Origin of the sequence: Pseudomonas sp. RA_5y_Pfl1_P24, assembly GCF_963970945.1 — a bacterium.
GTDB lineage: Bacteria > Pseudomonadota > Gammaproteobacteria > Pseudomonadales > Pseudomonadaceae > Aquipseudomonas > Aquipseudomonas tritici.
In genome coordinates this window covers 287,146-401,298 of the sequence record NZ_CAXAOJ010000004.1, presented here as the reverse complement: position 1 = coordinate 401,298, position 114,153 = coordinate 287,146, and the positions used below count along the sequence as shown (strand labels likewise).

The following is a 114,153-nucleotide window of genomic DNA, read 5'->3' as shown; positions in this document are numbered from 1 at the left end:
AGCAGTGCTTACGCGCACACATCCGAAGAAAACCTGAAGAAAAAGGATGGGAGGACGTTGCGGTTCGTAAAGCCTGCTAAATAACCTGAGCAGAACGCGGGCTCAATGTGGAAGCGGGCTTGCTCGCTCCCACATTTGGACCTCATTGGATCTGAAAGCTATTCGTCAGCAGTGGGCTCGAGCTCCGGGAACATCACGTCAATAAACCCGAACTTACTGAAATCCGTAACTCGTGACGGGTACAACCGGCCGATCAAGTGATCGCACTCATGCTGCACCACCCGCGCATGAAAACCATCGGCAAAACGCACGATAGGCTCACCCTTCGGATCGAAGCCCTCGTAGCGAATCTGCTGGTAACGGCTCACCGCGCCACGCAGGCCCGGCACAGACAGGCAACCTTCGTAGCCCTCCTCCAGCACTGGGCTCAGTGGTGTGATCAGCGGGTTGATCAGGATGGTCTGCGGCACCGGCGGCGCGTCCGGGTAGCGTTCGCTGGACTCGAAACCAAAGATCACCAATTGCAGGTCGACACCAATCTGCGGTGCGGCCAGGCCGACGCCGCCCACATGTTCCATGGTCTGGAACATGTCATCGATCAATTGCCACAGCTCGGGGCTGTCGAACATTTCCGGCGGAACCGGCGGCGCGATACGCAGCAGGCGCTCGTCGCCCATTTTCAGGATTTCACGGATCATCGATCAGACTTCGTCAGGGGTGGGCTTGGAATGGTCCCGGCCGAGGCCTGAGACGTGCTGTTTTTCAGTGGTATGAGCCGGCGCATCAAACTCTTTTTCACCCGGTTCCTTACCTTCGGCGGACATGTGTTCGATCACTGCATTCATCTCCGCACCCAGCAGCAGCACCGCGGCGGAAATATAGAAGTACAGGAGCAGCACGATAATTGCGCCGATACTGCCATACATGGCGTTGTAGTCGGCAAAGGTTTTGACGTAATAGCCAAACCCCAGGGACGCGACGATCCACACCACCACCGCCAGCACCGAGCCTGGCGTGATAAAACGGAATTCCTGCTCGACGTCGGGCATCACGTAGTACATGAGGGCCACGGCGAACATCAGCAGGATCACGATCAGCGGCCAGCGCAGGATGGTCCACAGGGTGACCACGAATTCCTGCATGCCGATCTGCGCGGCGATCCACTCCATCACCTGCGGGCCAAGCACCATCAGCGCGGCGGCGGCCAACAGCATGCCGGCAATACCGATGGTATAGAGAATCGACAGCGGGAAACGCTTCCAGATCGGCCGGCCTTCAACCACGTCGTAGGCGGCGTTCATCGCACTCATCATCAGGCGCACGCCGGCCGAAGCCGTCCACAGCGCGATCACGATACCCACGGACAGCAGGCCACCCTTGGATTGCTGCAACTGGTCGATGACCGGGTTGACCTGCTCCAGCGCCTGGGGCGGCAACACCAGCTCCGACTGCAGGCGCAGCCAGGAGAAGAAATCCGGCAGGTGCAGGAAACCGATCAGCGCGATCAGGAACAGCAGAAAGGGAAACAGCGAGAACAGCATCTGGTAGGCCAGCGCCGAGGCGTAGGTGGGCATCTCGTCATCGACGAATTCCGTGACGGTGCGCACCAGCACTTTGTGCAGTTTGAGGCCTTGTAATACCGGAAAAAGCATAGCGTCTCCTTTCGCCGCAAAAGGTTGAGTTCGTGGGCGACTCAGGGGCCGTTTTCTACATCAAAGTAGCCCATTTGGCGACTTTGAAACAATTTCGAAAGTTTAGTTGCAACGAGGGATACAAAAACGGCCATCCGTGGATGGCCGTCGGGCTGCGTAAAACCAGCCCGCGATTCGAAATTACTGGGTCGCTTTTTTCACAGCGTCTTTGGTATCGCCGACCGCTTTCTGCACTTCGCCTTTCTTTTCCTGTACCACACCTTCAGCGCGCAGTTTGTCGTCGCCAGTCACTTTACCGACACCTTGCTTCACGTTGCCGGCCACTTCGTTCGTTACACCTTTTACCTTATCCGATGTGCTGCTCATGGTATTTCTCCTGGAACAATCGATGGTTTTTGGTCATCACGTAAAGATTGACCCGAGGCGATTTGGCAGAGTTTCAATTATTTTTGCCTGTGCATTTCATCGCCAGTCGCAGGTTGGGCTTTATGTTTTGTGGCCAACCCACGAGAATGCCCGGCACATTCAGGCTACAACGCTGAATAACAGATCCCGTAGGAAGGTTATGAAACTCAATAAAGCACAGGCTATCGCCCGCAGAAACACTGAACTGGGCGGTGCCGTACTCGGCGTCAACAACTGCCACTTCACCGAACTGGACCAGAAACGCAACATCTGGTGGTTCGACCTGCCGCTGGGCCGTATCGCCGTGGGCCAGTACGAGTGGATTCACTTGTTGATGCACAACGCCGAGACTGACCAGTTGCTGCACCTGAAGGTGCCGACGGTGTTTTTGCGTGAGAAGGTCGAAGGCCTGGTGGTGCGTAATGCGGGCAAGCGTAGCCCGGAGATCACCCTGGAGCTGAGTGCGGATAAGGATTCGTTCTTGAAGGACGTGCGCCCGGCGGGTGCAGGCGTGAGCTTCGCCCCGTTCGCCCTGTAAACACCGGATTAAAAATGTGGAGCAGGCTTGCCTGCGATAGCCCAATAAAAACCCCGCATTTGCGGGGTTTTTTATGGGTTACTTTTTCAGACCTAGCTTCTTCAACTCTTCATCGCGCAATTCACGCCGCAGGATCTTGCCCACGTTGGTGGTCGGCAACGCATCACGGAACTCCACCGCCTTGGGCACTTTGTAGGCGGTGACGTTGGCGCGCATATGCTCCATCACCTGCTCCTTGGTCAGGGTTGCGCCCGGCTTGACCACGATAAACAGCTTGATGTGCTCCCCGGACTTCTCGTCCGGCACGCCGATGGCTGCGCACTGCAGCACGCCCGGCAGGCCCGCCAGTACGTCTTCGAGCTCGTTGGGGTACACGTTGAAGCCCGAGACCAGGATCATGTCCTTCTTGCGGTCGACAATGCGCATGTAGCCGTCGGGCTGGATGATCGCGATGTCGCCGGTCTTCAGCCAACCTTCGCTGTCGAGCATCTCGTCGGTGGCGTCCTGGCGCTGCCAGTAACCCTTCATGACTTGCGGGCCCTTGACGCACAGCTCGCCGGTTTCGCCCAGCGCCAGCTCGGTGCCGTCGTCGGAAATGACTTTACACACAGTGGACGGCACCGGAATCCCGATGGTACCGAGCTGGATATGCTGGATCGGGTTCACCGTCGCCACCGGGCTGGTTTCGGTCATGCCGTAACCTTCGCAGATGCCACAGCCGGTCACGGCCTTCCAACGCTCGGCTGCCGCCAGTTGCAGGGCCATACCGCCCGACAAGGTGACTTTCAGCGCAGAGAAGTCCAGCTTGCGGAACGCCTCGTTGTTGCACAGCGCCACGAACAGGGTGTTAAGGCCGACAAAGCCGCTGAACTTCCACTTCGACAGTTCCTTGACCATCGCTGGCAAGTCACGCGGGTTGCTGATCAGGATGTTGTGGTTACCGATCAGCATCATCGCCATGCAATGGAAGGTGAACGCATAGATGTGGTAAAGCGGCAGCGGCGTGATGAGGATCTCGCAGCCTTCGTTGAGGTTGGAGCCCATCAGCGCCTTGCATTGCAGCATGTTGGCGACCAGGTTGCGGTGGGTGAGCATCGCGCCCTTGGCCACGCCGGTGGTACCGCCGGTGTATTGCAGCACGGCCACATCACTGCTGGCCGGGCTGACTTCGTTGACCGCCTGGCCATGGCCCTTGGCGAGTACGTCGTTGAATTTGATCGCCTGTGGCAAGTGGTAAGCCGGGACCATTTTCTTAACGTACTTGATGACGCTGTTGATCAGCAGACGCTTGAGCGGCGGCAACAGGTCGGCGACTTCGGTGACGATCACATGCTTGACGGCGGTCTTGGGCACGACCTTTTCCGCCAGGTGCGCCATGTTGGCCAGGCAGATCAGGGCCTTGGCACCGGAGTCGTTGAATTGGTGTTCCATTTCCCGCGCGGTGTACAGCGGGTTGGTGTTGACCACGATCAGGCCGGCACGGATGGCGCCGAACACCGCGACCGGATATTGCAGGACGTTGGGCAGTTGCACGGCGATTCGATCGCCGGGCTTCAAGTCGGTATGCTGTTGCAGGTAGGCGGCGAAGGCGCCGGACAGTTCGTACAATTCACCGTAGGTGATTGTCTTGCCCAGGTTGCTGAAAGCCGGTTTGTTGGCGAAGCGCTGGCAGGACTGCTTCAGTACCGCCTGAATATTCGGATACTCGTCTGGATTGATTTCTGCAGCAATCCCGGCGGGGTACTTATCCTTCCAAAAGTCTTCGTTCATGGAAGCCCACTCCTCAGCGACGCGAATTCATCATCGCATTTGATGCGATTATTATTGGTGTGTGTTTTTTAGGTGAATCTGGCGCTTTAAAGCAGGCCGAGACGTCACAAAGCGCGCCGAGAGTAGCAGCTTTGCCAAGGGCCGCCTAGAGCCAAACGAGGGCCCTACGGTCATAAACATGACTCAAGAATAGCCAGTGGTCATTTTTAGAGCAAAGATTCTATAAGCTAGAAAACGGCTCTGGAATGCGCGCTACAGAGCGACAAATAAGAATGTGGGAGCGGGCTTGCTCGCGAATGCAGTGGTTCAGTCGATACATTTGGTGACTGATCCCGCGCATTCGCGAGCAAGCCCGCTCCCGCATCTTTTACCCCGTTTCAAATCAGGCGATGTCGCGCAGCTCACGCCGCAGAATTTTCCCCACCGGCGTCATCGGCAACGATTCGCGCAACACAATATGCTTAGGCACTTTGTACCCCGTGAAGTTGGTCTTGCAGTACGCCTTCAACTCCTCAAGGCTCACACCCTCCGCGCGCGCCACCACAAACAGCTTCACCGCCTCCCCGGTGCGTTCATCCGGCACGCCAATCACCGCGCAGTTGGCCACGGCCGGGTGGGCCATCACCACGTCTTCGATTTCGTTGGGGTACACGTTGAAGCCCGAGACGATTATCAGGTCTTTCTTGCGGTCGACGATGCGCACGAAGCCATCGTCATCGATCACCGCGATGTCACCGGTCTTCAGCCACCCCTCGGCGTCCAGGGCCTCGGCGGTGGCGGCCGGTTGCTGCCAGTAGCCCTTCATCACCTGCGGGCCTTTGATGCACAGCTCGCCGCGCTCGCCCAACGGCAGCTCGACGCCCTGATCATCAATCACCTTCATCGCCGTGGCCGGCACCGGAATGCCCACGGTGCCCAGCCGGGATTTGTTGCCGTACGGGTTGGTGCTGGCCACAGGGGAGGTTTCTGTCAGGCCATAGCCCTCACCAATCGCACAACCGGTGATTTGCTCCCAACGCTCAGCTGTGGCCTTGATCAACGCAGTGCCGCCGGAGTTGGTGAGCTTGAGGTGGGAGAAATCCAGGGTCTTGAAGTCCGGGTGGTCCATCAACGCGACAAACAGCGTGTTTAGCCCCAACAACCCGGTAAACCGCCACTTCTTCAGCTCTTTGATAAAGCCGCCGATGTCCCGTGGGTTCGTGATCAGCACGTTATGGTTGCCGGAGACCATCATGCACATGCAGTTCGCGGTGAATGCATAGATGTGGTAAAGCGGCAGCGGCGCGATCATCACCTCCTGCCCTTCCTTGATCAGCGGGTGGCCGTCCTCGCCGGTCTGAGACATGCAGGCGTGCACCTGTTGCATGTTGGCCACCAGGTTGCCGTGGGTGAGCATCGCGCCCTTGGCCAGGCCGGTGGTGCCGCCGGTGTATTGCAGCACGGCGATGTCGTCCAGGGTCATCGGGTGACGGGTAAGACCCAGGCCCGAGCCCATGCGCAACGCCCGCTTGAAGGAGACGGCGCGCGGCAGACTGTAGGCTGGGACCATCTTCTTGACCTTATCAACCAAGGTATTGACCAGCCAGCCCTTGGCGGCGGGCATGAAGTCGCCCATCTTGGCTTCGATCAGGTAGTCGATCTCGGTGTCGCTGCACACTTCCTGCACCCGCGAACCGAACAGGTTGAGGTAGACCAGCGCCCGCACGCCAGCGTCCTTGAACTGATGACGCATCTCGCGCGGGGTGTACAGCGGGTTGGTGTTGACCACGATCAGCCCGGCGCGCAGTGCGCCGAACACGGCAATCGGGTAATGCAGCACGTTGGGCATTTGTACCGCGATACGCTCGCCCGGCTTGAGGTCGGTGTGCTGTTGCAGGTAGCCGGCAAACGCCGCGCTCTGGCGTTCAAGCTCGGCGTAGGTCAGGGTGATGCCCATGTTGCTGAATGCCGGACGGTCGGCAAAAGTCTTGCACGAGCGCTCGAAGACTTCGATCACCGACTTGTAGGCCCCCAGGTCGATGTCATTGGGAACGCCCGCCGCGCGTTTGTCATTCCAGAAATCAGGTTGCATTATTCTTGTCCTCTTACCTGAGTGTGTCCGGCCGCTGCTGCTGCAAAAGTGTACAGCGATAAAAAGCGGAGCTTTGGGGACGTTAGCAGCTATGGCCAAACAGGCAAATACAGGACGGCGCTTCATTGATTGCGTGAATCTTCCTACACGTGCCCGCACTGATCAGACGCTTCCGTGGGATGAGCTATACACTGCAACGCAGACCTTGAGCAGAACGTGAGCAAAGGAACCGCCATGAACCACAGCACCTTCTGGCTGACCGCGAATGACCGCAGCCGCCTGTACGTCAACCAATGGATGCCCGACGGCTGCGCCAAGGCCGTGGTGATGCTGTCCCATGGCATGGCCGAGCACAGCGGTCGTTATGCACGCCTGGCTGAAGCCTTGTGCGGCGCCGGCTACGGTTTATATGCGCTGGACCAGCGGGGCCATGGCCGTACTGCCGATGAAGGCTCCTTGGGCCTCTACGCCGAAAAGGACGGCTGGAACAAAGTGGTGGGCGACCTCGCCAGCCTCAACCAGCATATCGGCCAACAGCAGCCGGGGCTGCCGATCATTCTGCTGGGCCACAGCATGGGCAGTTATATCGCCCAGGCGTACTTGCTGCACCATAGCGCCAGCCTGCATGGGGTGATTCTCAGCGGTTCGAATTTCCAGCCGGTGGCGCTGTATCGCGCCGCACGGGTGATTGCCCGGGCCGAACGCTTGCGCCAGGGCTTGCGCGGGCGCAGTGCGCTGATCGAATTCCTGTCGTTTGGATCGTTCAACAAGGCGTTCAAACCCAATCGCACCGCTTTCGACTGGCTCAGCCGTGACCCGGCCGAAGTTGATAATTACATCAATGACCCGCTGTGTGGGTTCCGCTGCACCAACCAACTGTGGATCGACCTGCTCGGCGGCTTGCAGCAAATCAGCAAAGCGTCCAATCTCGCGCAGATCGATCCGGGCCTGCCGATCCTGGTGATGGGCGGCGAATGTGATCCGGTGAGTGAAGGCAAGCGTCTCAAAAGCCTGGCCCATGCGTTGCGTGAAGCCGGCTGCCAGCACCTGCACCTGAATATCTACCCGCAGGCGCGCCATGAAGTGTTCAATGAAACCAACCGTGATCACGTTACAGCGGATGTGCTGGCGTGGCTCGACCAGGCCCTGACATTACGCAGGCCGACTCGCTGCGAATAACCTCTTTGTGAAAATTAGCCTTTTAAAATCAGCCAATTAAATTACCGATTAGCCACAGGATGCACCTTTAGATGACCCAGGTAACCAACACCCCGTACGAAGCCCTCGAAGTCGGCCAGACCGCCAGCTACAGCAAGCGGGTGGAAGAGCGCGATATCCAGCTGTTCGCCGCCATGTCCGGTGACCACAACCCGGTGCACCTGGACGCCGAATACGCCAAGGCCACCATGTTCAAGGAGCGTATCGCCCATGGCATGTTCAGCGGCGCCCTGATCAGCGCGGCGGTTGCTTGCGAGTTGCCTGGGCCGGGCACGATCTACATTGGCCAGCAGATGAGCTTCCAGAAGCCAGTGAAGATCGGCGACACCCTGACCGTGCGCCTGGAAATTCTCGAGAAGTTGCCGAAGTTTCGTGTGCGGATTGCCACCCGTGTGTTCAACCAGCGTGATGAATTGGTGGTGGACGGTGAGGCGGAGATTTTGGCGCCGCGTAAGCAGCAGGTTGTTACTTTGACCGAGCTGCCGCCAATCAGCATCGGCTGACCCAGATCTTAAGATTCACGCACTACAAATGTGGGAGCGGGCTTGCCCGCGAAAGCGATAGTTCAGTCAATAAAGATGAGACTGAAAAACCGCACTCGCGAGCAAGCCCGCTCCCACATTGTTTACAGCATTTACAGCGCGAAGCTTACGACTGAGCGCGAGCCTGGTTACGCAGGGCTTTTACCTGGTCGTGGTTACGTTGTACGCCGTGGTACTGACGCTCAACCAGATCACGAATACCCAGCAGGTTGTGGTTGTTGATCTTCTCAATCGCTTCACGATAAGCCTTCAGTGCGTGATCTTCACCGCGCTCGGCCTCATTCAGCACAGCTTCTTCATCTTTACCAGTCACCATCGATTTAACATCGACCCAGCCGCGGTGCAGGGCGCCAGAAACACTGCCGGAATCTTCCGGATCGCCACCCAGGGCACGTACGGCGGTTTTCAGTTCAGCTGCAGCTGTCGCGCAATCAGTGGAACGTTTGGCGAACAGTGCTTTGAGTTCTGGGTGCTTGATGTCTTCAGCGCACTCTTTGAAACCTTTCTGACCGTCAATGCTGGTCTCGATCAGGTCGTTGAGTACGGAGATGGATTCTTTATTGATGTCAGTCATTTTTCAATTCCTTTGGCAGGTTAGAAGGTTGCAATAAGAATTGCAGCGTCCGTGCCAGCTTCCTTAAAAAATATTTGTCTTTATAAATCAATAGCTTAAAAATTCTTGAACCTTCTGTATTTGCGTTTTTTGCATGATCTGTCATTTGGCCTTCATGCAGAATGCCTGTATTTTCCACTGCTACGACTGACCTTCACGAAGCGCCCATGAACCCCGAAAAACTCGAACTACTGATCACCCGCGAAATGCCCTTCGGCAAATACAAGGGACGGATCATCGCCGACCTGCCAGGCCCCTACCTGAACTGGTTTGCCCGTGAAGGCTTCCCTCACGGCGAATTGGGGGGGTTGCTGGCATTGATGCAGGAAATCGACAGCAACGGATTGTCTGAATTGCTTGAACCGCTGCGCGCTAAACACGGTAAACCCGCCCCTCGTCATTAAGAGCGCCCTATGCCACGCAATGCAGACAACGAACTTCACTGGCTGGCCATCGCCCAGCGCTATGCCCTGGAACCCGGCCCGATCAATCTGGAAAACGGCTACTTCGGCCACATGAGCCAAGCGGTGCAAACGCAGTACCTGGAACACGTTGCGTTTATCAACCGCAGCAACTCGCTCTATGTGCGTCAGACGTTCGAAACAGGCGAAAACGTCGAGATTCGTCGGCAGTTGGCCGGGCTAATGGATGTCGACCCAGCGTCAGTGGCCTTTACCCGTAACGCCACTGAAGCCCTGCAATCGCTGATCCGCAACTACAACCGCCTGCAACCGGGCGATCAAGTGCTCATCAGTGACCTGGAGTACGACACCGTGAAAGGCGCCATGCGCTGGCTGGCAGGCTATCGCGGCGTGGAGGTGATCGAACTGTCCCACACGCACCCGGCCAGTTTCGACAGCCTGGTGCACACTTATCGCGAAGCGTTCGTTATGTACCCACGCCTCAAAATGATGGCGCTGACCCACGTTACCCACCGCACCGGGCTGGTCATGCCCGTTGCAGCGATTGCCCAGGCGGCGCGCGAGCATGAAATCGATGTGATCCTGGATGGCGCCCACGCTCTGGGCCAGATCGAGTTCAGCCTCGCCGAATTGGGCATTCAGTTTGCCGGCTTCAACTTGCACAAATGGATCGGCGCGCCGTTGACAGTGGGCTTTCTGTACATCGCCCCGGAGCGCCTGGGCGATATCGACACGGACATGGGCGAGTTTCACTACCCGGCTACCGACGTACGCGCGCGCACGTCCTACAGCACGCCGAACTTTCCAGCGCTGATGACCTTGCCGTTAGTGTTTGAAGAGCACCGGGAATTGGGTGGCTCGGCGGCCAAGGGTGCGCGGGTGAACTACCTGCGGGATCGGTGGGTAAGCCAGGTGCGGGCGTTGCCGGGGATTGAAGTGCTGACCCCGGATGATCCGAGGCTGTATTGCGGGATTACGGCGTTCAAGTTTGTCGGGCGGGATCAGCAGGTGATGGTGGATAGGCTGCTCAAGGACTATGACTTGTTTACCACTACCCGCACCGGCGCAGCATTTGGCACCTGTATCCGGGTGACGCCGGGGTTGCTGACTTCATCGGCAGATATCAATGTGTTGGTCCAAGCAATTACCCAACTGAACGCAGATTAAAAATGCAGGAGCTGGCTTGCCAGCTCCTGCATCTGAACATCAATGTTCTTGAGGTTTTCTGCAGGCAAAAAAAAGCGGCACACCGACCAAGTGCACCGCAAAAATGCCGTTAAGCACAGCAACAACGATTCGATAAATCAGATCAATCCAACAGTGCCAGCGCTTCGGCGGTGACTTCCTGGATACGAGCCCAGTCGCCGTTCTTGATCCACTCAGGATCGAGCATCCAGCTGCCACCCACGCACATCACATTTTTCAACGCCATGTAGCTTTTGATATTGGCCGGGCTAACGCCGCCAGTCGGGCAGAATTTCACTTCGCCAAACGGGCCACCGAGGGCCTTGATGGCAGCAACGCCACCGCTGACTTCGGCTGGGAACAGCTTGAAGCGGCGATAGCCCAGGCCATAGCCTTCCATGATGCCCGACGCATTACTGATGCCCGGCAGCAGCGGAATCGGGCTGTGCACCGAAGCTTCCAGCAGGTCGCGGGTAATGCCGGGGGTGACAATGAATTGCGAGCCCGCCACTTCGGCCGCTTCGAGCATGTGGCGATCCAGCACAGTGCCGGCACCGGTGCACAGTTCAGGGCGTTGCTCGCGCAATACCTGAATGGCCTTGAGGCCGAACTCGGAACGCAGGGTCACTTCCAATGCGGTCAAACCGCCGGCTGCCAAGGCATCGGCCAGCGGCAGGATGTCCTGTTCGCGGGCGATGGTGATCACCGGCAGGATCCGCGCCTTCGCGCAGAGGCTGTCGATCAGGGCAACTTTATCCGCCATGGACACGGTCGGTTGAGGGCTTTTCATAGCGGCTGATCCTTGGCTCATGGGCACCAGTAAATCTCTAATGTAGGTTGCAAAAACGCGCGAATCGGCATGGCAGAGACATCGTCACTGGCCAGCGCGGCGCTCAAGGTGGTCAACTTCGAACTGCCGGAAATCGACAGGACGGTGTAATGGGCAGTGGCCAGCAGGGCGCGACTCATGGTCAGGCGCTGATGTGGCACGGTCGGCGCCAGCATCGGCCAGCAACGGCGGGTACCGTCGGCCTGCAAGGCTTCAATCAGGTTCGGGCTGTTGGGAAACAGCGATGCGGTGTGGCCGTCATCGCCCATCCCGAGCACCAGCACATCGATGGCTGGCAACTCGCCCAGCAGGCGATCAGCCTGCTCGGCAGCGTCTTCAAGATTAGCTGCGGCGCTGTACAGGCTGAGGAACCTGGCCTTGGCCGCCGGGCCCTGCAGCAGGTGTTGCTTCAACAGGCCGGCATTGCTGTCGGCGTGCTCAACCGGCACCCAACGCTCATCGGCCAGCGTGACCGTGACCTTGGACCAGTCCAGGCCTTGCTTGGCCAGGTTCTGGAAAAACGCCACGGGGCTACGCCCGCCGGAGACGACCAGGGTCGCTTCGCCACGGGCACTGATAGCCCCGCGCAGTTGTTCGGCCACGTCATTGGCCAGGCCGTCCGCCAACAAGGCCGGCGTACGGTACTCATGGGCGCTGACACCCTGAGGCAGTTTCAATTCAGATATCGCCATACCACGACCTCCCATCCCGCGTGATCAGTGCAATCGAGCTCATCGGCCCCCAGGAACCCGCCGCGTACGGCTTGGGCGCATCACCGGATTTTTTCCACCCGGCGATCAACTGGTCACACCACTTCCACGCGGCTTCGATTTCATCTTTGCGAACAAACAGGTTCTGATTGCCGCGCATCACTTCAAGCAACAACCGCTCATAAGCATCGGGAATCCGTGCGCTGCGGTAGGTGTCGGAAAAATTCAGTTGCAGTGGGCCGCTGCGCAGTTGCATGCCCTTGTCCAGGCCCTGCTCCTTGGTCATCACGCGCAAGGAAATACCTTCGTCCGGTTGCAGGCGGATGATCAGCTTGTTGCTGATCTGCAAGCGCTGCTCGGGGGCGAAAATGTAGTGGGACGGTTCCTTGAAGTGGATGACAATCTGCGACAACTTCTGCGGCATGCGCTTGCCGGTGCGCAGGTAGAACGGCACGCCGGCCCAACGCCAGTTGCGGATATCGGCGCGCAGGGCGACGAAAGTTTCAGTGTCGCTCTGGGTGTTGGAGTTCTCTTCTTCCAGGTAACCCGGCACTGGCTTGCCGGCGCTGTAGCCGGCAATGTACTGGCCGCGCACCACTTGGGTGGTTAGCCCGTCCGGGCTGATTGGCGCCAGGGCCTTGAGCACCTTGACCTTCTCGTCGCGGATGCTGTCGGCGGACAGGTCGGCCGGCGGGTCCATGGCGATCAGGCAGAGCAGTTGCAACAGGTGGTTCTGGATCATGTCGCGCAGTTGGCCGGCCTTGTCGAAGTAGCCCCAACGGCCCTCGATACCGACCTGCTCGGCCACGGTGATTTCCACGTGGGAAATGTAATTCTGGTTCCACTGGGTTTCGAACAGACTGTTGGCGAAACGCAGCGCGATCAGGTTCTGGACGGTTTCCTTGCCCAGATAGTGGTCGATGCGGTAGGTGCGGTTTTCCGGAAAATACTGCGCAACGGCGTCATTGACCTTGCGCGAGGACTCCAGGTCCGAACCGATCGGCTTTTCCAGCACGACGCGGGTGTTTTCCGCCAGGCCGACCTTGGACAGGTTCTCGCAGATCGCGCCGTAGACTGCTGCAGGCGTGGCGAAATAGGCGATCAGACGCTGCTCGGTGCCGGCGATTTCAGCCAGGGCCACGTAGTCATCAGCCTTCATGAAGTCGACGTGAACGTAAGTCAGGCGCGCGAGGAAACGCTGGGCGATGGCTTCGTCCAGTTCCTTGCCGACGTATTTGCGCAGTGCTTGCTCGATATGGGCCAGGTGTTGTTGCTCGGAACCGGCTTCACGGGCCAGGGCCAGGATGCGCGTGTCGTCGTGCAGCAGCCCCGCGCCATCGAGTTGATAGAGGGCAGGAAATAACTTGCGCAGCGCCAGATCACCCAAGGCGCCAAACAGGGCAAAGGTGCAGGGTTCTACGGTTATCGAAGGCATGATGTTTGTTCTTTTATCAAGTTAAGCTACAAATACCTTTTTTCAAGGCATCACTCAAGGAAAAATGTAGTAATAACCACAACATTTTCCCGAAATACGCATTGCGAGTGGTGGTGTTCAGCTACCCTCAGTAGGATAGGCCACCGCAAAAGACCACTCATCGATTGGTCGCCACCTTTTATTTGCATCGTCGCCCGAAGGAAAGACTGAATGGACCGCGTGCGAAATCTTCTGGAACAGATCCGGAATCGCCTCGAAGAATTGAACAAGGCAGAGAAAAAAGTCGCCGAGGTCATCCTGCTCAACCCGCAGCAGGCGACCCGCTTCTCTATCGCCGCCCTCGCCCAGGCTGCCTCGGTCAGTGAACCGACGGTCAACCGTTTCTGCCGTTCGTTCGGCGTGAGCGGTTACCCTGAACTGAAATTGCAGCTGGCGCAAAGCCTGGCCAGTGGCGCGGCGTATGTCAGCCACGCGGTGGAGGCCGATGATAACCCTGAGGCCTACACCCAGAAAATCTTCGGCAGCGCCATCGCCTCGCTGGACAGTGCCTGCCAGGCGCTGGACCCTGCCCTGATCAGCAAAGCCGTGGATTTGTTGATCCAGGCACGGCAGATCCACTTCTTCGGCCTGGGCGCTTCGGCCCCGGTGGCCATGGATGCGCTGCACAAGTTCTTCCGTTTCAACCTGGCCGTTACCGCCCACGCCGACGTGCTGATGCAGCGCATGATCGCCTCGGTGGCGCACACGGGCGAGTTGTTCGTGATCATTTCCTACACCGGGCGTACCCGTGAGCTGGTGGAAGTGGCGAGGATCGCACGGGAAAACGGCGCTTCCGTGCTGGGCGTGACGGCTGAGAATTCGCCGCTGGCCAAGGCCAGTACGGTGAGCTTGAACATTCCGCTGCCGGAAGACACCGACATCTACATGCCGATGACCTCGCGGATCATCCAGTTGACGGTGCTGGATGTGTTGGCGACCGGCATGACTTTGCGTCGTGGCGTGGATTTCCAGCCGCATTTGCGCAAGATCAAGGAAAGCTTGAATGACAGCCGGTATCCGGTGGGCGATGAGTTCAACTAAACAGAAATTTGCCGTGGCACTACCGGCCTGATCGCGGTCAAGCCCGCTTCCACACTGGAATGCATTCCCATGTGGGCGCCGGGCTTGCCCGCGATAGCGTCATCAGCCACACCGCTAAAACCCTGCCCGCGCCTGCAAACTCAAATGCGCCCTCTCCCCCGGCGCCAAACTGGCCCCGGGCATCGCCGACTCCACGCACACAAACCCCGACGCCTCGTTAAAGCTCACCCCCAACAGTGGCCGGCTGCCGGGATGCCACACCACCGTGTCGGCGCTGTCACCCGTATCAATGCACAGTTCCCGCTGCCAGGCATGGTCCTTGAGCTGCAACTCACCGTCATGCTGAAACACCCGCTGGCACCCGCCCTCTACCCTTAGCTCACCTTCCTGCTGGCAAACCTGGCGATTGAGCTGGTCGTAACCTTGCGCGCCATCAAGCCCAGACAGCGCTACCTCATCAACGTGACCGATACGCCAATAAGCGTGCAAAGCATGGCTCAGCTGGCACGGCAGCTCGTCCTGGTGCTCGGTGCTCAGGCGCAGTTCCAGGGTCTCCCCCAGGTGCGCGTGCAAGTCCACCTGCCAGTCGCACAACTGCAATTGCCAGTGCAGGCGCACACCCTCGTCGTCAGTGCTGCTGTCGAGCAGTTTCCAGTCGATCAGCCGCGCCCAGCCATGGGACGGCCAGGCATTTTCGCTCGGGTGGCGGCCATACCACGGCCAGCACACCGGTACGCCACCACGGATGGCGCCGACCTGTGGCCACTTGGCTGCACACCACAACCAGGGTTTCTGGCCACGGGGTTGGAAGTGCAACAGCTGCGCGCCCTGGCGACTGAACACCGCCTGGCACAGCGGATGATCAATGACCAATACATCGCGCATCTGAAAGCGCTCCCAGGCGAACACTGGACGCTCGCGCAGGGATTTGAAAAAACGTTGCAGCGGTTGCTCATGCATGTGCCACGGTCCTGAATATCTTCACAATGCGACCCAAAAAAAAGCGGATAGCCATGGCTACCCGCAAAATGCGCACAGAGAGAGGAGCTTATCGCAACAGCGTTAGAACGTAGACTGAATTTTCAGACCCGCCACGAGCGCGTTGTCGACTTTATCCACGCCGCCAGGCTGGACGACGTATTGCAGGTTAGGACGCACGGTCAGCCAGTTGGTAACGTGGAAGCCGTAGTTGATTTCGAAGTTGTACTCGGTCTCGCGAATGGGCGAGAACAGCGCATTGTCGTAATCATTCACACCATTGGCGACGTTCAGCAGCTCAGCGTTCTTCTTCACGTCATCGTTGACGTGCAGGCGAGCAGCGCCAATGCCGACGTCATCTTTTGGACGTGCGTCGAATGGGCCTTTGTACACCAGCATCAACGACTGGTAGTTGTCGACCAGGTTGGTTTCTTTGTCGTGGAAGGTGGCGTTGGCCGCGATATTCAAGCCGCGGGAAGCGTCGCCGTTATGCGTGGTGAGTTGCTGTTGGGCAACAAACCAGTAGCCTTTCTTGCTGCTGCGGGTACGGTACGCGGCGCCAGTGGTAGCCGCATCGTTGCCGTTCACGTCTTCACGTACGTCGGCAGCATCAGCCGCGCTCTTGTAGTAACCCACACGGTATTCGCCCGGCAGGTTGTTGACCTTCGGCGACCAAACCAATTCCACAGGAATCACGGTGCCCTTGGTGCCGCTGCCGCTGAGCTTGAAGCCGTTGCCGTGCTCGAGCTGCGATGGGTTCTGGTTGTAGGCACCGATTTGCGCATACAGCTCAGGCGTGATGTTGTACTTCACGCGGATCGCGGCCTGGCTGACGGGCCAGTTGTACCAGGTGTTCACGTAGTTGCCGACCTGGGAGCCGCAGAACGACAGGTTCTGGAAGTCGCACGGGAAGGTGTTGAAGTCTTCGCCTTCACCGAAGTAGCCGAGTTTGACGTCCAGCTTGTTGTCGAACATCTGGTGCTGGATCCAGAACTGGGTCAGACGCACCATGTGGCCACGGCCGTAGACTTCCATCGACGAACTGAGCGTGCCGGCACGTGGGTCGCCGATGCGGTCGTTGGAGATGTTCTGGCCATTACGGTTGGTGAACTGGATCTTGGCCTGGGTGTTATCCCAACCCCACAGCTTTTGCAGGTCCAGCGCTACGCCCAAACCGAACTGGTCGGCGTAACGACCCGTCTTGTCGGTGTTGTAACCGCCATGCGCGTTGTAGCCCATCTCCCCTACGTAGTCAGCCTTGATGTCGATACCTTGCTCGATCAGCTTGGTACGTTCACCGCCCCAATCGCCGGTCATCCACTTCGAATCAGCGCTGAACGCATCGGCCGCCATCGCATTGGCGGACAATACCAGGGCTGCTGCGGCTGACATTTGGCAGATCAATCGAGTGTTGTTGTGTTGCTTTTTCATCCCTACATCCTCGTCTTTATTGTTATTAAACTGTTTTTATTTAACGCGGTTAACTTTTTTATCTAAAACAACACGTTATCTGCTTCAGCGGCCTTTGAATTGGGCCACATTGTCGGCATGCCCCTGTGCAGGCAATGAGGAAGCAGTGCCCAATCGCTCGCCCGTTTGGGCGTCGAACAGCAAGACCTTGGAAGGGTCGAATTGCAACGTCAGGGTCTCGCCCACCTGGGGTGCCACGTCGGGCGACAGTCGGCAGCAGACCTTGGTGTCGTTGAGTTGCACAAACACCAGGGTATCCGGGCCGGTCGGCTCGGTGACCTGGACTTCGGCACGAATACTCGACGCCGTGTCGCCCTCACCCGCCGCCAACATGATTTGCTCCGGACGCAAGCCCAGGATCACGTCGCGGTCTTCAAGGCCGGCGTCTGTCACGTTCAGCGCCAGCTCGCAACGGGCCTGGCCGCTGTCGAGCACGGCCACCAGGCGACCGTCCTTGCGCTGCAGGCGCAGGGGCACGAAGTTCATCGGCGGCGAACCGATAAAGCTCGCCACGAACTGGTTGGCCGGGTTGTTGTAGATGTCTTTTGGCGTGCCGAACTGCTGAATGATGCCGTCCTTCATCACCGCGACTTTATCGCCCAGGGTCATCGCTTCGATCTGGTCGTGGGTCACGTAGACCGTGGTGGTCTTGAGACGCTGGTGCATCAGTTTCATTTCGGTGCGCATCTCGACGCGTAGCTTGGCGTCGAGGTTGGACAGCGGTTCGTCGAACAGGTAGATCTTCGGCCGACGCGCCAGGGCACGGCCCATGGCCACACGCTGTTGCTGGCCACCGGATAGCTGGCCCGGCTTGCGGTTAAGCAGGTGTTCGATCTGCAGCAGCTTGGCCACGCGCGCCACTTCAGCGTCGATCTCGGCCTGGGGCATCTTGCGGATCTTGAGGCCGAACTCGATGTTCTCGCGCACGCTCATGGTCGGGTACAGCGCGTAGGACTGGAACACCATGGCGATGTCGCGATCCTTGGGGCTCATGCCGCTCACGTCTTGATCACCGATCATGATCGCGCCACCGGTGATGGTTTCCAGGCCAGCGATGCAGTTCATCAGCGTGGATTTACCGCACCCCGAAGGGCCGACCAGGATCAGGAATTCGCCTTCCTTGATCGACAGTTCGATATTCTTCAAGGTGTCGGGCAGGCCGGCGCCATAGGTCTTGTTTACATTGCGAAGTTCAAGCGTAGCCATGATTACCCCTTGACCGCGCCGGCCGTGAGGCCGCGCACGAAATACTTGCCTGCGATCACATAGACCAGCAGGGTCGGCAGCCCGGCGATCATCGCCGCCGCCATGTCCACGTTATATTCCTTGGCCCCAGTGCTGGTGTTGACCAGGTTGTTCAGCGCCACCGTGATGGGCTGGGAGTCGCCACTGGAGAACACCACACCGAACAGGAAGTCGTTCCAGATCTGGGTGAACTGCCAGATCAGGCAGACCATGATGATCGGGGTCGACATCGGCAGGATGATCAGGCGGAAAATGGTGAAGAAACCGGCACCGTCCAGGCGCGCCGCCTTGATCAGCGCATCCGGAATGCTGACGTAGTAATTACGGAAAAACAGCGTGGTGAACGCCAGGCCGTAGACCACATGGATAAACACCAGGCCGGTGGTGGTGCTGGCGAGGCCCATCTTGCCGAGGGTGAAGGAAGCCGGCAGCAGCACGGTCTGGAATGGCAGGAAGCAGCCGAACAACAACAGACCGAAGAACAACTGCGAACCCCGGAAGCGCCAGAACGACAGCACGTAGCCGTTCAACGCACCGATAGCGGTGGAGATCAGCACAGCGGGCACTGTGATCTTGATCGAGTTCCAGAAGTAGCCATCCACGGTGGCCCAGGCCTTGACCCAGCCGATGCCGGAGACCACGGTTGGCCAGCTCAGCAGGTTGCCGGTGCTGATGTCTTCCGGGGTCTTGAAGCTGGTGAGCAGCATCACCACCAGCGGCACCAGGTACAGCAGCACGGCAAGGATCAGCACCGCGTAGATCGCGATGCGACTCAGGCTGATGGGCGATTTGGAGACGAGACTAGTCATTACGTTTGGTCCTCAGCTCGGAGTAGAGGTAAGGCACGATGATCGCGAGGATCGCACCGAGCATCAGGATTGCACTGGCCGAGCCCACGCCCATCTGGCCACGGCTGAAGGTGAACGAGTACATGAACATCGCAGGCAGGTCGGACGAATAGCCTGGGCCGCCAGCAGTCATCGCCGCCACCAGGTCGAAGCTCTTGATCGCAATGTGCGCCAGGATCATCACCGCACTGAAGAACACCGGACGCAGGCTCGGCAGCACCACGCTCCAGTAGATGCGCGGCATGCTCGCGCCGTCGATCTGCGCGGCGCGGATGATCGATTGATCAACCCCCCGCAGGCCGGCGAGGAACATCGCCATGATGAAGCCCGACGCTTGCCATACCGCGGCAATCACCAGGCAGTAGACCACGCGGTCCGGGTCGATCAGCCAATCGAGACGGAAGCCTTCCCAGCCCCAGTCACGCAGAAGTTTGTCCAGGCCCATGCCCGGGTTGAGCAGCCATTTCCAGGCGGTACCGGTGACGATCATCGAGAGCGCCATGGGGTACAGGTAAACGGTGCGGATAAAGCCTTCGCGACGGATTTTCTGGTCGAGGAAGATCGCCAGTGTCACGCCGATAACCAGGGTGATGCCGATAAACATCCCGCCAAACAGGGCCAAGTTCTTGCTCGCGACCCACCAGCGGTCGTTGTCGAACAGACGCTCATATTGCGCAAGACCCGCCCATTTGTAGCTTGGCAGGAACGTAGATGTCGTAAACGACAGTACAAACGTCCACAGGATGTAGCCGTAGAAGCCCACCAACACGATGAACATGCTGGGCGCCAGCACCAGTTTGGGTAGCCAGCGCTGCAGTGCATCGAACGGCGAGGCTTTGCTGAACACAGCAACAGAACTCATGGGAAAATCCACTAAAAGAATAAAGGCAGCTGCAAGTTACAAGCTACAAGCGGCAAGAGAGGCAGCACACCAGTTGCAGCGTTTAACTTGCAGCTTGTAGCTTATTTGGCCGACTTGATCGCAGCGCCGAGTTTCTTGGCGGTGTCGGCTGGGTCAGCTTTCGGGTCGTTGATGAAGTTGGTCACGACGTCAAAGAACGCACCTTGCACAGCCAGGGTCGTAGCCATGTTGTGCGCCATGCTTGGCTGCAGGCCGCCGGTCTTGGCGTCTGCCAGGAAGTCCTTGGCGGCAGCCTGGGCGCAAGAGTCGAAGCCGTACGAATCCATTTTGGTCAGCATGTCGTTACGCACAGGGATCGAACCCTTGTTGATGCTGAACACTTTCTGGAAGTTTTCACCCAGCACGACTTTGGCGATGTCCTGCTGACCCGCCGCAGTGCCTTTGTCTTTCTGCTTGAACACCGCCAGGGAGTCGATGTTGTAGGTAAAGGCTTTGTCGGTGCCCGGGAACGCTACGCACTCGTAGTCTTTACCGGCGACTTTCTTGGCAGCGGTCCATTCGGACTTGGCCCAGTCACCCATGATCTGCATGCCGGCCTTGCCGTTGATGACTTTGCCCGCTTCGAGGTTCCAGTCCTGGCCTTTACCGTCGACGTCCATGTAAGTCGCGACTTTCTTCAGCTCGGTCAGCGACTTGACCATTTCCGGACCGGTCAGTGCGGCGTTATCCAGGTCGACCAGGGCTTTCTTGTAGCCATCGGCACCCATCACCGACAGGACGACGGCTTCGAAAACGGTGCTGTCCTGCCACGGCTGGCCACCATGGGCGAGCGGAATGAAGCCCGCGGCCTTGAGCTTGTCGCCCGCTGCGTAGAATTCTTCGAGGGTGGTTGGGTTCTTGGTGATGCCGGCTTTCTTGAAGACTTCCGGGTTGATCCACAGCCAGTTCACGCGGTGGATGTTGACCGGTACGGCAACGTAGTCACCGTCGTACTTCACGGTGTCGGAGACTTTCTTGTCGAGCAGGGAGTCCCATTTTTCGTCTTTGGCGACAGACTTCAGAACGTCGGTGTCGAGCAGGCCGGTGGACGCCCATTCCTGGATGTCGGGGCCTTTGATCTGGGCAACGGCGGGCGGGTTGCCGGCGACCGCGCGGCTTTTCAGCACGGTCATGGCCGTGGCGCCACCGCCACCTGCGACGGCACCGTCTTTCCAGGTGAAGCCGTCTTTTTCAACTTGGGCCTTCAGGACATCTACAGCCGCTTTTTCACCGCCCGAGGTCCACCAATGCACAACTTCAACCGTCCCTTTCGAGTCGGCGGCAAATGCACTGAGGGGAAACAACGAGGCAATGGAAATAGCTACGGCGAGGCGATTAATCGCGTTCATCTGAATACCTTTTCTTGTTGTTATGCATGCAAGTCTTAAGCTTGCGCTGCACGGAGTTTAAACATGGATTTTTGAGGCGCAGGTAACAAAGGGACGCCCAAATGTCACCAACTGGTGACATAACGCCCAGCCCCTATTGCACTGGCCATGCTTGGCGCTAACGGCAGCACAGGCAGCAATACCGCTTGCCAGGCATGGTACAGGTCTGGCTTGCCGCCCCAGATGTTGCTGCTGGGCGTGTTATGAGGGCTGAGTTCGTGGTGCCAACTGCCGTGGGTACGGTCGATAAAGTGGGCCTCGCAAAACTCCCAGAAGCGCCGGTACCACGTTTCGTAGTGCAACTCGCCGGTACGCTTGAGCAAGGCTTGGGCAGCGGCGCTGGCTTCGGCGTGGGTCCAATGCAAGCGCTCGCGCACAACCGGTCGGTAGGTCCAGTCCAGGGTGTAGACGATGCCGGGGGCGCCATCCACGGACCAGGCATATTCGCAGGCGCTGGCGAACAGGCCCTTGGCGTCGTTCACCAACCAGTCCGGCGTGGCCAACCCGGCTTGCAGGCGTGCCGCTTCCAAATGCAGCACCAACCGTGCCCATTCAAAACCGTGGCCGGGGGTAATGCCGTAGGGCCGGAAGCCGTCGGCGGGGTTGTCTTCGTTGTAACCGAGCAGCGGTTGCCAGTGCGCGTCGAAATGCTCGATCACCATGTGCTGGTTGCCGGCGGCGTGGGTGTGGATCACCCGCTCGACGATCCGCATCGCGCGGTCCAGCCAGCGTGTATCGCCGGTGACATCGGCCAGGGCGAGGAAGGCTTCGGTGGCGTGCATGTTGCTGTTGGCGCCGCGATAGGCTTCGATGCCGCTCCAGTCTTGGGCGAACGACTCGAGCATCACGCCCTCCTCCTCGCTCCAGAAAAACTGGTCGATGATATGGATGGCGTCGTTCAACAGGTTTTGTGCACCGGGAGCGCCGGCCACCACCGCCGAGCTCGCGGCCAAGGCGACAAAGGCGTGCAGGTAAGCAGCCTTGCCACGATTGCCATCGAGGGCGTGGGGGGCGGCGAACCAGCCTCCGTGCTCAGCGTCGCGCAGCGGACCACTGAGGGCCGCCACACCGTGTGCGACCAGCTCGGCATACCCAGGCAAGCCCAAGGCATGAGCCATGGCGAAGCTGTGAGTCATGCGGGCGGTGTTCATGGTTTCGGCGTGGGCATCGGCTGGCAGCTGGCCCTTGTCGTCAAGGTTGCCGAAACCATCGGGCAGTCGAGATGCCTTGGCGAATGCCAGCAGGCGCTGGCCTTCAGCGGCGAGCCAAGCGCGATGGGCAGGCGCGTTCAGCCAACTGCTGGCAGGCAGTGGTTGCGTGGTCATGGGTGGCCCTTATTATTTTTTGTGGGATGACCGGAGTCTAAACAAGGGCGCGGTGGGGGCATGTAACGAAGGGGATGGGAAATGTCACCGACTGGTGACAATGTTGCAAGCGACCATTATCGAGCGCTTGGCTGCAACTCGAATGGGGGAGCGGGCGTGCTCGCCCCCCCCCATTTAAATCGGTTTACACCCGTGTTATCTCAGCAACGGTCACTGGCCACGCGGGGTGATCTTCGCCGGCGCGTTGAGCTGTTGCTGCAGGTTCCGCACCTGGCTCTGCAAGGTGGTGATGTTACGCGTGGTCTGGATGCGGAACACGTCGAACTCTTTATTCGTAGGCGCATCGCTATTGACCGGCTGGTTATCCTGCGCGCTTTTGAGCACTACCAGATCCTGCTCGATGCGGGCGATGGCCGCACTTGGGTTGCCCTGTTTCTTCAACGCGGCCACGTCAGCGGAAAGCTCTTTGATTTCGGCATCGCGCTTACCTGCGTCGCCTTGCGCCGCCTTAAGCGTCGCCACGGCGTCGGTCAGGGCCTGGACCTGGCCTTGCAGCTTGCTGTTGGCGTTAGACAGTTCAGTGGTGCTGGCTGTCATTTGCGCCAGGCGCTTATCCAACTCGGTGGCCCGGCCGGCCACGCCGACCTGCTGTTTGCCCTGCTCCAGCAACTGGCTTTCGAGTTGCTTGATCTGCAGTTTCAACGCTTCGCTGCCGTTGTTGACGCTGGCTTCACTGGCCACCACCTTGCCGGAAATATCTTGCAGACGCCCCGCCGCTTCTTCGCTGATGCGCGCAAAACTTTCCTGGGTGGCAACCAATTGCTGGCCCATCAGGGAAATCTGCTGGAAGCTCCACCAGGCCAGGCCCGCAAAAGCGATCAGCAAAGCGCCGATCAAAGCCCACAACGGGCCAGTGCTGGCGCTCTTGACCTTGACGACCTTAGTGTTGCGCGAACGCACCGAGGTGGCCGGGGTAGGTTCGAAATCATCGTCATCCCCGACATCGGCCCGCAGGCTGGGAACGTTGTCGAAGTCGTCTTTAGCATCGTTGCGCATGAATCAACCCTGAATCGGTGAAGTGGCGAGCGACGGGAGTATAAACCGCCTTCCCGGCGCACTGATCGACCTGGAATGCCAGATTCGGTTCCCGAAGTGTTGCCTGTTGTGTGCTTACTTGAACCCTGGGTCCTGGGCCTTCCACCAACTGCAGAACTCGTCGAGGGCGGTCCACAGGCTGACCTTGGGCTCGTAGTCCAGATAATGCCTGGCGCGGCTGATGTCTAACGTGAAATCTTTGTTCATGACTTGCATGCCCAGGCGTGACAATGCTGGCTCCGGACGCCCTGGCCACATTGCGCAGAAGGCTTCGTTGAGGGCCGCTACGCTGTAGGACAAACCGTAGGACCGATACCGCGTTACCTGCGGCAACTCCATTTGGCGCATCACGTAGTTCACCACATCCCACACCGGCACCGGCGTGCCGTTGCTGATGTTGTAGGCCTTGCCTAGCGCTGAACCGGTAGCGAGCAGGCTGCTGAGCAGCGCTTCGTTGAGGTTGTGCACGCTGGTGAAATCGACTTTGTTCAGGCCATCGCCGACGATAGCCAGGCGGTTCTTGCGCTGCATTTTCAGCAGGCGTGGGAAGATGCTCATGTCGCCGGCGCCAGTAACGAAGCGCGGGCGCAGGGCCAGCACTTCGAGGCCGAACTCCTGGGCGCCGAATACCTTTTGTTCCGCCAGGTATTTGGTGGCTGCATAGGGATGCTTGAAGCGCTTGGGGACTTGCTCTTCAGTCAGGCCCAGGTGGTCGCGGCCGTCAAAGTAGATCGATGGCGACGACAGGTGCACCAGTCGGCCGACCCGTTGCTTGAGGCAGGCCTCGACCACGTTCTCAGTGACCAGCACGTTGCCCTGGTGAAAGTCCTGATAGCGCCCCCACAGCCCGACAGCGCCAGCGCAATGCACCACGGCTTCGACATCGCGGCACAGCCCGCGCACCAGGTCGGCGTCATTCAGATCACCCTGGATAAACTCAGCGCCGCGCCTCACCAGGTGTTCCACACCTTCGGCGCGCCGCCCGTTGACCCGCACGTCCAGGCCCTGCTCCAAGGCGAAACGCGCAAAGCGCCCGCCAATGAAGCCGCTTGCGCCGGTGACCAGAACTTTCATGGAGCCTCCTACGGATGCAGCTGCAAGCTTCAAGCTATAAGCCGCAAGTTAAATACGATCTGCAAGTTCTTCTCTTGCAGCTTGCAGCTTGACGCTTGTCACTGCTGATAGGGCACCAACCATTGGCCACATGCCTGGGCCAGGTGATCGGTCAACAAGCCCAGCAGTTGCCCGCCACCGCGCCAATGATGCCAGTACAACGGCACGTCGATGGGCTTATCTGGCAATAACTCGACCAATACGCCCTTTTCCAGTGGGTCGCGCACCTGCAATTCCGGCACCAGCCCCCAGCCCAGGCCTGCTTCTGTCAAACGGATGAAGCCTTCGGACGATGGGCACAAATGGTGCTCGAAACCACCGTCCACGCCGAGGGACGCCAGGTAGCGGTGTTGCAGGAAATCATCCGGGCCGAACACCAGTGCCGGGGTGCGCGCCAGTTGATCAGCGCGTACGCCATCCGGAAAGTGCCGGGTTATAAAAGCCGGGCTCGCCAGCGCCCGGTAGCGCATAGCGCCCAGCAACAGGCTGCGTGCCCCAGCAACCGGGCGCTCGCTGGCGCAGATGCAGGCGGCCACTTCGCCAGCACGCATGCGTTTGAGGCCCACGGTCTGGTCTTCCACCACCAAATCCAGCAGCAAATGTTGTTCGGCGCAAAAATCGCTGACGGCCTCGGCCCACCAGGTGGCCAGGCTATCGGCGTTTAACGCGATGCGCAGACGCTCGGGCATGCCTTCCTCGTCCAGTGCCGGCACCTGACTTTGCAGGTCGCGCTCCAACAGGCGCACCTGTTGCACATGGTTGAGCAGGCGACGGCCGATCTCGGTAGGCGTCGGCGGCGTGGCCCGCACCAGCACCGGCTGGCCGATGCGCGCCTCGAGCAACTTGATGCGCTGGGAGATCGCCGATTGCGAGAGCCCCAACACTTGCGCGGCGCGCTCGAAGCCAGCCTGTTCCACCACCGCCGCCAGGGCAGAAAGCAATTTATAGTCGAACATCAGTTTCTCTAATGAGCGATCAGTAATATTTGTTTTTCTTATACAGCCTATGCCAAGAGAATAGCCAGCATCGCTTCTCTCTATAAGGAACCTCCCATGGCAGGCGAAACCGCCCTGGCAACCTTGCTGCGCAGCATGAGCCCCCATCTCAATGAGGGTGACTACGTGTTCTGCACCCTGCCCGATCACCGTATCCCTGCCGGTTGCGAGGTGATCGGCAGCTTTCGCGAGCAGGAAGGCCTGACCCTGATCGTTGAACGCCAGCAGGCGGAACAGGCGGGCCTGGCCTTTGACTACGTTGCCGCGTGGATCACCTTGAATGTGCACTCGGCCCTGGAAGCCGTGGGCTTGACCGCCGCCTTCGCCAGCGCACTGGGCAAGGCCGGCATCAGTTGCAATGTGATTGCCGGCTATTACCACGACCACCTGTTTGTCGGGCGTGCCGACGCCGAGCGCGCCCTGCACGTTTTGCGGCAATTGGCAGCGGACGCGGAGTAAACCCTATGTGGCAAAGCTATCTGAATGGCCTGCTGGTCGCGCTCGGCCTGATCATGGCCATCGGTTCACAGAATGCCTTTGTATTGGCGCAAAGCCTGCGTCGCGAGCATCACTTGCCGGTCGCGGCGTTGTGTGTGATCTGCGATGCCCTGCTGGTGGCTGCCGGGGTGTTTGGCCTGGCCACAGTGCTGGCACAAAACCCTTTACTGCTGGCGATTGCGCGCTGGGGCGGCGCAGCATTCCTGATCTGGTACGGGGCTTGTGCACTGCGTCGGGCCTGTTCAAAACAGAGCCTGGAACAAGGCGACAACCTGCGGGTGCGGTCCTTGCGCGCCGTGTTGCTCAGTGCCTTGGCGGTGACACTGCTCAACCCTCACGTGTACTTGGACACTGTATTGCTGATCGGCTCTCTCGGCGCGCAACAAACCGAGCCCGGCGCCTATGTGGCCGGTGCCGCCAGCGCCTCGCTCCTGTGGTTCGCGACTTTGGCACTCGGCGCGGCCTGGCTGGCCCCCTGGCTGGCGCGTCCCGCCACCTGGCGCCTGCTGGACCTGTTGGTAGCGCTGATGATGTTCAGCGTGGCCTACCAATTGATCAGCGCCTGAGGAATATTCCAAAACGCTCTGGAACCTCTATCCCACACAGTTGTTGCGTGGTTTTGCCGCACCCCCGGTGCTATGATCCGGACCCGGCGCCGCAAAGAGTACAAACTCCCCGGCGCTTGTTTGGCCGCCCGTGATCGGCCTTGCGCTCACCGCAACTGACCTGATTAGGAGAATCATCATGGCTTTCGAATTGCCGCCGCTGCCCTACGCACACGATGCCCTGCAGCCGCACATCTCCAAGGAAACCTTGGAATTTCACCACGACAAGCACCACAACACCTATGTCGTGAACCTGAACAACCTGGTGCCAGGCACCGAGTTCGAAGGCAAGACCCTGGAAGAGATCGTTAAATCCTCTTCGGGCGGCATCTTCAACAACGCCGCTCAGGTCTGGAACCACACCTTCTACTGGAACTGCCTGGCGCCAAACGCCGGCGGCCAACCTACCGGCGCGCTGGCTGAAGCCATCAACGCTGCGTTTGGTTCGTTCGACAAGTTCAAGGAAGAGTTCACCAAGACTTCTGTCGGCACCTTCGGTTCCGGTTGGGGCTGGCTGGTGAAAAAGGCTGACGGTTCCCTGGCCCTGGCCAGCACCATCGGCGCCGGCAACCCGCTGACCAGCGGTGACACCCCGCTGCTGACCTGCGATGTGTGGGAACACGCCTACTACATCGACTACCGCAACGTGCGTCCAAAGTATGTGGAAGCGTTCTGGAACCTGGTCAACTGGAAGTTCGTGGCTGAGCAGTTCGAAGGCAAAACCTTCACTGCCTAAGCAACGCTTGCAGTAGAAAGAGCCCGGCGATTGCCGGGCTTTTTTGTGCGTTCAACATCAGCGACTTGCCCGGAATGGTGGAACCCGCACAAAGGAATGTGCCACCCACGCAGTGAGAGGAATAACCCTCTCACACGCTTCTGGAGAGTCACGATGGAAGAAATCGGAAAAGCAGGTGGGCAGATGGCGATGCAACTCATCAGCGGGCTGATGAAAGGCCTCGCCGGTGGTGCGGGTGGTGGAGGGGGCGGTGAAGGCGGTGGTGCCAATGCACCCGGCCGGCCAGGCGAAGACATGATGCCGCCACCGCCGCCAAAGATCGAGATTTCCGATTATCAGTGAACACGCTCACGGCCTGGAAGGGCATTGACCTGACCACAGGTCAGTCGAGCACCCAGACGGCGGAGTAAATCCGCCGTTTTTTTTGGTTTTTTCTGCGTATCCCGCATCAAGACGTCTGCGGCTCTAATGTTCCTTTGACTGCCCTCACGTGATTGCCAATACTCATGGCATATTGAAGGCCACCCGCATGAGACAAGGAATGCCCCTTTGAAGCTGGAACTCAAGAACAGCTTGTCCGTGAAGTTGCTACGGGTTGTGCTGCTGTCGGCATTGATTGTGGGCGTATCGCTGAGCGTGGCGCAGATCGTTTACGATGCCTACAAGACGCGCCAGGCCGTGGTCAGCGATGCACAGCGCATCCTCGACATGTTTCGCGACCCCTCGACCCAGGCCATCTACAGCCTGGACCGCGAAATGGGCATGCAAGTGATTGAGGGGCTGTTCCAGGATGACGCGGTGCGCATGGCGTCCATCGGCCACCCCGACGAAACCATGCTGGCCGAGAAGAGCCGCACTTTGCAGCACGCCCCCAGCCGCTGGTTGACCGACCTGATTCTTGGCCAGGAACGCACGTTTACCACGCCCCTGGTCGGCAAAGGCCCCTACAGCGAGTATTACGGTGACCTGAGTATCACCCTCGACACGGCCACCTATGGCCAGGGATTTATCGTCAATTCGGTGATTATTTTTATTTCCGGTGTATTGCGCGCCCTCGCCATGGGCCTGGTGCTCTACCTGGTTTATCACTGGCTGCTGACCAAGCCGCTGTCGCGGATTATCGAACACCTGACGTCGATCAACCCGGACCGGCCCAGCGAACACAAGATCCCGCAGCTCAAGGGTCACGAACGCAACGAATTGGGGCTGTGGATCAACACCGCCAACCAGCTGCTCGAGTCAATCGAGCGCAACACCCACCTGCGCCATGAAGCCGAAACCAGCCTGCTGCGCATGGCCCAGTACGACTTCCTGACCGGTTTACCGAACCGCCAGAAACTGCAGGAGCAACTGGACAAGATCCTTATTGACGCAGGCCGCCGACAACGGCGCGTAGCAGTGTTGTGCGTGGGGCTGGATGATTTCAAAAGCGTCAACGAACAGTTCACCTATCAGGCCGGCGACAAACTGCTGCTGGCGCTGGCAGACCGTTTACGCGCGCACAGTGGGCGCCTCGGCACCCTGGCCCGTCTGGGCGGAGATCAGTTTGCGCTGGTCCAAGCCGATATCGAACAGCCTTACGAAGCCGCCGAGCTGGCGCAAAGCATCCTTGATGACCTGGAAGCAGACTTCGTCCTCGATCACCAACAGATTCGACTGCGCGCCACCATCGGCATCACCTTATTCCCGGAAGACGGCGACAGCACTGAAACGCTGCTGCAAAAAGCCGAACAGACCATGACCCTGGCCAAGACCCGCTCGCGCAACCGCTATCAGTTCTATATCGCCAGCGTCGACAGTGAAATGCGCCGCCGCCGGGAGCTGGAAAAAGACCTGCGCGACGCCCTCAGCCGCAATCAATTCCACCTGGTGTACCAGCCGCAGATCAGTTACCGCGACCACCGTGTAGTGGGCGTGGAAGCCCTGCTGCGCTGGCAGCACCCGGAACACGGCATGGTCCCGCCGGACCTGTTTATCCCGCTGGCGGAGCAAAACGGCACGATTATCCCGATAGGCGAATGGGTACTCGACCAAGCCTGCCGCCAATTACGCGAATGGCACGACCTGGGCTTTACCGACCTGCGCATGGCGGTCAACCTGTCCACCGTGCAGTTGCACCACACCGAGTTGCCGCGGGTGGTCAATAACCTGATGCAAATCTACCGCTTGCCGCCGCGCAGCCTGGAACTGGAAGTCACGGAAACCGGCTTGATGGAAGACATCAGCACCGCCGCCCAGCACCTGCTGAGCCTGCGCCGGTCCGGGGCGTTGATCGCGATTGATGACTTCGGCACCGGCTACTCATCCCTCAGCTACTTGAAAAGCCTGCCCTTGGACAAGATCAAGATAGACAAGAGCTTCGTCCAGGACCTGCTGGACGATGACGACGACGCCACCATCGTGCGCGCGATCATCCAGCTGGGCAAAAGCCTGGGCATGCAGGTGATCGCCGAAGGCGTGGAAACCGCTGAGCAGGAGGCTTACATCATCTCCGAAGGCTGCCATGAGGGTCAGGGTTACCACTACAGCAAACCCTTGCAGGCCCGAGAGCTGGCGGCTTTTTTGAAGCAATCGGAGCGCAATAACGCCGCCATTCTCTGACCTGGCAAGATGATACTGAATATTTCCCGCGTATAACCCTTTACACAAAATGCAAATCTTTCGCATTATGTCGCAGCTTTGCGCGCCCCCGCGCGCCCTCTCAACAACCGAAGCAGGATGTTCGCCATGATTCGTATGCCCCTGGCCACCGCCAGTCTACTGGCCATTGCCATTTCTCTCGCCGGTTGCGGCGAAGGTAAAGACAAGGCCCCTGCAAACCAGGCGCCGACCCCGGCTACCAGCACCACCGCTCCAGCCGCTGCCACCCCTGCCGGTCAGATCGACGAAGCCGCCGCCAAGGCCGTGGTCGCGCATTACGCAGACATGGTGTTTGCGGTCTACAGTGACGCCGAGTCCACCGCTAAAACCCTGCAAACTGCGATCGACGCGTTTCTCGCCAAGCCGAACGACGAAACCCTGAAAGCCGCGCGTACCGCCTGGGTCGCCGCCCGCGTTCCGTACCTGCAAAGCGAAGTATTCCGCTTCGGCAACACCATCATCGACGACTGGGAAGGCCAGGTGAACGCATGGCCGCTCGACGAAGGCCTGATCGACTACACCGACAAGTCCTACGAACACGCCTTGGGTAACCCAGGCGCCACCGCCAACATCATCGCCAATACCGAGATCCAGGTCGGCGAAGACAAGGTCGACGTGAAGGACATCACCCCGGAAAAACTCGCCAGCCTCAATGAGCTGGGCGGTTCCGAGGCCAACGTCGCCACCGGTTACCACGCCATCGAATTCCTGCTCTGGGGCCAAGACCTGAACGGCACCGGCCCAGGCGCCGGCAACCGTCCTGCGTCGGACTACCTGACCGGCGACGGCGCTACAGGCGGCCACAACGAGCGTCGCCGTGCCTACCTGAGCGCTGTGACTCAACTGCTGGTCAGCGACCTGGAAGAAATGGTCGGCAACTGGAAACCAAACGTCGAAGACAACTACCGCGCCACCCTGGAGGCAGAACCTGCCACCGACGGCGTGCGCAAGATGCTGTTCGGCATGGGCAGCCTGTCCCTCGGCGAACTGGCCGGTGAGCGCATGAAGGTTTCCCTGGAAGCCAACTCGCCGGAAGACGAGCAAGACTGCTTCAGCGACAACACCCACAACTCGCACTTCTATGACGCCAAGGGTATCCGCAACGTCTACCTGGGCGAGTACACCCGCGTTGACGGCACCAAAATGACCGGCGCCAGCCTGTCATCCCTGGTGGCCAAGGCCGATCCAGCTGCCGATACCGCGCTGAAAGCGGAGCTGGCAGCCACCGAAGCGAAGATCCAGGTCATGGTTGACCACGCCAACAAGGGTGAGCACTACGACCAGTTGATCGCTGCCGGTAACGATGCGGGCAACCAGATCGTGCGTGACGCCATCGCTGCGCTGGTCAAGCAGACCGGTTCGATCGAAGCGGCGGCAGGCAAGCTGGGCATCAGCGACTTGAACCCGGACAGCGCTGATCACGAGTTCTGATCAGTAGCGAATTGGAAAAGGCGGCCTTTGGGTCGCCTTTTTTGTGTGTGCCTGTCGACAATCAATCAGGCGCCACAAAACCAATGTGTGCGGGCTTGCTCGCGAATGCGGTGGATCAGCAAGTGAATCCGTTGACTGACACTGCGCATTCGCGAGCAAGCCCACATTAGACTTACATCGCTTCCAAGCCCCGGTTTACAAGACCTGCACCGCAGGTAGAATGGCGCCTCTGCCCAATAACCCCGAGCTCACTTCATGGCGTTGCCGACCCTACGCATTATCGGTTTCATCATCGGCATCTTCCTGATCACCCTCGCGATCGCCATGGTCGTGCCAATGGCGACCCTGGTGATCTTCGAACGCACCAGTGACCTGCCCTCTTTCCTGTGGGCCAGCATGATCACCTTTCTTGCCGGCCTGGCCCTGGTGATTCCAGGTCGCCCCGAGCATGTGCACCTGCGCCCGCGGGACATGTACCTGCTCACAGTGACAAGCTGGGTGGTGGTGTGCATCTTTGCGGCGTTGCCGTTTCTGTTGACCCAACACATCAGCTACACCGACTCGTTTTTTGAAAGCATGTCCGGTATCACCGCCACCGGCTCCACCGTGTTGAGCGGCCTGGACGCCATGTCGCCAGGCATCCTGATCTGGCGCTCGCTGCTGCACTGGCTGGGTGGCATCGGCTTTATCGGCATGGCGGTGGCGATCCTGCCACTGCTGCGCATTGGTGGCATGCGCCTGTTCCAGACCGAATCCTCGGACCGCTCGGAAAAGGTCATGCCCCGCTCGCACATGGTGGCGCGGCTGATCGTGGCGGCCTACGTCGGCATCACCATCCTCGGCAGCCTGGCGTTCTGGTGGGCCGGGATGGGCCTGTTCGATGCGATCAACCACGCGATGTCGGCGATTTCCACCGGGGGCTTCTCCACTTCGGATGAGTCCCTGGCCCACTGGAAACAACCTGCCGTGCACTGGGTGGCGGTGGTGGTGATGATCCTCGGCAGCTTGCCGTTCACGCTCTATGTGGCCACCTTGCGTGGCAACCGCAAGGCGTTGATCAAGGATCAGCAAGTGCAGGGTTTGCTCGGTTTGTTGATCGTGACCTGGCTGGTACTGGGCACCTGGTACTGGTGGACCACCAACCTGCATTGGCTGGAAGCCTTGCGTCATGTGGCGTTGAACGTGACCTCGGTGGTCACCACCACGGGTTTTGCATTGGGGGACTACAGCCTGTGGGGCAACTTCTCACTGATGCTGTTCTTTTACCTGGGCTTTATCGGTGGTTGTTCAGGCTCTACGGCGGGTGGGATCAAGATCTTCCGCTTTCAGGTCGCCTATATCCTGCTCAAGGCCAACTTGAACCAGTTGATTCACCCGCGCGCGGTGATCAAGCAGAAGTACAACGGCCATCGCCTTGACGAAGAGATCGTGCGTTCGATCCTGACGTTCTCGTTTTTCTTCGCCATTACCATCTGCGCCATCGCCCTGGCCTTGTCGCTTCTGGGCCTGGACTGGATGACCGCCTTGACCGGCGCAGCCAGTACCGTCTCCGGCGTCGGCCCTGGCCTGGGCGAAACCATTGGCCCTGCGGGTAACTTCGCCAGCCTGCCGGATGCGGCCAAGTGGATCCTGTCACTCGGCATGCTGCTGGGCCGACTGGAGATCATTACGGTCTTTGTTCTGTGCATTCCGGCGTTTTGGCGCCACTGACGGCCGACGCTTCCAGCAACCGCGCCCGGTATTCGCCGGGCGTGGCGTCGAACCAACGACGAAACGCGCGAAAGAAGTTGCTCGGGTCGGCAAAACCCAACAGGTAGGCGATTTCCAATAACGTCATGCTGGGCTGCGCCAGGTACTGCTCGGCCAATTCGCGGCGGGTGTCATCGAGCAGGGTCTGGAAGCTGGTGCCCTCCTCCTGTAGACGCCGCTGCAAGGTGCGCTGGGAAAGGTGCAACGTCTGGGCCACCACTTCTCGTTTGGGCTCACCCTGGGGCAACAGCCGGCACAACACCTGCCGTGCCTTGTGGGTCACGCGGCTCTCCGAAAAACGCGCCAGGTATTCGCCGGCAAATCGATCATGCAGCAGCGCCATGGCTTCGTTGGCCGTGGGCAACTGCGCGTCCATGTCGGCCCGCTCGAAAATCAGCGCGTCATAGGGTGCGTTGAATTCCAAAGGCGCATGGAAGGCTTGTTTGTAGGGCGACAGGTCCGCCGGCTGATCACCTTGCAACACCACCTTGCGCGGCTGCAGGGTACGACCGGTCAGCCAACCGCACAGGGCCAAGGCGCTGGCCAGCGAAGCTTCGGCGCTTTGCCGGGTGGGCGGCAGGTGATCGCCATGCACCGTCAGAATCAGCGCATAACCTTCGGGGATCAGTCGGAAACTCAGGTCTGCACTTTCGGCAATGATGCGCTGGTAGCGCACCAGGCGCATAAAGCCCTCGGCAAGGGTATTGCTGGACATCAGTGCATAGCCAGCCACATGAAACGACGCCGGGCGCACCACTTTACCCATGTTCAGGCCGATCGCCGGGTTGCCTGAAAGCGCTACCGCCCGTTGCCACAGGCGCGTCATGGAGTCTTGCGGAAACCGCGCATCGGGGTCATTCAGGGCGGCGTAGTCCAGGCCGAGCTGCTTGAACAAGGCGCGGCAATCCAAGCCGTCCATTTCCAATGCCTTGACGATCCCCATCGCCCAGCTTGCAGAAGTTGTTCGTTCGCTCATGGCGTCTTCTTAAAAAAGCAGGTTCAAATGGCAGCCAGGAAGCCAAGGATACTAAAGTGGCATCTATTGTCACTGGCCGTTACCACTGATCACTCTAGACTCAAATAAGCTCCCCGCCGAACACCTGTTGGGCGGCATAACAATCAAAGGGCCAGTCACTGTGGAAAACGTCAAGCAATTCAATAGCTTTGCTGAGTTCTACCCTTATTACCTGAGCGAGCACGGCAACAGCACGTGCCGGCGCCTACATTTTATCGGCACCACGCTGGTGATCGGGATTTTGGCGTACGCCATCGGGAGAGGCTCGCTGGGCCTACTGATTGCCGTGCCGATTGCTGGCTACAGCTTTGCGTGGATCGGTCACTTCTTCTTCGAAAAAAACCGCCCGGCGACGTTTCAGCACCCGTTCTACAGCTTGCTCGGGGATTTTGTGATGTATCGCGACATGATCCTGGGCAAAGTGCCTTTCTAAAGGTAAGTGTGACCCCATGTCACTTGCGTTTGCAGGATCAAGGGTCACCTATTCGTCGAGATAAAAGTCTATTTGTCATTTACAGTGCTGTATCCTGCCAAGGCTTTTTGAGAGCGCGCAATCACCTGCGATTGAAAAAACAGACCTTGCGAGGAGCGACGACAATGCACGAGATACCTAATCTCCCCTTCCCAAGCCTGCACCCTACAGAGCAGCCAACACCGCAGCAGGCCAGCGACAAGCAGCCTGAGGCCAAAGAAGCAAAACCAGTCGACAGCAAAAGCCAGGACTGACGCCGTATCAGACCGTGTGGAAAGCGCAGCTTTGAGCGCTTTCCACACTGCCTGAATCATCCGAGATACCTGCCATGACTGACTCCTCCCCCACTCCCCCGGACACCGCCGTACTCGATGCTGCCCTGCAGATGGTCGAGGTCTGGAACCGCCTCAGCGCAGACAAACAAGCCGTGCTGCTCAAGCGCTTCGGCACCCAGGAAAACGCGCTGGCCGCCCTGGTCACTACGCAATTGCTGGCCCCTGCGCAAACCTGAGTTCTTTGTGACCTGAGGTTTTTGCGTTTTACCGCCCTGCGCGGGCCAAACCACCGGTATCATTAGCAGCCTATCTTTACCTGCTGCGACAGTGGACCTCTCCCCATGCCAGATACCCAGCGCCCCATGGCGGTCACGCTGCACGTTGTTTCCATCGTACTGTTCACCTTTATCGGCTACCTGAATATCGGCATTCCCCTGGCCGTATTGCCAGGCTATGTCCACAGTGAACTGGGCTACGGCGCGGTGATTGCCGGCCTGGTGATCAGCGTGCAATACCTGGCCACCCTGCTGAGCCGCCCCTACGCGGGCAAAATCATCGACAACCTGGGCAGCAAGCGTGCGGTGCTGATCGGTTTAGCGGGCTGTGGCCTGAGTGGCGTGTTCATGCTGCTCGCGGCGTGGTTTTCAAGCGTGCCTGCCGTGAGCCTCTGCAGCCTGCTGATTGGCCGACTGGTCCTAGGCAGCGCTGAAAGCCTGGTGGGTTCGGGCGCCATCGGCTGGGGCATCGGCCGGGTCGGTGCGGCAAATACCGCCAAAGTCATCTCCTGGAACGGCATCGCCAGCTATGGCGCCTTGGCAGTAGGAGCACCTATGGGTGTGCTGCTGGTGAGAAACTTCGGGCTATGGAGCATGGGCGTCAGCATCATTCTGCTGGCGGTCGTCGGCTTATTGCTGGCCTGGAACAAAGTCGCAGCGCCGATCGTCGCTGGCGTGCGCCTGCCGTTCATGAATGTACTGGGCCGGGTATTGCCCCACGGCTGCGCGCTGGCGTTGGGCTCCATCGGCTTTGGCACCATCGCCACGTTTATCACCTTGTATTACACCACCCAGCACTGGGATAACGCGGTGTGGGCCCTGAGCCTGTTCGGCGCCAGTTTCATCAGCGCGCGCTTGCTGTTCGGTAACCTGATCAACCGGATCGGCGGCTTTCGCGTGGCGATTGCCTGCCTGTCGGTAGAAATCCTAGGGCTGCTGTTGCTGTGGCTGGCGCCGGACGCCAACCTGGCCCTGGCCGGCGCGGCGTTGAGCGGCTTCGGCTTTTCCCTGGTGTTTCCGGCGTTGGGGGTGGAGGCAGTGAACCTGGTACCGGCGTCCAGCCGTGGCTCGGCGGTGGGGGCCTATTCGCTGTTTATCGATTTATCGCTGGGCATCACCGGCCCGCTTGCCGGGGCCGTGGCGGCTGGCTTCGGCTTTGCGTCGATCTTCCTGTTCGCCGCCCTCGCCGCCCTGGGTGGTTTGCTACTGAGCGTGTACCTGTACCGCCAGGCACCCAAGGCCCGTGAAGCGCGCGGCGACTAAAAGTCGACCTTGCCGCGCCCAGCCTTGATGCTGCCACGCTTGGTCTTGGATTCGAGGCGACGCTTTTTCGAGCCCAGGGTCGGCTTGGTCGGGCGGCGCTTCTTCTCGACCTTGGTGGCGCTGAGAATCAACTCCACCAAACGCTCCAGCGCATCCGCTCGATTCTGTTCCTGGGTCCGGTATTGCTGGGCCTTGAGCACCAGCACGCCTTCGCTGGTGATACGGCTATCGCGCAGCGCCAGCAGCCGCTCCTTATAGAACTCCGGCAGCGACGACGCCGGAATGTCAAAACGCAGGTGCACCGCGCTCGACACCTTATTCACGTTCTGCCCACCGGCGCCTTGGGCGCGAATGGCGGTCAGCTCGATCTCGGCGTCGGGCAGGTGCACGTTGTTGGAAATCACCAGCATTGGGCAAAGGGTTCCGGTCGAAGGTATCCAAGGATACGCGAATGCGCCTTGCCCTTGCCCCTGAAACAGCAAACCCGGCGCAGGTCCGGGTTTGCTCAACACGCCAAAGGGTTACTTCGCGGCTGGCGTTACCACGTGAGGGTACGGCTGCGCAGCGCGCTTGTTCTTGATCCAGTAACACACCGCCATAAACGCCACCCACACCGGGATCGCGTACACCGACACCTGAATCCCTGGAATCATCAGCATGATCACCAGGATAAACACCACGAACGCCAGGCATACATAGTTGCCATACGGGTACCACAGCGCCTTGAACAACGGCACTTGGCCGGTGCGGTTCATGTGCTGGCGGAACTTGAAGTGGGAGAAGCTGATCATCGCCCAGTTGATCACCAGCGTAGCCACGACCAGAGACATCAGCAGTTCCAGTGCGTGTTGCGGGATCAGGTAGTTCATCAACACCGCCACCAGGGTGATCGCCGCCGAGGCGAGGATGGAGCGCACTGGCACGCCGCGCTTGTCGATCTTCGCCAGTGCTTTGGGCGCATCACCCTGTTCGGCCATGCCCAGCAGCATGCGGCTGTTGCAGTAAGTGCCGCTGTTGTATACCGACAGCGCCGCCGTCAGGACCACGAAGTTAAGAATATGCGCGGCGGTGTTGCTGCCCAGCATCGAGAACACCTGCACGAACGGGCTGCCGCTGTAGGCATCGCCGGAGGCGTTGAGGGTTGTCAGCAGGCTGTCCCACGGTGTCAGCGACAACAGCACGACCAGAGCACCGATGTAGAAAATCAGGATGCGGTAGATCACTTGGTTGATCGCTTTCGGGATCACGGTGCGTGGCTGGTCCGCTTCGGCAGCGGTGAAGCCAAGCATTTCCAGGCCACCGAAGGAGAACATGATGATCGCCATGGCCATCACCAAACCGCCGACGCCGTGAGGGAAGAACCCACCGTGCTCCCACAGGTTAGTCACCGAAGCCTGCGGCCCGCCGCTGCCGCTGACCAGCATGTAGCTGCCCAGGGCGATCATGCCGACGATGGCCACCACCTTGATGATGGCGAACCAGAACTCAGCCTCACCAAAGACTTTGACGTTGGCCAGATTGATCAGGTTGATCAGCACGAAGAACGCTGCCGCCGAGACCCAAGTCGGAATCTCCGGCCACCAGTAATGCACGTATTTGCCGACGGCCGTCAGCTCCGACATGCCCACCAAAATGTACAGGATCCAGCAGTTCCAACCCGACAGGAAGCCAGCGAAACCGCCCCAGTACTTGTGAGCAAAGTGGCTGAAGGAACCAGCGACCGGCTCTTCAACGATCATTTCGCCGAGCTGGCGCATGATCATGAAGGCAATGAAGCCGCAGATGGCATAACCCAGGATCATCGAAGGGCCGGCGGATTTGAGCACCCCGGCAGAGCCCAGGAACAGGCCGGTGCCGATGGCGCCACCGAGGGCGATCAATTGGATATGCCGATTTTTCAAGCCGCGTTTCAGCTCGCCTGAAGAGGAATGGGGTCCGCTCATGAAAAGGATCTCACGCAAGGTTTGATGATGTTGAATGCACGTTGCTGCCTTGAATCTCGACTCAAGCAGCGCTGCTCAAACCCCAGCGCAGGCACCAGGAGTACAGCGTCTTTCTAACGGTCATGCGTCACCTGTTTATTTTTATCTGTGACGAAATCGAACCCGTCTGGCTCGTGGCCGGGCGGAGTGATCAGGGTCGATAACCCTGAGGTCTTGGCCTTTTGCGTGGGTACGCAAGGGCGTCACAGTAAAACGCGGCGGATTGTACACCGCTCGACAGCTTGAGGCCGCCCCGCAACGGTGCATGCGACGATCTGTCAGGCATTTCTTACAGTACTTCACCGCTCAACAAGCACGCGGTTTTATCGTCAATTAATCGTTACAGCGCGGAAAATCTACGTTACAAGCGTGAACTCACGGAAAATTGGCGACGGGAAACTTCTTAAAAATCATCCTGATCAGCCTGCTGTTTTTTATGAAAAAAAAGCTGACGACCCAAAACAGAAAAAATTATTCAATTGGAACCGTGTCAATAAATATTTTGCATTCTGAAACAGGCTCTCCTAGGTTCATCCCACTTGCCCAGCGCAGCCCGTTGGCAAGCCGTTCTCAAACACCGTCCTCTAGGAGATACACCATGCAAGCACTGGAAAACGACCTGGAAACCGAACTGCAACTCGACGATTGGTTTGAAGCGCCGACCCATGAGGCCGCCGTTGAAATGATGCAAGCCGATGCCGTCGTGCCGTTCGGCACCGCGATGTGGCCTTTCTAAAATCGGCAGGTATCCGGCAGGTGCTGTGCACGGCACCTGCCACCCTTACCCAAGGCACAAAAGGATGCACGTCATGGACAAGGCCCGCGCCGTCGAACACTTTCTCTACTACCTCGCGCACCACCCGGCCCTCAGCGGCCTGAATCGTCCCACCGTGTTACTGGGCCATACCGAGCGCTACGACGCCATTGCCCAGGCGATCACCCACAGCAGCGCCGCCCGTTTCAATTTCCAGGTGCAGCGCCTGGACCTGGCCGCCAGCGACGCGCTGGCCCAAGCCATCGAAGCCTGCGACCTCTATCTGTTTTTATACGATTCCTCGACCTTGCCCAACCCACGCGCCGAAGGCCCGGACTTTATCCGCGCGCTGCAGGGCGTGATGGCCGAGCACTGGAAGAAATCCCTGCTGTTCAAGGATTACGGCGACTATTTCTACGACACCTTCAGCGTCGAGCCACAGCGCATTGCCGACCTCAATGCCACGTTGATCCGGCGCATGTCCCAGGCCAATGTGCTGCGCTTCACCGACAAGCACGGCTCGCGGCTGGAGGCGCCGCTGAGCAGCATCAAGAAGTGGACCAATATCAACGGCATCGGCAACCACGACCTCGCACCCGGCGAGATCGCGACCCACAGCGAAGCCATCAATGGCCAGGTGCGGTTTGTCGGCACCTTTCTCAGCACCATCCCGTTTGCACGCAAATATGGCGTGCTGCAATCACCGCTGGAGCTGTGGATCGAGCACTCGACCGTCTGCAGCGTAGCCAGTGAGGTGCCGGGGTTGGCCGATGACTTCAACAAGTACCTGAATGCCAACCCGTCCAACCGGCGCGTGGAGGAATTGGGGATTGGTACCAATGAAGGGGTCAAGGATTTGTATGCGCGCAATGCCGGGTTTGAGGAGCGCCATTGTGGGTTGCATTTGGGCTTGGGAGGTGGGCAGAAAGGCAGCCATCACCTGGACCTGATCTTTGCCAGTGGGACTTTGGCCCTGGACGATAAACCGGTTTTTGATGGGAGATTTGCGTTTTAGAGCCAGCTACAAGTCGTAAGCTATAAGCTTCAAGCAAAAAAAAGCGCCAACCTGTGAGGGCCAGCGCGTTTCTCTTGCAGCTTGAAGCTAAAAGCTTGCCGCTGCTCTTAAGGCTTCTTACGACCAAAACCAGGACGCTGACCCGAACCGGCCGGAGCGCCACGGCGCTTGCCCGACGGCTCGTCCGCGACCAGTTTCGGGCCGGGGCGCTTGTTTGCCGTCGGCTTGGCTGGACGCTTGGTGCTGGCGCTGTCGGCGGGGCGATCCGCTTCACCGCGATTGCTGCGACCACCGGCCGGAGCTGGGCGCGGCGTGCGTGGAGCACGCTCGCCTTCCTGGCGCGATGGCGCGGTTGGACGACGCTCGCCTTCGATCTGCGGCTCACGGGAAATACGACCGCCGGTAGCCGGTGCATTCAGCGCAGGGCGCAGGGTGCGGGCAACGCGCTCGGTACGAGCAACCGGACGCGACGATTTACGCTGCATACGCTCAAGCTTGTCTTTGCTCTTGGCGTTCATCTGCGGCATCGCGACTGGCGTCAGGCCGACTTCGGCGCTGAGGATGTCGACTTCGTACTGGCTCATTTCGCGCCAGCGGCCCATCGGCAGGTCGGAGTTCAGGAACACCGGACCGAAACGCACGCGCTTCAGGCGGCTGACCACCAGACCCTGGGATTCCCACAGGCGACGGACTTCACGGTTACGACCTTCCATCACCACGCAGTGGTACCAGTGGTTGAAACCTTCGCCACCTGGGGCCTGCTTGATATCGGTGAACTTGGCCGGGCCGTCTTCCAGCACCACGCCGGCTTTCAAGCGCTCGATCATCTCGTCATCGACTTCGCCACGCACACGCACAGCGTATTCGCGGTCCATCTCGTAGGACGGGTGCATCAGGCGGTTGGCCAATTCACCGTCAGTGGTGAACATCAGCAAGCCGGTGGTGTTGATGTCGAGACGACCGATGTTGATCCAACGGCCTTCTTTTGGCTTAGGCATCTTGTCGAACACGGTCGGACGGCCTTCCGGGTCGTCACGGGTGCAGATCTCGCCATCGGGCTTGTTGTACATGATCACGCGGCGCACCGATTCGGCGGCCTCTTCACGCTTGATGACCTTGCCATCAATGGTGATTGCATCGTGCAGGTCGACGCGCTGGCCGAGGGTGGCCTCGACGCCGTTGACCTTGATGCGCTTCTGAGTGATCCAGGCTTCGACGTCGCGGCGCGAGCCCACGCCGATACGCGCCAGCACCTTTTGCAGTTTTTCACCTGCTGGGCCGATTTCCTGGCTGTCGTTCTGGTCTTTGTCGTTCATCTTAAGCACCTCCCGGTGGGTCGATTCAGGCGTGGCCTGAAGAGTGTTGAAAGCGGGGCCTTGGCCGAATAGCTCGGCAAAGGGTCGCGAATCATACGCGCATGACGCGCGTTGCGCATCAGAGACTAGTCGATATGGCCCAAGTCATTTGCTTTTCCGCCGACCGGTGGCGCCCAGCGCCAGCAATCGGAGCTCGGCCTCGGCCAACACTGTGCGCTTGTCGACCTTGTCGAGTTTCTTCCAGGCACGGATTTCGCGCTTGTTGCGGCCACAGCCGACGCAAATGTCGTCGCTGAATTTGCAGACGCTGATGCAGGGGTCTTTGGTTGAACTCATATGATTTCTCCCTGGCAACAATAATCAAATGTGGGAGCGGGTTTGCTCGCGTCAGTCTTCGAACTCGCGGCGCTCGTTTTCGATGGCTTCGGCCAGGGCGCGGGCTTCGTCTTCTTCGTCGCTCAGCGGCGGCTGTTCGAGGGCGGCGACGGCGGCCAGGAGTTTCTCGCGGGCTTCGGCGACGCCGAGGCTATCTTCCTCGGGCTCAGGCTGAACCTCAATCTCAGGTTCGACTTCAGGCTCAACTTCAACGTTCAGCTGGGTTTCAGGTTCAACCGCGCCGTCACGCAGCAAATCGTCGAAGTCGGTCTTGATCCCCTGCTCCATGTCGTCCAGCTCCAGCAACAACGTGTGGAAACTGGTCTCGTCCTTCGGCTCTTCCGGCTCGGCACTGGCATCCGCCAACGCTTGCAAACTGGCGGGCACGGGGGCGTCGTCGAAGTCCAGCACCGGGTCTGGCTCCATTTCGCGCAGTTCGGCGAGCGGCGGCAGGTCGTCGAGGTTTTTCAGGTTGAAGTGGTCGAGGAACACCTTGGTGGTGGCAAACATCGCCGGTTTGCCGGGAACGTCACGGTAGCCAACGATGCGGATCCACTCGCGCTCCAGCAAGGTCTTGACGATATGGCTATTGACCGCCACGCCACGTACGTCCTCGATCTCGCCTCGGGTGATGGGCTGGCGGTAGGCGATCAGCGCCATGGTTTCCAGCATTGCACGCGAATAACGTTGCGGGCGCTCTTCCCATAAACGCCCAACCCACGGGGAAAACTTTTCACGGATCTGAAGGCGATAACCCGACGCCACCTCGCGCAGTTCAAAGGCACGGCCGTCGCAGGATTTGCGCAATATCTCCAGCGCCTTCTTGAACACCGGCGGCTCAGGGCGCTCGGACACTTCAAAGAGTTCGAACAAGCGCTCCAGGGATTGCGGTTTACCCGAGGCCAGGAGAAAAGCCTCCAGCAGCGTCGCCAGTTCGCGGGGTTCAGTCAGATTCATCGATTCAGCTCTTTATTCGGCTCGCGCCCGCACGTGGATAGCCGCAAAAGGCTCATTCTGGACCAGCTCGACCAAGGACTCCTTGACCAATTCAAGGATCGCCATAAACGTCACCACCACCCCCAGGCGCCCTTCTTCTTTCGTAAACAGTTCGACAAAAGGCACAAACCCGCCACCCTTGAGGCGATCCAGCACATCACTCATGCGCTCGCGGGTCGACAACGCTTCGCGGCTGACCTGGTGGCTTTCAAACATATCCCCACGGCGCAATACCTCGGCCATGGACATCAATAATTCTTCCAGGCTCACGTCCGGCAGCAACTTGCGCGCACGGGCCTCGGGCGCGTCGAGTTTGGGCACCACCACGTCACGGCCGACCCGGCTCAAACCATCGATGCCTTCGGCGGCCGCCTTGAAGCGCTCGTATTCTTGCAGGCGACGGATCAGTTCGGCGCGCGGGTCGTCTTCTTCGGCCTCAACCGTCTCCGACCGCGGCAGCAGCATGCGCGACTTGATCTCGGCAAGCATGGCGGCCATCACCAGGTACTCGGCGGCCAGTTCCAGGCGCACCGACTGCATCAACTCGACATAGCCCATGTACTGACGGGTGATTTCCGCCACCGGGATGTCGAGGATGTTGATGTTCTGCTTGCGGATCAGGTAGAGCAGCAAGTCCAGCGGGCCTTCGAAGGCTTCAAGGAAGACTTCCAGGGCGTCCGGCGGGATGTACAAGTCCAGCGGCATTTCCAGCACGGCCTGGCCATACACCATTGCAAATGGCAGTTCCTGCTGGGCGCCGGCCTGGCTGTCGACGGTTTCCACAGACGACATTCAGGCCTCAACCATAAACGGAGCCGGGTCGCCGCACCCCACACGGATTACCTCCGGTTCGCCGTCGGCCAGGTTGATCACCGTAGAGGCTTTGCCACCCCCGAAGCCGCCGTCGATGATCAGGTCCACCTGTTTTTCCAGGCGCTGGCGCATTTCGTACGGGTCTTCCAGCGGTTCGCTGTCGCCGGGCATGATCAACGACACGCTCATCAGTGGCTCACCCAGCTCGGCCAGCAGCGCCAGGGCAATCGGATGCTCCGGCACGCGCAGACCGATGGTGCGCTTCTTCGGGTGCAGCAGCAGGCGCGGCACTTCACGGGTGGCGTTGAGAATGAACGTGTAGGGGCCCGGCGTGTGAGCCTTGAGCAGGCGGAAGGTGCCGGTGTCGACCTTGGCGAACAGCCCCAGTTGGGACAAGTCGCTGCAGATCAGCGCAAAGTTGTGGTTCTTGTCCAGGTCACGCAGTCGCCTTACACGCTCTACCGCGCCCTTGTCGCCGATCTGGCAACCAATAGCGTAGGACGAATCCGTTGGGTAGATCACCACGCCGCCGGCGCGAATGATCTCGACGGCCTGTTTAATCAGGCGCGCCTGGGGGTTTTCCGGATGAATCTGGAAAAATTGACTCACGTGTTCTACCTGTTCAGACGGTGGCAATAATGGGGTCATGCTTGAATCGCCCCCACAAGAGCGGCAAGTCCTCCGGGACCTGGCGATACTCGCCGATCTCGGACCAGCCGCCTGGGCCATGAAAGTCACTGCCGGCGCTGACCAGCAGACCAAATTCGCGAGCAAGAATCGCCAGGCTGCCCACTTGTTCGGCGGGTTGATGCCCGTTGACCACTTCAATCGCGTGGCCACCCGCACCAATATAGTCGCTGATCAGCTTGCGGCGCTTACTGCGGGTGAAATCGTAATGCCAAGGGTGCGCCAGGCTGACCCAGGCCCCGGAGGCGCGCAGGGTCTCGACGGTGTCTTCCAAGGTCGGCCAATGCAACTTCACATCCCCCAACTTGCCGGCGCCCAGCCATTTGCGAAAGGCTTCGGCACGGTCTTTAACAAAACCTTCACGTACCATCCAGTCGGCAAAATGCGGCCGGGCCGGTGCGTTGCCGCTGTCGCCTAGTTCCTGCTGGATGGCGCGGGCGCCGTCGAGGGCATTGGGCATGCCTTTAAGGCCGAGTTTGCGGCTTATTTCTTCTGACCGCAGCCAACGGCCATCGTGCAAATTAGCGATGGCCTGCACCAATGCCGGGGCTTTCTGATCAAACCCGTAGCCAAGCACATGAATGGTGGCGCCGCCCCAGGTGCAGGACAATTCCACACCGTTGACCAGCTGCATGCCCAGCGCCTGCGCGGTTTCGCGGGCTTCGTCCAGCCCTTCGAGGGTGTCGTGGTCGGTCAACGAAAGGACTCGCACGCCTTTTTCAAACGCACGCGCAACCAGTACCGCAGGCGCCAGGGCGCCGTCGGAGGCCGTGCTGTGGCAGTGCAAATCAACATTCACAGGGCTTTGTAACCTCAAGTCAGCTGGCGCTTTCGCTACCAAGGATGTTTGTTATTATGCCGCCACATCCAGCTTCTGGCTCTTACTGTGAAACAATTCATCGACTTCATCCCGCTGTTGCTGTTTTTCATCGTTTACAAACTCGACCCCAGGGTCATTGATCTGGCCGGCCATGAGCTGACGTTCGGGGGCATCTACAGCGCCACCGCCGTGCTCATCATCAGCTCACTCGTGGTCTACGGCGCCCTCTTCATCTCCCAGCGCAAGCTGGAAAAAAGCCAATGGCTGACCCTGGTTGCGTGCCTGGTCTTCGGCAGCCTGACCCTGGCCTTTCACAGCGAAACCTTCCTTAAATGGAAAGCCCCGGTGGTGAACTGGCTGTTCGCCCTGGCGTTTATCGGCAGCCATTTCATCGGTGACCGCCTGCTGATCAAGCGGATCATGGGCCATGCCCTGACCCTGCCAGAGCCGGTGTGGGTGCGCCTTAACATTGCCTGGATCGTGTTTTTCCTGTTCTGCGGCGCCGCCAACCTGTTCGTGGCGTTCACCTTCCAGGACTACTGGGTCGACTTCAAAGTCTTCGGCAGCCTTGGCATGACCGTGCTGTTCCTGGTTGCCCAGGGTATTTACCTGTCGCGCCATCTGCATGACACCGACCCTACCACGCCAAAAACCGAGGACTGACATGCTCTACACCATCATTGCTACCGACGTTGCCAACTCGCTGGAAAAGCGCCTTTCCGTGCGCCCGGCGCACGTCGAGCGCCTCAAACAGCTGCAAGCCGAAGGCCGTATCGTATTGGCTGGCCCGCATCCGGCGGTGGACAGCAATGACCCAGGCGATGCCGGTTTCACCGGTAGCCTGATCGTCGCCGACTTCGCTTCCCTGGCCGATGCCCAGGCTTGGGCCAAGGCCGATCCTTACGTTGCAGCAGGCGTTTACGCTGACGTCGTGATCAAGCCGTTCAAGCAAGTCCTGCCTTGACTCAGGTCGCGCCGAACCATTTCAGTTCGGCGCGCTCCTAATTGCTCATTATTCTGAGTAACCTGCCGACAACGTTCTGAATATTCGTGTGGAATCAGGAGTTCCGATGCGCTTACGTCAGTTGTGTCTGTTGGCAGTGTTAATGATCGGGGCTACGGCCCACGCTGAAGAAACCTCGAACACCGGCAGTTCCACGCCCCTGTCCTTGAGTGCCGGCGCCCAGATCACCGAGTTGCAGCAACGTTTGAAAGAAAGCGAACGCCAGCGTGAAGAACTGGGCAAGCAGCTGCAAAGTGCGGAGGCCTCCCGCGAAAGCGCCCAATTGAGTCGCCTTCGCCAAGAGAATCAACGCCTGGCCCAGCAACTCAAAGATTCACAGGGCGGCGCCTTGACCCGCTGGCTGACCGAGCAACAGCAATGGTTTGTCACCGGCGGGGCCGTCGCTCTGATCGCCCTGCTGTGCGGGATCTTCGCCAGCGGTGGGCACCGTCGCCGTCGACAATGGCTAAATTGAGTGAGTCATGAGCGAGCTGTTACTGATAGATGATGACCAGGAGCTCTGCGAGCTGCTGACCCGTTGGCTGAGCCAGGAAGGCTTCCAGGTGCGCGCCTGCCATGACGGCTTGAGCGCACGCAAAGCCTTGGCCGACAGCGCCCCGGCGGCGGTGGTGCTCGACGTGATGCTGCCCGACGGCAGCGGGCTGGAGCTGCTCAAGCAATTGCGCAACGACCACCCGGAGCTGCCGGTGCTGATGCTCTCGGCCCGCGGCGAACCCCTGGACCGCATCCTCGGCCTGGAACTGGGCGCCGACGATTACCTGGCCAAGCCCTGCGACCCGCGCGAGCTTACCGCTCGCCTGCGCGCCGTGCTGCGCCGCAGCCACCCGGCTGCCGTGTCCTCACAGCTGGAACTGGGCGACTTGTGCTTCAGCCCGGTGCGCGGCGTGGTCAGCATCGATGAACAGGAGTTCACCCTCACCGTCTCTGAAAGTCGTCTGCTGGAAGCCCTGCTACGCCAACCCGGCGAGCCACTGGACAAACAGGAACTGGCGCAGATCGCCCTGGGCCGCAAGTTGACCCTTTACGATCGCAGCCTGGACATGCACGTCAGCAACCTGCGCAAAAAGATCGGCCCGCACCCGGATGGCCGGCCGCGGATCGTGGCATTGCGTAGCCGTGGTTACTATTACAGTCTTTAAAGCAGCTGCAAGCTGCAAGCGAACAGCTCTTACTTGCCGCTTGCAGCTAAAAACTTGCAGCTGCCCCCCCTCCCCTTACCAAACCTTTACCCTCTCCTGACGGCGGCTGACCTTGATCTGCGTAATCTACTCACATCCGGACTCACCGGAATAGAGACAGGAGAATCACCATGCGCAAGACCCTTATCGCTTTGATGTTCGCCGCTGCCCTGCCGACCGTTGCCATGGCAGCAATGCCGGAAGGCCCAGGCCCGATGGGTGGCCCGGAAGGTCACATGATGGGTGGCCCGGGCCACGGCGGTGAACACGGTCCGCGTGGCAAAGGCGGCCCCTTCAGCCAACTGGACCTGAGCAAGGAACAGCGCCAGCAGATCGGCAAACTGATGGGCGACCAATGGCACGCTCGCAAAGACTTGACCAAGAAGTACTTGGACAAACTGCCAGCCGCTGACCAGAAAGCCATGCAGGACGAAATCGCCGCCGGCAAGCTGAAAACCCAGGCCGATATCCGCGCGGTACTCAAGCCTGACCAGCAGAAAAAGTTCGACGAGATCGTCAAGAAGCAAGAACAGCGTCGTGCCGAATGGAAGGAATTCCAAGCCTGGAAAGCGCAACAGCCGCAAAAAGCGCAATAATGCCCTCCCATTAACGTTCCCAGCCCAGTGGCCTGCGCCACTGGGCTTTTCCTGTTTGAGGGTTTCCTGTGCGTTCATTGTTCTGGCGCATCCTGGCCAGTTTCTGGCTGGCCATCGCCCTGGTTGCCGGGTTGTCGATCCTGATTGGGCACATGCTCAATCAAGATGCCTGGATTCTCAGCCGTCACCCCGGCCTCAATAACCTGGCGCAAGAGTGGACCCAACTCTACGAAGCCCAGGGTGAGGCCGCTGCGCAGGATCTGCTGCAACAGCGCAAACGCCAGTACCACATCGACGTGCAAGTGCTCAACGAAAGCGGCGACCCGGTGGTGCGCGGCACTTTCCCACGTCGCGCCGCCGCCTTCGAAGCTCGCCAGAATGACAGCCAGGACGGGCACCTGCCCTGGCGCCGCCTGACCGCCGAATACACCAGTGCAAAAACCGGCGACACCTACCTGTTGATCTACCGCATCCCGCACCCGGAACTGGACGAATGGCACCGCAGTAGCCTGACGTGGCCGTTGAGTGCACTGGCAATTGCGCTGGTAGTGCTGACCCTGTTCAGCCTGCTGGTGACGTTGTCCATCACTCGCCCGCTCAGCCGTCTGCGTGGTGCAGTGCATGACCTCGGCCAGGCCACCTACCAGCAAAACAGCTTGGCGCAACTGGCTAACCGGCGCGATGAGTTCGGCGTGTTGGCCACCGACTTCAACCGCATGGGCGCGCGCCTGCAAAGCCTGATCGGCAGTCAGCGCCAATTGCTGCGGGACGTGTCCCACGAGCTGCGCTCGCCCCTGGCCCGCTTGCGAATCGCCCTGGCCTTGGCCGAACGCGCCAACCCCGAAGAGCGGGAAAAACTCTGGCCACGCCTGACCCGCGAATGCGATCGACTGGAAGCGCTGATCAGCGAAATCCTGGTATTGGCCCGTGTCGACGCCGACAATGCCAGCGCCGAAGACATCGACCTCAACCCGCTGCTCAAGACCCTGCAGAAAGACGCGCAACTTAGCGCGCCGGACCAAGCAGTGAACCTGATCACTCACACCGACCTGCACCTCAAGGGGTGGCCGACCATGATCGAACGTGCTGTGGATAACTTGCTGCGCAATGCACAGCGCTTTAACCCGCCGGGCTTGCCGATCGAGTTGCAGGCCCAGCGCCTGGGCGAGCGCATCCTGATCAGCGTGCGCGACCACGGCCCAGGCGTTGAAGCCGAACACTTGAGCCAGTTGGGCGAACCGTTCTATCGCGCTCCCGGCCAAACAGCACAAGGCCACGGCCTGGGCCTGGCGATTGCCCGTCGCGCCGCCGAACGCCACGGTGGCAGCCTGATCCTGGCCAACCCTGCAGAGGGTGGTTTTATCGCCAGCATCGAGCTGCCGTTGGTGCCTGGGGTTGTCACAACGGGCTGATCATCTCTTATAGTGGCCCTTCTCTTACGGAGGGCCTTCGATGACTGACCTGCTGACTCCCATCCAAGCTGCACTCGACCTGCCGCAAACGCCCCTGACCTTTACCGAAGCCGGCGCCCTGCCCTCGACCTTCGCCGTGACCGAGCTGGCCAGCGCTAGTATCGGCGCTGCCGGCCAGGCCTTGGCCCAGTTGATCCGGCAACAGACCGGGCGCTTGCCCGGCATCAGCGTGGACCGGCGCCTCGCCTCTTTCTGGTTTTCATCCTCGATTCGCCCGGTGGGCTGGCAAGTGCCGCCGCTGTGGGATCCGGTAGCCGGTGACTATGCCAGCGCCGATGGCTGGATTCGCTTGCACACCAACGCCCCCCATCACCGAGGCGCCGCCGAGCGGGTGTTAGGCAAAGTCACTGACCGTGCCGAGATGGCTGCCCGCGTTGCCCCATGGAGCGCCGCTGAACTGGAACAGGCGGTCGTCGATGAAGGTGGCTGTGCGGCGCAGATGCGTGCCTGGCAGGCCTGGCAAGTGCATCCGCAAGGGTTGGCGGTGAATGCTGAAGACCTGGTGCAGCGCCAGACCTTTGAAACCGACGCCGACAAACCCTGGCTCGGCTCGGTGACGCGGCCACTCGCGGGCATCAAGGTGCTGGACCTGACTCGCGTGCTGGCCGGCCCCGTGGCCAGTCGTTTTCTCGCGGGCCTGGGCGCCGACGTGCTGCGTATCGACTCGCCGACCTGGAACGAACCCGGCGTAGTACCGGAAATGACCCTCGGCAAACGCTGTGCCCGTCTCGACTTGAAGACCCCCGAAGGCCGTCGGATTTTCGAAAGCCTGCTCAAGGAGGCCGACATTCTGTTCCACGGCTACCGTGCCGACGCCTTGGAGCAATTGGGTTACACCGCCAACGAACTGCAAACCCTCACCCCCGGCCTGATCGACGTGAGTCTCAACGCCTACGGCTGGAGCGGCCCGTGGCGAAATCGCCGGGGTTTCGACAGCCTGGTGCAAATGAGCAGCGGGATTGCCGACGCGGGCATGGCCTGGAAACAATCGGATAAACCGGTACCGCTGCCGTTGCAGGCGCTGGATCACGCGACCGGGTATTTGATGGCGGCCAGTGCGATTCAGGCAGTGAGCGAACGGTTGAAAACCGGGCGCGGCGGTTCGGCGCGGTTGTCGTTGGCACGTACGGCGAAGTTATTGGTGGAGGCGGGACAGGTGCCGGAGCAACCGGGGTTGCGCGCTGAAGAGCCAGGGGATCAGGGTTTGGTGATGGAGCAAACAAGCTGGGGCCAGGCCCATCGGTTGTTGGCGCCGCTGACCATCAGCGGCACGCCGTTGCAGTGGGATTTGCCGGCTGGGGAATTGGGGGCGCACCGGCCGCAGTGGTGACCTTGGAATAGCTTTCGCGAGCAAGTCCGCTGCCACATTTTGGCCGAGTACATCCCTTGGAATGCGGTCGAATGTGGCAGCGGACTTGCTCGCGAAGAGGCCAGTACAGACACTATCAATCTGACCGTTGCAACAACGTCCACAAATGCTGCGCCGCATAAGCCCTGAGCGGCCGCCAAGCCTCAGCCCGCGCCGACAACTGCCGCGCCGAAACCGGCCCCCCCTCCAACGCTGCCAGCGCATTAATCAGCCCGATATCCCCCGTCGCAAACGCATCCGCCTCACGCATCTGGCGCATTGCGATGTACTGCGCCGTCCAATCGCCAATCCCCGGTAAAGCCACCAGCCGTGCCACGCCTTCCTTGAGGCTGGCCTTGGGTTCGAACACTTCAGGATCATCCAGCAACGCCTGTGCGACACCCGACAACGTGCGCCCGCGCGCCTTGGGCATGCCCAAGGTCGCCAGGTCCGCCGCCGCCAATACCTCGGGCGTGGGAAAAACATGCGTGATACCCGCATACGGCGTTTGCAGCGGCTGGCCGTATTGCGCCACCAGCTTGCCCGCCAAACGAATCGCGGCCACTACCGTGATCTGCTGGCCCAGCACTGCCCGAATCGCCAGTTCCAGGCCATCCCAAGTGCCCGGCACGCGCAGGCCGGGACGCGCCGCCACCAACTGCGCCATCAACGGGTCCGTCGCCAATTGCGCGTTGATCAACTCAGGCTGGGCATCCAGATCAAACAGCTTGCGCAAGCGCCGTTCGATCTCAGGCAGCGCCGAACCCTCTGGAAACTCCACCGCCACGTCCAACCAATCGCCAGCCCCCGGTACCACGCTGAGCCAGCCGTGCTGGCCGCTCACGCTGATACTGCGCCGGTACATGCCAGCTTCGACCGTCTCCATCCCAGCGATAGCGCGCGCCGATAGAAAACCCACCATCGCCGCCCAGTCATAAGGCGGCTGATACGCCAGTCTCACAGCGACAGCACTCCGCTATACAGCCCATACGCCGCCAACCCGGCGCCCACGATCACGCAGCTGAAAATGCCTTTTTCCAGGTGGGTAAACAGAGGCTGGCCCTGCTCACGCTTGGCGAGGGCAAACAGGATCACGCCCGGTGCATACAGCAGCGCCGACAGCAGCAGGTACTTCAAGCCGCCAGCGTAGAGCAGCCACACCGCATAGCCGAGGGCGATCAGGCCCACCAGGAAGTCTTTAATGCGCTGGCCGTGAGCGCCCTCATAGGTTTCGCCACGTCCGCTCAACAACACCGCATACGCCGCCGACCACAGGTACGGCACCAGAATCATCGACGAGGCCAGGTAAATCAGGGTGGTGTAGGTGCTGTGGGAAAACAGTGTAATCACCAGGAAGGCCTGGATCATCACATTGGTCAGCCACAACGCGTTGACCGGCACCTGGTTGGCATTTGCCTTTTTCAGAAAGGCCGGCATGGTCTTGTCATGGGCGGTGGCGTAGAGAATTTCCGCGCAGAGCAGCGCCCAGGACAGTAAGGCGCCGAGCAGTGACACCGCCAGGCCAATGCTGATTGCCATCGCGCCCCAGGGCCCGACGATATGCTCCAGCACACCGGCCAGGGACGGGTTTTGCAACTGCGCGAGCTCCGGCTGGCTCATGATCCCCAGGGACAGCACATTCACCAGCACCAGCAACGCCAGCACGCCAAGAAAGCCGATCAGCGTGGCGCGGCCCACGTCCGAGCGTTTCTCGGCGCGCGCCGAATACACGCTGGCGCCCTCGATGCCGATAAACACAAACACGGTGACCAGCATCATGTTGCGCACCTGGTCCACCACATTGCCGATGTCCGGATTGCCCAGGCCCCAGATGTCCCGGGTGAAAATATCCGCCTTGAACGCTACGGCGGCGATCACGATGAACATCAGCAACGGCACGATCTTGGCCACCGTGGTGATCTGGTTGATGAGGGCCGCCTCCTTGATCCCGCGCATTACCAGGAAATGTACGCCCCACAGCAGCAACGACGCACAGCCGATGGCCACTGGTGTGTTGCCCTGGCCAAACACCGGAAAAAAGTAACCGAGGGTACTGAACAGCAACACGAAGTAACCGACGTTGCCCATCCATGCGCTGATCCAATAGCCCCATGCGGAGGAGAAGCCCATATAGTCGCCGAAACCCGCCTTGGCGTAGGCATACACCCCCGAGTCCAGATCGGGTTTGCGATTGGCCAGGGTCTGGAACACAAACGCAAGGGTCAGCATGCCGACGGCGGTGATCGCCCAGCCGATCAATACGGCACCTACCTCGGCGCGCGCGGCCATGTTCTGCGGTAGGGAGAAGATCCCGCCGCCGATCATCGACCCCACCACCAGGGCGATCAAGGCACTGAGTCGAAGTTTCTGGGCCGGCTGGGACATGTGGACTCCTGAGTAAATAACAGCTTGAGTTGACAGCCGCGCACTCAACTAATTAATTCAGCGAGTATAACGTTTATTAGAGACAGCGATAAAAACACCCCCCGCATAACCCAAAGGCATGACAGTTTTTATAGTTCAGGCTTATTTATAATTTAAATAGGGCACTACTTTGTCGCGTCCGAGCTACTTGCTGTCGCATTTTCGAAAAGTTTGCATCATCGAAAAACGGCCTAGCTTCAAACGTCCATACGCAGCACTAAATGATTAATCAAAACGCAGGGATCGCTCTGGGAAGCGGCTTTGCGCGGAAAAATAGTGCCTGAGACTTTCCACCCCAAGTTATTAATTCACAAGGGTATCTGCCAATGAAGTGATCTGAGTCAGATGATTGATTAGCGCACGCAATTATTCTGTGGCCTCTCTTCTCCTGCATTGGAGTTATGCGATGTCTGAATCTCCCGGAAAACTTCGATTAGGCGCACTGGTTGCACTTGTCGTCGGTTCAATGATTGGTGGCGGGATCTTCTCACTGCCGCAAAACATGGCCGCCAGCGCCGATGTCGGTGCGGTGTTGATTGGTTGGGTGATTACCGCCATCGGCATGCTGACCCTCGCGTTTGTCTTTCAAACTCTTGCCAACCGCAAGCCCGACCTCGACGGCGGGGTGTACGCCTACGCCAAGGCCGGTTTTGGCGAATACATGGGTTTCTCCTCCGCGTGGGGCTACTGGATCAGCGCCTGGCTGGGCAACGTCGGTTACTTCGTGTTGCTGTTCAGCACCCTCGGCTACTTTTTCCCGATCTTTGGCGAAGGCAACACGCCGGCCGCAGTGATCGGTGCGTCGGTACTGCTGTGGGCCGTGCATTTCCTGGTACTGCGCGGGATCAAGGAAGCGGCGTTCATCAACCTGGTGACCACCGTCGCCAAGGTCGTGCCGCTGGTGCTGTTCGTGTTGATCGCAGTGTTCGCGTTCAAGCTGGACATCTTCACCGCGGACATCTGGGGCGTGAAAAACCCTGACCTGGGCAGTGTGATGAACCAGGTGCGCAACATGATGCTGGTCACTGTGTGGGTGTTCATCGGCATCGAAGGCGCGAGCATCTTCTCCTCCCGTGCGGAAAAACGCTCCGACGTGGGCAAGGCCACCGTGATCGGCTTTATTACGGTGCTGCTGTTCCTGATGCTGGTGAACGTACTGTCCCTGGGGATCATGACTCAGCCAGAACTGGCCAAGCTGCAGAACCCGTCGATGGCCGCCGTGCTGGAGCATGTGGTGGGCCACTGGGGCGCGGTGCTGATCAGCGTCGGCTTGATCATCTCGCTGCTCGGGGCGTTGCTGTCATGGGTGCTGCTGTGTGCGGAGATCATGTTCGCCGCTGCCAAGGACCACACCATGCCGGAGTTCCTGCGTAAGGAAAACGCCAACCACGTGCCGGTCAATGCCCTTTGGCTGACCAACGCGATGGTGCAGATTTTCCTGGTAATCACACTGTTTTCCGCCAGCACCTACCTGTCGCTGATCTACCTCGCCACCTCGATGATCCTGGTGCCTTACCTGTGGTCGGCGGCCTACGCCCTGCTGCTGGCGGTGCGTGGCGAAACCTACGAAAACGCCCTGGCCGAACGCAAGAAAGACCTGTTCATTGGCGCGGTCGCCCTGATCTACGCGATCTGGCTGCTCTACGCCGGCGGCACCAAATACCTGTTGCTCTCCGCCCTGCTCTACGCCCCTGGCGCGATCCTGTTCGCCAAGGCCAAGCGTGAACTGGGCAAACCGATTTTCACCCTCGTCGAGAAGCTGATTTTCGCCGCAGTGGTCATTGGCGCCCTAGTGGCGGCGTATGGGCTCTACGACGGCTTTTTGACCTTGTAGCTTTTTACCCAAAGAAACTGTTGTTCCTTGGAGGATCTGTAATGACCACGGAAAAAGTAAAGTACGGCGTACATTCCGAAGCCGGCAAACTGCGCAAAGTCATGGTGTGCTCCCCAGGCTTGGCCCATCAACGACTGACGCCCAACAACTGCGATGAACTGCTGTTCGATGATGTGCTGTGGGTCGCCCAGGCCAAGCGCGACCATTTCGACTTCGTGACCAAGATGCGCGAGCGGGACATTGATGTGCTGGAAATGCACAACCTGCTGACCGACATCGTTGCCAACCCTGAAGCGCTCGACTGGATCCTGGCGCGCAAGATCACCTCCAACACGGTTGGCCTGGGCCTGGTTGATGAAGTCAGCTCCTGGCTGCGCAGCCTGGAGCCGCGCAAGACCGCTGAGTTCCTGATCGGCGGCGTATCGGCGGATGACCTGCCGAGCAGCTTTGGTGGCAAGACCATCGAGATGTTCCGCGACTTCCTCGGCCACGCCAGTTTCATCCTGCCCCCGCTGCCCAACACCCAGTTCACCCGTGACACCACCTGCTGGATCTACGGCGGCGTGACGCTGAACCCGATGTACTGGCCGGCGCGACGCCAGGAAACCCTGTTGGCCAGCGCCATCTATAAATTCCACCCTGAGTTCACCCACGCGGACTTCCAGATCTGGTACGGCGACCCCGACCAGGAACACGGTGCCGCCACGCTGGAAGGCGGCGACGTGATGCCGATTGGTAACGGCGTGGTCTTGATCGGTATGGGCGAACGCTCGTCCCACCAAGCCATCGGCCAATTGGCGCGCAACTTGTTCAAAAACAAAGCCGTGGAACGCGTGATCGTTGCCGGCCTGCCGAAATCCCGCGCGGCGATGCATCTGGATACCGTGTTCAGCTTCTGCGATCGCGACCTGGTCACCATCTTCCCCGAAGTGGTCAACCAAATCGTCCCCTTCACCCTGCGCCCTGACGAAAGCAAGCCGCACGGTATCGATATCCAACGCGAGAAAACCAACTTCCTTGAGACCGTAGCCGCAGCGCTCAACCTCAAGGCCCTGCGTGTGGTTGAAACCGGTGGCAACAGCTTCGCCGCCGAACGCGAGCAGTGGGACGACGGCAACAACGTGGTCGCCGTGGAGCCTGGCGTGGTGATCGGTTACGACCGCAACACCTACACCAACACCTTGCTGCGCAAGGCCGGTGTGGAAGTCATCACCATCAGCGCCGGTGAACTCGGCCGCGGCCGTGGCGGCGGCCACTGCATGACCTGCCCGATCATCCGCGACCCAATCGACTATTAAGGAGATCCATCATGGCTTTCAACATGCGCAACCGCAGCCTGCTCTCGCTGATGCACCACACCACCCGCGAGCTTCACTACCTGCTGGACCTGTCCCGCGACCTCAAACGCGCCAAATACACCGGCACCGAGCGTGCGCACCTGAAAGGCAAGAACATCGCGCTGATCTTCGAAAAAACCTCGACCCGCACCCGTTGCGCTTTCGAAGTCGCGGCCCATGACCAGGGTGCCCACGTCACCTATATCGATCCGGTTTCATCGCAGATCGGCCACAAAGAAAGCATGAAAGACACCGCCCGCGTGCTCGGGCGCATGTTCGATGCCATTGAGTACCGTGGCTTCGAGCAGGAAATCGTCGAAGAGCTGGCCAAATTCGCCGGCGTGCCGGTGTTCAACGGACTCACCGCCGAATTCCACCCGACGCAAATGATCGCCGACACCCTGACCATGCGCGAACACAGCGACAAGCCGCTGCATGACATCAGCTACGCCTACCTCGGCGATGCCCGTTACAACATGGGCAACTCGCTGCTGATGATCGGCGCCAAGCTGGGCATGGACGTGCGCATCGGTGCGCCGAAAGCCCTGTGGCCGCACGAAGATTTCATCAAGCAATGCCAGGCGTTCGCCGAAGAAAGCGGCGCACGCATCACCATCACCGAAGACCCGAAAGAAGCCGTGAAAGGCGTGGACTTCATCCACACCGATATCTGGGTGTCGATGGGTGAGCCGGTGGAAGCGTGGGACGAGCGCATCGAGCAACTGCTGCCGTACCAAGTCAACGCCAAGATGATGAAAGCCTCGGGCAACCCACGCGTGAAGTTCATGCACTGCCTGCCGGCGTTCCATAACAGCGAAACCAAGGTCGGCAAGGACATCGCCTCGCGCTATCCGAACCTGGCCAATGGCGTGGAAGTGACTGAAGAGGTGTTTGAATCGCCGGCCAACATCGCGTTTGAGCAGGCTGAGAACCGCATGCATACCATCAAGGCGATTCTGGTGTCGGCGTTGGCGGATATCTAACCCTTAAGTTGGCAATGAGGACAAATGTGGGAGCCGGGCTTGCCCGCGATGCAGGCAAGCCAACTCACACATTGACCGCGTTCCTTCATCAGAACTTTCAGAAGGACACTCTGTATGCGCATCGTCGTAGCCCTGGGCGGCAACGCCCTGCTCCGCCGTGGTGAACCCATGACGGCGGACAACCAACGCGCCAATATCCGCATCGCCACCGAGCAGATCGCCAAGATCCATACCGGCAACGAGCTGGTGATCGCCCACGGCAATGGCCCGCAAGTCGGCCTGCTGTCATTGCAGGCGGCGGCCTACACCCAGGTTTCGCCCTACCCGCTGGACGTGCTCGGCGCCGAGACCGAAGGCATGATCGGCTACATCATCGAGCAGGAACTGGGCAATCTATTGGACTTCGAAGTGCCGTTCGCCACCTTGCTCACCCAGGTGGAAGTCGACGCCAAGGACCCAGCGTTCCAGAACCCGACCAAGCCCATCGGCCCGGTGTACTCCAAGGCCGAAGCGCAAAAGCTCGCCGCCGAAAAAGGCTGGGCAATTGCACCAGACGGCGATAAATACCGCCGTGTGGTCGCCAGCCCACGGCCGAAACGTATCTTTGAAATCCGCCCGATCAAGTGGCTACTGGAAAAAAGCGCCATCGTGATCTGCGCCGGAGGTGGCGGCATCCCGACAATGTACGGCGAAGACGGCAAGCTCCAAGGCATCGAAGCGGTGATCGACAAAGACCTCTGCTCATCCTTGCTGGCTGCGCAACTGGACGCCGATTTGCTGGTGATCGCCACCGATGTCAACGCCGCTTTCATCGACTACGGCAAGCCGACCCAAAAAGCCATCGGCCAGGCCCACCCTGACGAAATGGAAAAACTCGGCTTCGCCGCCGGTTCCATGGGGCCCAAGGTGCAAGCCGCCTGCGAGTTCGCCCGCCAGACTGGCAAAACCGCCGTCATCGGTTCACTCTCGGACATCGAAGCCATCGTCCAGGGCAGCGCCGGTACACGCATCAGCACGGCAAAACCTGGCATCACCTATCTGTGAAGTGGAGGAGAGACGCCTATGGCCACCTTTGAACCGGGTCACTTGCACGTTGAACGTCACGCGCTGAATGCCCAGGACTACAGCTACAACCTGTGCATCGACTATGAAGTCAGCCAGGACCCCAAGGAAGGCAAGGGAATGCTGTTCAAGCTGTATGGCTCGGTGCAGGGCAAGGACCTCAAGGAAGCGTTCTTCCTGCCCAAGGACCAGGCGTTCGACTTTGCGCGGCATGCGATGAATATTGCGCAGAAGTATGGAATGCCCAAGGCCGCGGTGTTAAACGGCTCGATGCACAAGCAGTACGACTTGATGTTCGAGGATGTGCGGCATCAGCTGGATGTGAAACCGGGTGATCCAGTCAAGCCCGAGCACCTGGAGTAACAACACCGCAAATCCCCTGTGGGAGCTGGCTGGCTTGCTCCCACATTTTGATCTCCATCATCTCCAAGGCATACTGGCCACCCTCCGCACTCCAGAATCAAGATCCGCCCCATGCGTATCCACGTCAGCTTCATCGACCGCGTCGGCATCACCCAGGAAGTCCTGGCCTTGCTCGGTGGGCGTAATCTCAACCTGGATGCGGTGGAAATGGTGCCGCCCAATGTCTACATCGATGCGCCGACCCTGAGCGCTGAGGTGCTGGAAGCGCTGCGCGACGCCCTCTTCCGCGTGCACGGCGTACAGGCGGTCACGGTGGTGGATATCCTCCCCGGTCAACGCCGCCACCTGCAACTCGATGCCCTGCTGGCCGCCATGACCGACCCGGTGCTGGCCCTGGATAGCGCCGGCAAGATTCTGTTGGCCAACCCGGCACTGATCGCCCTGTACGGCCGCGAACCGGCCGGGGAAAGCATCAGCGAACTGTTCAACGACCCGACGCTGCTGGACACGTTGCTGGAACACGGCTTTCGCCTGCCGCTGCGTGAGATCAGCGTCAACGGCCAGACCTTGCTGCTGGACGCCACGCCGATCACCGACGCCGGTGCCCTGCTCACCCTCTACCAACCCAACCGTATCGGCGAACAACTGTCGGCGCTGCACCACGACCATGCCGAAGGGTTTGATGCGCTGCTCGGCGAATCCCCCGTCATCCGCACGCTCAAGGCGCGCGCGCAGCGGGTGGCGGCATTGGATGCACCGTTACTGATTCAAGGCGAAACCGGCACCGGCAAGGAGCTGGTGGCACGTGCCTGCCACGCCATCAGCGCGCGTCACAGCGCGCCCTTTCTGGCATTGAACTGCGCGGCGCTGCCGGAAAACCTCGCCGAAAGTGAGCTGTTCGGTTATGCACCGGGCGCCTTTACCGGCGCGCAACGCGGCGGCAAGCCGGGGCTGATGGAGTTGGCCAACCAGGGCACGGTGTTCCTGGATGAGATCGGTGAGATGTCGCCGTACCTGCAGGCCAAGCTGCTGCGTTTTCTCAATGACGGCAGCTTCCGTCGCGTCGGTGGTGACCGTGAAGTTAAGGTCAATGTGCGCATCCTCAGCGCCACCCACCGCGACCTGGAAAAGATGGTCAGCGAGGGCACCTTTCGCGAAGACTTGTTCTACCGCCTCAATGTGCTCAACGTCGAAGTACCGCCGCTGCGCGAACGCGGCCAGGACATCCTGCTGCTGGCGCGCTATTTCATGCAGCAGGCTTGTGCGCAGATCCAGCGTCCGGTCTGCCGCCTGGCGCCCGGCACTTACCCGGCGCTGTTGGGCAACCGCTGGCCGGGCAATGTGCGCCAGTTGCAAAACGTGGTCTTCCGCGCCGCCGCCATCTGTGAAAGCAGCCTGGTGGACATTGGCGACCTCGACATCGCCGGCACGTCAGTAGCGCGCCAGGGCGACGGTGAAGTCGACAGCCTGGAACAGGCCATGGAAGATTTCGAGCGCAGCCTGCTGGAAAAGCTCTACAGCAGCTACCCCTCGACGCGCCAACTGGCCAGCCGCTTGCAGACTTCCCACACGGCGATTGCCCATCGCCTGCGCAAGTACGGCATTCCCAACAAACCCTGACTGAACAAACGCAGTCTCAATGGGGGAGCTGGCTGGCCTGCGATAGCGGTGGGTCAGCCGGCCCATTTGGGTCTGATGGACCGCCATCGCAGGCCAGCCAGCCCCCACAGGACCGTATTGCAAAAGGTGGTCTGAGAACGACATCGGCTGTACTGAAAGCGCTACAGTGGAACGATATCGCTACAACCTTGTTTTTTGCGCGCCATGCAAGGCTTTGATCCGCATAGGCTTTTTTCTGCGCGTCGGAGTGTAGCGAAATCGCTACAGCTAAATGCCCTATCGTCATAACCATTTTTTATTAAACCCTTGATTTAAAAGGCTTTAACAAGCTTGGCCGCGATATTGCTAAGTAACTCCACATTATTCCAATCCCGTCCACCAGACGAATCTGGCCCCGAGGAGTTTCCATGAGCGAGTTGCGTTTCACTGAAGATCACGAATGGCTGCGCGCCGAAGCTGACGGCAGTGTCACCGTGGGTATCACCGCTTTTGCGCAGAACGCGCTGGGTGATGTGGTTTTCGTGCAACTGCCGGAGTTGCAGGCTTACGACAAGGGCGCCGAAGCGTCTACCGTCGAGTCCGTAAAAGCCGCCAGCGGCGTGTACATGCCCTTGGACGGTGAAGTGCTCGAAGTGAACGACAAACTCGATGGCAGCCCGGAACTGGTCAACGAAGACCCGATGGGCGAAGGTTGGTTCTTCCGCTTTAAACCGGCCGACGCCGAGGCGGTAGCTAAACTGCTGGATCAGGACGCGTACGACCGCCTGATCAAAGCCAACGCTGAAGCCTGAGGAGCGCGCCATGACGATCAACTTGAGCACTGCCAACGAATTTATCGCCCGCCACATCGGCCCGCGCCAGGAAGACGAGCAGCACATGCTCGCCAGCCTGGGTTTCGACTCCCTGGAAGCCCTGAGCGCCAGCGTGATCCCGGAAAGCATCAAGGGCACCAGCGTGCTCGGCCTGGAAGACGGCCTGAGCGAAGCCGAGGCCCTGGCCAGGATCAAGGCCATCGCCGGCAAGAACCAATTGTTCAAAACCTACATCGGCCAGGGCTACTACAACTGCCACACGCCGTCGCCGATCCTGCGCAACCTGCTGGAAAATCCGGCCTGGTACACCGCCTACACGCCGTACCAGCCAGAGATTTCCCAAGGCCGCCTGGAAGCGCTGCTGAATTTCCAGACCCTGATCAGCGACCTCACCGGCCTGCCGATCGCCAACGCCTCACTGCTCGACGAAGCCACCGCTGCCGCCGAGGCCATGACCTTCTGCAAACGCCTGAGCAAGAACAAGAGCAGCAATGCCTTCTTCGCCTCGATCCACAGCCACCCGCAAACCCTCGACGTGCTGCGCACCCGTGCCGAGCCGTTGGGTATCGATGTGGTCGTAGGCGATGAGCGCGAACTGAACGACGTCACCCCGTTTTTCGGCGCCTTGCTGCAATATCCAGCCAGCAACGGTGACGTGTTCGACTACCGCGAGCTCACCGAGCGCTTCCACGCCGCCAACGCACTGGTCGCGGTAGCCGCTGACCTGCTGGCCCTGACCCTGCTGACCCCACCGGGTGAATTCGGCGCCGACGTGGCCATCGGCAGCGCGCAACGCTTCGGCGTGCCGCTGGGCTTCGGTGGCCCGCACGCGGCGTACTTCTCCACCAAGGATGCGTTCAAGCGCGACATGCCGGGCCGCTTGGTTGGTGTGTCCGTCGACCGTTTCGGCAAGCCGGCCCTGCGCCTGGCGATGCAGACCCGCGAGCAGCATATCCGCCGCGAAAAGGCCACCAGCAACATCTGCACCGCCCAAGTGCTGCTGGCCAACATCGCCAGCATGTACGCCGTGTACCACGGCCCCAAAGGCCTGACCCAGATCGCCCAGCGCGTGCACCAGTTGACCGCGATCCTGGCCAAGGGCTTGACCGCCCTGGGCCTGAAAGTCGAGCAAGCCAACTTCTTCGACACCATTACCCTCAACACCGGCGCCAACACCGCCGCCCTGCACGACAAGGCCCGTGCCCAGCGCATCAACCTGCGTGTGGTGGACGCTGAGCGTCTTGGCGTGTCGGTGGACGAAACCACCACCCAGGCGGATATCGAAACGCTGTGGAGCATCTTCGCCGACGGCAAGCCGCTGCCAGCCTTCACTGCCAACGCTGACAGCGCCCTACCGGCCGCACTGCTGCGCCAGTCGCCCGTCCTCAGCCACCCGGTGTTCAACCGTTATCACTCGGAAACCGAGCTGATGCGCTACCTGCGCAAGCTGGCCGACAAGGACCTGGCGCTGGACCGCACCATGATCCCGCTGGGCTCGTGCACCATGAAGCTAAACGCCGCCAGCGAAATGATCCCGGTGACCTGGGCCGAGTTCGGTGCCCTGCACCCCTTCGCCCCGGCCGAGCAAAGCACCGGTTACCTGGAGCTGACCTCCGACCTGGAAGCCATGCTCTGCGCGGCCACCGGTTACGATGCAATCTCCCTGCAGCCGAACGCCGGCTCCCAAGGCGAGTACGCGGGCCTGTTGGCCATCCGTGCTTACCACCAGAGCCGTGGCGATGAACGCCGCGACATCTGCCTGATCCCATCGTCGGCCCACGGCACCAACCCTGCCACCGCCAACATGGCTGGCATGCGCGTTGTCGTCACAGCCTGCGATGCGCGTGGCAACGTCGATATCGAAGACCTGCGTGCCAAGGCCATCGAGCACAGCGACCACCTCGCCGCGCTGATGATTACCTACCCGTCCACCCATGGTGTGTTCGAAGAAGGTATCCGCGAAATCTGCGGCATCATTCACGACAATGGCGGCCAGGTGTACATCGACGGCGCCAACATGAACGCCATGGTCGGCCTGTGCGCCCCGGGCAAGTTCGGCGGCGACGTGTCCCACCTGAACCTGCACAAGACCTTCTGCATTCCCCACGGCGGTGGCGGCCCGGGCGTCGGCCCGATTGGCGTCAAGTCGCACCTCACGCCGTTCCTGCCAGGCCACGCAGCCATGGAACGCAAGGAAGGCGCGGTCTGCGCGGCGCCGTTCGGCAGCGCAAGCATTCTGCCGATCACCTGGATGTACATCAGCATGATGGGCGGCGCGGGCCTCAAGCGCGCTTCGCAACTGGCGATCCTGAATGCCAACTACATTTCCCGTCGTCTGGAGGAGCACTACCCCGTGCTCTACACGGGCAGCAACGGCCTGGTAGCGCATGAATGCATCCTCGACCTGCGCCCACTCAAAGACAGCAGTGGCATCAGCGTAGATGACGTGGCCAAGCGCCTGATCGACTTCGGCTTCCATGCGCCGACCATGTCGTTCCCGGTCGCGGGCACGTTGATGATCGAGCCGACCGAGAGCGAATCCAAGGAAGAACTGGACCGCTTCTGCGACGCCATGATCGCCATCCGCGAAGAAATCCGCGCCGTGGAAAACGGCACCCTGGACAAGGATGACAACCCGCTGAAGAACGCGCCGCACACCGCAGCCGAGCTGGTGGGCGAGTGGACACACCCGTATAGCCGTGAACAGGCTGTGTACCCGGTGGCTTCGTTGATCGAAGGCAAATACTGGCCGCCGGTTGGCCGGGTCGACAACGTGTTTGGCGATCGCAACCTGGTGTGTGCATGCCCGTCGATCGAGAGCTACGCATAACTGAGGCTGTGCTCGATTAGATGTGAAAGCTGGCTTGTGTGGGAGCTGGCTTGCCTGCGATAGCCTCACCTCGGTCTGCCAGATGGACCGAGGTGCCTGCATCGCGGGCAAGCCCGGCTCCCACACAAACCTCTTCCACAGTTGAATCGAGTACCTCCCACACATAATAAGAAACCGGAGAACAACCATGTCCCTTAGCGTGTTCGACCTGTTCAAGATTGGCATCGGCCCCTCCAGTTCCCACACCGTCGGCCCGATGCGCGCCGCAGCCCGGTTTGTTGAGGGCTTGCGCCGTGACAACCTGCTGAGCGCCACCACCACCGTCAAGGTGGAACTCTATGGATCGCTGGGCGCCACCGGCAAAGGCCACGGCAGCGACAAGGCCGTGCTGCTCGGACTGGAAGGCGAACACCCGGACACCGTCAACACCGAAAACGTGGCGACGCGCCTGGCGCAGATGCGCAAGGACGGCTGCCTGAATTTGCTCGGCGAACACAGCATTGCGTTCAATGAGAAAGAACACTTGGCGATGATTCGCAAACCCCTCACCTACCACCCCAACGGCATGATCTTTCGTGCCTTTGACGCCACCAACATCCAGATCCGCAGCCGCGAGTACTACTCGGTCGGTGGCGGGTTTGTGGTAGATGAGGACGCCGCAGGCGCTGATCGGATTGTCGAAGACGCCACGCCGCTGACCTTCCCCTTCAAACACGCCAAAGACCTGCTCGGTCATTGCACTACCTATGGGTTGTCCATCAGCCAGGTGATGCTGACCAATGAAAGTGCCTGGCGCCCCGAAGCGGAGACCCGCGCAGGCCTGTTGAAAATCTGGCAAGTGATGCAGGACTGCGTCGACGCGGGCTGCCGCAATGAGGGGATTTTGCCGGGTGGCTTGAAGGTCAAGCGGCGCGCTGCTGCGCTGCATCGCCAGCTGTGCAAGCACCCGGAATCGGCGCTGCGCGACCCGTTGTCGGTGCTGGATTGGGTCAACCTTTACGCCCTGGCAGTCAACGAAGAAAACGCCAACGGCGGGCGCGTAGTCACGGCGCCGACCAACGGCGCGGCCGGGATCGTGCCAGCCGTACTGCATTACTACATGCGCTTTATCCCCGGCGCGAACGAAGACGGCGTGGTGCGTTTTCTGCTCACCGCTGCTGCCATCGGCATTCTGTACAAGGAAAACGCCTCGATTTCCGGCGCCGAAGTCGGTTGCCAGGGTGAAGTAGGCGTGGCCTGTTCGATGGCGGCGGGCGCGCTGTGCGAAGTATTGGGTGGCAGCGTCTCCCAAGTGGAAAACGCCGCCGAGATCGGCATGGAACACAACCTAGGCCTGACCTGCGACCCGATTGGCGGGCTGGTGCAAGTGCCCTGCATCGAGCGCAATGCCATGGGTTCGGTCAAGGCGATCAATGCAGTGCGTATGGCCTTGCGCGGCGACGGCCAACATTTCGTCTCGCTGGATAAAGTCATCCGCACCATGCGCCAGACCGGCGCCGACATGAAAAGCAAATACAAGGAAACCGCCCGTGGCGGTTTGGCGGTCAACATTATCGAGTGCTGACGCCTAACGGCGCGCCAGCACGTTTTTCAGGAGCTGAATATGTCCACCGAAACCCTGTTGAAAACCCCATTGCACGCCCTGCACATTGAGCTGGGCGCGCGCATGGTGCCCTTCGCCGGCTACGACATGCCGGTGCAATACCCTCTGGGTGTGATGAAGGAACACCTGCACACCCGTGATCAAGCCGGGCTGTTCGACGTGTCCCACATGGGCCAGATCCGCCTCACCGGCGCCAATGCGGCCAAAGCCCTGGAAACCCTGGTGCCGGTCGACATCATCGACTTGCCGGTGGGCATGCAGCGCTACGCGATGTTCACCAATGACCAGGGCGGCATTCTCGACGACCTGATGGTGGCCAACCTGGGTAACGACGAGCTGTTCCTGGTGGTCAACGCCGCCTGCAAGGATCAGGATCTGGCGCACCTGCGCCAGCATATCGGCGACCAGTGCAGCATCGAACCGCTGTTCGAAGAGCGTGCATTGCTGGCCCTGCAGGGGCCGGCGGCGGTCAAGGTACTGGCACGCCTGGCACCGGAAGTCACCAAGATGACCTTCATGCAGTTCACCACCCTGCGCCTGCTGGGTGTGGACTGCTACGTCAGTCGTTCGGGCTACACCGGTGAGGACGGCTTTGAAATCTCCGTGCCGGCCGCCAACGCCGAAAGCCTGGCCCGCAGCCTGCTCGCTGAGACCGAAGTACAGGCCATCGGCCTGGGCGCCCGCGATTCGCTGCGCCTGGAAGCCGGCCTGTGCCTGTATGGCCACGACATGAACACCGACACCACACCCATCGAAGCCAGCCTGTTGTGGGCGATCTCCAAGGCCCGCCGCGCCGACGGCGCGCGTGCCGGTGGCTTCCCGGGCGCCGACAAGGTCTTCACCCAGCAGCAAGCCGGCGTAAGCCGTAAACGTGTTGGCCTGTTGCCACAGGAGCGCACGCCAGTGCGTGAAGGCGCGGAAATCGTTGACGAACACGGCACAGTGATTGGCAGGGTGTGCAGCGGTGGTTTCGGTCCGACGCTGGGTGGCCCGCTGGCTATGGGTTACCTGGACAGTGCATTCATCGCGCTGGATACCGAAGTGTCTGCGCTGGTGCGTGGGAAAAAAGTGCCACTGCGTGTAAGTAAAATGCCATTTGTGCCGCAACGTTACTACCGCGGCTGATTGACTGTTTCTATAAGTAACGCGGTTGCGCCAGCGTGCACTAATCTGTAACGCAACCGCCACAAAACAGTGCATCACCGATAGTCTTTATTAAGTGTTTAAACCTATAACAAGTGACCAACTCTATCGAATAAGTCGACGCCTCATTATTCACCAAAGCGTCATAAAGCCCAGCAAACACGGGGCATTTGCCAGGGCTTGTTTTTTATCTATTAGTTGGCGTAGAGTTTGCGCACTGTGTTTGCATGGGTCGCTTGGAACCTGGACCTGGGCAGTAGCTGAAGTAGTTGTGCTACAACCCGTTCGACGTCTCTTACTTTCCTGCAACCCAGCCCAGTGCTCTTTCATGTGAAAGAGGCTGTCATTAATTTTAGCGTCAAGGAAATAAGAAAATGTCTGAACGTCAGAGCGGTACCGTCAAGTGGTTTAACGACGAGAAAGGGTTTGGTTTTATCACGCCAGAAAGCGGTCCGGATCTGTTCGTGCATTTCCGCGCCATTCAGGGCAACGGCTTCAAGAGCCTGAAAGAAGGCCAGAAAGTGACGTTCGTTGCTGTGCAAGGCCAGAAAGGCATGCAGGCTGACGAAGTACAAGCAGAAGGCTGATCCCAACTGCGACAAAAAGCCCTTGATGCTGACATCAGGGGCTTTTTTATGTGCGATTGCTCGTAAAATGGCTTTTTCCATTAGAGAGCCCTGCCATGTCGAAACCCCTGCTGAGCCCCACAGGCGATTTCCCCGCCGTTGGCCTGGGCCGTCGCTTGGCAGCGATGTTCTACGACTTCCTGTTGTGCACCGCGCTGCTGATCGTTACTGCGTTCATCTACAAGCTGATCTGGATCGCGTTTATGGGCGAAGCCAGGATGCGCACGCTCACCGAGTCCGGCGCACTGGATGGCGATCCGCTGCTGTCGACGATTCTGTTGTTTGTGCTGTTTGGTTTCTTCGCCAAGTTCTGGACCCATTCCGGGCAGACCCTGGGCATGCAGGTGTGGGGCGTGCGCGTGCAGAACGCCGACGGCTCGCGGATCAGCCTGTGGCAGGCGCTGTTGCGCTTTGTGGTGTCGATTGCGTCGTGGCTGTGCGTGGGCCTGGGGTTTATCTGGTCGCTGTTCGATAAGCAAAAGCGCAGCTGGCACGATATCTATTCGGATACGCAACTGGTGCGGGTTCCGAAGCAGAAGAAGTAATTGCAGACGACACACATCAACTGTGGGAGCTGGTTTGCCAGCTCCCACAGTTTGACAGTGTTCACAACGGGGTCAGGCGTTGCCGGCCAGCTTCAGGCGCGCCGCCTGGGTGAAGTCCAACATGCGCTTGAGCGGGCGCACCGCATGCGGGATCACCGACGGCTCGACGAAGATCTCGTTGCTACCCTCACGCAGGCACTGCAGCGTGCGCTCCAGCGTGTTCATCGCCATCCACGGGCAGTGTGCGCAACTGCGGCACGCGGCGCCGTTGCCGGCGGTAGGCGCTTCGATAAAGACTTTGTCCGGGCACAGCTGCTGCATCTTGTAGAAGATGCCGCGGTCGGTGGCGACGATAAAGGTCTTGTTCGGCAAGCGTTGGGCAGCCGCGATCAGTTGGCTGGTTGAACCCACGGCGTCAGCCAGTTCAATCACCGCGGTCGGCGACTCCGGGTGCACCAGAATGGCTGCATCCGGGTACAGCGCCTTCATGTCTTCCAACTGCTTGGACTTGAACTCTTCGTGGACGATGCAGGCACCGTCCCACAACAGCATATCGGCACCGGTCTGGCGCTGGATGTAAGTACCCAGGTGCTTGTCCGGGCCCCAGATGATCGTCTCGCCGTTGTCCATCAGGCTTTCGACAATTTCCAGCGCACAGCTGGAGGTCACCACCCAATCCGCCCGGGCTTTGACCGCCGCCGACGTGTTGGCGTACACCACCACGGTGCGCTCGGGATGCTGATCACAGAACGCCGAAAACTCCTCCACCGGGCAACCCAGGTCCAGGGAACACGTGGCTTCCAGCGTCGGCATGAGAATGCGTTTTTCGGGCGTAAGGATTTTGGCGGTCTCGCCCATGAAGCGCACACCGGCAACTAGCACGGTCTTGGCCGGATGCGCGGCGCCGAAGCGGGCCATTTCCAGGGAGTCGGAGACACAGCCACCGGTTTCTTCGGCCAGGGCCTGGATCACCGGATCACAATAGAAGTGGGCAACCAGGACGGCGTCTTGAGCTTTGAGCTCAGCAGCGATGGCGGTGCGCAGGCTCGCCTCTTCATCGGCGCTAAGGGCCTTGGGCTGCTTGGCGTCGAGATGGGCTTGGACCAGAAGGCGTTCAGAAATTTGCGTCATGTTCGCAAGACCTGCAGGCGCAGTAGCGCGAAAGTCGAGTGTACCACCGGCTCTGGAGCCCTTCGGGCGCCGCCGGACGAAGTGATTGTGTTCATCAAGCACGGGTAAAGGTGAAGCTCGGCAAGGCTACAGAATATCGAATGGATTCAAAAGCCTAATCTGGCATCTGCGGGCGCGTCTGTCGGGCAAAAAACGGGAAACCCCAGGGCGGGGCTGCCCGTTATCGCAAGCGGTGTCAGCGCACCAGTGCGGATGGATCTTCCTGCAACATTACCGAGGCATGCAGGTCGGCCAGGGCATCTTTCAATGTGGACGCCTGCAGTGCATCTTTGGACTTCTTGCTTTCCTTGGCCGCGTATTCGAGAAGGACGAGGTAATCGCGCTTGACCGAGGCGTCTTTCGGCACAGTGGTGTCCTCCATCAGCTTGCCCATCACATACTTCTGCGTACGAGTGTTCTGGCTGGCGCTCTGCTCGACGGATGCGTTGACCAGCAAGCCGTCCTTGTAGGAGAGATTGGCCGAACTGCTGGCCTTGTCCTGCACTTGCACATAAAGATAGTTCTGCGACTCCAGGCTGCCATCCAGAGCCGGTGCCTTTCCACCCTTGAGGCCTTTATGGAAACTCGCGGAGAGGCTCGACTGCTGGTCCTGGCTGACGTTGCGGTCCAATGCGCTGCTGCCGCCGACGCGGGTCTTTTGCGACACTTGATAGGCAAAGCCGTCCACCTCGGACGGGCGCATCGGGTTGGGTGAGTCAGTGGCCTGCTTGATCGACGCCTTGAAATCAGCAAGGCCGGTCAGCAGTCCCTGGTCGGTCGGGTTGCGGGTCAGCGCTTCCGGCAGGGAAATGGCCTGTGGATAATGGCTGTTCATGGCGCGGAACGCGTCCTTGAACATCGCCATCAACTCCGGCTTGGCGCTGCCGCGTTCCTGCGCGCGATCAAACTGGGTGAGGTAGCTTTTCAGCGCATTGGCCTGCTGCTTGGCATCGCCCAGGATCGCGCTGTTTTTCAGGTCCACTGCCACGTTAAGTTCGCCCAGCGGGCCACTCATGCGTGTAGTACGGCTTTGACTGTCGGCGTGGAAGGCCAGGCTCAGGTCCTGACCGTCCAGGCCCTTTAGCGTGGCGTTGAGGTTCACCGAGGCCAGCAGCTTGGAATCAAACTGCGTCAGTTGGCTGAGGTCGAGCTTCGGCGGCGTCGCAGTCACCCCGTCTACGGCGGCCTGGAAGGCGCTGCCCAATTTGCCGACCGCCTCGAGTTCGTCATCGCTCAAGGTGCCGCCATCCACGGTGGCCTGCACACCCAGGCCATCGGCCTGGCTGGAGAGGCTGAAGGTCACGGTCTTGCCGCTGGCGGTCTGGATGCTGAGGCTCAGCAGATTATCGGCCTTGGTGTGCAGCAGGCTCTGATCGATCTTGAGTTCGCCGGCGTTTTGCGCCCGATCCGCACTCGCGTACAAAACAGACTGGGAAACCCCCACCCCGCCGCCCTTGACGAATTGCGCAACCAAGCCGGTGCCGAGGCCACTGAAGCGGCTGGCTGTGGACAACGAGTTGAAGTTGGTATTTAGGGTTTTGCTGAGCGCATCCTGGCTTTCGCTTTCCCAGGCACGCACGGTCTCTTGACCCGGTAATTGCCCCCTGCGGGAATACGTGTCAGCAAGCGTATCGGAGACAACATTGCCCAGGCTGACGACCAGGGACGGTCGCTTTACGCTGACGTCCGTGCTTTGCGCCAGAGTGGCGCTCGGCGCTTCTGCCGGACGGGGAACAAGCGTAGTGGCGGAGGTGATAGGCGAAAGCGTGGTCATGACGGTCCTTGTCCTGAGCTGTATAGCACTCAATCTACTCGCGATTCGGATCGTTTGACAACAAACGGGGAGAAAAAGCCTTGCCCCTGTGACGCTTGCCGTCGAACAGAAACAAAAATGCCCCAGGCTTCTGGTCCGCCTGGGGCTTTGGGTATGTTCAAACAGGCAAAAAAAAACCCGGAAATCCTCACTTGCGTGGGCCTTCCGGATTTTCTAAACCGCCAAATATGGTGGGTCGTGTGGGATTCGAACCTACGACCAATTGGTTAAAAGCCAACTGCTCTACCAACTGAGCTAACGACCCGCTGTGTGGTGGCGCGTATAATACTGATTTCTAAGGATTATTCAACACCTTATTTGAAATAAATCAGAAATAACGCGTTGGGTCAGCAATTCCGGCCGCTTGGAAGCCTTCTGCACGCAGTCGGCAGCTATCGCATTTCCCACAAGCACGGCCGTCATCGTCTGCCTGATAGCAGGAAACAGTCAGCGAATAATCAACGCCAAGTCCTACGCCAGCCTTGACGATATCGGCCTTGCTCAGGTTTTGCAGCGGCGCGAGGATGCGGAAGCCCTGCCCCTCTACACCGGCCTTTGTTGCCAGGTTGGCCATGCGCTCGAACGACTCAACGAACTCTGGGCGGCAGTCCGGGTAGCCGGAGTAATCCACCGCATTGACGCCGATAAAGATGTCACGGGCGCTGAGCACTTCTGCCCAGCCGAGGGCCAGGGACAGGAACACGGTGTTACGTGCAGGCACATAAGTCACCGGGATACCTTCGCTGGGCGCTTCCGGTACATCGATGCTGCTGTCGGTCAGCGCGGAGCCGCCGATGCCGTTGAGATTGAGGCCGATCACCTTGTGCTCTACCACGCCCATCTCACGAGCGACGCGGGCGGCGGCGTTCAGCTCGGCACGGTGGCGCTGGCCGTAGTCGAAGCTCATGGTATAGCAGCTGTAGCCTTGCGCTTGTGCCATGGCAACCACTGTGGCGGAATCAAGGCCACCGGAAAGGAGGATTACCGCGCGTTTTTGATCCATTGTTTGTTCTGTCATATCAGCGTCCTGGCTCGTCGTTCCAAAGGTATTTATGCAACTGCAATTGCAGGCGGACCGGTAGATTGTCCGCCACGACCCAATCGGCAAGGTCACGCGCGTTCAGGTCATGGTGGCTTGGCGAGAACAGCACCTCGCCCGCGCGACGATCCAGGCCATATTGAATCAGCTTGGAGTTTGCCCAGTCGTAATCGTCGCGGGAACAGATAACGAACTTGACCTGGTCGTTCGCCGTCAGCAGGTCGATGTTCTCGTAGCGGTTGCGATGTGCTTCCTTGGAGCCTGGAGTCTTGAGGTCGACCACGCGACTTACACGGGGGTCAACCGCAGAGATGTCCAGAGCGCCACTGGTCTCCAGCGACACTTCATAGCCGGCATCACACAGCTGCTTGAGCAAAGGGATGGCATTGGGCTGGGCCAGCGGCTCACCGCCGGTCACGCAGACGTAGCGCGGCTTATAACCGGCAACCTGCTCCAGGATGTCATTGAGGGTGCGCACCGTGCCGCCACTGAAGGCGTAGGCGCTGTCGCAGTATTGGCAACGCAAAGGGCAACCGGTCAGCCGCACGAATACTGTGGGCAGGCCAGCCGTTCGCGTTTCACCCTGCAACGAGTAAAAAACTTCGGTAATTCTTAATGTGTCGTGCATAGTCGCCACGGGCGTAACAGCTAAACAGGCTGTCCGCCTCCGTCAGGCACCTCAAGAGACCCCGCCAACGCGTAGACCCCAGGAAGCGTGTTTCATAAAAGGGCGTGGATTCTAACGAAAAAACCCGCGCCAGGCGCGGGTTTCTTCTAAACGGGCGGCATCGCTTACAAGCGTTGCAGGTCCCGCTGGGCCAACTGGGCAGCGGAAGTACCCGGATATTGGGCCACGACCTGCTGCAGAATACCTTTGACCTTGTCGGTATGACCCAGGCGGCGTTCTACGTCAGCGAGTTTGTACAGCGAATCCGGCACCTTGGCGTGCTTGGGGTACAGCTGGCTGACCTTGGCAAATGCCTGGCCCGCCCCCTGCAGATCACCTTTGGCCAAGTTGACTTCGCCCAACCAGTATTGGGCGTTGCCCGCGTACTGGCTGTTCGGGTATTTGCGCAGGAAAGCGGTAAAAGCCTGGCTGGCCCTATCGAAATCCTTGGCTTTGATCAGGTCGAAGGCTGCATCGTAATACAGCTTTTCCTTCGCCGGATCACCCGGTTCGCTGCTGGCAGGGGCTTGGCTTGCAGCCCCCGCTGCGACACCACCGGCAGCAGCGCTAGGCGCGCCACCGGCAGAAGAATTATCAGGAGTGGCGGCAGGTGCAACACCGGTTCCAATACGTCGATCAAGATCCTGGTAACGCTCCAGGCCTTCTTGCTTCAGCTGGTTCACTTGATTCTGCAGTACCTCAATGGTGCCTTGTTGCTGCGCCAATTGATCCTGCATGCGTTGCAGCTGGTTGAACAGTTCGCCCTGTGCCGAGGGAGCGGACGTAGCCGCTCCCCCCGCATAGGCGCCGTTCGTACCATAACCCGCTGGTGGATAGCTGCTCGCGCTATTGTTATAGCCTGAGTTGCTATCTTCCACAGGAACCGCAGCCCACACCGCAAGCGGTGCGAGGCTGAGAGCCAATACAGTTAGAGCACGACGGCACGTTCGCATGACGAATTACTTACGCAGTTCGACGCGACGGTTTTGAGCCCAGGACTGCTCATCGTTACCGGTGGCAACTGGACGCTCTTTACCGTAGGAAACCAGTTCCAGTTGGCCTGGAGCAACACCTTGCAGTACCAGGTAGCGCTGAACGGCTTTCGCACGACGCTCGCCCAGTGCCATGTTGTACTCACGAGTACCACGGGCGTCAGTGTTACCTTCCAGAACAACGCGAGCGCCGTTAGCTTTCAGGTCCTTCGCGTGAACGTCCAGAGCGCGCATGGCCTCTGGTTTCAGGTCCGAACTGTCGTATTCGAAGTAGAAAGTGGTGATAGCGCGCAGAGCAGCTTCTTCGCTCAGGGAGCCGTCAACTGCACCAGTGTTAGCGCCGTAACCAGCGTTTGGATCAACAGCTGCGCCTTCACCGGCATTGTCGCCGCCTTTAGACGAGCAACCAACAGCTACGGACAGAGCCAGAGCCAGAGCAGCAAACTTACCAAACTTCAGCATTTCCATCGTGAAACTCCTAATGAACCCCAGTGTGTTAAGTACTTCTTTTTGTAGCGCCGCGTCAGTTCAGGTAAGGGGACCAGGATGGTTCTCTGACTTCGCCTTGTGCGGTAGGAAGCGGGAGCCTTACGCGTCCATTAATGGACACGAGCATCAAGACTCCCCGGCCCTGCTGGCGGGTGGCGTAGATTACCATGGTGCCGTTGGGCGCAACAGTGGCTGACTCATCAAGGTTGGTATCTGTGAGGATTTTTACGGTTCCGCGCTGCAAATCCTGGGCCGCAACCCGGAAATTAGTGAAACCATCCTGACGGTGAATCATCACCAACGTCTTTTCATCGGCCGAAAGCTTAGGGTTGGCGTTGTAGTTACCAATAAAGGTCACACGTTCCGCACCGCCGCCATTCACGTTTGCCTTGTAGACCTGTGGCTTACCGCCACGGTCAGAGGTGAAGTAAATGGTCGAACCATCCTTACCCCAGAACGGCTCGGTATTGATGCCAGGGCCATTGGTTACGCGGCTGAGCTGGCGCGAAGCCATGTTCATCACATAGATATCCGGGTTGCCATCTTTGGACAGCACGAACGCCAGGCGCGAACCATCCGGCGACCACGCGGGTGCACCGTTGAGGCCTTCAAAGTTAGTGATCTGCTCACGACGGCCAGTATCAATGTGCTGCACGAAAATCCGTGGGCGGCGCTGTTCAAAAGACACATAGGCAATACGCTTGCCGTCCGGCGCAAAGCGCGGCGACAGGATTGGCTCACGCGATTGCAGCAGGGTCACTGCGCGTGCACCGTCGTAGTCCGAGCGCTGCAGCGTGTAGCGCGTGTTATCCACGGAAAAACGTTCAGCCGTTACATAAAGCAGACGCGTCGAGAACGCACCCTTGATGCCGGTGAGTTTTTCAAACGACTGGTCGGAGATGTAGTGGGCCATGTCCCGCAGTTGTTCGGCGGTGCCCGAAACGCTGCCGGTCAAGACCTGCTGCTCGGTCGCCACGTTGAACAAGGTGTAGGTGATTTGCAGGCGACCGCCGGCCGGCGTGATGTTGCCGACCATCAGGTATTGGGCGCCAACAGCCTTCCAGTCTCGGAACACAACTTCGCTGGCCTGGTTCGGCTGGCTGATCATGTTGCCCTTTGGAATCGGTGCGTAGTAGCCGGAGTTGCGCAGGTCGTCACTGACGATCTGGGCTATGTCGTCCGGCAGCACGCTGCCGCCCTGCCAGCCGAACGGTACTACCGCGATCGGGGTGGCCCGATCGCTACCGCTGGTGACCAGGATGTTCTTTTCATCCGCCGCCGCTATCCCTGCCATACAGCAAATAACGACAAGCATTCCTCGAAGAAGGTTTCTCACAAGGCTAGATCCTCAGGTGTGAATGTCATCTTGAATGATCGATAGGGAGCGAAGTCGCTTGGTTTCATTCCCTGCATCTCGGTCAACCGGCCAATATTCTTGACCGCGGCAACCGCCGAACTGTCGAACGAACCGTCACCACTGGACTTGGCCACGCTGACCGAAGTCACCGTACCGTCCGGCAACATGCCGATCTGCAGCACTACTGTCATGCCTTTACGCGCCGAAGGTGGACGTGTCCAGCCTTCTGCTGCCCGCGCCCGAATCAGGTCGTCGAAACTGCCTGCGACATCATCGCCTTGCTCATCGGCCAAGGCTTGCTGACGCTGAGGCGTGTCGGAAAGCAAATCTGCCAAGGCCTGGGCCTTTTTCTCTTCGGCGGATTTACGCGCTGCTTCCTGGGCCTTTTTCTTGGTGGCGTCGGCGGCAGCTTTCTTCTTCGCGTCGTCGGCGATTTTCTTCTTCGCCTGGTCTGCTTCAGCTTTTTTCTTGGCGTCTTCGGCGGCTTTTTTCTTCGCGTCTTCGACTATTTTCTTCTTGGCGTCTTCAGCGGCCTTTTTCTTGGCCTCTTCTTCAGCAGCTTTCTTGGCTTCTTCTTCAGATTTCTTTTTGGCTATATCAGCCAATTGTTTCTCTTCAGCCTTTTTAGCTTCGGCAGCTTTCTCGGACTTCTTGGCCTCATCAGCCTTTTTCGCCTCATCAGCTTTCTTGGCTTCGTCAGCCTTTTTCGATTCCTCGGCCTTTTGAGCCGCCTCTTCTTTCTTTTGTTCCGCAGCAGCCTTCACCGCTTCCTGCTCGACCTTCTTCTGTTCCATCTGTTCGACTTCAGTCTGGCGCGCAGCCGACTTCTGGGCCTCACCCGCAATCTTCTGATTGGTCTGGGTGGTGGCCTGACTTTTCGATTTCAGCTGATACAGGGTCGCCTGCACGATCGGCTTGGCTGGCGGCAGGTCCGGGGTCATGGCAAAGCTGACGAACAGCATGCCAAACACCAGGACGTGCAGGGCAATTGCCCAGACGCTAGGCCAGAAGAAGCTTTCCGAGGCGGACGGCTCTCGCTGTTGCTGCATCAGGGCGCCTCGGTAATCAAGCCAACGTTACCGACGCCGGCCTTCTGCAGCCCGCCCATGGCGCCCATGACGGAGCCGTAATCGACCGACTTGTCACCGCGAATGAAGACCTGGGTGTGCTTGCCGCCTTCGTTGCCGGAGCGAATGATCTTGGTCACAGCGTCAGTCATCGCTGGCAAGGTGAGGGCCTTGTCCTGCTGCTTCTGGGTGTCGACTTCGCTGCCAAGGTTCCAGTAATAGGTCTTGTCAGCCTTGATCGAAATGGTCAGGACCTGAGTGTTGTTGTCTTGCGGCAAGGCTTCACTGGAAACCTTGGGCAGATCAACCTTCACGCCCTGGTTGAGCATCGGCGCGGTCACCATGAAGATAACCAGCAGCACCAGCATCACGTCGATGTAAGGCACTACGTTCATCTCGGCGACCGGCTTGCGCTTTTTGCGAGCTCGAGCGATTAAAGCCATTGGGAATTACCTGCTTATTCTTCGCTGGTGTGCACTTTACGGTGCAGGATCGCCTGGAACTCATCGGCGAAGGTGTAGTAACGGCCAATCAACGTCTCGCTGGTAGCGGCGAAACGGTTGTAGGCGATTACTGCCGGGATCGCAGCGAACAGGCCGATCGCGGTGGCGACCAGGGCTTCAGCGATACCCGGGGCCACGGTGGCCAGGGTCGCTTGCTGGGCCTGGGCCAGGCCGCGGAAGGAGTTCATGATCCCCCACACGGTACCGAACAGGCCGATGTACGGGCTCACGGAACCGACGGTGGCGAGGAACGGCAAGCTTTGCTCAAGCTTCTCTTCTTCACGGGAAATGGCGACGCGCATGGCACGGGCCACACCTTCCATGACCGCTTCCGGGTCCACGCCTGGCTGCTGGCGCAGACGGGAGAATTCTTTGAAGCCCGCGCGGAAGATCTGCTCGACGCCCGAATCAGGGTCCGGGTTGCTACCGGCCTGGCGGTACAGCTTGGACAGGTCGATACCTGACCAGAAGCGCTCTTCAAAGCTCTCCAGGGCACGTCGACCGGCACGCAGCAGGTTGCTGCGCTGAAAAATCATGACCCAAGAGGTAACCGATGCGGCTACCAGGGTCAGCATCACCAGTTGAACCACAACACTGGCATTACTGACCAGGCTCCACATGGAGGAATGGTCGACGACGGTAGGTTCCACGCTAAATCTCCTGCTTTGATTGTTTACCCGCGCCGCTTACGCCGGCAAAGGCCGCACGTAGAGCTTCGGGAATGGCCCGGGGTTTCAAACTATTGGTGCGCACACAGGCCACCAGGAACTGCCCCTCGCAGAGCAGCGTTGCATCCGTTGCCCGCCTGACCTGCTGCTTGAAACGCAGGCTGACACGGTTCAATTCGATTACTTCAGCGCTTACCAGCAATTCATCGTCCAGCCGCGCCGGCGCGTGATAACGCGCCTCGCTGGAATGCACGACGAATAACAGGTCCTCCCCTGCCAGCTCGGATTGGGCAAAGCCCAGCTCCCGTAGCCGCTCGGTTCGAGCCCGCTCCATGAACTTGAGGTAATTGACGTAATACACGATGCCGCCCGCGTCGGTGTCCTCGTAATAAACGCGACAGCGATGAGCGAACGACTGATCCCCGTTTTGCGCGCGCATACTCTAGTGCTTACTCCTCAGGTTGCCAATCCGGCCAGGCAACTGTTTTTTCATTCTCTGAAACATATCCAGTGACTGAAAGACGACGCCAGCCACTAGGACAGCACAAACATCGAATAAATCGACTTTCGTGAAGCTTTTAATCGTCCACTGCATCGAGGAATTCGTCTACCACGGGCATCTCACCCAATCGTGACGGAATGTTTAATCCGAAGTGCAGGTAGGCATGGCGCGTCACGACGCGGCCCCTCGGAGTGCGCATGATATAACCCTGTTGGATCAGGTACGGCTCCAGCACATCCTCAATGGTATGGCGCTCCTCACTGATCGCCGCCGCCAGGCTGTCGACGCCCACCGGCCCCCCGTCGAACTTCTCGATCATGGTCAAGAGTAGACGTCGATCCTGGTGATCAAAGCCGTGTTCATCCACATCCAGCAGGTTCAAGGCCAGGTCGGCCACGGGCTTGGTGATATGGCCCTTGGCCCGCACTTCGGCGAAATCCCTCACGCGACGCAGCAAGCGGTTGGCAATCCGTGGCGTGCCACGGGCGCGACGGGCGATTTCAAACGCGCCTTCCGGGTCCAGCGGCAAGCCAAGAATGCCTGCCGAACGGCTGACGATGGTCGCCAAGTCTGCGGTGCTATAGAACTCTAGACGCTGAACAATGCCGAAACGGTCTCGCAGCGGGTTGGTCAACATGCCGGCGCGGGTGGTGGCGCCGACGAGCGTGAAAGGTGGCAGGTCGAGCTTGATCGAGCGCGCCGCAGGGCCTTCGCCGATCATGATATCGAGCTGGAAGTCTTCCATCGCGGGATACAGCACTTCCTCGACAATCGGCGAGAGTCGGTGGATCTCGTCGATAAACAGCACATCGTGCGGCTCAAGGTTGGTCAGCAATGCTGCCAGGTCGCCCGGACGCTCCAGCACCGGGCCGGAGGTCGACTTGATCGACACGCCCATTTCCTGGGCAATGATGTTGGCCAGGGTGGTCTTGCCCAGACCCGGCGGGCCGAAGATCAGCGTGTGATCCAGGGATTCACTGCGTCCGCGCGCGGCCTGGATAAACAATTCCATCTGCTCGCGCACGGTAGGCTGGCCGATATAATCCGCAAGGCTCAGTGGACGGATGGCGCGGTCCTGGATTTCTTCACGGTCGCGCGGGCCGGTGGCCGCGATCAGACGATCAGCTTCAATCACTTAAATCATTCCCTTCAGGGCACGGCGGATCATGTCTTCACTGCTCAGGTTCTTGTCCTTGATGGCCGATACGGCCTTGCTGGCTTCCTGCGGCTTGTAGCCCAGGGAGATCAGCGCACTGACCGCATCACTTTCGGCGCTCGCGACCTGCCCCGCCGGCATATCCGGCTGGTTCGGCACCAGGGCAAACATGCTCGGCACGACTTCCCAGGCCTTGAAGCGGTCCTTGAGTTCCACCAGCAGGCGCTCGGCGGTCTTTTTGCCGACGCCGGGCACCTTGGTCAACGCAGAGGTATCCTGGGCCGAAACGGCTCGCACCAGTTCATCCACTTCCAGGCTCGACATCAAGGCCAGGGCCAGTTTCGGCCCCACACCATTGAGGCGGATCAGCTCGCGGAAGAAGTCACGGTCGCGCTTGCCAATGAAACCATAGAGCAGTTGTGCGTCTTCGCGCACCACCAAATGAGTGTGCAGTGTTATCGGCTCACCGACCGACGGCAGGCGATACAAGGTGGTCATGGGCACTTCCAGCTCATACCCCAACCCATTTACATCCAGAATCAGGTGCGGCGGCTGTTTCTCAGCCAGGGTGCCGCGCAAGCGTCCAATCACGGTTCGTTCCTTAAAGCTTGAGGTCAGATCAAGGCCTGACCGGAAATAACGATTGCGCTGATGCTATCAGAGACGCAGGCGCCCGCCACGACTGCGTGCCGTACCGAGGCCGTGCGGTAGCAGACTGGATCGGGTGTGCGCATGGCAAATGGCGATGGCCAGGGCGTCGGAGGCGTCAATCTGCGGCTTGGCGGTGAGTTTGAGCATGTGCATGACCATCATCTGCACCTGTTCCTTGTTGGCCCCACCGGTGCCAACCACGGCCTGCTTGACCTGCGTCGCGGTGTACTCGGCAATCTCCATGCCCTCCTCCGCGCCGGCCACGATGGCCGCGCCACGGGCCTGGCCAAGCTTAAGGGCTGAGTCGGCGTTCTTTGCCATGAACACCTTCTCGATGCCCATGGTCACCGGCCCGTACGTCTGGATCACCTCACGCACGCCGCGATAGACAATCTGCAGGCGCTCGGCCAACTCGCCCGCGCCGGTACGGATGCAACCCGAGGCGACATAGATGCAGCCGCGCGGGGTGTGTTGCACCACGCCAAAACCGGTGATGCGCGAACCGGGGTCGATACCTAGGATTAAAGTCATAACGCCTGCAGGTTGGGTAAAACAATTTTCGATACAGAGGAGATCCAATGTGGGAACGGGCTTGCTCGCTCCCACATTTTGATCTACGTCACCCATCAGCCTAGCTGTGCGGCAACTTCTTCCGGGATATCGGCGTTCGAATACACATTCTGCACATCATCCAGGTCTTCGAGCATGTCCAGCATCTTCAGCACTTTCTGCGCACCGTCCAGATCCAGCTCGGCGCTGGTGGTCGGCAGCATCACGATTTCCGCGTCAGTGCCTTTGAAACCAGCGGCTTCCAACGCATTGCGCACGGCATAGAACCCGGCAAACGAGGTGAACACGTCGATGGAGCCGTCGTCGTTGGTCACCACGTCGTCGGCATCCGCCTCCATCGCGGCTTCGATCAGTGCATCTTCATCCACACCCGGTGCAAAGGAAATCTGCCCCTTGCGCTCGAACAAGTAGGCCACCGAACCATCAGTACCGAGGTTGCCGCCGCATTTGCTGAACGCATGGCGCACAGCCGCTGCGGTGCGGTTGCGGTTGTCGGTCATACACTCGACCATCACCGCCACCCCGCCCGGGCCATAGCCTTCGTAGCTCAGCTCGACCATGTCGTCGGTATCGGCGGCACCGGCGCCACGGGCCACGGCGCGGTCGATGATATCGCGGCTCATGTTCGCACCCAGGGCCTTGTCCAGCGCCAGGCGCAGACGCGGGTTGGAGCCAGGGTCACCACCGCCTTGGCGGGCAGCGACGGTCAGCTCTCGGATCCACTTGGTGAAGATCTTGCCTTTCTTGGCATCTTGACGCTCTTTGCGGTGCTTGATGTTCGCCCACTTGGAATGGCCAGCCATAACACAACTCCGAAATTCTGTAGAAACCTTAACAATCCCACCCCAGGTGGGACTTCCCTCTTTAAAGCACAGCCCTTGTAACGCAAAGGCGCATCCGAAGATGCGCCTTTTTAGACTGCGTAAACCTCAGTGCGCTTTCACGCTGCGGCCTTACTCAGCTTTCGGCGTCTCACGCAGACGAATGTGCAGTTCGCGCAATGCCTTGGCATCCACCACACCTGGAGCCTGGGTCATGACGTCCGCAGCACTCTGGGTTTTCGGGAAGGCGATCACTTCACGGATCGACTGGGCGCCGGTCATCAGCATCACCAGGCGGTCCAGGCCGAAGGCCAGGCCACCGTGGGGCGGTGCACCGTATTTCAGGGCGTCGAGCAGGAAGCCGAATTTCTCTTCCTGTTCCGCTTCGTTGATACCCAGCAGACGGAAGACCGACTGTTGCATCTCTTTGCGGTGGATACGGATCGAGCCGCCACCCAGCTCAGTACCGTTCAACACCATGTCGTAGGCACGGGACAGAGCGCCAGCCGGATTGGCTTCCAGCTCTGCCGGCGTGCACTTCGGCGCGGTGAACGGGTGGTGCAAGGCGCTGAAGCTGCCGTCGTCGTTCTCTTCGAACATCGGGAAGTCGACAACCCACATCGGTGCCCACTTGCAGGTCAGCAGGTCGAGGTCGGTGCCCAGCTTGATGCGCAGTGCGCCCAGCGCTTCGCTGACGATCTTGGATTTGTCGGCGCCGAAGAACACGATGTCGCCATCGACCGCACCGACGCGATCGAGGATCGCGTTCAGGTTGTCCAGCGGGATGTTCTTGACGATCGGCGATTGCAGACCCTCAACGCCATTGGCGCGCTCGTTGACCTTGATGTATGCCAGGCCCTTGGCACCGTAGATGCCGACGAACTTGGTGTAATCGTCGATCTGCTTGCGCGGCATGCTCGCGCCGCCAGGCACGCGCAGGGCGGCGATGCGGCATTTAGGATCGTTGGCCGGGCCGCTGAACACCTTGAAGTCGACTTCCTTGAGCTGGTCGGCCACGTCCACCAGTTCCAGCGGGTTACGCAGGTCTGGCTTATCGGAACCGTAGCGGCGCATGGCTTCTTCGAAGGTCATGTGCGGGAATTCGCCGAACTCCAGGTCCAGCACTTCCTTGAACAGGTTGCGGATCATTTGCTCGGTGAGGCCCATGATCTCTTTTTCATCGAGGAAACTGGTCTCGATGTCGATCTGGGTGAATTCCGGCTGGCGGTCGGCGCGCAGGTCTTCGTCACGGAAGCACTTGGCGATCTGGTAGTAACGGTCGAAGCCGGCCACCATCAGCAGTTGCTTGAACAACTGCGGCGATTGCGGCAAAGCGAAGAAGCTGCCGGCGTGGGTACGGCTAGGCACCAGGTAGTCACGCGCGCCTTCCGGGGTGGCCCGGGTCAGGATCGGCGTTTCAACGTCCAGGAAGCCGTTTTCGTCGAGAAAGCGGCGGATGCTGGTGGTCATGCGCGAACGCAGGCGCAGCTTCTCGGCCATTTCCGGACGACGCAGGTCCAGGAAGCGGTAGCGCAGGCGGGTTTCTTCGCCCACGTCGGAGTACTCATTGAGTGGGAACGGCGGGGTTTCCGACTCGTTCAGCACTTCCAGCTCGTAGCCCAGCACTTCGATGCCGCCGGACGCCATGTTCTTGTTCACAGCGCCAGCGGGACGCAGGCGAACCTTGCCGGTGATCTTCACAACGTATTCGCTGCGCACGCGGTCGGCGGCGGCGAAGCTCTCGGCGCGATCCGGGTCGAACACCACTTGGGCCAGACCATCACGATCACGGATATCGAGGAAGATGACCCCGCCGTGGTCGCGGCGACGGTGAACCCATCCGCAAAGGGTGATTTCCTGACCTTCCAGGGTCTCGTTCAGTTGGCCGCAATAGTGGCTGCGCATCATGGTAGTGGTTTCACTTCTCGTAATTCGAAATTCGGTGGAGGCCCGCCTCGTCACCGTACATTAAAGCAGGGGACGGATAATGCAGGAGCCTGCGCGTAGAGTTCAACTCAGTCTGCTTTGTCGCCGCCGGCCAGGTTCTTCTTCGAGCCGGTCTTGAAGTCGGTCTCGTACCAGCCGCTGCCGCTCAAGCGGAAGCCCGGCATGGACAACATCTTCTTGAGCTCCGGAGCCTGGCAGGCAGGGCAATCGACCAACGGCGCGGCGCTGATCTTCTGAATGGCTTCCAACTGATGACCACAGGAAGCGCATTGATAGTCGTACATGGGCATGGAGATGTCTCGGCGATCAGATCGTTACTGCGCCACGCCTGCCCTGCGGGTTCGCAGCATGCGTAGCAAAGCGCGGGATTATATCTGGTAAATCGAGGCAGCGCAGCCGGCTTTCTGTCCTGAGCCTTACCCACCTCAGCTCATACATGGGCCGGCCCCGGTGCCCGGTGACTACCCCGGTGAGTATGAAGGTTCAATACGCCCTTTCAAGAGGTAAACCACGCACACCACCCTGACCAACCCACTGAAGTTCTTCACACCGCCATAACGCAAGTGCACTTCCCGATCGACGTAAGACAGCAACGCACTGACTGAACAGGCGTTGATCCTGGCTATTTCCGTGAGGATATTCCAATAGATCTGCTCCAGCCGCAGACAAGTGGAAAACCCATTGAGCCTCACCGACCGAGACAATGGCTTGGCCAGTCCCATATCGAACCCTTTTGCAAAAGGGTCGACCTGTATCTTATGAAAACCACCGGTTTCCATCACTCCATTACCGACTCCACGTGACATACACCTGACACTCCATTGCCAAACAGCAGCCCACGGGATATCCCCTTGGGCAGTGGCCCTATAAAACAGCAGCGAGCAACGGGCAGCCAGAAGACGCGGGAGTTGATCGGCGTAGGACAACGCCAGGAAATGCGCGGAAACAAGCGAGCGGCGCCAGGACGGCGCCACTCAGGGTCGGCGTTTACTGGTTTTCAAGCAGCGAACGCAGCATCCACGCGGTTTTCTCGTGAACCTGCATACGCTGGGTCAACAGGTCGGCCGTCGGCTCATCGCTGACCTTGTCGAGCAATGGGAAGATGCCGCGCGCTGTGCGAGTGACGGCTTCCTGACCAGCCACCAGTTGCTTGATCATCTCTTCGGCACTGGGTACGCCCTCTTCTTCCTTGATAGAAGAAAGGCGGGCATAGATCGAATAGGCACCCGGCGCCGGGAAACCCAGGGCACGGATACGCTCGGCAATGGAGTCCACCGCCAGGGCCAACTCGTTGTACTGCTCTTCAAACATCAGGTGCAACGTACGGAACATGGGGCCCGTGACGTTCCAATGGAAGTTGTGGGTCTTCAGATACAGTACGTAGGTATCGGAAAGCAGTCGTGAAAGCCCATCGACGATGGATTTACGATCTTCTTCACTGATACCGATATCGATTGCCATGTTTATCCCCTTCAATTGACAAGCATTTGTTGATCAGGTGCAGGACCACTCTAGCAAGAGTGCCGGTGATGCGCAGCCCGGAGCGGCAATTCGCCCCGGTGTAACCTGCCAAACGGCGCAGCCGCAGCCGTCGAGCCATGTGGGAAATATCTCTACCAGCCGCTTGAATGGCCTGCACGTGTCTAGGACAAGCGTTTGACGCAGAAATGCGGTCCTCCTTGCAACACCCCGAAATGCTTGATTTGAGTAGGCACAGCCTTTGCTGTTAAATAGACGGCGTGTCGTCGCCGTTACTTTCTGCGGCAGCGACATAGGCTGATACCCGCGCACGTGCCCAACGCCTCCCATTGTTCAGAAGCGAACCGTGCCAGTCAGCTCTTCCTCGTGATCCGTCTTAACGTGAGTTAATCAAAATGTTGAAAATCGTCCACCTGCTAACGGGCGTTGCAGCTTTGCTGCTGTCCTTTATACCGAGCTTGCAACAGGGAAGCCCTCCCTACCTGGAACAACACGACGCTCTGTACCTGGCCTTGTTCGGCCTTCTTAACCTGACGCTGGCACCCGTGATCCCTTACTGGAACAAAGGCACACGTCATCAACTGCAAAACCTGGTCAGCGCGCTGCTGGTGCTGACCGTTGTCGTACAAACCCTCACCCTCCTGGCCCCCATGCCTGAAGTCGGTGGCCACCCGGCCATCCTGCTCAGCCTGGTGATTGCTGTGGTCGCCATCGTTCTTCACTTGGCCATCAGCTTCTACCGTTCGTCTCCTGCGGCCTCGTCGCCAACCTACGACATGACCAATCGGGATACCGGTACCGTCAAGTGGTTCAACACGTCCAAGGGCTTCGGCTTTATTTCCCGCGATTCGGGCGACGATATCTTCGTCCACTTCCGGGCCATTCGCGGCGAAGGCCATCGCGTCCTGGTGGAAGGCCAGCGCGTGGAATTCTCCGTCATGAATCGCGACAAAGGCCTGCAAGCCGAAGACGTGATCGCTGCACTGCCGCGTCGCTGATACGCGCCTTCGCAGCAAAAAAAACCGCGAGCCAGCATTGCTGGATCGCGGTTTTTTTATGCGCGGCTATTAATAGTGAGGCGGCGGCGCTTCTTCTTCCGATGTCTCGAATTGGCCGCCCATCTCTTCCTGGCGCTTGAGCAGCGCGGTCATCTGCAACTGCAGGCGCTCGACCGCACGTTGCTGCGTGACCAGAATATCATTGAGGGTCTCGATGGTGTCGTCCTGGAAGGCCAGCCGGCTTTCCAGGTCGGTAACGCGATCTTGCAAATCCATAATTCAGCCCTGGGTAAAGATGAAATCGGCAGGCAGCAGCTCACGCAGACGAGCGCGGATGGCTGTCACTTGCTCATCGGTGTAAGGCTGGGCCGGATGCCTGCCCCACACCGGCGCCGGCCAAGCGGCGTCGTCGCGTTTGCGCACGATCACGTGCACGTGCAACTGACTGACTACGTTGCCCAGTGCGCCGATATTCATCTTTTCAGCCGCAAGGCCTTCATTCAGCAATTGCGCCAAGGCGGTGGTTTCTTGCCATAAGCGCTGCTGGTCGGTGACATCCAGCTGAAACACTTCGCTGATACCGTTGATACGCGGCACCAGGATGAACCAAGGGTAGTTCGAGTCATTGGACAGCAGCAGGCGACAGAGGGGGAAATCCCCAATGACCAGCGTGTCTTGTTGAAGGCGTTGATCTAAAGCGAACACCGCAGGCACTCCGTTCGGCAGGACAGGTTCAAGGCCGATAGCATACCTGCGAATCGGTACTGCTTCACGCCGCGCCAGAGGCGCATTGGCAACGCATGGCAAAAAAAATGCGCACCATTTCGAGACAGTCGAATATTTCGACTACGCTCAATGACCAATACTTCAGCGATTGGCCAGATGCTGGTCGAACCATTGCGACGAGACCCTCGATACAGAGGCCTCAACACAAAAAGGCATTGAGCCATCACTGCACATCGAGCCATGAGGGTTATTGCACCAAAATGACCCACTCATGCCTCAAAGCGAGCCTCCGTCTACCCACCGAATGGGGTGAACGGGTAACGTTTTTGCAAGATTAAGGATTTATGCACTCGCGGACAGCCAAAGAGCATGGGCATCGCGGCCAAACCAATCGGCGTAAAAACCCCGTGCTTATGCGGTTTTCACGAAGCTGCAACGTTTTTCACGAAAAAATGACATTCAATTTTCGGTTTGGGCGCGCTTGTTGCATTCATCCCCCTATCGTCGGCAACGGCACCTGAAGGGATCCAGGTGTTTCGCGATGAAAAAACAGCGGTTCAGTGTGCACCAGGGAAGATTTCAAACTTTAAAGTCACGTTTTCTACGCGCTTTTAACGGTTTGGACACCGCATTGAAGTTGTCAGTCTCGCTACAGTGAGGCTGTGAAATTGCGACATGGATCTAGCAATTTACGACCCGCTCGTCGCTCGTAAAGAAGCTGAAAGGAAAGTGGGGCAAGTATCGCCAACATTGTCAGCGTGATATAACTTTGCGCCGACACAAAAAGAAAGAGCCGCCCAGACAAAAATACAGGTGGGACGGCAGTACTCTTCCTAAAACCAAAGGAGCAAATCACGATGCGCGTGATGAAGTGGAGCATGATCGCCCTGGCTGTCTCAGCAGGCACTACGCAGTTCGCAATGGCGTCTTCTCAAGACGAATCCAAGGGTTTCCTCGAAGATCAAAGCCTCACGGCCAAGTCTCGGATGGAATACATGAACCGTGATTACAAGAATGGCGCGAGTAACCCTTCTTCGAGCACAAGCGGCTATCGTCAAGATACCGGTATCAGTGAGCTGCTCCAATACAAGTCCGGCTTCACGCAAGGTACCGTTGGTGTTGGCCTTGACGCATTCGTGATGGGCTCGGCCAAGCTGGATGGCGGTTCGGGCCGTCGCGGTAACGGCCTGTTCGCCAATGACAGTGATGGCAACCCTGAACGGACTCAGTCCAAGGGCGGCGCGGCCATCAAGTTCCGTATTTCCGATACTGTTTTGAAATACGGTCAACAAACCGTCGCCAGCCCTGTGTTCTCGACTGATGACAGCCGCCTGCTGCCTGAAATCGCTACGGGCACTATGATCACCTCCACTGAAATCAAAGGCCTGGAGCTGAGTGCAGGTCGCTTCACCGCCCTGAGCAAGCAAACCGGCATGGGCCGCGACAGCATCAGCGGTGTTTCCGACGGCTTCGACAATGGCAAAGGTCTGACCGCAGCCAATATCTTCGGCGCAACCTACGCATTTACCGAAGGCCTTACCGGCACTTTCGCAGCGTCGGATGTTGATCAGTACTTCAAGAAGCAGTATGTCAATCTGAACTACACCTTTCCGATGAGCGACACCCAATCGCTGAACTTCGATCTCAACGGGTACCGTACCCGGGGTGACAAGCGTGGTGACCAGGTCGATATGATCGGCGACGGTACTCGGGGTGTAGACAACAACCTGTGGAGCCTGCAAGCCGCCTACAGCATTGGCGCTCACAAGTTCACGATCGCTCACCAACGCTCCAGCGGTGACAACGGCTACTACTATGGCGTCGACGGTAACGGTACGATCTTCGTCTCCAACTCGATCCAGATCTCCGACTTCGTGGGTCGCGACGAACGTTCCTGGCAGGCTCGTTACGACATCAACATGGCGACCTACGGTGTTCCTGGCCTGAGCTTCATGACCCGCTACGTCAAAGGTGACAACATCAAGACCAATGGCTTGGGTGAAGGCAAGGAAAACGAGTGGGACGCAGAGTCCAAGTACGTTATGCAAAGCGGACCGGCCAAAGACCTGTCGTTCCGCCTGCGCTTCGCCATGTATCGCTCTAACGGTGCCTACAGTGGTTATTCCGCTGACAACAATGACACTCGTCTGATTGTCGAATACCCGTTGAGCATTTTGTAATTAACCGGTAGTTCGATTACCGTTTAAATGCAATAAAAAAACCGCATACCTGTTCGGGTACGCGGTTTTTTTATGTCTATTTTATTACTGTCAGGGCTTCAAATTACATAGCTAGCAAACTAACCATCACTGAGTCCGACTTTTCGCCCACGTTGCCTTGCAACAATCGTTATTTATTACTTCTCGGCTGTTTCCTGCACCACCCGAATAACCCGCTGCGGAAACGGAATATCAATTCCCACCGCTTTCAAACGGTCACGTGCCAGCTCATTGAACAAGAACACCAAATCCCAGTAATCCGACGTCTTGGTCCAGCAGCGCAGGGACACGGTGATCGAACTGTCGCCCAAGGTTGAAACCACGGCCACAGCCATCGGCTCCGCCAGCACGCGCGGATCTTGCGCCAACTCCAGCAGCACTTCGCGAGCTTTCTGCAGGTCAGCGTCATAGTCCACACCCACGTCAAACACGACCTTGCGAGTCGGCTGACGATTGGTATTGGTGATGATGCCGTTGGACAGGATGCCGTTAGGTAAGATCACCGTCTTGTTGTCGCCGGTACGCAGCACAGTGTGGAAGATCTGGATGCTGTCGACCGTACCCGAGGTGCCCTGGGCTTCGATCCAGTCACCAATACGGAACGGGCGGAACAACAGAATCAATACGCCGCCGGCGAAGTTGGCCAGGCTGCCTTGCAATGCCAGGCCAATGGCCAGGGTCGCGGCACCGATCGCAGCAACGAACGAGGTGGTCGCTACGCCGATCATTGAGGCCACGCTGACAATCAGCATGACTTTGAGCGCGATGTTCGCCAGGCTGGTGACGAAGTGCTGCAGTGCCAGGTCCGCGTTACGGATGGCCAGCAACCGCCCTACTCGGTGGGTAAATACGTTGATCAGCCACCAACCAATGGCCAGGGTGATTACAGCGAGCAATACCCGGCTGCCATATTCCATGATCATCGGGATCCACGACTGTGAGGTCTTGATCAAGTGATCCATTTCAGCGTTCAAATCCATCAACATTCTCCTGGTTACCGGATGTTCGGCGTATTCACGGGCCACAAATGCAATTGAGCCCCGTAGGGCTCAAGAGTGGGCGCAGGTGTGTGGGGCGTGGGACGTCAAAAACGCCCGCGGGTTCCCCAGTGTGCCATCAGTCGCGGAAGTTATTGAATTGCAGCGGCATATCGAACGTCTTGGCACGCAAGGCCGCGATGGCCTCTTGGAGGTCGTCACGCTTCTTGCCAGTGATACGCACCTGCTCACCCTGGATGGCGGCCTGGACTTTCAGCTTGGCGTCCTTGACGTGGGCAACGATCTTCTTCGCCAGCTCCTTATCGATGCCTTCCTTGAGCACGGCTTCCTGCTTCATCAGCTTGCCGGAGGCGTAGGCGTCCTTGATTTCAAGGCACTGCGCATCGATCTTGCGCTTGACCAGCGACAGCTTGAGGATCTCGATCATCGCTTCCAGCTGGAAATCGGCTTCAGCGGTCAGGTTGACGGTCAGGTCCTTTTCCTTGAATTCGAAGCTGCCCTTGCCTTTCAAGTCATAGCGGCGATCCAGCTCCTTGACGGCGTTCTCGACGGCGTTGGTGACTTCGTGTTTGTCCAGTTCGGATACCACGTCGAACGAAGGCATGTCATTTCTCCAATATAAGGGGCGGGCTCAGTAGAGATGGAGCGCGCCCGAGCTAAAATGCCGGAGCATTATAGCGGTTCTTTCGCCGCGTTCACTGTGAGCGACCCTACGGAGCACAAACTGATGTCGACCACCTGGCATATTCTCGGCGCTGGCAGCCTGGGCACACTCTGGGCCACTCGCCTGGCACGTGCGGGCGTGCCCGTAAGGTTGATCCTGCGCGATGAGGCACGCCTGGCCAGTTATCAGGCCGCCAAAGGGCTGACCCTGATAGAACAAGGCGTCGAACACACTTACCCAGTCATCGGCGAAACGCCCGACAGCCCCGAACCGATTCATCGCCTGCTGGTAGCGTGCAAAGCCTACGACGCCCAAGATGCTGTCGCACAGTTGCAACATCGACTGACACCCGATGCCGAGCTGATCCTGTTGCAGAACGGCCTGGGCAGCCAAGACGCAATGGCCGCGCAACTGCCCCAGGTTCGCTGCATCTTTGCCTCCAGCACCGAAGGCGCATTTCGCGATGGCGACTGGCGCGTGGTGTTCGCCGGCCATGGCTATACCTGGCTGGGAGACGCCAGCCACCCTACCCCGCCACTTTGGCTCGATGATTTGAACGCCGCCAGCATCCCCCACGATTGGAGCACCGATATCCTCACGCGGCTGTGGCGTAAATTGGCCCTCAATTGCGCGATCAACCCACTGACGGTGCTGTACCAGTGCCGCAATGGAGAACTGCAAGCCCATCACTGCGAAGTCGCCACCCTCTGCGCCGAACTCGGTGAACTGCTGGAATGCTGCGGCCAAGCCGCAGCCGCGCAGGACCTGCTGCAAGAAGTGGAACGGGTAATCCACGCCACGGCCGCCAACTACTCCTCCATGTTCCAGGACGTGGCCGCCGGCCGACGCACCGAAATCAGCTATCTATTGGGCTATGCTTGCCAGGCAGCCAGCCGTCATCAGTTGAGCCTGCCGCATTTGCAACAGCTGCAAGTACGCCTGGTCGAGCAGTTACTCGCGCGCGGATTGCCCCGCGACTGAGCCACGCGCTACCCTGCCCGTCTGTCTATTGCCTGGGAAAACCCTGATGCCGTTGCGCCAGCGTCTTGAAAACTTACCGGTCGGGCAGAAACTGCTGGCAGCCCTGCTGGTGCTGCTGACCACCGTCTTGCTGGTGGCCAACCTGACTTTTATCAGCGCTGCCTACTGGATCTCCCAGGAAAGCATGGCGCCCCAGGCGTTGCAGGCCATTGGCCGCCTGGTGTCCAACCCCGCGCTCGCCGCCGAGGCCCTCGAGTCGCCCGCGAAAGCTGACGCCCTGCTCAATGAGCTGACCAGCTATTCCCCCCTGCGTGCCGCCGCCCTGTACGACGGTGCTGGCAACCTTTTGGCGCAGATGCAACACGGCGACCGCCTGCACCTGCCGGACCACTACCGGCACATCGAAGCCTGGCGTGTCACCGAGTTTCGCAGCAATCAGATCATCACCCTGCCCCGTGCGGGCCAGCCGTCCGGGCATCTGTTGCTGGTGGCCAGCAGTGAATTGCCGGTGGCGTTCTATACCGGCACGCTCACGGCCAGCCTGGGTATCCTGATTTTCAGCGTGCTGCTGTGGCTGGTCATTGCCCGCCAGATCAAACGCCTGATCACCCGTCCGATCCACGAACTGGAAGAACTCTCGCGCCAAGTCACCCGCGAAGAGAACTACGCCCTGCGCGCCGGCCGCGGCAATCACGATGAAATCGGCAGCCTGGCCGAAGCCTTCAACACCATGCTGTCGCGTATCGAAGCGCGCGAGCAGCAACTCAAGCGTGCGCGTGACGACTCCCAGGCCGCCTATGACCAGGCCCAAGGCCTGGCCGAAGAAACGCGCCACACCAATCGCAAGCTCGAACTGGAAGTCCAGGTTCGCAGCAAGATCGAGAAAAAGCTCACCGGGTTTCAGAACTATCTGAACAGTATCATCGACTCGATGCCCTCAGCGCTGATCGCCCTGGATGAACAGCTCTACGTCACCCAATGGAACCAGGAGGCCAGCGCCCTCTCCGGCACGCGCCTGGATGAAGCCCTGAACCAGCCGATTTACCTGGCGTTCCAGCCGCTCAAACCGTACCTGCCGCAGATCAGGGCAGCCGTAGAACAGCACACGGTGGAGCGCATCGAGCGCGTCACGTGGTTCAAAGACGATGAACCCAAGCACTATGCCCTGACCTTCTACCCGCTGATGGGGGGCGCTGGGCGTGGCGTGGTGATCCGGATCGATGACATCACCCAGCGCCTGTCCCTGGAAGAAATGATGGTGCAGTCGGAAAAAATGCTCTCTGTGGGTGGCCTCGCCGCTGGTATGGCCCATGAGATCAATAACCCGCTGGGGGCGATCCTGCATAACGTGCAGAACATCCGCCGCCGCTTGTCTCCCGACCTACCCAAGAACCTGGAGCACGCTGAACAGGCTGGCATCGAACTGGACACGGTCAACCGTTACCTCGAAGGCCGCGAAGTGCCGCAACTGCTCGATGGTATTCAGCAGGCCGGAGCCCGGGCGGCGAAGATCGTCACCCATATGCTCAGTTTCAGCCGCCGTAGCAACCGGCAAATGGCGCCTTGCGATTTGCCGGCGCTGATCGACCAAGCCGTGGAAATCGCCGGTAACGACTTCGACCTTGCTATCGGCTTTGACTTCAAGGGTCTGGCGATCACCCGCCAGTTCGACCCCCAACTGGGCCCGGTTCCGGGCACTGCCAACGAGTTGGAACAGGTGCTGCTCAACCTGCTGAAAAATGCCGCCCAGGCCATCCACCTGCGTGCAGACGGTAGTGAGCCGGGGCACATTATCCTGCGTACCCGTCTCAACCCGCCGTGGGCGGAGATCCAGGTGGAAGACAACGGCATCGGCATGAGCGAGAACGTGCGTAAGCGCACCTTCGAACCGTTCTTTACCACCAAGGAAATCGGCCAGGGCACCGGGCTTGGGCTGTCGGTGTCCTATTTCATCATCACCAACAACCACAAAGGCCAGATGGAGGTGCACTCCACCCTCGGCCAAGGCACCTGCTTCACCCTGCGCCTACCCTTGGCCGGCAGCCAACTGCCCGCCTACGAATTGAACCAACTGGAGCACTGACCATGGGCTTTCGCCTGTCGAAGATCTACACCCGCACTGGCGACACCGGCGAAACCGGCCTGGGCGACGGCCGCCGCGTGCCCAAGGACCACCCACGGGTGGAAGCCATTGGTGAAGTGGATACGCTGAACAGCCAGTTGGGGTTGCTGCTGGCCAATCTTGAAGAGCAAAGCGGCAAGCACCCTGAGTTGATGGATGTGGTTGAAGTACTCACGCCTTGCCAGCATCGACTGTTCGACTTGGGCGGTGAGTTGGCCATGCCGGTGTACAAGGCATTGAATGCGGCAGAAGTGGATCGGCTGGAAGCGGCAATTGATCGCTGGAATGAGGAAGTGGGCCCGCTGGAGAACTTCATCCTGCCCGGTGGCTCGGCGTTGATCGCCCAGGCCCATGTATGCCGCAGCCTGGCACGCACTGCGGAGCGGCGGTGTCAGCACTTGAATGCGGTGGAGCCGTTAGAAGGGGTCGGGTTGGCGTATATCAATCGATTGTCGGATTTGTTGTTTGTGGCGGCGCGGGTGATTGCCAGGCGTCAGGGTGTTGCTGAGGTGTTGTGGCAGGCAGCGGCCAAGCCTCACTGACAAACCCTCGCGTAGCAGCTGTCGAGCTCAAGCGAGGCAGCTGCTACGGTGGAGTTTCATGCCTCGGGCCAGAACGCCCTGATCCCAGCGACACCTTGAGCCCCAGCCTCCCAAGCCTTTTCCCGCTCAGCAGGCCCAACTCCACCCAACAGAAACACCGGTTTGCTGAACCCGCTGATCAACTCAGCCGCCTGCTCCCAACCCAACGGCTGTGCATCAGGATGAGTCTGCGTCGGCTGCACTGGCGACAGCGTGACAAAATCCACGTCCATCATTTCCGCCAGCGCCAACTCCTCGGCAGTGTGGCAAGACGCCGCCAACCAGCGATCTTTAGGCAGCGGCCGGCCTTTGCTCGCATATTTACGCAGTTGCGCCGAAGTCATGTGCCAGCCCGCCGAAGGAAAATCCCCCAACCACTCAAATGGCCCCTTGAGCATCAACTGGGCCTTGCCCGCGCACAAACCCACCGCATCCACCGCAAGATCGCGGTATTTGGGGTCGTAGCCGTTGGGTGCACGCAACTGAACCAGCTTGATGCCGCCGGCGATGGCTTGCTGGATACCGCGCAACAGTGTCGGGGTTTCCAGCTCGCCAGGGGTGATCAGGTATTCAGCCGGCAAACGCGCAGCCGCCACAATCGGCGCATTGGCTGCCGGGAACTCATAGTTGAGCAGGTCCCGAGGGGCAACCCATTCCAGCGGCTGCCCTTCGGCGCCGTGGGGTTCGCCGGTAAAGGCCGAGACTTCCCAGACATCCAGCAACACCTGCTTGTCCGGGTAATCATGTTGCACCTTGATCAGCGGCCGCGCCGTGGTGACCTGGATGCCCAGCTCTTCCTGCAATTCGCGGGACAGTGCGCTGGCGACCGACTCATCAGCCTCCACCTTGCCTCCAGGAAACTCCCAGAGGCCGCCCTGATGCTGGGTATCGGCGCGGCGCGCCAGCAGGATCCTGCCGTCGACACCGCGGATCACCGCTGCTGCTACATGCACTCGTTTCACCGCGCTTTTCCTTTTTTTGCTATCAGGTACGGTATTCCGCGTTGATCTTCACGTACTCGTGGGACAGGTCGGTGGTCCAGATGGTTTCGCTGCACTCGCCGCGACCGAGCTCGATGCGGATGGTGATTTCTTCCTGCAGCATCACCGCCGAGCCTTGGGCTTCGGTGTAGGTCTCGGCGCGGGCGCCACGGCTGGCAATGCACACATCACCGAGAAACACGTCGATCTTGCTCACGTCCAGGTCTGGCACGCCGGCACGGCCGACTGCTGCCAGGATACGGCCCCAGTTAGGGTCAGAGGCGAACAATGCGGTCTTGATCAGTGGCGAGTGAGCCACGGTGTAACCGACATCCAGGCATTCCTGGTGATTGCCGCCGCCGTTGACTTCAACCGTCACAAACTTGGTCGCACCCTCGCCGTCACGCACGATGGCCTGGGCCACGTCCATGCACACTTCGAACACTGCCTGCTTCAAGGCCGCGAACAGCGGGCCGCTGGCCTCGGTGATTTCCGGCAGGTTGGCCTGGCCGGTGGCGATCAGCATGCAGCAGTCGTTGGTCGAGGTATCGCCATCGATGGTGATGCGGTTGAACGACTTGTTGGCGCCGTCCAGGATCAAGCTGTGCAGCACGTCGCGAGAGACTTTGGCGTCGGTGGCGATGTAACCGAGCATGGTGGCCATGTTCGGGCGGATCATGCCTGCGCCCTTGCTGATGCCTGTCACGGTGACGGTCACGCCGTCGTGCACGAACTGGCGGCTCGCGCCTTTTGGCAGGGTGTCGGTGGTCATGATGCCGGTAGCCGCTGCCGCCCAGTTATCCACAGACAGGTCATCGAGTGCGGCTTGCAGTGCGCCTTCGATTTTTTCCACGGGCAGCGGCTCACCGATTACGCCAGTGGAGTACGGCAGCACGTGGCTGGCGTCGACGCCGGTCAACTGGGCCAGCTTGGCGCAGGTGCGAGCAGCAGCAACCAGGCCAGGCTCGCCGGTCCCGGCGTTGGCATTGCCGGTGTTGGTCAGTAAGTAACGGATGGTGCCAGCCACGCGTTGCTTGGCCAGGATCACCGGCGCGGCACAGAACGCATTGAGGGTGAACACCCCGGCGACGGTCGAGCCTTCGGCGCAACGCATCACCACCACATCCTTGCGACCCGGGCGTTTGATGCCGGCCGAAGCGATACCCAGTTCAAAACCGGCAACCGGGTGCAATGTGGGCAAAGGACCAAGACCAACAGCCATGAATGCGCTCCTTAAAAATGGGTGATGTCTGTACCGTCATGATCGACGGCGAAATTAATGGCAAAACGCCGCGACGGCAGAGGCCGGTCGCGGCGCAGGGTGTTGCAGCGTCAGGCAGAAATCTTATTCGATCTGGCCGTGGCAGTGTTTGAACTTCTTGCCCGAACCGCAATAGCACAGCTCGTTGCGACCCAGCTTCTGGTCGTTGCGAACCGGGGTTTGAGCCAGGGCCACATCAGTCTCTTCGGCCAGTACTTCAGGGGCTTCCAGACCTGGCGCCTCGTCATGCTGGAACTGCATGCGTGCCGCCAGTGCCTCGGCCTCCTCGCGCAGGCGGGCCTCTTCCTCGATCGGGTCTTCGCGACGCACCTGAACATGGGACAGCACGCGGATCGAATCGCGCTTGATCGAATCCAGCAGTTCGGAGAACAACGTGAACGACTCGCGCTTGTACTCCTGCTTCGGGTTCTTCTGGGCGTAGCCACGCAGGTGGATGCCGTGACGCAGGTGGTCCATGGTCGACAGGTGGTCTTTCCACAGGTCGTCCAGCACGCGCAGTACGATTTGCTTCTCGAACGTGCGCAGTGCTTCGGCACTCGCCTGCTCTTCTTTCTCGTTGTACGCAGCCAGCAGCTCGGCCATCAGCTTCTCGCGCAGCGTCTCTTCGTACAGGTGATCGTCTTCGTCCAGCCATTGCTGAACCGGCAAGTCGACACCGAAGTCGCTCTTCAATGCCGCTTCCAGGCCGGCAACATCCCACTGCTCTGGCAGGGATTGTGGCGGGATGTGAGCGCTGACGGTGGCGTTGAGCACGTCCTGACGGAAGTCAGCAATGGTCTCGCCAATGTTGTCGGCGGCCAGCAACGTGTTACGCATGTGATAGATCACTTTACGCTGTTCGTTGTTGACGTCATCGAACTCGAGCAGTTGCTTACGAATATCGAAGTTACGCCCTTCAACCTTGCGCTGTGCCTTCTCGATGGCGTTGGTCACCATGCGGTGCTCGATCGCTTCACCGGACTGCATGCCCAAAGCCTTCATGAAATTCTTCACGCGGTCCGAGGCGAAGATGCGCATCAGGCTGTCTTCCAAAGACAGGTAGAAGCGGCTGGAACCGGCGTCACCCTGACGACCGGCACGACCACGCAGCTGGTTGTCGATACGACGCGATTCGTGACGCTCGGAAGCGATCACCTGCAGGCCACCGGATTCCAGCACGGCCTGGTGGCGTTTCTGCCAATCCGCCTTGATCTGCGCGATCTGCTCTGGAGTCGGGTCTTCCAGCGAAGCCACTTCCACTTCCCAGTTACCGCCCAACAGGATGTCGGTACCACGACCGGCCATGTTGGTGGCGATGGTCAGCGCGCCTGGGCGACCCGCCTGGGCGATGATCTCGGCTTCTTTTTCGTGGAACTTGGCGTTGAGGACCTTGTGCTCGATGCCTTCCTTATTGAGCAGGCTGGACATGTGTTCGGACGTTTCGATGGTGGCAGTACCCACCAGCACTGGACGGCCGTGAGTCATGCATTCCTTGATGTCGGCGACGATCGCTGCATATTTCTCGTCGGCAGTCAGGAAGACCAGGTCGTTGTAGTCCTTACGCGCCAGCGGCTTGTTCGGCGGGATAACCATCACCGACAGACCGTAGATCTGGTGGAATTCGAACGCTTCAGTGTCGGCCGTACCGGTCATGCCGGACAGTTTGTTGTACAGACGGAAGTAGTTCTGGAACGTGGTGGAGGCCAACGTCTGGCTTTCAGCCTGGATGTTGAGCACTTCCTTGGCTTCGATAGCCTGGTGCAGGCCCTCGGACAGACGACGCCCCGGCATGGTACGGCCGGTGTGTTCGTCAACCAGAACGACTTGGCCGTCCTGCACGATATATTCGACGTTGCGATGGAACAGCTTGTGGGCGCGCAGACCGGCATACACGTGGGTCAACAGGCCCAGGTTGTGCGCCGAGTACAGGCTTTCGCCTTCGGCCAGCAGGCCGATCTGGGTGAGCATGTCTTCGACGAACTGGTGGCCGCCTTCGTTGAGTTCGACCTGGCGGGTCTTCTCATCGATGGTGAAGTGACCTTCTTTGGTCACTACGCCTTCCACTTCTTCGATGTGCTGCTCCAGACGCGGGATCAACTTGTTGATCTCGGTGTACAGGCGCGAGCTGTCTTCGGCCTGGCCGGAGATGATCAGTGGGGTACGGGCTTCGTCGATGAGGATGGAGTCGACTTCGTCGATCACGGCAAAGTTGAGTTCGCGCTGGAATTTCTCATCCATGCTGAACGCCATGTTGTCGCGCAAGTAGTCGAAACCGAATTCGTTGTTGGTGCCGTAGGTGATGTCGGCAGCGTAGGCGGCACGCTTCTCTTCCGGCGGCTGGAACGGCGTCACAACGCCGACGGTCAGGCCGAGGAATTCATAGAGCGGGCGCATCCAGTTGGCGTCCCGGCGAGCCAGGTAGTCGTTCACCGTTACAACGTGCACGCCCTTGCCGGACAGTGCGTTGAGGTAAACTCCCAGGGTAGCCACCAGGGTCTTGCCTTCACCGGTACGCATTTCGGCAATCATGCCTTCATGCAAGGTCATGCCGCCGATCAACTGGACGTCGAAGTGGCGCATGCCCATGACACGCTTGCCGGCTTCGCGGGCGACCGCAAAGGCTTCGGGAAGCAGCTTGTCGAGGGTTTCACCTTTGGCTATGCGGGCCTTGAACTCTTCGGTCTTGGCGCGCAATTGCTCGTCCGAAAGGGCAACCATCTGCTCTTCGAAGGCATTGACCAGCTGCACCGTCTTGAGCATGCGTTTGACTTCACGCTCATTCTTGCTTCCAAAAAGTTTCTTTAACAAAGGCGCAAACATATCGGCAGGTTCTTCCACACATAGGGATGGAGGGCGCACCGTCAGTGGCCCGAGCAGCCCTCACGGCCGCATGCGAACGCGCATTCTACCCGGATTCGTGGGTGAGGAAAGTGGCGTTGTTCCGCGAGGCTGGCATGGCGCCGTGAGAGGGCACGTTTAAAATAAGGGCTTTTGCTGGAACTTCAACCCATGGAGCGAAGAAGTTACTGATTGATTTCACGCACAAAACCCACGAAGGCATGGCCTGGGGGCATACAAGCGCTTTCTGCTAAGATGGCCGCTCTGTTACTTAAGGTGTCCAATAATGGCATTTCGCCCCCTAACAGCCCGCGCGCCGGCCGTGTTGCTGCGCGAAGCCAAGCCGTTGAAAGCTATCTTTGGCCATGCGCAACGCTTGGGCCATCTGCAACGCCTTCTCGAAAGCCAACTGCAACCCGCCGCGCGCGAACACTGCCGCGTGGCGTCGTGGCGTGAGGGGAACCTGCTGCTTATTGTCACAGATGGTCACTGGGCAACGCGTTTGCGTTATCAGCAAAAACGCCTGCAGCGTCAATTGATGACCTTTGATGAGTTTGCGGGTTTGACGCGCGTCCAATTCAAAGTACAACCGCCCACCCCCCTACCCGGCGTGAAGGGTCATACCCTGGACCTCTCGACAAATGCGGCCGAAACCATTCAGGCAACGGCCGACGGGATCAGCGACCCCGGCTTGCGCGCGGCGCTTGAGCGGCTGGCCGCCCACGCCAAGCCCAAACCCTGATTCGCTATTTGCGCTTGCTCCCGCCCAATAACGACCCCAATAAACCACGCACCAGTTGCCGGCCCATCTGATTGGCGGCTTGCTGCATCGCGGACTTCAGCGCCTTGCCCGCCGTCGTGCCGAGAAACGCCCCGGCCCTGTCGGTAAAGCTTGGCTCATCGGTGGCCGGCGCGGCCTCCTCGGTCGGCCCAAGCTCCTTGCGTGACATCAGCACTTCATAAGCGGATTCCCGATCGATCGGTTTGTCATACCGGCGCTGCAAGGGCGAACTGGCGATCAAGGCAGCGCGCTCGGTTTCGCTGAGCGGCCCGATCCGTGATTGTGGCGGTGCGACCAGTACGCGCTGGACCACCTCCGGCGTGCCCTTTTCCTGCAAGGTGCCCACCAAAGCCTCACCCGTGCCCAGTTCGGTCAATACCGACAACGCGTCAAAGGCCGGGTTTGGCCGGAAGCCGTCCGCTACGGCGCGCAAAGACTTCTGTTCTTTAGTGGTAAACGCCCGCAGGCCATGCTGGATGCGCAGGCCGAGTTGGGCCAATACGCTGTCCGGCAGGTCGCCTGGCGACTGGGTGACAAAATACACGCCAACGCCTTTCGAACGAATCAGCCGCACCACCTGCTCCAAACGCTCTTGCAACGCCTTGGGCGTGTCGGCGAACAGCAAATGCGCTTCGTCAAAAAACAGTGCGAGCAGCGGTTTGTCGGCGTCACCGCGCTCGGGCAGTTGCTCGAACAATTCCGCCAACAGCCACAGCAGGAACGTCGCGTATACCTTCGGCGCTTCGTGCACCAAGCGGCTGGCGTCCAGCAGGTGGATGCGCCCGCGCCCGTCGCTGGTGGGCTGCAGGATATCTTCCAATTGCAAGGCCGGCTCGCCAAACAAGGCTTCGGCGCCCTGCTGTTCCAACACCGCTAGGCGTCGTAACAATGCCTGGCTGGAACCAGTGGTCATCAGCGCTGCGTCTTCGCCCAGCAATTCCGGGTGATAGCGCAGATGGTTAAGCAGTGCCTTGAGGTCTTTGAGGTCCAGAAGCAACAGGCCTTCGCGATCCGCCACCTTGAAGGCTGCGTAGAGGGCCGACTGCTGGCTGTCGGTAAGTTCCAGCAGGCTACCGAGCAACAACGGCCCCATTTCGCTGATAGTGGTGCGCAACGGATGGCCAGACTGCCCGTGGATGTCCCACAGCGTGACCGGATAAGCCTTGGCCGTGTAATTCAGGAAAGGCATGCCGGCGATACGCTCGGCCACCTTGCCTTGGGGGTTCGCCGCAGCGCCCAGGCCGCACAGGTCACCCTTGATGTCGGCGGCAAACACTGCCACGCCGGCATCACTGAAGGCTTCGGCCAGACGTTGCAACGTGACGGTCTTGCCCATGCCGGTGGCGCCGGCGATCAACCCGTGACGGTTGGCCAAGCGCATGGCCTGGGCGATAGGCTGGCCAGTAAGGTCAGCACCGATAAGGAGTTGCGTGGAGTCAGGCATTTCGTCACCCATGGTTAATCTTTACTGTCGTCAGGTCGATACAGGACTATGTGAGACCCACAAAGTCTAAAAATAGGTCGGATAGTTCCTACAGGGACCCACAGCGCTATCAAACGAATTATTACACCTTTTTTGACGCTACTATTTTGCGTATCCCACGAGGACGCGCCTCGGATATTAAGACCATAGCGGACCCTACAAGCCATGAATAAAAATCTGCGTTTCAGCCATAAAATCCTGCTTGCAGCCTCCCTTATCGTCATCGCCGCTTTCGCGCTGTTTACCCTCTACAACGATTACCTGCAACGCAACGCGATTCGTGACGACCTCAACAACTACCTGCATGAAATGGGCGATGTCACCGCCAGCAACATTCAAACCTGGCTGACCGGGCGCATTGCACTGGTCGAAAACGCCGCGCAAAACATCGCTATCAACCCCGAGCCTGCCGCCGTTGCCAGCCTGCTGGAACAAAAAACACTGACCTCTTCGTTCATGGCAACCTACGTCGGCGACAGCAAGGGTGCCTTCACCATCCGCCCCGACACCAAGATGCCGGACGGCTTCGATCCGCGTGTGCGCCCCTGGTACAAAGGCGCCCAGAGCAGCAACGGTTCAACCCTGACCGAACCCTACATCGATGCCGCCACCGGCAAACTGATCATTTCCGTTGCCACCCCCAGCACCCAGGGCACCCAGAGCATCGGCGTGGTCGGTGGCGACCTGAGCCTGCAAACCCTAGTGGATAACATTGGCGCGCTGAACTTCGGCGGCATGGGTTATGCCTTCCTGGTCAGTGCCGATGGCAAAGTACTGGTACACCCGGACAAAAACCTGGTGATGAAGACCCTGGCCGACGTGTACCCGAAAAACACCCCGAAGATCAGTGCAGACTTCAGCGAAGTCGAGGCCAACGGCAAAGACGCTATCGTGACCTTTACACCGATCAAGGGCCTGCCCTCGGTGAACTGGTACCTCGGCATTTCGGTAGATAAAGACAAATCCTTCGCCATGCTCAGCGAGTTCCGCACTTCCGCGGTCATCGCTACGATCATTGCCGTGGTGATCATCATCGCCCTGCTCGGCATGCTGATCCGCGTGCTGTTGCAACCACTGCATCTGATGACGCGCGCCATGCAGGACATTGCAGACGGCGAAGGCGATCTGACCCGTCGCCTGAGCATCCAGAACAATGATGAATTCGGCACACTGGGTAACGCATTCAACCGGTTTGTGGAGCGTATTCATACCTCGATCCGTGAAGTGTCCTCCGCCACCGAACAGGTCAATGAAGTGGCACTGCGGGTCGTCAGCGCGTCCAATTCGTCGATGGTCAACTCCGACGAGCAGGCCAACCGCACCAACAGCGTGGCTGCCGCCATCAACGAACTGGGCGCCGCCGCCCAGGAAATCGCGCGTAATGCCGCTCAAGCGTCGAGCCAGGCCAGCGACGCGCGGCACTTGGCCGAAGACGGCCAGCAAGTGGTGGAGCGCAATATCAAGGCGATGAACCAACTGTCGGCGATGATCAGCGCTTCCAGCAGCAACATCGAAGCGCTGAATAGCAAGACAGTGAATATCGGCCAGATTCTTGAGGTGATCACCAGTATTTCCCAGCAAACCAACCTGCTGGCACTGAACGCCGCCATCGAAGCGGCCCGCGCAGGGGAAGCCGGACGTGGGTTTGCTGTGGTCGCGGACGAAGTGCGCAACCTGGCTCACCGCACCCAAGAATCGGCGCAACAAGTACAAACGATGATCGAGGAACTGCAGATCGGCGCCCGGGATTCGGTCAGCACCATGAGTGAAAGCCAGCGTCACAGCCTCGACAGTGTGGACATCGCCAACCTGGCCGGCGAACGCCTGAACAGTGTGACTCAGCGTATCGGTGAGATCGATGGCATGAACCAGTCGGTCGCCACTGCCACTGAAGAACAAACCTCGGTGGTGGAGTCGATCAACATGGACATTACCGAGATCAACACCCTCAATCAGGAAGGCGTGGAAAACCTGCAATCCACGCTGCGCGCCTGTGGTGACCTTGAGCGGCAAGCGTCACGACTGAAGCAATTGGTGGGCAGTTTCCGCATCTGATCCAGGCGGGCGATTACGCGTCCTCGGGATCGGCCTTACCCTGCTCCTGCTCCCACAACTCGGCGGCACCGGGAAATTCGGTGCCGTCCTCACTGTCGAGGTCATCCGGGTCATATCGGCTCAAACACCCTTCCCCCAGGGTCGCCGGGGCTTTTGACGTGGCTTTGTCCAGCGGGTCAATCATGACTCAATCCTCAACAGCGCACAAAGAAAAAGGGCCTGGAGCGATTTAACGCCCAGGCCCTTCATTCTTCAATCACAACACGTCCGGTCAGAACACGACCGTCTTGTTGCCGTGCACCAGCACGCGGTCTTCCAAGTGGTAACGCAGGCCACGGGCCAGGACCATCTTTTCGACGTCACGGCCGAAACGCACCATGTCCTCAATGCTGTCGCTGTGGCTGACACGCACCACGTCTTGCTCGATGATCGGACCAGCGTCCAGTTCTTCGGTGACGTAGTGGCAGGTCGCACCGATCAACTTCACGCCGCGCAGAGAAGCCTGGTGGTAAGGCTTGGCCCCTACGAACGATGGCAGGAAGCTGTGGTGGATGTTGATCACCTTGCCAGCATATTCGCGGCATAGCTCCGGCGGCAGGATCTGCATGTAGCGCGCCAGCACCACAACGTCGGCTTCATGTTGCTTGACCAGGCGCGAGACTTCGGCGAACGCCGGCTCCTTGTCCTGCGGGTTGACCGGCACGTGGCAATACGGGATGCCATGCCATTCAACCATGCTGCGCAGGTCGTCATGGTTGGAAATCACGCAAGCGATCTCGCAGTCCAGCTCATCGCTGTGCCAGCGGTGTAGCAAATCAGCCAGGCAGTGGGATTCGCGACTGGCCATCAACACCACGCGTTTTTTCTGCTCGGTGTCGGTGACGTGCCAGGTCATCGAAAACTCTTCGGCGATCGGCGCAAACGCCTCGCGGAAGGCATCAAGACCAAAAGGCAGCGAGTCGGCACGAATCTCGTGACGCATGAAGAACCAACCGCTGAGATTGTCCGAGTGATGACTCGCTTCGGTGATCCAACCATTGTGGGAGGCCAGAAAGTTACTGACTTTGGCAACGATGCCGACCCGGTCCGGGCAAGCAATCACCAGCCGAAAAGTGCGCATTAGGGGAAAACTCCAGAACTTCGCAAAGGCCGCCATTCTAGCGATTGCGCGAGAAAACTGCAGTATTCGTTGAAGCTTATTCTGATCGCAGGCCCGTACCATGACCCTTAATAGCCTATGGCTTTACCACCTTTATATGAATCTACTGCGTTACCCGATGGGTGTTCCTCGCATGTCAAGCAGGTTATCTTTAGGTTGACGCCCTAGTAATTAACTCGAATGCATAGCAAGGCTACAAACATTCAAAGTAATTCACATAAATACGACCTTAAATGTTTACTTGGGGAAACCGCCTGACTATTATTGGGCCACTGTCCCTGTCAATCAGCGCTCTACATAAGGTAGTCCACATGTCTCTGATCAACGAATACCGTGCCACCGAAGAAGCTATCAAAGAACTGCAAGCCCGTTTGAAGAATCTGTCCCAAGACGACAAACTGCAAACCGAGCTGGAATTCGAAGGCAAATTGCGCACCCTGATGGGTGAATACTCCAAATCCCTGCGTGACATCATCGCGCTGCTGGATCCAGAGTCGAAAGTTAAAGCACCGCGCGGCGCGGTAAAAACTACTGGCACCAAGCGCGCTCGCAAGGTCAAGCAATACAAAAACCCGCACAACGGTGAAGTGATTGAAACCAAAGGTGGCAACCACAAAACCCTGAAAGAGTGGAAAGCCAAGTGGGGCGGTGACGTGGTTGAAGGCTGGGCTACCCTGCTGGGCTAAGACTCGCCAGGCCTGCGCCTGATACGCAACATTTTAAAAACGCCAGCCTGCTGGCGTTTTTTATTGCCTGCCTATTTTGTCAAAGTCGACTACAGGTTTACCTTGGCGGCCAGAGAGTCCGCATACTCCTGCCACTGCTCCAGTACCTCAGCCTGCAACGGCGTTGCACTAACGGCAAACTCTTGCCGAGCCTGCTTAAATGCCCTGAGGGTATTCGGCGCGCCCCACTGCGGGTCAGACAAACGTTGCTGACAGAAAAGTGCCCAGCGTTGTTGCTCCTCATTGTTCAAGGTATCGGGGAAGTTACGCGCGCGGTAGCGAAACAATAATTCAGGCAAACGCTGATCATCAAAAGGCCATTGCTGGCGAGCTAATTGCGCAGGCTCGGCCATCCGGACTTGTTCGCATAAGCGCCGATCACGATCTCCGATAAAACCATCATAAAGCTGTTGCTCCGGGTCTGAACTCGGTACGAAATCTTCCTCGGCGTAAATGGCCGCCAACTTATCGCGCCAAAGTTCCTGTGCGTCAGTTAGCCGCAGCGCTCGTTCCTGATAGATGTTCATATCCAAGTGCAAGCGTTCGCGGTCTTCAGCCCGCAGCACATTCAACGGGGCAACCACCGGGCAGCGATTGATATGTACCAACTTGAGCGGTACCGGCAGCTCACCCTCGCCAAGATCGTCACGACGGGTGTAAAGGCGCTGGCGCAAGGCATCCGCATCAAGGTCCAGCAACCCTTGCGGATCAAGCCCAAGATCGCAGACGATCAATGCATTACGGTTGCGCGGGTGCCACGCCAGCGGCAGCACCACCCCCAGGTAATGGCGCTCGGCGGAAAAACGCCCGGAGATATGCACCATCGGTTGCAGCAGGCGCACCTGGTCCATCACACGTTGCTTGCTGCGCAGTTGAAACAACCATTCATACAGCTTGGGCTGTTTCTCACGAACCCGTCGAGCCAACGCAATCGTGGCGCGTACATCGGACAACGCATCATGAGCCTGGCCATGGTCGATACCGTTGGCTTCGGTCAGGCGCTCCAGCTTGAGCGTGACACGCCCATCCTGTTGCGGCCATTCAATACCTTCCGGGCGCAAGGCATAGGCCGTGCGGACCACGTCGATTAAATCCCAGCGACTGTTACCGCCCTGCCACTCCCGCGCGTAAGGGTCGAAAAAATTGCGGTACAGGCTGTAGCGCGTCATTTCATCGTCAAATCGCAAGGTGTTGTAGCCGGCGCCGCACGTACCCGGCGCGGCCAGTTCAGCATGCACTCGCGTCATGAAGTCGGCCTCGGCCAGGCCTTTTTCCGCGAGTATTGCGGGCGTGATACCGGTAATCGCGCAGGCGACGGGATGCGGCAGGATATCGTCGCTGGGCTGGCAGTAAAGATTGACCGGCGCGCCAATCTCATTGAGTTCAAAGTCCGTCCGGATGCCGGCTACCTGGAGTGGACGATCGCTACGCGGGTTGATGCCGGTGGTTTCATAGTCGTACCAGAAAATGGAGGTCACGGGCTATTCCTGTACTGAAGATCGACAAAGTCTAGGCGCTGAACGGCGTCCGCGACCAGCACCAAGTGTACTGTACAAACATCCAGCAAAACCTTGAATGGTTGCTTCCAGCGCCGACACTGCTAGCATCCGTGTCTCCCAGCCTCTGCGCACTGCCAAGGATCGCGATGCCGTCAGCCCCATTGGACACCCGCTACCAGATCGAAACCCCTGAGGGCATCGACCTGCCCCTGCGCCCGGCCGGCCTGGTGCCACGCGTGCTGGCCTTTGCCTTCGACCTTGGTTTGCGCGGGATCGTCATGGGCATTCTGCTGGTGCCATTGGCCTTGCTCGGCAACGTCGGCATCGGCCTGGGTTCGCTGCTGCTGTTCCTGATCAGTTGGTGGTACATGGTGCTGTTCGAGGTACTCAACCAGGGCTGCTCACCCGGCAAACAGGTCATGGGGCTGCGTGTCGTCCAAGATGACGGCACTCCGGTTGGCTGGTCCGCATCACTGATCCGTAACCTGCTGCGGTTTGTCGACATGCTGCCATTCGGCTACTTTCTCGGCGCGATCAGTTGCCTGCAACACCCTCACTTCAAGCGCCTAGGTGACTTGGCCGCCGGCACACTGGTGATCTACCGGGAACAGTCGTTGCCGCGCCCTCAAATCCCGCAAGCGGCGGCCTTGCGCCTGCCCTTCGCCCTGGATTTGAATGAACAGCGGGCCATCCTTGGCTTCGCGGAACGTCAGGGTGAACTGTCCACCGAACGCGTTCATGAGTTGGCCTCTATTCTCGCCGCTCCCTTGCAGGTATCCCCGGCCCGCGCCGTGGAGCAACTCAATGGTGTTGCCCGTGGCCTATTGGGGCCGACATGAAACAGAGCCTTTTCGAAAGCCGCCACCAGCCTCAATGGCAAGCCTTTGCCGAACACCTGAAACAGTTGGAGCAGGGCAAGGCCAAAGCCAGTGACGTGGCCGACTTCCCCCATCAATACCGACGATTGTGCCAACACCTGGCCTTAGCCCAGGCGCGGGGCTACAGCAGCTATCTGATAGACCCGTTGCAACAACTGGCCCTGCGCGGCCACCAACAGCTCTACCGTCATCGCAGCCAATTGGCGGCAAATGTGCTCGGGTTCGTACTCGCTGATTTTCCTCGGTTGGTGCGCGAGCAATGGCGTTTCGTGCTGATCGCCAGCCTGCTGTTCTTTGGCAGCCTGGTGGGTATCGCGCTGTTGGTCTACCTGTTCCCCGACCTGATCTACAGCATCGTCAGCCCGCAGCAAGTGGCCGAGATGCAGGGCATGTATGACCCCGACGCCAGCCGCCTGGGCCGCGCCGCCGAGCGTGCGTCAAGCGAAGACTGGATGATGTTCGGCTACTACGTGATGCACAACACGGGCATAGCGTTCCAGACGTTTGCCGCCGGTTTACTGTTCGGGCTGGGCAGCGTGTTCTTTCTGATTTTCAACGGCCTGGTCATCGGTGCAGTCTCCGGGCACCTGACTGAAATCGGCTACGGGCAGACCTTCTGGTCATTCGTCATCGGCCATGGTGCATTCGAGCTGACAGCGATCGCGCTCGCCGGTGCCGCAGGCTTGCAACTGGGCTGGGCGCTGATTGCTCCAGGGCAATTGACCCGTGGCGAATCATTGCGGCGCGCGGCACGCAAGAGCGTGCAGATGTTGTGCGGCGTCATGATCTTCCTGCTGATAGCAGCCTTTATCGAAGCTTATTGGTCGTCCACCACCGCCATCACCCCTTGGGTCAAATACTTGGTGGGCGCTGCTCTGTGGCTGCTGGTGGCGGCTTACCTGGGCCTTGCCGGAAGGACTCGCTATGCGCGTGAGTGATGCAAGCGTGGTAATCCGCCCACGTACTGCCTGGGAAGCCATGGACCTTGGCGTATTGATGGCCCGCGAATATCGCCTGCTACTGATGGGCAGTTGGGCGCTGGTGAGCCTGCCAGTGTTCGTCTTACTCACTGCACTGCTGTGGCAGTACCCGTCTACTGCACTATTCGTGTTCTGGTGGCTCAAACCGGCCTTTGACCGCTTGCCGCTTTACATCCTGTCCAAGGCCTTATTTGGCGAAACACCCAGCATCAAGCAGGCCGTGCGCCAGTGGCCGAAACTGCTGAAAGGCCAACTGCTGGCCTGCCTGACCTGGCGACGGTTCAGCCTGAGCCGCAGCTTTTTGATGCCAGTGAGTCAACTCGAAGGCCTGGAGGGTCCGGCACGCCAAAAACGACTGGGCGTGCTGCAGCAACGTAACGCAGGAGCCGCACGTTGGTTGACAACCATCGGGGTGCACCTGGAAATCGGCCTGTGGTTTGGTTGCATGGCACTGCTCTATCTGTTCATTCCCCAGAACGTGGAGATGGAGTGGGACTGGCAACGTCTGGCACTGGCGACAAGCTCGGAAAAATTGTGGCTGGAACACCTGAGTAACGCGTTCTATGCCTTGATCCTGGTGTTTTGGGAGCCCATCTATGTCGCCTGCGGTTTCAGCCTTTACCTTAACCGCCGCACCGTACTCGAGGCCTGGGACCTGGAACTGGCGTTCCGACGCCTTCGTCAGCGCCTGAGCAACGTAGCGCCGCTATTATTAGTGATAATAGGGCTGACGCTGCTGCCATTCAGCCCACCCGCCATGGCCGATGCTTCCAGCCCCGCCAAGCCACTGAACACCCAGGACGCGAGCCAATCCATCAAGTCGCTGCTGGATAAGCCTCCCTTCAAAAATCCGGAAACCGTTACCCGCTATCGCTTTGGCGAAGACAAGACCCCTGTTAAAAACAAGGCTCACAGCGACGGTAAACTCCCGGACTGGTTGAAGGCGCTGCTGAACAACCTCAACAGCAATACCTTCAAGCGCATCGCCCAGGGCTTGGAGGTACTGTTGTGGGGCCTGCTGATCGGCGTCTTGATCATGCTGGCATGGCGTTATCGCGAATGGTTGAGCACGTTTGTCAGCCGGCGCGGGCCGCGCAAGCCAAACGTCATGAAACCCGTGCCGACACAATTATTCGGTCTCGAACTGGGCACCGAAACCTTGCCCGACGATGTTGCCAGCGCCGCCGAGGACCTATGGGCCACCCAACCAAGGGAAGCCCTCGGCCTGCTGTACCGCGGCCTGTTAAGCCGACTGCTGCATGATTTCAATCTGCCGCTTAAAAGCGCTGACACGGAAGGCCAGGTCCTGGCGCGCGTGCACCAACTGCAACAACCGCAGTTGCTGGCCTTCAGTGACGAATTGACCCGCCATTGGCAAAACCTTGCCTACGGCCATCACCTTCCACCCCTTTCAGCCCAGCATAAACTCTGCACTGATTGGCGCACCCTGTTCAGCTCGGGGAACAACCCATGAACCGGCCTCTAATATGGGTGGGACTATTGCTGGCGTGCCTGCTTGGCGCGGGTGGTTACTTCGTGTGGAGCAAGGCGATCCCCTACGACGAAGTGGTGGATCGCGGCCCTTCTCCAGAAGCCCTGGCAAACCCCTACCTGGCGGCGGAACACTTTCTAAGCCAACAAGGCCTGTCCGTGGACCATGCCAACAGCGCGGAACGGCTGACGACGCTGCCGGCCAAGGGCCACAGCCTTTTATTGCTTGGCGAGCGCAGCAACATGTCACCACGCCAGGTAGAGCAACTGTTAGCTTGGGTCAAATCCGGCGGCCATCTGTTATTGGTGGCCGAGGCGCTATGGGATGAAGAGACTGGCAAAAGCGGCGACCTGCTGCTCGATCGCCTGGATATCCACCAGACCTCGAGTGATGAACCTGAAGAGCTTGCACCTACAGAGAAGACGCCTCTCAAAAAGAAAGCCCCGGACCTGACCAAACTCTACGTCGACAATGAAACCGCACCGGCTTATGTCAGTTTTGACACGGACTTCAACCTTACCGACCCCAAGCACCTGGCCCAGTTTTCTGCCAACAGCGCAACGTCGAGCCACCTGATGCAACTCGACCTTGGCAGAGGCCGCGTCACGGTGATCACCGACAGTGACCTGTGGAAAACCCCGAGTATTGGTAGGCACGACAATGCCTGGCTGCTGTGGTATCTGACCCAGGGCACAGCCGTGACCCTGCTGTTCAACAGCGACTTCGACGACTTGTTTACCCTGCTGTTGCGGTACTTCCCCCAGGCTCTGGTCGCAGTCATTGCTTTGGTCGCCCTGGCACTGTGGCGGGCCGGAATGCGTCAGGGCCCGATCCAGCCTGCCCCACCCAATGCACGCCGCCAGTGGCAGGAACACCTGAAAGCCAGCGCCGACTTCCTGCTGCGCCGCAGCGGCCAGGGCACGCTGCTGCGTGCCCTGCAGCGCGATGTCTTGCGTGCCGCCAAGCGTCGTCACACCGGTTTTGAACACCTCGACAATGCAGAACAGTGGCGGGTACTTGAACACCTGACGCACCAACCCTCTCACGTCATCAGCCAGGCCCTTGGCCCACTTCCGGCAAAACGGCTTTCCAGCGCCGATTTCAGCCGGCAGGTGGCGTGCCTGCAAACCCTCAGGAATGCCCTATGATCCGGTACTGGGAAATCGTTAAATCTCTGCCATATTAGAAACAGCCCCTTGGACATTCTCAACGTTTGGAAAACTCGTCAAGAGGCGTTCTGACTTTAGATCTGTAAAAACAGACTAAGACATTTGATGAATGGTCAATGCAGGGGACGGCAGATGGAGCTTGTGTGGGCCACTGAGGACTTGGTGATCGCAGGGCAACCTTATCCAGGATTTCCCATGCTGCTATGGGACTCGATGGAGAGTTGCGTACAGGTTAATCAGTTCTTTCGTCACTATCTGCTTCGCGGGGCCATTGGCTCTGAGCGTTCCTGGCCCAGTACCGGGCGCGCCTTGTATGACTTCTTCAGCTTTCTCCAAGCTCATGAAATTGACTGGTGCGAAGTGGATCGTGGCGAGGCGAAGGGCCTTGTAGCGGCCTATAGGGACTACTGCTTAGTGACGTGTAACTTGGCAATTAGTACTACCCGCCAGCGTCTGACATATATTTGCAAATTTTACGAGTTCGCGCTGAAGGAGGGATGGGTGAATCGCCTACCTTTTGCCTATGAAGAACACTCCCTAAGGCGCGAAAGCGGCTTTCTTGCGCATATCCATGCCCGTGGCGGCAAGGTCATGGCAAACGATGTGATGCCACGTAGCCACAAGACCTTGCCAAAGTTCCTGAGTATGGCCGAGATCAAGTTGCTCCTCAACGCGGTCGAGAACCCCCATCACGGGATGATGATGCGCCTAGCGCTGCATACGGGCCTGCGCCGCGAGGAAATCGCCTCTTTCCCGCGGGCCTACGTCTTCGATCCAGTTAAGACGGGACGAACCGAACGCAACCTCCGAATTCGACTCGATCCGTTCGACGGCAGCGGCATGCTGACCAAGGGTAGCAAGCCGCGAGATATTTACGTTAGCCGCCAGTTCATGGCCGAACTCTATCGCTACGTGACGAAGGTGCGCGGCGAGCGCGCCTCGCTAAACGAGGCCCCGCAAAAAGCACTGTTCCTCAACCAGTCGGGGAAACCCTATGGCGACGACGGCAAGAGCATCAACCGGATCATCAGCGAGACGGGCAAGCGGGCTGGAATCAAGGTTCATACGCACATGCTCCGGCATTCCTATGCCACCCATACCCTAGTAAGCCTTCAGCGTAATCCCGAGAGCGGCTTGGAGCCCTTGGTGTTCGTTCAGCGACAACTCGGCCATAGCTCGATTCAGACGACCATGGTGTACCTGCATCTGATCAATGAAATGGCCGATGAGGCGGTGCTGGCCTATGACGATGACTTGAACGAACTGGCGGAGGCTGTCTGATGGGCAGGCGCAAGATATTCACTAAAACCGACCTCAGAATCCCGAACGTTGAGTACAGCCAAGACCCAACAGGAAATGTGATCATCCTGCCAGCCACCATCCCTCCCGAGAACACCAAAGTGAAGTTCGGACGGAACGCCTCAAGCAGCCGCAGTTTCGACTTTGCCCGCTGGTACGGCACTGGTATAGATGCAATCACCCATGCCTGCCAGCACCAAATTGAACGTTTCGTTGCCGACCAAGACGGCGCTCTCGCGACCAGCACCGTGACTGGCTACTGTACGAACGGAATGCGCAATTTTCTTGACTGCTGCGCGCTGCGAGCAACGGCTTTCGGCCGTGATTTGACCCTATCCCATGTGGACCGTGATCTAATCGACAGCTATCTTGGCCATCTGGCTGGGCTAGGCGTAGCGACTACCACTCAGAAGAGTATCTACACACAGACAAAGCCGGTGCTATTTGCCTTAGGGCGGCGCGGGCTAATCCCATTGATCAATTCCGGCGATGCATCCACCTTCCCACGCAATCCATTCCCAAACAGCAACCGCAAGGTCAAGAGTGAAACAGCACTGACCAAGCGCGAGCGGCAAGCATTCACCATTGCACTAAGACAGGCAATCGAGCCGATCTGGGCTGAAGATACACCTTTGACCGGTGAACTGCTGGCATATGCCCTGCTAGTCGTAGCGCTACACACCGGACGCAATGCTACCCCACTGTTAGAAATGGACCGCGACTGTCTACACCCGCACCCAAAAGACAACACCGTTTTCCTAATGCTTTGGAAGCGACGAGGCTACAACACCAGCAAGGTGGCACTGCGCGCTATATCAGATACCGAGCATCGTCTAGAGTCTACCCCGAGCGTTAAAACTAACGTGGAGCGGCTGATACGTCGCGTAATGACCCTTACAGAACCCTTGGATTCAAAGGCTCCAGATGACATCAAGGGCCGCGTGTGGCTACATCGCATTCGCCGTGGCAAAGATATCGGCCAAATCACGGTTTTGAACAAACATACGTTATTTTTGGCAACAAACCGCC

At 59.3% G+C, this 114,153-nt stretch carries 111 protein-coding genes, 1 tRNA gene and 2 pseudogenes (2 of these 114 cut by a window edge); 53 read left to right on the top strand and 61 right to left on the bottom strand.

Translation table 11 applies throughout. The features are described from left to right. A pseudogene (locus tag AACY30_RS08795) lies at positions 1-45 on the top strand (methyltransferase) (its annotated part extends 181 nt beyond the left edge of the window); the annotation flags it as partial. 113 nt (positions 46-158) lie between these two features. Here AACY30_RS08795 and def read toward each other — a convergent pair. The 3 genes from def to AACY30_RS08780 form a co-directional block, all read right to left on the bottom strand. Next, a complete protein-coding gene (def, locus tag AACY30_RS08790; protein ID WP_339470178.1) occupies positions 159-698 on the bottom strand; it encodes a peptide deformylase in 540 nt (179 codons plus the stop codon). Positions 699-701: 3 nt separating this feature from the next. Continuing rightward, complete coding sequence (locus AACY30_RS08785) at positions 702-1,652, bottom strand: YihY/virulence factor BrkB family protein (protein ID WP_339417097.1); 951 nt, start codon at positions 1,650-1,652, stop codon at positions 702-704. A gap of 180 nt (positions 1,653-1,832) precedes the next feature. After that, positions 1,833-2,018 (bottom strand): CsbD family protein, encoded by a 186-nt coding sequence (locus tag AACY30_RS08780; RefSeq protein ID WP_339540165.1) that lies wholly within the window; start codon positions 2,016-2,018, stop codon positions 1,833-1,835. Positions 2,019-2,217: 199 nt separating this feature from the next. Between AACY30_RS08780 and AACY30_RS08775 the strand changes: the two genes are divergently transcribed. Then, a complete protein-coding gene (locus AACY30_RS08775) occupies positions 2,218-2,595 on the top strand; it encodes a hypothetical protein (protein ID WP_339417100.1) in 378 nt (125 codons plus the stop codon). A gap of 78 nt (positions 2,596-2,673) precedes the next feature. Here the strand turns inward: AACY30_RS08775 and fadD1 are convergent, their stop codons facing one another. Both fadD1 and fadD2 read right to left on the bottom strand, forming a co-directional pair. Further along, positions 2,674-4,365, bottom strand: a complete 1,692-nt coding sequence (gene fadD1 / locus AACY30_RS08770; RefSeq protein ID WP_065873541.1) for a long-chain-fatty-acid--CoA ligase FadD1 — start codon at positions 4,363-4,365, stop codon at positions 2,674-2,676. A 382-nt stretch (positions 4,366-4,747) separates the two neighbouring features. Beyond that, positions 4,748-6,436, bottom strand: a complete 1,689-nt coding sequence (gene fadD2, locus AACY30_RS08765) for a long-chain-fatty-acid--CoA ligase FadD2 (protein WP_339470174.1) — start codon at positions 6,434-6,436, stop codon at positions 4,748-4,750. Positions 6,437-6,670: 234 nt separating this feature from the next. Here fadD2 and AACY30_RS08760 point away from each other — a divergent pair, with 234 nt between their 5' ends. Both AACY30_RS08760 and AACY30_RS08755 read left to right on the top strand, forming a co-directional pair. After that, positions 6,671-7,615, top strand: a complete 945-nt coding sequence (locus tag AACY30_RS08760) for an alpha/beta hydrolase (protein ID WP_339470172.1) — start codon at positions 6,671-6,673, stop codon at positions 7,613-7,615. Between the two features lie 71 nt (positions 7,616-7,686). Beyond that, entirely contained in the window at positions 7,687-8,157 is a 471-nt protein-coding gene (locus tag AACY30_RS08755; RefSeq protein WP_339417104.1) for a MaoC family dehydratase, read from the top strand. 145 nt (positions 8,158-8,302) lie between these two features. Here the strand turns inward: AACY30_RS08755 and AACY30_RS08750 are convergent, their stop codons facing one another. After that, positions 8,303-8,770 (bottom strand): ferritin-like domain-containing protein, encoded by a 468-nt coding sequence (locus AACY30_RS08750; protein WP_339470171.1) that lies wholly within the window; start codon positions 8,768-8,770, stop codon positions 8,303-8,305. Between the two features lie 206 nt (positions 8,771-8,976). On the opposite strand from AACY30_RS08750, the gene AACY30_RS08745 reads away from it, so the two are divergent. Together AACY30_RS08745 and AACY30_RS08740 are read left to right on the top strand one after the other, a co-directional pair. After that, a complete protein-coding gene (locus AACY30_RS08745) occupies positions 8,977-9,213 on the top strand; it encodes a DUF3820 family protein (protein WP_010208204.1) in 237 nt (78 codons plus the stop codon). A gap of 9 nt (positions 9,214-9,222) precedes the next feature. Beyond that, a complete protein-coding gene (locus tag AACY30_RS08740) occupies positions 9,223-10,398 on the top strand; it encodes an aminotransferase class V-fold PLP-dependent enzyme (protein ID WP_339540164.1) in 1,176 nt (391 codons plus the stop codon). Between the two features lie 142 nt (positions 10,399-10,540). On the opposite strand, the gene AACY30_RS08735 is transcribed toward AACY30_RS08740, so the two are convergent. From AACY30_RS08735 to zwf, 3 genes are read right to left on the bottom strand one after another with little or no spacing between them, the layout of a single operon-like run. Continuing rightward, positions 10,541-11,206: a bifunctional 4-hydroxy-2-oxoglutarate aldolase/2-dehydro-3-deoxy-phosphogluconate aldolase gene (locus AACY30_RS08735; RefSeq protein ID WP_065873545.1), complete on the bottom strand. Its 666-nt coding sequence runs from the start codon at positions 11,204-11,206 to the stop codon at positions 10,541-10,543. 17 nt (positions 11,207-11,223) lie between these two features. Beyond that, positions 11,224-11,937 (bottom strand): 6-phosphogluconolactonase, encoded by a 714-nt coding sequence (gene pgl / locus AACY30_RS08730; RefSeq protein ID WP_339417107.1) that lies wholly within the window; start codon positions 11,935-11,937, stop codon positions 11,224-11,226. After that, positions 11,924-13,390 carry a glucose-6-phosphate dehydrogenase gene (gene zwf / locus AACY30_RS08725; protein WP_065873547.1) on the bottom strand — a complete coding sequence of 489 codons (1,467 nt, stop codon included), beginning with the start codon at positions 13,388-13,390 and terminating at the stop codon, positions 11,924-11,926. The genes pgl and zwf overlap by 14 nt, the downstream gene beginning before the upstream one ends. Positions 13,391-13,609: 219 nt before the next feature. On the opposite strand from zwf, the gene AACY30_RS08720 reads away from it, so the two are divergent. Then, the gene (locus AACY30_RS08720) at positions 13,610-14,470 is read left to right on the top strand and encodes a MurR/RpiR family transcriptional regulator (RefSeq protein WP_339436061.1); all 861 of its coding nucleotides are present in this window, start codon (positions 13,610-13,612) and stop codon (positions 14,468-14,470) included. 114 nt (positions 14,471-14,584) lie between these two features. Here AACY30_RS08720 and AACY30_RS08715 read toward each other — a convergent pair whose 3' ends face one another. The 10 genes from AACY30_RS08715 to AACY30_RS08670 form a co-directional block, all read right to left on the bottom strand. Beyond that, the gene (locus AACY30_RS08715) at positions 14,585-15,430 is read right to left on the bottom strand and encodes a D-hexose-6-phosphate mutarotase (RefSeq protein ID WP_339438098.1); all 846 of its coding nucleotides are present in this window, start codon (positions 15,428-15,430) and stop codon (positions 14,585-14,587) included. Positions 15,431-15,532: 102 nt separating this feature from the next. Further along, positions 15,533-16,879 (bottom strand): carbohydrate porin, encoded by a 1,347-nt coding sequence (locus AACY30_RS08710; protein ID WP_339417110.1) that lies wholly within the window; start codon positions 16,877-16,879, stop codon positions 15,533-15,535. Positions 16,880-16,963: 84 nt separating this feature from the next. Next, complete coding sequence (locus AACY30_RS08705) at positions 16,964-18,124, bottom strand: ABC transporter ATP-binding protein (RefSeq protein WP_339417111.1); 1,161 nt, start codon at positions 18,122-18,124, stop codon at positions 16,964-16,966. 2 nt (positions 18,125-18,126) lie between these two features. Beyond that, the gene (locus AACY30_RS08700) at positions 18,127-18,972 is read right to left on the bottom strand and encodes a carbohydrate ABC transporter permease (RefSeq protein WP_065873551.1); all 846 of its coding nucleotides are present in this window, start codon (positions 18,970-18,972) and stop codon (positions 18,127-18,129) included. Next, positions 18,965-19,873: a carbohydrate ABC transporter permease gene (locus tag AACY30_RS08695; protein ID WP_339470168.1), complete on the bottom strand. Its 909-nt coding sequence runs from the start codon at positions 19,871-19,873 to the stop codon at positions 18,965-18,967. The genes AACY30_RS08700 and AACY30_RS08695 overlap by 8 nt, the downstream gene beginning before the upstream one ends. A 101-nt stretch (positions 19,874-19,974) precedes the next feature. After that, positions 19,975-21,261, bottom strand: a complete 1,287-nt coding sequence (locus AACY30_RS08690) for an ABC transporter substrate-binding protein (protein ID WP_339417115.1) — start codon at positions 21,259-21,261, stop codon at positions 19,975-19,977. Between the two features lie 104 nt (positions 21,262-21,365). After that, positions 21,366-22,625 (bottom strand): D-mannose isomerase, encoded by a 1,260-nt coding sequence (locus AACY30_RS08685; protein WP_339540163.1) that lies wholly within the window; start codon positions 22,623-22,625, stop codon positions 21,366-21,368. A 210-nt stretch (positions 22,626-22,835) separates the two neighbouring features. After that, positions 22,836-23,681: an ATPase gene (locus AACY30_RS08680; RefSeq protein ID WP_339470166.1), complete on the bottom strand. Its 846-nt coding sequence runs from the start codon at positions 23,679-23,681 to the stop codon at positions 22,836-22,838. Between the two features lie 114 nt (positions 23,682-23,795). Then, positions 23,796-24,794, bottom strand: a complete 999-nt coding sequence (locus tag AACY30_RS08675) for an NAD-dependent epimerase/dehydratase family protein (protein ID WP_339470164.1) — start codon at positions 24,792-24,794, stop codon at positions 23,796-23,798. A 98-nt stretch (positions 24,795-24,892) separates the two neighbouring features. Then, positions 24,893-25,789 carry a LysR family transcriptional regulator ArgP gene (locus AACY30_RS08670; RefSeq protein ID WP_339540162.1) on the bottom strand — a complete coding sequence of 299 codons (897 nt, stop codon included), beginning with the start codon at positions 25,787-25,789 and terminating at the stop codon, positions 24,893-24,895. A gap of 96 nt (positions 25,790-25,885) precedes the next feature. Between AACY30_RS08670 and AACY30_RS08665 the strand changes: the two genes are divergently transcribed. From AACY30_RS08665 to AACY30_RS08635, 7 genes are all read left to right on the top strand, one after another. After that, positions 25,886-26,287: an ACT domain-containing protein gene (locus tag AACY30_RS08665; RefSeq protein WP_049711792.1), complete on the top strand. Its 402-nt coding sequence runs from the start codon at positions 25,886-25,888 to the stop codon at positions 26,285-26,287. A gap of 5 nt (positions 26,288-26,292) precedes the next feature. Further along, positions 26,293-26,892 (top strand): LysE/ArgO family amino acid transporter, encoded by a 600-nt coding sequence (locus AACY30_RS08660; RefSeq protein ID WP_339540161.1) that lies wholly within the window; start codon positions 26,293-26,295, stop codon positions 26,890-26,892. A 178-nt stretch (positions 26,893-27,070) separates the two neighbouring features. Then, positions 27,071-27,667: a superoxide dismutase gene (locus AACY30_RS08655; RefSeq protein ID WP_017125974.1), complete on the top strand. Its 597-nt coding sequence runs from the start codon at positions 27,071-27,073 to the stop codon at positions 27,665-27,667. A gap of 153 nt (positions 27,668-27,820) precedes the next feature. Beyond that, complete coding sequence (locus AACY30_RS08650; RefSeq protein WP_339540160.1) at positions 27,821-28,009, top strand: hypothetical protein; 189 nt, start codon at positions 27,821-27,823, stop codon at positions 28,007-28,009. Positions 28,010-28,216: 207 nt separating this feature from the next. Further along, positions 28,217-30,268 carry a putative bifunctional diguanylate cyclase/phosphodiesterase gene (locus tag AACY30_RS08645; RefSeq protein ID WP_339470160.1) on the top strand — a complete coding sequence of 684 codons (2,052 nt, stop codon included), beginning with the start codon at positions 28,217-28,219 and terminating at the stop codon, positions 30,266-30,268. A 126-nt stretch (positions 30,269-30,394) separates the two neighbouring features. Next, positions 30,395-31,738, top strand: a complete 1,344-nt coding sequence (locus AACY30_RS08640) for an imelysin family protein (protein ID WP_339470159.1) — start codon at positions 30,395-30,397, stop codon at positions 31,736-31,738. 255 nt (positions 31,739-31,993) lie between these two features. Then, positions 31,994-33,448: a TrkH family potassium uptake protein gene (locus tag AACY30_RS08635; protein WP_339417138.1), complete on the top strand. Its 1,455-nt coding sequence runs from the start codon at positions 31,994-31,996 to the stop codon at positions 33,446-33,448. On the opposite strand, the gene AACY30_RS08630 is transcribed toward AACY30_RS08635, so the two are convergent. Then, entirely contained in the window at positions 33,405-34,463 is a 1,059-nt protein-coding gene (locus tag AACY30_RS08630; RefSeq protein ID WP_339540159.1) for an AraC family transcriptional regulator, read from the bottom strand. The genes AACY30_RS08635 and AACY30_RS08630 overlap by 44 nt on opposite strands. Before the next feature lie 160 nt (positions 34,464-34,623). Here AACY30_RS08630 and AACY30_RS08625 point away from each other — a divergent pair, with 160 nt between their 5' ends. The 3 genes from AACY30_RS08625 (at position 34,624) to AACY30_RS08615 (ending at position 36,787) form a co-directional block, all read left to right on the top strand. After that, entirely contained in the window at positions 34,624-34,935 is a 312-nt protein-coding gene (locus AACY30_RS08625) for a DUF962 domain-containing protein (protein WP_049711785.1), read from the top strand. Between the two features lie 367 nt (positions 34,936-35,302). After that, positions 35,303-35,485: a hypothetical protein gene (locus AACY30_RS08620; RefSeq protein WP_065873565.1), complete on the top strand. Its 183-nt coding sequence runs from the start codon at positions 35,303-35,305 to the stop codon at positions 35,483-35,485. Between the two features lie 105 nt (positions 35,486-35,590). Next, positions 35,591-36,787, top strand: a complete 1,197-nt coding sequence (locus AACY30_RS08615; RefSeq protein ID WP_339470156.1) for an MFS transporter — start codon at positions 35,591-35,593, stop codon at positions 36,785-36,787. On the opposite strand, the gene arfB is transcribed toward AACY30_RS08615, so the two are convergent. Both arfB and AACY30_RS08605 read right to left on the bottom strand, forming a co-directional pair. Further along, positions 36,784-37,197 carry an alternative ribosome rescue aminoacyl-tRNA hydrolase ArfB gene (gene arfB / locus AACY30_RS08610; protein ID WP_016975416.1) on the bottom strand — a complete coding sequence of 138 codons (414 nt, stop codon included), beginning with the start codon at positions 37,195-37,197 and terminating at the stop codon, positions 36,784-36,786. The genes AACY30_RS08615 and arfB overlap by 4 nt on opposite strands. 111 nt (positions 37,198-37,308) lie before the next feature. Beyond that, the gene (locus AACY30_RS08605) at positions 37,309-38,730 is read right to left on the bottom strand and encodes an amino acid permease (RefSeq protein ID WP_339470155.1); all 1,422 of its coding nucleotides are present in this window, start codon (positions 38,728-38,730) and stop codon (positions 37,309-37,311) included. Between the two features lie 637 nt (positions 38,731-39,367). Here AACY30_RS08605 and AACY30_RS08600 point away from each other — a divergent pair. Then, a complete protein-coding gene (locus tag AACY30_RS08600; protein ID WP_003175756.1) occupies positions 39,368-39,505 on the top strand; it encodes a hypothetical protein in 138 nt (45 codons plus the stop codon). 73 nt (positions 39,506-39,578) lie between these two features. Continuing rightward, positions 39,579-40,538: a leucyl aminopeptidase gene (locus AACY30_RS08595; RefSeq protein ID WP_339470154.1), complete on the top strand. Its 960-nt coding sequence runs from the start codon at positions 39,579-39,581 to the stop codon at positions 40,536-40,538. Positions 40,539-40,645: 107 nt separating this feature from the next. Here the strand turns inward: AACY30_RS08595 and rluB are convergent, their stop codons facing one another. The 6 genes from rluB to AACY30_RS08565 form a co-directional block, all read right to left on the bottom strand. Further along, a complete protein-coding gene (gene rluB, locus AACY30_RS08590; protein ID WP_339470153.1) occupies positions 40,646-41,854 on the bottom strand; it encodes a 23S rRNA pseudouridine(2605) synthase RluB in 1,209 nt (402 codons plus the stop codon). 144 nt (positions 41,855-41,998) lie between these two features. Beyond that, positions 41,999-42,190, bottom strand: coding sequence for a DUF1289 domain-containing protein (locus AACY30_RS08585; RefSeq protein WP_339417156.1), 192 nt, complete (start codon positions 42,188-42,190; stop codon positions 41,999-42,001). 51 nt (positions 42,191-42,241) lie between these two features. After that, a complete protein-coding gene (scpB, locus tag AACY30_RS08580; RefSeq protein ID WP_339540158.1) occupies positions 42,242-43,186 on the bottom strand; it encodes an SMC-Scp complex subunit ScpB in 945 nt (314 codons plus the stop codon). A gap of 12 nt (positions 43,187-43,198) precedes the next feature. Then, the gene (locus AACY30_RS08575) at positions 43,199-43,897 is read right to left on the bottom strand and encodes a segregation and condensation protein A (protein ID WP_175403020.1); all 699 of its coding nucleotides are present in this window, start codon (positions 43,895-43,897) and stop codon (positions 43,199-43,201) included. Positions 43,898-44,017: 120 nt separating this feature from the next. Next, positions 44,018-44,647: an L-threonylcarbamoyladenylate synthase gene (locus tag AACY30_RS08570; protein WP_339540157.1), complete on the bottom strand. Its 630-nt coding sequence runs from the start codon at positions 44,645-44,647 to the stop codon at positions 44,018-44,020. Between the two features lie 13 nt (positions 44,648-44,660). Further along, a complete protein-coding gene (locus tag AACY30_RS08565; protein WP_339540156.1) occupies positions 44,661-45,524 on the bottom strand; it encodes a PHP domain-containing protein in 864 nt (287 codons plus the stop codon). Positions 45,525-45,611: 87 nt separating this feature from the next. On the opposite strand from AACY30_RS08565, the gene AACY30_RS08560 reads away from it, so the two are divergent. From AACY30_RS08560 to AACY30_RS08530, 7 genes are all read left to right on the top strand, one after another. Then, on the top strand, positions 45,612-46,208 hold the full coding sequence (locus AACY30_RS08560) for a septation protein A (RefSeq protein ID WP_314568617.1): 597 nt from the start codon (positions 45,612-45,614) through the stop codon (positions 46,206-46,208). Between the two features lies 1 nt (position 46,209). Next, positions 46,210-46,509: a YciI family protein gene (locus AACY30_RS08555; RefSeq protein ID WP_339540155.1), complete on the top strand. Its 300-nt coding sequence runs from the start codon at positions 46,210-46,212 to the stop codon at positions 46,507-46,509. Between the two features lie 106 nt (positions 46,510-46,615). Beyond that, positions 46,616-47,023 (top strand): translation initiation factor 2, encoded by a 408-nt coding sequence (locus AACY30_RS08550; RefSeq protein ID WP_339417162.1) that lies wholly within the window; start codon positions 46,616-46,618, stop codon positions 47,021-47,023. 7 nt (positions 47,024-47,030) lie between these two features. Then, positions 47,031-47,708 carry a response regulator transcription factor gene (locus tag AACY30_RS08545; protein WP_339417163.1) on the top strand — a complete coding sequence of 226 codons (678 nt, stop codon included), beginning with the start codon at positions 47,031-47,033 and terminating at the stop codon, positions 47,706-47,708. A 170-nt stretch (positions 47,709-47,878) separates the two neighbouring features. Next, on the top strand, positions 47,879-48,343 hold the full coding sequence (locus AACY30_RS08540; protein WP_339470149.1) for an LTXXQ domain protein: 465 nt from the start codon (positions 47,879-47,881) through the stop codon (positions 48,341-48,343). Positions 48,344-48,411: 68 nt separating this feature from the next. Continuing rightward, positions 48,412-49,755, top strand: coding sequence for a sensor histidine kinase (locus AACY30_RS08535; protein WP_339540154.1), 1,344 nt, complete (start codon positions 48,412-48,414; stop codon positions 49,753-49,755). A gap of 40 nt (positions 49,756-49,795) precedes the next feature. Next, on the top strand, positions 49,796-51,145 hold the full coding sequence (locus tag AACY30_RS08530) for a CoA transferase (protein WP_339470146.1): 1,350 nt from the start codon (positions 49,796-49,798) through the stop codon (positions 51,143-51,145). Positions 51,146-51,260: 115 nt separating this feature from the next. Here the strand turns inward: AACY30_RS08530 and AACY30_RS08525 are convergent, their stop codons facing one another. Together AACY30_RS08525 and arcD (AACY30_RS08520) are read right to left on the bottom strand one after the other, a co-directional pair. Next, complete coding sequence (locus tag AACY30_RS08525) at positions 51,261-52,124, bottom strand: DNA-3-methyladenine glycosylase family protein (RefSeq protein ID WP_339540153.1); 864 nt, start codon at positions 52,122-52,124, stop codon at positions 51,261-51,263. Continuing rightward, entirely contained in the window at positions 52,121-53,548 is a 1,428-nt protein-coding gene (arcD, locus tag AACY30_RS08520; protein ID WP_339540152.1) for an arginine-ornithine antiporter, read from the bottom strand. The genes AACY30_RS08525 and arcD (AACY30_RS08520) overlap by 4 nt, the downstream gene beginning before the upstream one ends. Before the next feature lie 445 nt (positions 53,549-53,993). Here arcD (AACY30_RS08520) and arcD (AACY30_RS08515) point away from each other — a divergent pair, with 445 nt between their 5' ends. The 12 genes from arcD (AACY30_RS08515) (at position 53,994) to AACY30_RS08460 (ending at position 68,345) form a co-directional block, all read left to right on the top strand. Then, positions 53,994-55,421, top strand: a complete 1,428-nt coding sequence (arcD, locus tag AACY30_RS08515; protein WP_339470144.1) for an arginine-ornithine antiporter — start codon at positions 53,994-53,996, stop codon at positions 55,419-55,421. A gap of 41 nt (positions 55,422-55,462) precedes the next feature. Then, positions 55,463-56,719, top strand: coding sequence for an arginine deiminase (arcA, locus tag AACY30_RS08510; protein ID WP_339470143.1), 1,257 nt, complete (start codon positions 55,463-55,465; stop codon positions 56,717-56,719). A gap of 11 nt (positions 56,720-56,730) precedes the next feature. Beyond that, the gene (locus AACY30_RS08505) at positions 56,731-57,741 is read left to right on the top strand and encodes an ornithine carbamoyltransferase (protein ID WP_339470142.1); all 1,011 of its coding nucleotides are present in this window, start codon (positions 56,731-56,733) and stop codon (positions 57,739-57,741) included. Between the two features lie 114 nt (positions 57,742-57,855). After that, positions 57,856-58,785 carry a carbamate kinase gene (arcC, locus tag AACY30_RS08500; RefSeq protein ID WP_339417173.1) on the top strand — a complete coding sequence of 310 codons (930 nt, stop codon included), beginning with the start codon at positions 57,856-57,858 and terminating at the stop codon, positions 58,783-58,785. 18 nt (positions 58,786-58,803) lie between these two features. Beyond that, the gene (locus AACY30_RS08495) at positions 58,804-59,166 is read left to right on the top strand and encodes a DUF5064 family protein (RefSeq protein WP_339540151.1); all 363 of its coding nucleotides are present in this window, start codon (positions 58,804-58,806) and stop codon (positions 59,164-59,166) included. A 111-nt stretch (positions 59,167-59,277) separates the two neighbouring features. Beyond that, positions 59,278-60,786: a sigma-54-dependent transcriptional regulator gene (locus AACY30_RS08490; RefSeq protein ID WP_339470139.1), complete on the top strand. Its 1,509-nt coding sequence runs from the start codon at positions 59,278-59,280 to the stop codon at positions 60,784-60,786. 407 nt (positions 60,787-61,193) lie between these two features. After that, on the top strand, positions 61,194-61,577 hold the full coding sequence (gene gcvH, locus AACY30_RS08485) for a glycine cleavage system protein GcvH (RefSeq protein WP_032879722.1): 384 nt from the start codon (positions 61,194-61,196) through the stop codon (positions 61,575-61,577). A gap of 10 nt (positions 61,578-61,587) precedes the next feature. Further along, a complete protein-coding gene (gene gcvP / locus AACY30_RS08480; RefSeq protein ID WP_339470136.1) occupies positions 61,588-64,428 on the top strand; it encodes an aminomethyl-transferring glycine dehydrogenase in 2,841 nt (946 codons plus the stop codon). Between the two features lie 187 nt (positions 64,429-64,615). After that, on the top strand, positions 64,616-65,992 hold the full coding sequence (locus AACY30_RS08475) for an L-serine ammonia-lyase (RefSeq protein WP_339540150.1): 1,377 nt from the start codon (positions 64,616-64,618) through the stop codon (positions 65,990-65,992). A 39-nt stretch (positions 65,993-66,031) separates the two neighbouring features. After that, the gene (gcvT, locus tag AACY30_RS08470) at positions 66,032-67,156 is read left to right on the top strand and encodes a glycine cleavage system aminomethyltransferase GcvT (RefSeq protein ID WP_339417182.1); all 1,125 of its coding nucleotides are present in this window, start codon (positions 66,032-66,034) and stop codon (positions 67,154-67,156) included. 392 nt (positions 67,157-67,548) lie between these two features. Further along, on the top strand, positions 67,549-67,761 hold the full coding sequence (locus AACY30_RS08465; protein WP_339470132.1) for a cold-shock protein: 213 nt from the start codon (positions 67,549-67,551) through the stop codon (positions 67,759-67,761). A gap of 95 nt (positions 67,762-67,856) precedes the next feature. Then, a complete protein-coding gene (locus AACY30_RS08460) occupies positions 67,857-68,345 on the top strand; it encodes an RDD family protein (protein WP_339438105.1) in 489 nt (162 codons plus the stop codon). A 72-nt stretch (positions 68,346-68,417) separates the two neighbouring features. Here AACY30_RS08460 and nadA read toward each other — a convergent pair whose 3' ends face one another. The 20 genes from nadA to AACY30_RS08360 form a co-directional block, all read right to left on the bottom strand. Further along, positions 68,418-69,476, bottom strand: coding sequence for a quinolinate synthase NadA (gene nadA, locus AACY30_RS08455; protein ID WP_339417187.1), 1,059 nt, complete (start codon positions 69,474-69,476; stop codon positions 68,418-68,420). A 235-nt stretch (positions 69,477-69,711) separates the two neighbouring features. Next, positions 69,712-71,289 (bottom strand): lactate dehydrogenase, encoded by a 1,578-nt coding sequence (locus AACY30_RS08450; RefSeq protein ID WP_339470131.1) that lies wholly within the window; start codon positions 71,287-71,289, stop codon positions 69,712-69,714. Positions 71,290-71,517: 228 nt separating this feature from the next. After that, a tRNA-Lys gene (locus tag AACY30_RS08445) sits at positions 71,518-71,593 on the bottom strand. A gap of 63 nt (positions 71,594-71,656) precedes the next feature. Further along, a complete protein-coding gene (queC, locus tag AACY30_RS08440) occupies positions 71,657-72,331 on the bottom strand; it encodes a 7-cyano-7-deazaguanine synthase QueC (RefSeq protein ID WP_339470247.1) in 675 nt (224 codons plus the stop codon). A 16-nt stretch (positions 72,332-72,347) separates the two neighbouring features. After that, positions 72,348-72,995 (bottom strand): 7-carboxy-7-deazaguanine synthase QueE, encoded by a 648-nt coding sequence (queE, locus tag AACY30_RS08435; protein ID WP_339470130.1) that lies wholly within the window; start codon positions 72,993-72,995, stop codon positions 72,348-72,350. Positions 72,996-73,159: 164 nt separating this feature from the next. Continuing rightward, positions 73,160-73,987 carry a tol-pal system protein YbgF gene (gene ybgF, locus AACY30_RS08430; RefSeq protein ID WP_339540149.1) on the bottom strand — a complete coding sequence of 276 codons (828 nt, stop codon included), beginning with the start codon at positions 73,985-73,987 and terminating at the stop codon, positions 73,160-73,162. Between the two features lie 6 nt (positions 73,988-73,993). Then, positions 73,994-74,494, bottom strand: a complete 501-nt coding sequence (pal, locus tag AACY30_RS08425) for a peptidoglycan-associated lipoprotein Pal (RefSeq protein WP_003193861.1) — start codon at positions 74,492-74,494, stop codon at positions 73,994-73,996. A 55-nt stretch (positions 74,495-74,549) separates the two neighbouring features. Continuing rightward, on the bottom strand, positions 74,550-75,830 hold the full coding sequence (gene tolB / locus AACY30_RS08420; RefSeq protein WP_339470127.1) for a Tol-Pal system beta propeller repeat protein TolB: 1,281 nt from the start codon (positions 75,828-75,830) through the stop codon (positions 74,550-74,552). 17 nt (positions 75,831-75,847) lie between these two features. Beyond that, complete coding sequence (tolA, locus tag AACY30_RS08415) at positions 75,848-76,921, bottom strand: cell envelope integrity protein TolA (protein WP_339417194.1); 1,074 nt, start codon at positions 76,919-76,921, stop codon at positions 75,848-75,850. Then, a complete protein-coding gene (gene tolR / locus AACY30_RS08410) occupies positions 76,921-77,373 on the bottom strand; it encodes a protein TolR (RefSeq protein ID WP_161793227.1) in 453 nt (150 codons plus the stop codon). Before tolR ends, tolA begins: the two co-directional genes overlap by 1 nt. A gap of 23 nt (positions 77,374-77,396) precedes the next feature. Next, complete coding sequence (gene tolQ / locus AACY30_RS08405) at positions 77,397-78,092, bottom strand: protein TolQ (protein WP_339417195.1); 696 nt, start codon at positions 78,090-78,092, stop codon at positions 77,397-77,399. Between the two features lies 1 nt (position 78,093). Continuing rightward, positions 78,094-78,549, bottom strand: a complete 456-nt coding sequence (gene ybgC / locus AACY30_RS08400; protein ID WP_049711751.1) for a tol-pal system-associated acyl-CoA thioesterase — start codon at positions 78,547-78,549, stop codon at positions 78,094-78,096. Positions 78,550-78,688: 139 nt separating this feature from the next. Continuing rightward, the gene (gene ruvB / locus AACY30_RS08395) at positions 78,689-79,747 is read right to left on the bottom strand and encodes a Holliday junction branch migration DNA helicase RuvB (RefSeq protein ID WP_024077146.1); all 1,059 of its coding nucleotides are present in this window, start codon (positions 79,745-79,747) and stop codon (positions 78,689-78,691) included. Further along, positions 79,748-80,359, bottom strand: coding sequence for a Holliday junction branch migration protein RuvA (gene ruvA, locus AACY30_RS08390; RefSeq protein WP_003175802.1), 612 nt, complete (start codon positions 80,357-80,359; stop codon positions 79,748-79,750). Between the two features lie 66 nt (positions 80,360-80,425). Beyond that, on the bottom strand, positions 80,426-80,950 hold the full coding sequence (ruvC, locus tag AACY30_RS08385) for a crossover junction endodeoxyribonuclease RuvC (RefSeq protein ID WP_339417198.1): 525 nt from the start codon (positions 80,948-80,950) through the stop codon (positions 80,426-80,428). 95 nt (positions 80,951-81,045) lie between these two features. Then, a complete protein-coding gene (locus AACY30_RS08380; protein WP_339417200.1) occupies positions 81,046-81,792 on the bottom strand; it encodes a YebC/PmpR family DNA-binding transcriptional regulator in 747 nt (248 codons plus the stop codon). A 150-nt stretch (positions 81,793-81,942) separates the two neighbouring features. Beyond that, positions 81,943-83,718: an aspartate--tRNA ligase gene (gene aspS / locus AACY30_RS08375; RefSeq protein ID WP_339540148.1), complete on the bottom strand. Its 1,776-nt coding sequence runs from the start codon at positions 83,716-83,718 to the stop codon at positions 81,943-81,945. A 107-nt stretch (positions 83,719-83,825) separates the two neighbouring features. Beyond that, positions 83,826-84,047: an FmdB family zinc ribbon protein gene (locus AACY30_RS08370; protein WP_010208103.1), complete on the bottom strand. Its 222-nt coding sequence runs from the start codon at positions 84,045-84,047 to the stop codon at positions 83,826-83,828. A gap of 171 nt (positions 84,048-84,218) precedes the next feature. Next, a complete protein-coding gene (locus AACY30_RS08365; RefSeq protein ID WP_339540147.1) occupies positions 84,219-84,563 on the bottom strand; it encodes a ribbon-helix-helix domain-containing protein in 345 nt (114 codons plus the stop codon). A 181-nt stretch (positions 84,564-84,744) separates the two neighbouring features. After that, positions 84,745-85,218 carry a Dps family protein gene (locus AACY30_RS08360; RefSeq protein WP_003193874.1) on the bottom strand — a complete coding sequence of 158 codons (474 nt, stop codon included), beginning with the start codon at positions 85,216-85,218 and terminating at the stop codon, positions 84,745-84,747. Between the two features lie 413 nt (positions 85,219-85,631). Between AACY30_RS08360 and AACY30_RS08355 the strand changes: the two genes are divergently transcribed. After that, complete coding sequence (locus AACY30_RS08355) at positions 85,632-86,234, top strand: cold-shock protein (protein WP_339417205.1); 603 nt, start codon at positions 85,632-85,634, stop codon at positions 86,232-86,234. 69 nt (positions 86,235-86,303) lie between these two features. Here the strand turns inward: AACY30_RS08355 and AACY30_RS08350 are convergent, their stop codons facing one another. Then, the gene (locus AACY30_RS08350; protein WP_015885618.1) at positions 86,304-86,510 is read right to left on the bottom strand and encodes a SlyX family protein; all 207 of its coding nucleotides are present in this window, start codon (positions 86,508-86,510) and stop codon (positions 86,304-86,306) included. Positions 86,511-86,513: 3 nt separating this feature from the next. Beyond that, positions 86,514-86,939 carry an HIT domain-containing protein gene (locus AACY30_RS08345; protein WP_339470122.1) on the bottom strand — a complete coding sequence of 142 codons (426 nt, stop codon included), beginning with the start codon at positions 86,937-86,939 and terminating at the stop codon, positions 86,514-86,516. Positions 86,940-87,817: 878 nt separating this feature from the next. Between AACY30_RS08345 and AACY30_RS08340 the strand changes: the two genes are divergently transcribed. Further along, a complete protein-coding gene (locus AACY30_RS08340; protein ID WP_339470121.1) occupies positions 87,818-89,140 on the top strand; it encodes an OprD family porin in 1,323 nt (440 codons plus the stop codon). A 176-nt stretch (positions 89,141-89,316) separates the two neighbouring features. On the opposite strand, the gene AACY30_RS08335 is transcribed toward AACY30_RS08340, so the two are convergent. Next, complete coding sequence (locus tag AACY30_RS08335) at positions 89,317-90,159, bottom strand: mechanosensitive ion channel family protein (protein WP_339470120.1); 843 nt, start codon at positions 90,157-90,159, stop codon at positions 89,317-89,319. A gap of 136 nt (positions 90,160-90,295) precedes the next feature. Further along, positions 90,296-90,781, bottom strand: a complete 486-nt coding sequence (locus AACY30_RS08330) for a YajQ family cyclic di-GMP-binding protein (RefSeq protein ID WP_159955504.1) — start codon at positions 90,779-90,781, stop codon at positions 90,296-90,298. 123 nt (positions 90,782-90,904) lie between these two features. On the opposite strand from AACY30_RS08330, the gene AACY30_RS08325 reads away from it, so the two are divergent. Genes AACY30_RS08325 through AACY30_RS08315 form a run of 3 tightly spaced genes read left to right on the top strand, consistent with a single transcriptional unit; the run spans position 90,905 to position 94,486 of the window. Then, positions 90,905-91,822 (top strand): putative 2-dehydropantoate 2-reductase, encoded by a 918-nt coding sequence (locus AACY30_RS08325; RefSeq protein WP_339470119.1) that lies wholly within the window; start codon positions 90,905-90,907, stop codon positions 91,820-91,822. A 46-nt stretch (positions 91,823-91,868) separates the two neighbouring features. Next, positions 91,869-93,905: a sensor histidine kinase gene (locus AACY30_RS08320; RefSeq protein ID WP_339540146.1), complete on the top strand. Its 2,037-nt coding sequence runs from the start codon at positions 91,869-91,871 to the stop codon at positions 93,903-93,905. 2 nt (positions 93,906-93,907) lie between these two features. Beyond that, the gene (locus AACY30_RS08315) at positions 93,908-94,486 is read left to right on the top strand and encodes a cob(I)yrinic acid a,c-diamide adenosyltransferase (RefSeq protein WP_339417218.1); all 579 of its coding nucleotides are present in this window, start codon (positions 93,908-93,910) and stop codon (positions 94,484-94,486) included. 56 nt (positions 94,487-94,542) lie between these two features. Here AACY30_RS08315 and AACY30_RS08310 read toward each other — a convergent pair whose 3' ends face one another. The 3 genes from AACY30_RS08310 to secA form a co-directional block, all read right to left on the bottom strand. Next, entirely contained in the window at positions 94,543-95,487 is a 945-nt protein-coding gene (locus AACY30_RS08310; protein ID WP_339540145.1) for a Nudix family hydrolase, read from the bottom strand. 22 nt (positions 95,488-95,509) lie between these two features. Further along, positions 95,510-96,727: a bifunctional glutamate N-acetyltransferase/amino-acid acetyltransferase ArgJ gene (argJ, locus tag AACY30_RS08305; protein WP_339540144.1), complete on the bottom strand. Its 1,218-nt coding sequence runs from the start codon at positions 96,725-96,727 to the stop codon at positions 95,510-95,512. A 123-nt stretch (positions 96,728-96,850) separates the two neighbouring features. Further along, positions 96,851-99,586, bottom strand: coding sequence for a preprotein translocase subunit SecA (secA, locus tag AACY30_RS08300; RefSeq protein ID WP_339436027.1), 2,736 nt, complete (start codon positions 99,584-99,586; stop codon positions 96,851-96,853). 304 nt (positions 99,587-99,890) lie between these two features. On the opposite strand from secA, the gene AACY30_RS08295 reads away from it, so the two are divergent. Continuing rightward, on the top strand, positions 99,891-100,346 hold the full coding sequence (locus AACY30_RS08295) for a DUF721 domain-containing protein (RefSeq protein ID WP_339470115.1): 456 nt from the start codon (positions 99,891-99,893) through the stop codon (positions 100,344-100,346). A 4-nt stretch (positions 100,347-100,350) separates the two neighbouring features. Here the strand turns inward: AACY30_RS08295 and AACY30_RS08290 are convergent, their stop codons facing one another. Beyond that, the gene (locus tag AACY30_RS08290) at positions 100,351-101,829 is read right to left on the bottom strand and encodes a helicase HerA-like domain-containing protein (RefSeq protein ID WP_339470244.1); all 1,479 of its coding nucleotides are present in this window, start codon (positions 101,827-101,829) and stop codon (positions 100,351-100,353) included. Between the two features lie 204 nt (positions 101,830-102,033). Between AACY30_RS08290 and AACY30_RS27395 the strand changes: the two are divergent. Then, positions 102,034-103,065: pseudogene (locus AACY30_RS27395) on the top strand (HAMP domain-containing protein); the annotation flags it as partial. A gap of 93 nt (positions 103,066-103,158) precedes the next feature. Then, complete coding sequence (locus AACY30_RS27390) at positions 103,159-103,923, top strand: methyl-accepting chemotaxis protein (protein ID WP_371905447.1); 765 nt, start codon at positions 103,159-103,161, stop codon at positions 103,921-103,923. Between the two features lie 13 nt (positions 103,924-103,936). Here the strand turns inward: AACY30_RS27390 and AACY30_RS08280 are convergent, their stop codons facing one another. After that, a complete protein-coding gene (locus AACY30_RS08280) occupies positions 103,937-104,107 on the bottom strand; it encodes a hypothetical protein (protein ID WP_339540142.1) in 171 nt (56 codons plus the stop codon). An 87-nt stretch (positions 104,108-104,194) separates the two neighbouring features. Further along, the gene (purU, locus tag AACY30_RS08275) at positions 104,195-105,043 is read right to left on the bottom strand and encodes a formyltetrahydrofolate deformylase (RefSeq protein ID WP_339417226.1); all 849 of its coding nucleotides are present in this window, start codon (positions 105,041-105,043) and stop codon (positions 104,195-104,197) included. A gap of 350 nt (positions 105,044-105,393) precedes the next feature. Between purU and mvaT the strand changes: the two genes are divergently transcribed. Beyond that, a complete protein-coding gene (mvaT, locus tag AACY30_RS08270) occupies positions 105,394-105,768 on the top strand; it encodes a histone-like nucleoid-structuring protein MvaT (RefSeq protein WP_005790963.1) in 375 nt (124 codons plus the stop codon). A gap of 89 nt (positions 105,769-105,857) precedes the next feature. Here mvaT and sbcB read toward each other — a convergent pair whose 3' ends face one another. After that, positions 105,858-107,285 (bottom strand): exodeoxyribonuclease I, encoded by a 1,428-nt coding sequence (gene sbcB, locus AACY30_RS08265; RefSeq protein ID WP_339417228.1) that lies wholly within the window; start codon positions 107,283-107,285, stop codon positions 105,858-105,860. 167 nt (positions 107,286-107,452) lie between these two features. Here sbcB and AACY30_RS08260 point away from each other — a divergent pair, with 167 nt between their 5' ends. The 6 genes from AACY30_RS08260 to AACY30_RS08235 form a co-directional block, all read left to right on the top strand. Further along, on the top strand, positions 107,453-108,145 hold the full coding sequence (locus AACY30_RS08260) for an RDD family protein (RefSeq protein ID WP_339540141.1): 693 nt from the start codon (positions 107,453-107,455) through the stop codon (positions 108,143-108,145). After that, positions 108,142-109,122: a stage II sporulation protein M gene (locus tag AACY30_RS08255; protein ID WP_339470108.1), complete on the top strand. Its 981-nt coding sequence runs from the start codon at positions 108,142-108,144 to the stop codon at positions 109,120-109,122. The genes AACY30_RS08260 and AACY30_RS08255 overlap by 4 nt, the downstream gene beginning before the upstream one ends. Then, positions 109,109-110,638: a DUF4129 domain-containing protein gene (locus AACY30_RS08250; protein ID WP_339540140.1), complete on the top strand. Its 1,530-nt coding sequence runs from the start codon at positions 109,109-109,111 to the stop codon at positions 110,636-110,638. Before AACY30_RS08255 ends, AACY30_RS08250 begins: the two co-directional genes overlap by 14 nt. Then, on the top strand, positions 110,635-111,804 hold the full coding sequence (locus AACY30_RS08245) for a DUF4350 domain-containing protein (protein WP_339540139.1): 1,170 nt from the start codon (positions 110,635-110,637) through the stop codon (positions 111,802-111,804). Before AACY30_RS08250 ends, AACY30_RS08245 begins: the two co-directional genes overlap by 4 nt. 153 nt (positions 111,805-111,957) lie before the next feature. Further along, the gene (locus AACY30_RS08240) at positions 111,958-113,106 is read left to right on the top strand and encodes a tyrosine-type recombinase/integrase (protein ID WP_339540138.1); all 1,149 of its coding nucleotides are present in this window, start codon (positions 111,958-111,960) and stop codon (positions 113,104-113,106) included. Beyond that, a protein-coding gene (locus AACY30_RS08235) for a hypothetical protein (protein WP_339540137.1) crosses the window boundary here: on the top strand, positions 113,106-114,153 show its 5' portion. 632 nt of this gene lie beyond the right edge of the window; the window shows 1,048 of its 1,680 coding nt (coding positions 1-1,048); the start codon lies at positions 113,106-113,108; the stop codon falls past the right edge of the window. The genes AACY30_RS08240 and AACY30_RS08235 overlap by 1 nt, the downstream gene beginning before the upstream one ends.

Coding starts and splice junctions, on each gene's coding strand:
- ruvC (WP_339417198.1), bottom strand. CDS start 80,950: ATGACTTTAATCCTAGGTATCGACCCCGGTTCGCGCATCACCGGTTTT.
- AACY30_RS08505 (WP_339470142.1), top strand. CDS start 56,731: ATGGCTTTCAACATGCGCAACCGCAGCCTGCTCTCGCTGATGCACCAC.
- tolB (WP_339470127.1), bottom strand. CDS start 75,830: ATGCTTGTCGTTATTTGCTGTATGGCAGGGATAGCGGCGGCGGATGAA.
- AACY30_RS08750 (WP_339470171.1), bottom strand. CDS start 8,770: ATGACTGACATCAATAAAGAATCCATCTCCGTACTCAACGACCTGATC.
- arcC (WP_339417173.1), top strand. CDS start 57,856: ATGCGCATCGTCGTAGCCCTGGGCGGCAACGCCCTGCTCCGCCGTGGT.
- AACY30_RS08670 (WP_339540162.1), bottom strand. CDS start 25,789: ATGTTCGACTATAAATTGCTTTCTGCCCTGGCGGCGGTGGTGGAACAG.
- AACY30_RS08685 (WP_339540163.1), bottom strand. CDS start 22,625: ATGACCACGCAACCACTGCCTGCCAGCAGTTGGCTGAACGCGCCTGCC.
- arcD (WP_339470144.1), top strand. CDS start 53,994: ATGTCTGAATCTCCCGGAAAACTTCGATTAGGCGCACTGGTTGCACTT.
- AACY30_RS08320 (WP_339540146.1), top strand. CDS start 91,869: ATGCCGTTGCGCCAGCGTCTTGAAAACTTACCGGTCGGGCAGAAACTG.
- AACY30_RS08690 (WP_339417115.1), bottom strand. CDS start 21,261: ATGAACGCGATTAATCGCCTCGCCGTAGCTATTTCCATTGCCTCGTTG.
- AACY30_RS08675 (WP_339470164.1), bottom strand. CDS start 24,794: ATGAAAGTTCTGGTCACCGGCGCAAGCGGCTTCATTGGCGGGCGCTTT.
- AACY30_RS08640 (WP_339470159.1), top strand. CDS start 30,395: ATGATTCGTATGCCCCTGGCCACCGCCAGTCTACTGGCCATTGCCATT.
- AACY30_RS08365 (WP_339540147.1), bottom strand. CDS start 84,563: ATGTCACGTGGAGTCGGTAATGGAGTGATGGAAACCGGTGGTTTTCAT.
- arcA (WP_339470143.1), top strand. CDS start 55,463: ATGACCACGGAAAAAGTAAAGTACGGCGTACATTCCGAAGCCGGCAAA.
- argJ (WP_339540144.1), bottom strand. CDS start 96,727: ATGGCTGTTGGTCTTGGTCCTTTGCCCACATTGCACCCGGTTGCCGGT.
- AACY30_RS08650 (WP_339540160.1), top strand. CDS start 27,821: ATGGAAGAAATCGGAAAAGCAGGTGGGCAGATGGCGATGCAACTCATC.
- gcvT (WP_339417182.1), top strand. CDS start 66,032: ATGTCCACCGAAACCCTGTTGAAAACCCCATTGCACGCCCTGCACATT.
- AACY30_RS08335 (WP_339470120.1), bottom strand. CDS start 90,159: ATGGATTTGAACGCTGAAATGGATCACTTGATCAAGACCTCACAGTCG.
- AACY30_RS08680 (WP_339470166.1), bottom strand. CDS start 23,681: ATGCGCAACGATGCTAAAGACGACTTCGACAACGTTCCCAGCCTGCGG.
- AACY30_RS08700 (WP_065873551.1), bottom strand. CDS start 18,972: ATGACTAGTCTCGTCTCCAAATCGCCCATCAGCCTGAGTCGCATCGCG.
- AACY30_RS08240 (WP_339540138.1), top strand. CDS start 111,958: ATGGAGCTTGTGTGGGCCACTGAGGACTTGGTGATCGCAGGGCAACCT.
- AACY30_RS27390 (WP_371905447.1), top strand. CDS start 103,159: ATGGTCAACTCCGACGAGCAGGCCAACCGCACCAACAGCGTGGCTGCC.
- AACY30_RS08450 (WP_339470131.1), bottom strand. CDS start 71,289: ATGACCACGCTTTCGCCTATCACCTCCGCCACTACGCTTGTTCCCCGT.
- def (WP_339470178.1), bottom strand. CDS start 698: ATGATCCGTGAAATCCTGAAAATGGGCGACGAGCGCCTGCTGCGTATC.
- fadD1 (WP_065873541.1), bottom strand. CDS start 4,365: ATGAACGAAGACTTTTGGAAGGATAAGTACCCCGCCGGGATTGCTGCA.
- queC (WP_339470247.1), bottom strand. CDS start 72,331: ATGGATCAAAAACGCGCGGTAATCCTCCTTTCCGGTGGCCTTGATTCC.
- AACY30_RS08735 (WP_065873545.1), bottom strand. CDS start 11,206: ATGAAAAGCCCTCAACCGACCGTGTCCATGGCGGATAAAGTTGCCCTG.
- AACY30_RS08460 (WP_339438105.1), top strand. CDS start 67,857: ATGTCGAAACCCCTGCTGAGCCCCACAGGCGATTTCCCCGCCGTTGGC.
- AACY30_RS08380 (WP_339417200.1), bottom strand. CDS start 81,792: ATGGCTGGCCATTCCAAGTGGGCGAACATCAAGCACCGCAAAGAGCGT.
- AACY30_RS08705 (WP_339417111.1), bottom strand. CDS start 18,124: ATGGCTACGCTTGAACTTCGCAATGTAAACAAGACCTATGGCGCCGGC.
- aspS (WP_339540148.1), bottom strand. CDS start 83,718: ATGATGCGCAGCCACTATTGCGGCCAACTGAACGAGACCCTGGAAGGT.
- AACY30_RS08315 (WP_339417218.1), top strand. CDS start 93,908: ATGGGCTTTCGCCTGTCGAAGATCTACACCCGCACTGGCGACACCGGC.
- AACY30_RS08465 (WP_339470132.1), top strand. CDS start 67,549: ATGTCTGAACGTCAGAGCGGTACCGTCAAGTGGTTTAACGACGAGAAA.
- AACY30_RS08605 (WP_339470155.1), bottom strand. CDS start 38,730: ATGAGCGGACCCCATTCCTCTTCAGGCGAGCTGAAACGCGGCTTGAAA.
- queE (WP_339470130.1), bottom strand. CDS start 72,995: ATGCACGACACATTAAGAATTACCGAAGTTTTTTACTCGTTGCAGGGT.
- AACY30_RS08530 (WP_339470146.1), top strand. CDS start 49,796: ATGACTGACCTGCTGACTCCCATCCAAGCTGCACTCGACCTGCCGCAA.
- AACY30_RS08280 (WP_339540142.1), bottom strand. CDS start 104,107: ATGATTGACCCGCTGGACAAAGCCACGTCAAAAGCCCCGGCGACCCTG.
- AACY30_RS08665 (WP_049711792.1), top strand. CDS start 25,886: ATGGCAGGCGAAACCGCCCTGGCAACCTTGCTGCGCAGCATGAGCCCC.
- AACY30_RS08555 (WP_339540155.1), top strand. CDS start 46,210: ATGCTCTACACCATCATTGCTACCGACGTTGCCAACTCGCTGGAAAAG.
- AACY30_RS08540 (WP_339470149.1), top strand. CDS start 47,879: ATGCGCAAGACCCTTATCGCTTTGATGTTCGCCGCTGCCCTGCCGACC.
- gcvH (WP_032879722.1), top strand. CDS start 61,194: ATGAGCGAGTTGCGTTTCACTGAAGATCACGAATGGCTGCGCGCCGAA.
- AACY30_RS08355 (WP_339417205.1), top strand. CDS start 85,632: ATGTTGAAAATCGTCCACCTGCTAACGGGCGTTGCAGCTTTGCTGCTG.
- AACY30_RS08745 (WP_010208204.1), top strand. CDS start 8,977: ATGAACCCCGAAAAACTCGAACTACTGATCACCCGCGAAATGCCCTTC.
- AACY30_RS08325 (WP_339470119.1), top strand. CDS start 90,905: ATGTCGACCACCTGGCATATTCTCGGCGCTGGCAGCCTGGGCACACTC.
- AACY30_RS08780 (WP_339540165.1), bottom strand. CDS start 2,018: ATGAGCAGCACATCGGATAAGGTAAAAGGTGTAACGAACGAAGTGGCC.
- zwf (WP_065873547.1), bottom strand. CDS start 13,390: ATGCCTTCGATAACCGTAGAACCCTGCACCTTTGCCCTGTTTGGCGCC.
- ybgF (WP_339540149.1), bottom strand. CDS start 73,987: ATGCGAACGTGCCGTCGTGCTCTAACTGTATTGGCTCTCAGCCTCGCA.
- AACY30_RS08615 (WP_339470156.1), top strand. CDS start 35,591: ATGCCAGATACCCAGCGCCCCATGGCGGTCACGCTGCACGTTGTTTCC.
- ybgC (WP_049711751.1), bottom strand. CDS start 78,549: ATGCGCGCGCAAAACGGGGATCAGTCGTTCGCTCATCGCTGTCGCGTT.
- AACY30_RS08775 (WP_339417100.1), top strand. CDS start 2,218: ATGAAACTCAATAAAGCACAGGCTATCGCCCGCAGAAACACTGAACTG.
- mvaT (WP_005790963.1), top strand. CDS start 105,394: ATGTCTCTGATCAACGAATACCGTGCCACCGAAGAAGCTATCAAAGAA.
- AACY30_RS08250 (WP_339540140.1), top strand. CDS start 109,109: ATGCGCGTGAGTGATGCAAGCGTGGTAATCCGCCCACGTACTGCCTGG.
- arcD (WP_339540152.1), bottom strand. CDS start 53,548: ATGTCCCAGCCGGCCCAGAAACTTCGACTCAGTGCCTTGATCGCCCTG.
- AACY30_RS08600 (WP_003175756.1), top strand. CDS start 39,368: ATGCAAGCACTGGAAAACGACCTGGAAACCGAACTGCAACTCGACGAT.
- AACY30_RS08785 (WP_339417097.1), bottom strand. CDS start 1,652: ATGCTTTTTCCGGTATTACAAGGCCTCAAACTGCACAAAGTGCTGGTG.
- AACY30_RS08620 (WP_065873565.1), top strand. CDS start 35,303: ATGACTGACTCCTCCCCCACTCCCCCGGACACCGCCGTACTCGATGCT.
- AACY30_RS08350 (WP_015885618.1), bottom strand. CDS start 86,510: ATGGATTTGCAAGATCGCGTTACCGACCTGGAAAGCCGGCTGGCCTTC.
- AACY30_RS08340 (WP_339470121.1), top strand. CDS start 87,818: ATGCGCGTGATGAAGTGGAGCATGATCGCCCTGGCTGTCTCAGCAGGC.
- tolA (WP_339417194.1), bottom strand. CDS start 76,921: ATGCAGCAACAGCGAGAGCCGTCCGCCTCGGAAAGCTTCTTCTGGCCT.
- fadD2 (WP_339470174.1), bottom strand. CDS start 6,436: ATGCAACCTGATTTCTGGAATGACAAACGCGCGGCGGGCGTTCCCAAT.
- AACY30_RS08260 (WP_339540141.1), top strand. CDS start 107,453: ATGCCGTCAGCCCCATTGGACACCCGCTACCAGATCGAAACCCCTGAG.
- AACY30_RS08370 (WP_010208103.1), bottom strand. CDS start 84,047: ATGCCCATGTACGACTATCAATGCGCTTCCTGTGGTCATCAGTTGGAA.
- AACY30_RS08595 (WP_339470154.1), top strand. CDS start 39,579: ATGGACAAGGCCCGCGCCGTCGAACACTTTCTCTACTACCTCGCGCAC.
- AACY30_RS08330 (WP_159955504.1), bottom strand. CDS start 90,781: ATGCCTTCGTTCGACGTGGTATCCGAACTGGACAAACACGAAGTCACC.
- rluB (WP_339470153.1), bottom strand. CDS start 41,854: ATGAACGACAAAGACCAGAACGACAGCCAGGAAATCGGCCCAGCAGGT.
- arfB (WP_016975416.1), bottom strand. CDS start 37,197: ATGCTGGTGATTTCCAACAACGTGCACCTGCCCGACGCCGAGATCGAG.
- scpB (WP_339540158.1), bottom strand. CDS start 43,186: ATGAATCTGACTGAACCCCGCGAACTGGCGACGCTGCTGGAGGCTTTT.
- AACY30_RS08630 (WP_339540159.1), bottom strand. CDS start 34,463: ATGAGCGAACGAACAACTTCTGCAAGCTGGGCGATGGGGATCGTCAAG.
- AACY30_RS08740 (WP_339540164.1), top strand. CDS start 9,223: ATGCCACGCAATGCAGACAACGAACTTCACTGGCTGGCCATCGCCCAG.
- AACY30_RS08295 (WP_339470115.1), top strand. CDS start 99,891: ATGGCATTTCGCCCCCTAACAGCCCGCGCGCCGGCCGTGTTGCTGCGC.
- AACY30_RS08360 (WP_003193874.1), bottom strand. CDS start 85,218: ATGGCAATCGATATCGGTATCAGTGAAGAAGATCGTAAATCCATCGTC.
- AACY30_RS08660 (WP_339540161.1), top strand. CDS start 26,293: ATGTGGCAAAGCTATCTGAATGGCCTGCTGGTCGCGCTCGGCCTGATC.
- pgl (WP_339417107.1), bottom strand. CDS start 11,937: ATGGCGATATCTGAATTGAAACTGCCTCAGGGTGTCAGCGCCCATGAG.
- AACY30_RS08475 (WP_339540150.1), top strand. CDS start 64,616: ATGTCCCTTAGCGTGTTCGACCTGTTCAAGATTGGCATCGGCCCCTCC.
- AACY30_RS08245 (WP_339540139.1), top strand. CDS start 110,635: ATGAACCGGCCTCTAATATGGGTGGGACTATTGCTGGCGTGCCTGCTT.
- AACY30_RS08760 (WP_339470172.1), top strand. CDS start 6,671: ATGAACCACAGCACCTTCTGGCTGACCGCGAATGACCGCAGCCGCCTG.
- AACY30_RS08290 (WP_339470244.1), bottom strand. CDS start 101,829: ATGCCTGACTCCACGCAACTCCTTATCGGTGCTGACCTTACTGGCCAG.
- AACY30_RS08255 (WP_339470108.1), top strand. CDS start 108,142: ATGAAACAGAGCCTTTTCGAAAGCCGCCACCAGCCTCAATGGCAAGCC.
- secA (WP_339436027.1), bottom strand. CDS start 99,586: ATGTTTGCGCCTTTGTTAAAGAAACTTTTTGGAAGCAAGAATGAGCGT.
- AACY30_RS08545 (WP_339417163.1), top strand. CDS start 47,031: ATGAGCGAGCTGTTACTGATAGATGATGACCAGGAGCTCTGCGAGCTG.
- purU (WP_339417226.1), bottom strand. CDS start 105,043: ATGCGCACTTTTCGGCTGGTGATTGCTTGCCCGGACCGGGTCGGCATC.
- AACY30_RS08490 (WP_339470139.1), top strand. CDS start 59,278: ATGCGTATCCACGTCAGCTTCATCGACCGCGTCGGCATCACCCAGGAA.
- AACY30_RS08755 (WP_339417104.1), top strand. CDS start 7,687: ATGACCCAGGTAACCAACACCCCGTACGAAGCCCTCGAAGTCGGCCAG.
- AACY30_RS08695 (WP_339470168.1), bottom strand. CDS start 19,873: ATGAGTTCTGTTGCTGTGTTCAGCAAAGCCTCGCCGTTCGATGCACTG.
- AACY30_RS08495 (WP_339540151.1), top strand. CDS start 58,804: ATGGCCACCTTTGAACCGGGTCACTTGCACGTTGAACGTCACGCGCTG.
- nadA (WP_339417187.1), bottom strand. CDS start 69,476: ATGACGCAAATTTCTGAACGCCTTCTGGTCCAAGCCCATCTCGACGCC.
- AACY30_RS08585 (WP_339417156.1), bottom strand. CDS start 42,190: ATGAGTTCAACCAAAGACCCCTGCATCAGCGTCTGCAAATTCAGCGAC.
- AACY30_RS08655 (WP_017125974.1), top strand. CDS start 27,071: ATGGCTTTCGAATTGCCGCCGCTGCCCTACGCACACGATGCCCTGCAG.
- gcvP (WP_339470136.1), top strand. CDS start 61,588: ATGACGATCAACTTGAGCACTGCCAACGAATTTATCGCCCGCCACATC.
- AACY30_RS08715 (WP_339438098.1), bottom strand. CDS start 15,430: ATGCATGAGCAACCGCTGCAACGTTTTTTCAAATCCCTGCGCGAGCGT.
- pal (WP_003193861.1), bottom strand. CDS start 74,494: ATGGAAATGCTGAAGTTTGGTAAGTTTGCTGCTCTGGCTCTGGCTCTG.
- AACY30_RS08710 (WP_339417110.1), bottom strand. CDS start 16,879: ATGAAAAAGCAACACAACAACACTCGATTGATCTGCCAAATGTCAGCC.
- AACY30_RS08635 (WP_339417138.1), top strand. CDS start 31,994: ATGGCGTTGCCGACCCTACGCATTATCGGTTTCATCATCGGCATCTTC.
- AACY30_RS08550 (WP_339417162.1), top strand. CDS start 46,616: ATGCGCTTACGTCAGTTGTGTCTGTTGGCAGTGTTAATGATCGGGGCT.